Origin of the sequence: Amycolatopsis orientalis (assembly GCF_000943515.2) — a bacterium.
Lineage (GTDB): Bacteria > Actinomycetota > Actinomycetes > Mycobacteriales > Pseudonocardiaceae > Amycolatopsis > Amycolatopsis orientalis.
This window is the reverse complement of sequence record NZ_CP016174.1, coordinates 1-115343: the sequence shown is the minus strand read 5'-3', so window position 1 is coordinate 115343 and position 115343 is coordinate 1. Positions and strand designations below refer to the sequence as shown.

Sequence of the window (115343 nt, the reverse complement as noted above, 5' to 3'; positions counted from 1 at the left end):
CTGCAGGCCGTTCCGGTCGACGTCGTTCCAGACGAACTCGCCGATCTCGTCGATCGCGGGCGGCGGGGTGACCTTGAGCGTGGTCGTCGCGGTCTTCTGCGGCAGCGTGCCGCCCGGGTACTTCGCGCCGGAGACGGTCACCGTGCCGACGCGGCCGTTGTCGGCCTCGGTGACGTTCGCGTGGTCGCAGGTGATCGTCGTGGACTTGCCGCCGTCGAGACTCGCGATCGGGGCGGGTTTCACGTCGCAGTACGGGTCGTCGACCTTGATGTCGGTCAGGGTGTCGGTGCCGTCGTTGGTCAGCGTGAACCGGAAGTTCGCCGTGGTGCCCGCCTCGACGGTGGCGGTGGCTCCCCACGCGCCGCTCGCCGGATCCCGCACCTCCGCCTTCACCGAGTACGACGCCACCCGCAGGACGACGCAGTCCCACATGACCCAGTTGCGGTCGGTGGCGGCGAAGAACTTCACCGAGGTCGCCGTCGGCGGGGCCGTCGACGGCGGAAAGTCCTGGCGGGCGAGTTTCCCGTCGGCCTCGACGGCGTGCTCGACCTTGCGCTTGTTCTCCAGGACGACCTTGTTCGCCGCGGTGAAGAACCGCAGTCCCGTTTCCTGGACGGCGTCCCCGCGGCGGAGGTTGCCGTCGTTCGTACCGGTCCAGTCGGTGAGCGTGTAGACGCCGCCGGGCACGAACTTCATCGCCGCGTAGGCGGTGCTGACCATCTTGTCCGGCGTCGCGATCAGCGCGTACTTCCCGCCGTCCTGCTGGTAGCCGCCGGTGGTGGACAGCTTGGGCCGTTCGCTGCGCGGCGTGCCGGCGGGCACCGGGGCGGCGGGGTTGAAGGTGTACCCGGCGGGCGGGCTGCCTTCCTCCACACTCGGGTTCGGCGCGACACCGCCGGTGCAGCCCGGCGGGACGGCCGGAGCCTGCGCCCGCGCGGGAAAAGCGCCCGTACCCAGCAGGAGCGCTCCGGCCGTCATCAACACCAGTGCCCTTTTCACAGGGCTGAAGCTAGCGAGCGCGGCGCCGTTCCGTAATCGCTGAACGGTGTCGACCGGCGCCCCGATCAGGCAGAAGGTGTCTTGCCGAGAGTGATCGGGGCGCCGGTCGCCGCTACTTGACGCCGATGCGGCCGACCTGGCCCCAGCGGCCCTTCTTCCAGACCGAAACGATCGACGGCCGCGGCTGCGACGTGCCGCCGTCCGGCCAGTGCGACGTCGGGTTCGCGGAGGAGGGCGCGTCCTCACCGGGGTGCTGCACGGCGACGAGCACCAGGTGATCGGTCACCACCGGGCCACAGGTCTCCGCGCCGACCGGCACCGAGAGGAACTGCTTGACGTGCCCGCGCTCCGGACCGTCGACCGGCACGGAGAACAGGCCGTCGTTGGCGCCGAGCGCGTTGCCGTCGGTGGAGATCCACAGGTTCCCGTACCGGTCGAACGCCACGTTGTCCGGGCAGGAGATCGGGCTGACCTGGTCCTTCGGGAAGCCGCCGAAGTAGGTGTCCGCGGTCTTCGGGTCACCGCAGACGAGCAGCAGGCGCCAGGAGAACTTCGTCGACGCGGCGTCACCGCCGTCCTCGTCCCACTCCAGGATGTGCCCGTTGCGGTTGTTCGGCCGCGGGTTCGCCTCGTCGACGTCCGCCTTGCCGGCGGGACCACGCTGGCTGTTGTTGGTCAGCGCCGCGTAGATCCGGCCGTTGACCGGGTTGGGCTGGATGTCCTCGGGACGGTCCATTTTGGTCGGCTGGACCTTGTCGGCCGCGAGCCGGGTGAAGACGTAGACCTCTTCGGCGGTGAATCCGTCCACAAAGGACTTGTTGCCCGAAACCAGCGGGATCCACTCGCCGACGCCGTCGAATTCGCCGTCCGCGGGCAGTTTGCCGGTGCCGTCGATCTCGGCGGCCGGGCTGTCTCCGGTGAAGCGACCGACGTACAGCGTGCCCTCGTCGAGCAGCGCCGAGTTGTGGCGGCGCGCGTGCGCGCTGTCGCCCGGCTTGTACTTGCCCTTCGAGACGAACTTGTAGATGTATTCGAACCGCTCGTCGTCACCGGAGTAGACCGCGACACGGCCGTCCTTGGTGATCTTGATGTTCGCCGCTTCGTGCTTGAACCGGCCGAGCGCGGTGTGCTTGACCGGCGTCGAGTTCGGGTCGTTGGGGTCGATCTCGACGACCCAGCCGAAGCGGTTGGCCTCGTTGGGCTCCTGCGCGAGGTCCCAGCGCTTGTCGTACCGCTCCCACTTGCGGGTGCTGGCGCCACCGGAGAAGCTGTACCGCTTCAACCGCGCGGCGACGACCGGGTCGGTGACGCTCGCCGCGTTGGCGAAGTACTGGTTGACGTTCTCCTCACCGGAAAGCACGGTGCCCCAAGGGGTCACGCCGCCGGCGCAGTTGTTCTGGGTGCCGAGGACGGTGCGGCCCGCCGGGTCCGCCGAGGTCTTGAGGTACTTCGAACCGGCGGCCGGGCCGCGCACCTCGAAGGGGGTGTTCAGCGTGATGCGGCGGTTGTACCGGCTCGGCGTGACGTGCAGCGCGCCGCCGATCGGGTCACGGAAGGCCTGGACCACCGAGAGACCGTGGGCCGCCCAAGCGATCTTGACCTGCTCCTCGGTCGGGTTCGCCGGGTCGTACTGGTCGGCCGGGAACATGTGGGTCTCGGTGGTGTACTCGTGGTTCACCACCAGCAGGTTGCGGATGCCCAGCGGGTCCTGCGGGATCAGGCCGACGAAGTCGCAGTTGTAGCCGAACTGCTTGGCCTGCGCGGCCGCCGTCTGCTTGAAGAAGTCGAACTTCGGCGCACCCGGTTCGACGGCGTCGCCCCAGCGGATGACCACACGCTGCTCGTACCCCTCGGGGATGGTGACGGCGTCGAGCTTGTTCGGCGGGACCGCCTCGAAGTCGGTGCCGGGCACCGGACGGCCGGGGCGGCCCGGCCTGCCGTGACCCGCGGCCGCGACGTCGGCGGGGTCGGCGGCGGCGGCGGTACCGGACAGCGCGGCGAAGCCACCCGCGGCGGCGGCCATCACGGCACCGGCCTTCAGCGCGCCACGACGGGACAGCATGTCCTTGACGACGTCGCCGAAGTATTCGTTGCCCGAGGTGTTGGGCTCGGGGTGGGCGCACGCGTTGCCGCAGCGGTACTCGCAGGTGACCGCGGAGCGGCCACCCGGGTGGGAGGTGATCAACGGCAGGAGCCGCCGAGGCTCGAAGGACACAAGGCCTCCATGGTTCGCGGTGGGTTCACGTAATCCGGTCAGGGGAACGCCGTGACGGTAAGCGACCAAAACGATCCAGTCCCGACCAGCAGATGAACAGCGTGCGAACGGGCGATGGCGCGCTGCCGGGACCGGCCGCGCGCCATCGACGAAAAGTACAGCTAGAACGTTGCTTACCGACTAAGAACCGATGTCACACAGCCCGTGACGACCGGGTTTCCACACGGCCACCACCGAGGGCCGCGGCTGGGTTTCGCCACCGTCCGGCCAATGCGAGGCCGGTTTGTCGGCGCTGGCGCCGTCCACTTCACCCGGATGCTGAACACAGACCGTGACGATCTTCTGCTCGACGATCGGACCGCAGGTCTCCGCGCCTCGGGGCACGGTGAGGAACAACTTGAGTTCCCCGCGGTTGCGGCCCTCCAGCGGCACCGAGTACAGCCCGTCGTTGATGCCCAGCGCACCGGCCGAGTCGGTGGAGATCCACAGGTTGCCGTGCCGGTCGAAGGCCACGTTGTCCGGGCTGGAGATCGGCGAGACCTGGTCCTTGGGGAACCCGGCGAAATAGGTGTCCGGCGAAGACGGATCACCGCACACCAGGAACAGCCGCCAGCTGAACCGCAACGCGAGCGCGTCCCCGCGGTGCTCCTCGAACTCCAGCACCTGCCCGTGCTTGTTGTTCAGCCGCGGGTTGGGCTCGGTGGCGCCCTCCTTGCCGGGGTTGCCGCGTTCGACGTTGTTGCTCAGCGCGCAGTAGATCCGGCCGGTGCGCGGATGGGCCTGGATGTCCTCCGGGCGGTCCATCTTGGTGGCGCCCACCCGGTCGGCGGCCTCGCGGGTGAACACGTACACCTCTTCGGCGGTCATTCCGTCCACAAAGGACTTCTTGCCGGAGGCCAGCGGGATCCATTCGCCGCTGCCGTCGAACTCGCCGTCGCTCGGCAGTTTGCCGGTACCGTCGATCTCCGCGGCCGGGCTGTCGCCGGTGAACCGGCCGACGTAGAGCGTGCCGTCGTCGAGCAGGGTCATGTTGTGCCGCCGGGCGTGCGCGCTGTCGCCCCGCTTCATGCGGCCCTTCGAGATGAACTTGTAGATGTACTCGAAGCGCTCGTCGTCACCGGAGTAGGCGACGATGCGACCGTCGTCGGCCACGCGGATGTTCGCCGTCTCGTGCTTGAACCGGCCCAGGTGCGTGTGCTTGACCGGCGTGCTGTCCGGATCGTTCGGGTCCAGCTCGATCACCCAGCCGAAGCGGTGGGCCTCGTTCGGCTCCCTGGCGATGTCCCAGCGCGCGTCGAACCGCTCCCATTTCCGGGTGGTCGCGGTGCCCTTGATGCCGTAGCGCGCGTACCGCTTGCGCTTGACGGGATCGGTCACCGTTTCCGCGTTCCCGAAGTACTGGTTGATGTTCTCCTCGCCGGACAGGATCGTGCCCCACGGCGTGACGCCGCCGGCGCAGTTGTTCATCGTGCCGAGGACCACCGTGCCGGTGGGGTCGGCGGCGGTCTTGAGCAGGTCGCTGCCCGCGGCCGGACCGGCGACCTTGAACGGGGTGTGCAGCGTGACGCGCCGGTTGTAGCGCGACATCTTCGGCCGCAGATGGCCGGTGTCGCGTCCGCGCGTCACCTGCACGACCGTCAGCCCGTGCGCCGCCCAGGCGATCTTGACCTGCTCCTCGGTCGGGTTGTTCCGGTCGTAGCCGCGGAACATGAACTCTTCGGAGGTGTACTCGTGGTTCGTGACCAGAAGCGCGGAAAGACCGGAATGGTCCAGCGGGAGCAGCGCGGCGAAGTCGCAGTTGTAGCCGAACTGCTTCGCCTGCGCCTCGGCGGTCTGGTGGTCGAAATCGAACTCCGGCGCGCCCGGAAGCACCGCGTCACCCCAGCGGATCACGATGCCCTGCTGGTAGCCCTCGGGCACGACGACGGCGTCGAGCGTGTTGGGCTGGACCCGCTGGTAGTCGGTGCCGGGTGGCGGCTTGCGCCGTCCCGCCGGTTCCGCCTCCGGCGCGGCGGACGCGGGCCCCGCGAGCGCGAGCGGCGTACCGGCGGCCAGCGCGACGACCGCAGTCGCCTTCAGCGCGCCACGGCGGCTCACCTCACCGAGCACCTCGGCGAAGGTGGGGTTGTCCGAGGTGTTCGGCGCGTCGTGGAAGCACGCGTCGCCACAGCGGTAAGTACAGGTCACTGACGCCCGGCTTGGTGAATGGCCGGCCAGCAACGGAAGGAACTTCACGCGGACCTCCGCATCTTGCAGTTCGGGAGGCCGACGCTAAGGCACCGGACCAAGGAGAGGAAACCCCTCGTTGGTCCGGTGTTCACCTTTTGTTCCGATTTACATCTCTTCGCCGACGAGGACCGCTTCGGCCGGGATGGTGTGCGGGTCCGCGGACTTCTCGCGGATCGTCAGCAGCGCACCGGCGAGTACGCACAGGACCGCGGCGATCACGAACGGCGCCTGCTTGGCCCCGAACCACTCGGCGAGGTGACCGACGATGGTCGCGGCGACCGCGCCGCCGAGCCAGCGGCAGAAGTTGTAGCCCGCGCTCGCGACCGGACGCGGCGCGCCGCTGATGGACATCGCCGTCCCGGTGAAGAGCGTGTTGAGCAGGCCGGAGACCAGCCCCGACAGGATGATGCCGACCACCAGGACCGGCTTGCTCGGGATCGCCATGATCAGCAGCAGTACTGCGTAGCCGAAGACGGCGACCACGGTCGCGTGCCGCTCACCGAGCTTCGCGGCGAGTTTCGGCGCGAGCACCACACCCGCGACGGCGACCGAAAGGCCCCAGCCGCAGAAGATGAGGCCGACCGCGACGGCGCTCCACTCCAGCACGAACGGCGACCAGGCCAGCACCACGAAGAACGCGGCGGTGTACAGCGCGGAACCGATCGACGTGCGCAGCAGCCCGGCGTGCTTCAGCGCGCGGAACGGGTCGAGCAGGCGGATCTTCGGCCGCTTCTCCTTGGCGTCGCCGGTCAGGAAGATCGAGCACAGCACGAGTCCGCACAGCATCAGGAGAGAGGTGCCGAGGAACGGGCCGCGCCAGGAGATGCTGCCCAGCAGGGCACCCAGCAGCGGGCCGACCGCGAGGCCGACGCCGAGGGCGGCTTCGTACAGCAGGATCGCGCCCGCCTGGCCGCCGGTCGCGGCGCCGACGATCACCGAAAGCGCCGTCGCGATGAAGAAGGCGTTGCCGAGTCCCCAGATCGCGCGCAACCCGATGAGCTGCTCGATCGACCCGGACGCGGCACAGAGCGCGGTGGCGACGACGACCAGCGTCAGCCCGGCGACCACGGTCCGCTTGGCCCCGAACCGGGCACTCATCGCGCCGGTCACCAGCATGGCGACCGCCTGGACGCCGAGGTAGCTGGAGAACAGCAGCGTCACCTCGGACGGCGTCGCGTGCAGGCCTTCGGCGATCGACAGCAGGATCGGGTCGACCAGCCCGATCCCCATGAACGCGATGACCGCGGCGAACGCGGTGATCCATACCTGTTTGGGCTGTCCCTTGACGGCGTCCAACAGGCTCGAGTGGTGCTCAGCGCTCATCGCGGATCAGTTCCTCCTTCTTGTCTTCGTGCAGCAACCTGGTGAGGGCGGGGAGCGCGGCTTCGATGGCGGCGCGATCGGCGTCGTCGAGTCCGAGGAGCCGTTCACGGAGGAATTCCTCCCTGGCGACGATCAGCCGCCGATGGAAGCGCTGCCCCACCTCGGTGACCTCGACGAGCACCGCCCGGCCGTCGGCGGGATCGGGACGGCGGCTGACCAGCCCCAGCCGTTCGAGGCGGCGGACGACGTCGGTCATCGTCGGCATCCGGACCCGTTCGAGCTCGGCGAGCGTGCTCATCCGGCGCGGACCGCCGTTCAGCAGCTCCGACAGCACCGAGCCCTGGGTGAGGGTGAGCTGGACCTGCGGGGTCTCCCGGCGGACGAGGTAGTACAGCCGGAAGACCAGCGGGCGGAGCCGATGCGCGAGGCCGGCGACGGTCGTGGTCACTTAGCCATGCTAACTAAAAATACTGAGCATGGCTAAGTAATCTGCCGCACAAGATCTCCCCGGACGTTCTAGGGTTGTGGTGTGGAAGCGGTGATCTTCGATCTCGACGGTGTCCTGGTGGATTCGGAAAAGATGTGGGACGAGGTCCGACGGGCGGTCGCGTACGAGTTCCACGGCACCTGGCGCGACGAATCGACCAGGGCCATGCAGGGGATGAGCACCCCGGAATGGGCCGCCTACCTGGCGCACGACCTGGGCGTCCAGCTCCGTCCGGCGGACGTCGCGCAGGTGGTGATCGAGCGCATGGCGCGCCGGTACGCGGAGAAGCCACCGATCATCCCCGGCGGGCCGGACGTCGTACGCGAGGTCGCGAAGCACTGGCCGGTGGCGATCGCGAGTTCGTCGCCGCCGCTGCTGATCAAGGCGTTCCTGGACATCACGCGGCTACCGGTGCCGACGGCGGTGTCGTCGGAGCAGGTCGGCGCGGGGAAACCGGCGCCCGATGTGTACCTGAAGGCGGCCGAGCTGCTGGGCGCGGAGCCGAAGAACTGCGCGGCCGTGGAGGACACGACGAACGGGCTTCGCGCCGCGCTGGCGGCGGGGATGACGGTGTTCGCGGTGCCGAACCCGCATTTCCCGCCGGATCCCGCGGTGCTGGCGGAGACGACAGTGGTCGAGAAGATCACCGATCTGCCGGCGGCCTTGGCGTCGTTACCCGATGCCTGACCGGCATGATGGCGAACCCACACTAACCGTCGCGGTGGCCCGCACCGCCCGCAAGCAGGGCTACGCGGGGCCGACGCCGAAGCCGAGGACTGAGTCAGCGTGCCGCGCAAGAATCCGCATTCGACACGTCAGGCGATCGCTCGCGGCGTAGCGGCCTCTTTAGCCTTCATGTGCATCTACACGGCCTTGCTTTTCGGGAGTCAACCGGCTTCGGGCGCCGCGTTTCTTCTCGCCACGGGACCACTTCTGCTCATGATGCAGATTCGCGTCATGCTCACGGCCACACCGGGTGTAAGTCGAGCAGATCGAGAAGCGTTGGACGAGAAGCACCTGAAGGCGACCTGTATCGCCTCTTTCGCCTTGATTATGGCCTTGATCATCAGCATTGCGAAGCCAGCCGAATCCTACGGGTTGGTTCTTGCCGGAATTATGGCGATTCCCGTCTGGACGAACACGATCGAATGCCGGACGATCATTGCTCGTTATATCGAGCGGGATCGACGCGCCACTGCGCGGTACAAGTATCTTCACCAGGAGGCTCAGCAACGCGCAACCACGAAGTAGATCACCCTTCGTCCCCCCGCCGCATGATCACCAAGGATCGTCGCCCAAACCTGACAGCAGGGGCCTCGTCTCGAGCGATCGGCGAATACTCCTGCGCGCTAATTGCCCGGCTTGGGCGTACCGTCGCGCCACACACAGGGCGATGAAACCTTGAGATAGACTTCACCGATATTATTGGCCTGCAATCCCATCGTGAAACCGTCTACATTATTCTTCGCGCCTAGAAATTCACCTTTCTGATCATCAGTAATGGTGAAGCCGATCTTTTTCAGGAGAGATCGCATATTCTGAAAGTACGCCGGTACTTGTTCCGGGGTGACACCCTCAAGCTGGTAACTCACGCGAGCGTCCCGCCGGTCCGGGGACGGGCTGCCGTCGGCGTTGGAGCATGGGAAATCGTAGTTCTTGTATGGGTTCACGAACTTGGCCTGCGGGTTCAGCGCCGCCCGAGCTTGCTCGGCGTAGGCGTCCACCTTACGAGCGGCGTCCGCAAGCGTGATCGTCGGTTCCACGCTGCCTCCGTCTTCAGGTTCATCCACCCCACAGGCCGTCGACAACAGCGTCGCGACGACCACCACGAGGATGGCTTTAACTGAAATTCTGTTCATTCGTCTTCCCGGCTTGGGTCACGGTTGCCGCCCCGCGACTATCTTGCCCATACCTCGGAGAGACGGGCTGTCTTGTTTCCAGTACTCCCCGTGCGCTCCCACGCTCGGCAACTCGGCGGGTCCACCGGCCGTGGTTCCGCGATTCGATTCGAAGGTCTTGCCGCCGAATTGCGGATCCATGGGGTCGGGTCCGAGTGGATCGATGAGCATGCCTTCCCCTCCTGGCATACGGGGGAAGTTGGTGACGTTGATGACGTCCTTCTCTGCCGTGGTCGAGTAGACATGATCGGGCGCGATATTCAGCTGGTGCGCGTAATCGACACCGACACCGGGACTCGCCACGAAAACCATGTCGTCGACGGCGAGGCCGCCGTCTCGTGCGGCGTGCCCGACGAGCGTGGTTCCATAGCTGTGGCCAATGGCCGTGCTGTGGGACGGGGCTCCGGTGTGACTCTCCCGCAGGCCATCCTGGAACTTGTCGAACGCCTGCTTACCGTTGTCCGCGTAACTCTCGCTCCCGGCGTTCGACAGGGTGTCGGGCGCGTCGTATCCCAGCCAAGTGATGACCGAAGTGGAGCGCCCGCCCGCCTCGATGGCCGCTTGGTGCATCGCGTCGCCTCTCGCGGCCTCGTCGGTGAAGGTGGCAAGGTCCGCGGTCGTACCGGGAACGTAGGACGCGACATGGGCCGTGGTGTCCGGGTTCCCTTTCGCCAGGATGGCCTTACCGTCATCGTGACCGTCGATGCCCAGTAGGTAGTACTTCTGGTTTTCGGGCGTCGCCGGGTCCTGCTTGAGCATGGCGTCGAGATTGTCGACGCCCTTGATCTTCTTGTCCAACTCGCCGAGTCGGGCGGTCAAGGCGTCGAACTCGCGCCGGTCGTTGAGTTTGATCTCCCCACCGCCGGTTCGCCGGAAGTCGGCGATCTTCTTCCGCAGCTCGTCACGCTCCGCTTGGAGACGCGATCGTTCACGGCCGATCAGCCCACGGTTCGCGATATCGCGTTGCTTCGCGGAGAAACCGTCCCGTGGCCCGACGAGTTCCGGACGATCCATGGCCAGCCGAGTCCGCTGAGCTTCGCTCAAGGTCGCCCAGTAGGCGGCGTTCTGTGCCGCTGTCGCTCCTTCGGGCGGGGGCGCGGGAATACTGAGCGCCCCCATGACGGCGCCGGAGTTGCCGGCCGCCGCCAACGACGTGTTCTCGTTGTCGTTACCGGTCGCGTCGATGGTCTGTCCGGACACGATCCGGTCGAGCACGGAACAGAAGTCGTCATCGATGTCGGTCGCGCTTTTGAGTACCTCGGCGACACGATCGCGCAGTTCCGCCGCGATCGCCGCCCGTTCGCGGGCGACGGCTTCTTTCTCGCCGTCCGCGGTTTCCGGAGGCGGTCCGTTGTCGACGATCTCCCCGTCACCGCCGATGGTGAAGTGGTGTGCCCTGGCGAGCCCCTCGACTTCCTTGACGCCGTTCACGACCCCACTGATCGCGTCCCCGACGTCCCCCGCGCTGCGACGCAGCGAAGCCACTTCGGCGGCGTACTCCTCCATGCCATCGATGACCTGATCGACCTCGCTCGCCGCGGCGGTGGCCGCCTCACCATGCCAGCCGTCCGCCGTGTTGATACCTCGCAGATCATCCGAGCACACGACGACCTTGTTGTACGCGGCGTTGATTTCACCGACCGCGGTTTGCAGGGGTCCGGGATCCCATCGCGTGACCTCAGCCCAGGTGACCATCAGACCGGCTTCCGCCCACCCGTCGCCTGCACCGGCACGGTCAGCTCCGCCGTGGCGGCGTCCTCGCGGCCGCTGTAGAGGTCCACGGCCTTCGCCATGTTCGCCGCGTGCGCGTCGAGACGACGCTCGTACGCCTGCTCGCGATCCCGCAATGCCTGCTTGACCGCGCCGAGCTTGCCCACGCACCGTGCCCCCGGCATACCGGCATCTCCGGACGGCACGGCCGCGGAGCACTTCGCCCCGCGCAGCGCGTCCGCGACCCGCGTCGCCGCCTGTCCAGTCCCTCTGATCTTCTCGATCACCACGTCATAACCGACCATGAGGCCTCCCCGCCCTTGGTAGTCAGACGATCACACTACGGGAACAGAGCAGGTAGCGGCACTGCTCAAGATGGGCTGAAGGGGACTTTCACCGCATGTGATGCAGCGAAGGCTCCCTTCACCGCATCGCATGCGGTGAAGGGAGCCTTCAGCTCACGTCAGGGAAAGGGAGGTCACGCCTCGCCGGCGATGAACTTTTCGACCTCGTCGCGCGCGGTGGAGTCGTCGTACTGCTCCGGCGGCGACTTCATGAAGTAGGACGAAGCCGACAGGATCGGGCCGCCGATGCCGCGGTCCTTCGCGATCTTCGCGGCGCGCACGGCGTCGATGATGATGCCCGCCGAGTTCGGCGAGTCCCACACCTCGAGCTTGTACTCCAGGTTCAGCGGCACGTCGCCGAAGGCGCGGCCTTCGAGCCGGACGTAGGCCCACTTGCGGTCGTCGAGCCACTGCACGTAGTCCGACGGGCCGATGTGGACGTTGCCCTTGCCGAGTTCGCGGTCGACCTGCGAAGTGACCGACTGGGTCTTCGAGATCTTCTTCGACTCGAGCCGCTCCAGCTCCTTCATGTTCAGGAAGTCCATGTTCCCGCCCACGTTGAGCTGCATGGTCCGGTCGAGCTGGACGCCGCGGTCCTCGAACAGCTTCGCCAGCACGCGGTGCGTGATGGTGGCGCCGACCTGGGACTTGATGTCGTCGCCGACGATCGGCACGCCCGCCGCGCGGAACTTCTCGGCCCACTCGGGGTCCGAGGCGATGAACACCGGCAGCGCGTTGACGAACGCCACACCGGCGTCGATGCACGCCTGCGCGTAGAACTTGTCGGCCTCTTCGGAGCCCACGGGCAGGTACGAGACGAGCACGTCGACCTCGGCCTCGCGCAGCGCCGCGACGACGTCGACCGGAGTCTCGTCGGACTCTTCGATGGTCTCGCGGTAGAAGCGGCCGAGCCCGTCGTAGGTGTGGCCGCGCTGCACGGTGACGCCCAGGGGCGGCACGTCGGCGATCTTGATGGTGTTGTTCTCGCTGGCGAAGATCGCCTCGGACAGGTCGCGGCTGACCTTCTTGGCGTCCACGTCGAACGCGGCGACGAACTCGATGTCGCGGACGTGGTACTCGCCGAACACGACGTGCATCAAACCGGGCACGCGAGTGCTGGGATCTGCGTCACGGTAGTACTGAACGCCCTGGACCAGCGAGGCCGCACAGTTGCCGACGCCCACGATGGCCACCCGAACGCGGCGGTTCTCGCCCATGCCGGTTTCTCCTTCATTCGTCCAACAGTTGTAGGTAATACCCAGCGGGCCCGGAGAGCGCCTCAGGTCTCCGGTCCGCGCTGCTCGGCCTGTTCGTGCGCGATCAGCTCGTTGAGCCAGCGCACCTCCCGCTCGCTGGACTCCAGCCCGAGCCGGTGCAGCTCGCGGGTATAACGGTCGATCTTCTCCTCGGCCCGCGCCATTGCCGTCCGAAGTCCTTCTCGGCGTTCCTCGACCCGACGACGACGGCCTTCCAGGATCCGCATCCTGACGTCGGCCGGTGTCCTCGAAAAGAACGCCAGGTGGACGCCGAAGCCTTCGTCGTCCCACGTCTGCGGGCCGGCGTCACCGAGTAGTTCGGCGAAGCGCTCCTTGCCCTCGGCGGTGAGCTTGTACACACGCTTGCCGCGGCGTGCCCATGCCCGGTCTTCCACCTCTTCGAGTTCCTCGACGAGGTAACCGGCACGAAGCAGCCGACGCAGCGTCGGGTACAGCGAGCCGTACGAGAACGTCCGGAACATCCCGAGCGTCTCATGCAAACGTTTGCGCAGCACGTAACCGTGCATGGGGGTCTCGTGCAGCAGCCCCAAGATCGCGAGCTCGAGCACACCGCACCCCCTTCCGGGAACAAACCGCGACCGGGCGCGTTGGCCACCGCGACCGGCTCGGTCAACCTACCGGCCCACTATATCGCGCCGATACATCGAAGTGGTGTAGCTAACCCCGATCGGGCGTCGGTGATCCAGCCGAAATTCACCGGAGAGTTATCGAATCGTCGGCGTGTCCGGGTGCGCACGCACCGTCCGGTCGAGAACGGGGCGTGGACCACACAGCAAGAGCCCGTACTCTGTTGGCGTGCGAAACCAGCGGCAGGTCGTGGACTACGCCTTACAGCGGCGCGCGCTGCTGAAGGGCGTCCACTCCGGACGGGTCGGCACATACGACGTCTGCGACGCGGGTCCGTACCTCCTGCGGGCCGCGAAATTCCACGGACGACCAGGTGAGCAGGACTGCCCGGTCTGTCATCGGGAGGAACTGACCCTGGTGTCGTGGGTCTACGGCGAGGAGCTCAAGCACGTCGCCGGATCGGCCAAGACGCCGGACGAGCTGGTGCGGATGGACGGGCACTTCGCGGAGTTCACCGTCTACGAGGTCGAGGTCTGCCGAAGCTGTCACTGGAACCACCTGGTGCGGTCCTTCGTCCTCGGAACGGGAGATCCGGGAAGCACTCGCCCACGGACCCGGTCACGGAAGACAGCGGGTCAGTGACAGGTATCGAAATCGCAGTTGAGCACAGAGCGGCGTCCCCCGAAGCGCCGGTCTGGGAGGCCCATTCGTGAACGACGAACGCAACCGCTCCTGGCCCGGCCAGGAGCCTGATGCACCTCGCCGTGCCCAATGGCCGGGCGAAGAGGACGGACCCGGCTGGCCGGGCGAGGAACCCCCGCGCCGTCCCCAGCGCCGGACACCTCCGAACGGCACCCCGCGTTCGGCCGCACCACGGTCCCCGCAACCCCGGTCGTCTGACCCACAGTGGCCCGCCGGCGACGGTGGCGGCCCGGAATGGCCGTCCGACGAGGAGCCCCGCCGTCCCGCGGCCGCGCGCCGGCCCAACGGCATGCCCCCGCGCAGGCCGGGACCCCCGCCGCCGGGAGCACGAGGCCCCGCCGGTGCGCAGCGCTCCCAGCAGGGCGCCGTCGGCCACCGCCCGCCGCCGCCTCCGCCCGGCAACCGCCGTCCGCCCGCTCCCGCCGACCAGGCGACCGCGATGGTCCGCCCGGTCGAACCGGAACCGTACGAGCGCGAGCCGGACCTCATCACGCATCACGCCCACAACGGCACCGAAGACCCGTACGGCTACGACCCGTACGACGATCGCTATGACGATCGTCACGAGAGCGTCGCACTCGGCGCCGAGGGGGAAGATCCCCACGACGACGAACCCGCCGAGGAAGAAGACGGCGCCAAGAAGAAGGTCCTGACGCCGAAGCAGCGCAAGAAGCGCCGTTGGCGGATCATCCGCCGGGTGCTCTACGCGATGTTCGGCCTGTTCGTCGTGGTCCCGGCGATCGCGTTCGTCATCACCTACTTCCTGGTGGACGTCCCGTCGCAGGAAAGTGTCGCGAGTCAGCAGAGCCAGCCGATCACGCTGATGTACGCCGACGGCAGCCCGATGGGCAAGATCGCGCCCGCCAGCGGCGGCAGCCGGTATCTGCTCCAGCCCGGGGAGATCCCGGACGCGGTGAAACGCGCCGTGTACGCCGCCGAAGACTCGTCGTTCGAGACGAACTCCGGGTTCGACGTCGGCGGCATCCTGCGCGCGGTCTACAACAACCTCACCGGTGGCCAAGGCGGCGGTTCGACGATCTCCCAGCAGTACATCAAGAAGGCCACAGCCAACGAGGCGCCGACGCTCACCCGTAAATGGACCGAGCTGGCCAAATCCTTCAAGATGAACAACCAGATGTCCAAAGAGGAGATCATCACCGCCTACCTCAACACCATCTACTTCGGCCGCGGCGCGAACGGCATCGAAGCGGCCTCGCAGGCCTACTTCAAGAAGCCGGCCAAGGAACTCGGCGCGTCCGAGGCGGCCCTGCTCGCCGGCCTGATCCAGGGTCCGAGCCGGTCCGAGAACGAGGCTTACGCCACCAGGCGGTGGAACTTCGTGATGGACCAGATGGTGGCGAACGGCTGGCTGTCCGCCCCCGAACGCGCGGCCGCGACCTTCCCGAAGCCGATCCCGAAGGCGCAGGCGAAGGCCGACGACGCCGGGACCCTGAGCCTGCACATCCGCAACCGCGTGATCGACGAACTCGAAGCCCGCGGCTACGACCAGGACAGGCTGCACCAGGGCGGGTTCAAGATCACCACGACGATCGACCCCAAGGCGCAGAAGATGGCCGAGGAGTCCGTCGCCGAGGGGATGAAGGGCCAGACGGACGAGAACATCCTGAACGCGCTGGTCGCGATCGATCCCAAGACCGGCGGCGTTGTCGCCTATTGGGGCGGCCCGGACTGGACGAAGAACGACAAGGGCCAGGACGTCCAGGCCATCGACTGGGCGAACGTGCCGCACAACCCCGGTTCGGCGTTCAAGGCCTTCGACCTGACCGCGTTCCTCAAGATGGGCAAGGGGCTCGGCGAGACATTCGACGGCTCCAACAACCGGAAGTTCGACGGCCGCACGATCCGGAACGCGGGCGAAAGCTCCAACTGCGGCCCGCAATGCACGGTCGCCGAGGCGATGAAGGTCTCCGCGAACACCGTGTTCTACGACATGGTCCGCAATGTCACGAAGATCGACCCGGTGGCGAAGGCCGCGAAGGAAGCCGGCGTGATGGTGGAGGCCGACGGCGGCAAGGCGAAGCTGAGCCCCGACATCAACATCGCCCTCGGCGGTGGTGGCACGGTCACCACCGCGGAGGACATGGCGGCCGGTTTCGCCACCTTCGCCGGTGAAGGCATCCGGCAGAAGCAGCACTTCGTCGCCAAGCTGACCAACTCCCAGGACGAGATCGAGTTCGACGAGACGGCCCCCAAGGGCACGCCCGCGTTCAGCGACGACGCCGACAAGAGCAAGCAGATCGCGGGCAACGTCACGGACGCGCTCGAGAACGTCATCCCGTACTCGAAGCTGAAGTGCCCGTCGAACCACGATTGCGCGGGCAAGACCGGGACGCAGCAGTACGACTTCAAGGACAGCGACCCGGCGAGCTACCGCGACCGCAACGCCCAGACCTGGATGGTGGGGTACACGCCGTCCATCTCGACGTCGGTGTGGGTCGGCGGCGACGGCAACAAGCCGCTGCACGACAAGAGCGGCAAGCCGGTCTACGGCCGGACGATCGCGGGCCCGATCTGGGAAGACTTCATGTCCCGGTACCTGACCGGGAAACCGTCGGAGAAGTTCGGCAAGGTCAAGCCGATCGGCAAGGACGCCCGCGCGGTGCCGACGACCACGGTGCAGAAGGCGCCGGAGACATCGACGCCGCCCGAAACGCCGACGACCACCCCGACCCCGACGACTCCCACCGAGCCGACGGAGACGACGCCGACGAAACCCACCAAGCCGACGAAGCCGAGCTGGACCAGGCCTGGCCCGGGGACTTCGGACCCGTTGTTCCCCAACGGCGAAGATCCGTGATGACCGGACAGAACGGCTGAAGAAGGTGTGCCGGGCCAGGCCCGGCACACCTTCTTTTTCCGTACCCGGTGAACCTGCGCGGATCTGACACGTCTTCTATAGAAGGAGACCTGCGACCGCAGGACCGCGCTCACCCAGGAAAGGTTCGGAGGACGTCCAAGTGAACGACGATCCCCACGGCGGATGGCCAGGTCAGGACCCTGACCCCGCACGTCGTCCGCAACGCCCGGCCGGACCGCCCCGTCGCCCCGCCGGTGGTCCGCCTCCGGGCCACGGACAGCGACCGGGTGCCCACCAGCAGGGTCCCGGGCAAGCGCCGTGGCAACGGCAACCGGGTCCGCCCCAGCAGCAGCCGCCGCCCCGGCGTCCGCAGCGGCCACCGGTCGCGCCGCAGCACGAGCCGGACCTCATCACGCATCACGAGCACAACGGCACCGAGCACCGGTACGACGGTGATCGCGGGTACGAAGAGCCGTACGACGACGAGTACGTCCCGGAGACCGACGAGGACGGGAAGCCCGTCCTCACCCCGGCGCAGCGCAAGAAGCGCAGGTGGAGACGGATCCGGCGGGTACTGCTCGCGTTGTTCTGCCTGTTCTTCGTCATCCCGGCGATCGCGTTCGTGATCACCTACTTCCTCGTCGACGTCCCGTCGCCACAGGCCGTCGCGGCCACGCAGGGCCAGGCGGTGACCTACTACTACGCCGACAACACCGAGATGGGCAAGGACGTGCCCAAGGGCGGTAACCGGCAGATCCTGACGCCGGAGCAGATCCCGGACATCGTCAAGAAGGCCGTCATCGCCACCGAGGACGCCTCCTTCGAGACGAACTCCGGTTTCGACATCGGCGGCATCCTGCGCGCGGTCTACAACCAGGTCACCGCGGGCAAGGGCGGTGGCTCGACCATCTCCCAGCAGTACATCAAGGTCGCCAGCGGTGACGACGAATCGTCGCTCACCCGTAAATGGACCGAACTCGCCAAGTCCTTCAAGATGAACCAGACGTACGAGAAGAAGGACATCATCTCGGCGTACCTGAACATCATCTACTTCGGGCGCGGGGCGTACGGGATCGAATCGGCCGCGCAGTCGTTCTTCGGCAAGCCCGCGGGCGAGCTGAACGCGTCGGAGGCGGCACTGCTCGCGGGCCTCATCCAGCAGCCGGGCCGCTCGGAGAACCCGAAGGTCGCGAACGACCGCTGGAACGTGGCGCTGAACCGTATGGTGCAGAACGGTTTCCTCTCCGCCGCGGACCGCGCGAACCTGCAGTTCCCGACGCCGATCCCGCAGGCCGACAAGCAGCAGGCCGGGGTGGTCAACCCGTTCATCCGCGACAAGGTCAAGGAAGAACTGGCCGCGAACGGCATCACCGACGACGTCTACTACACCGGCGGCTACAAGGTCTACACGACCATCGACCCGAAGGCGCAGGCCGCGGCGGAGCAGGCTGTCGCCGACGGGATGAAGGGCCAGACCGACGAGAACCTGCTCAACGCGCTCGTCGCGGTCGACCCCAAGACCGGCGGGGTGAAGGCGTACTACGGTGGCCCGTCCATCGTGAAGGGGCCGGACGGCAAGGATCAAAAGGGCCGGGACTGGGCGAACACGCCGCAGAACCCCGGATCCTCGATGAAGCCGTTCGACCTCACCGCGTACCTGCAGCTGGGCAAGGGCGGCATCAACTCCACGTTCGACGGGTCCAACAACCGGCAGTTCGGGAAGCAGACGATCCGGAACGCCGGTCCCGGCAGCTCGTGTTCGGCGCAGTGCACGGTGTCCGAAGCGATGCAGCGGTCGGCGAACACGGTGTTCTACGACATGGTCGTGAACGTGACCAAGCCCGGGCCGGTGGCTCAGGCCGCCAAGGACGCCGGGATCAAACCCGCTCCCGAAGGCGCCTCCGAGCTGTACGCCGACAACAACATCGCGCTCGGCGGTGGCAAGACGGCCGTCAGCCCGGAGGACATGGCCGCCGCGTACGCCACCTTCGCGGGCGACGGCCAGCGAAGGACCCGGCATTTCGTCGCCAAGGTGACCAACTCGCAGGACGAGGCCGCGTACTCGGCCCCGGAGGAGGCGAAGCCCGCTTTCTCCGACAACTCCGACAAGAGCAAGCAGATCGCCGGCAACGTCACCGAGTCGCTCAAGGGTGTCATCCCGTTCTCGAAGCTCAAGTGCCCCACCGGACACGAGTGCGCCGGCAAGACGGGAACCCAGCAGCACACCTACCGTCCCGGCGAGCCCGCGTGGGCCAAGGACGCCAACTCGCAGACCTGGATGGTCGGCTACACGCCGTCGATCTCCGTCTCGGTGTGGGTCGGCGGCGACGGTGACAAGGCGCTGAAGGGCAAGAACGGCAAGGCGATCTTCGGTTCGACGATCGCCGGGCCGATCTGGCAGAAGTTCCTTTCCCTGTACCTCAACGGGAAACCGGGGGAGCGCTTCGACAAGGTCAAGATCATCGGTGACGAGAACGCCCCCGTTCCCTCCACCCAGACCCCGCCGGACGAGGACGACGGCAGCTCCGAGACCGGCACGCCGTCGACAGGCCCGTCGACGGGTCCTTCGTCCTCACGGAACGAGGAGAACCCGCCGTCCAGCTCGCGGAATCCTCCGTCGTCCAGTGAGAACAACGGCGAAGAAGGCGGCGGCAACGGTCCCGGCCGTGGCGGCGGCAGAGGCGATACCGAATAGCTAGAGGGTGACGACGCGCTTTTCGGCACCGGAGAGGTGAGCGGCCTCGATGACCCGGAGAGCCTCGACGGCGGAGGTGGGATCGACCGGGAGGTCGCCCTTGCCGAGAAGCGCGTCGCGCACCTGCGCGTAGAAGTCCTCGTAGCGGCCGACCTCGGTGGGCACGGTCTCGACGTCGTCGTTCACGCCGAGCCGCCCGGCGTCCGACGCCGGTTCCACGCCCCAGCCGGGGTCGCCGGGCCGCAGCCCGTCCTTGATCTGCGGCTCTTGGACGTCGAGGCCGTACTTCGTGAACGTCGCCTTGTCGCCGAGCACGCGGAACCGCGGGTTCCGGGTCCCCGCGAGCGCCGACGCCCAAAGATGCGAACGCACGCCGTTGGTGTGCCGGAGGGCGACGAAGACGTCGTCGTCGACGGAAACCCCGGCGCGGCGCCTGTCGACCTCCGCGTAGACCTCGGCGACCGGGCCGAACAACTGCAGCGCCTGATCGACGATATGCGCGCCGAGGTCGTAGAGCAGGCCACCCGCTTCGGCGGGGTCGCCGAATTCACGCCAGTTGTCCCTCGGCTTCGGCACCCATCGGTCGTAGCGCGATTCGAAGCGGAAGACGTCGCCGAGGCGGCCCGCGTCGAGGAGCTTCCGGACGGTGAGGAAGTCCGAGTCGAACCGGCGGTTCTGGAACACCGTCAGTCCGACGCCCCGGGCCTTCGCGGCCTCGACGACCTTCGCCGCTTCGGCTGCAGTCGGCGCGAAGGGCTTGTCGACGACGACCGGCAGGCCCGCCTCGATCGCCCGGAGCGCGAGCGGGACGTGGGTGCGGTTCGGGGTGCTGACCACGATCAAGTCCAGGTCGGCCGTCTTCGCGAACAGCGCGTCCGCGTCCGGCAGCACCTCCGCGTCCGGGAAGTCGGCACCGGCCTGCTCGACCCGTTCCGGGTTCGAGGTGACGATCGCGGCCGGGGTCAGCCCCGGCGTCGCGCCGATCAGCGGGGCGTGGAAGACGCGCCCGCCGATGCCGTATCCGAAGATCCCCACTCGCAAATCAGCCATGACCTCATTAAACAACAGTGTTGCGTAATTGGCCAGCCGTGGCAGGATGCGCGCTATGCCGGAGACCGGGGTCAATCTGCGCGGCCTGCGCCAGCACAACCGCGCGCTGCTGCTCGCGCACATCCTGCGCACGGGCGGGCTCAGCCGCGTCGAACTCGCCGAACGCACCCGGCTCACCCAGCAGGCCGTCTCGAAGATCGTCCCCGAACTGCTGGACGCCGGCCTGCTGGACGAGGAACGGCAGCCCGCGTCCGGGGTCGGCAAGCCGCGCACGCTGCTGCGGGTGCGCGCGGACGCCCGGCACGCGCTCGGCGCCCAGCTCGACCGGGACTCGTTCCGGGTGCTCATGACCGACCTGACCGGGAAGATCATCGCCTCGGAAGGCGGGTCGCTGCCGCCGGGATTCACCCCTGATCAGGCCGTATCCGCCCTCGCCGAGGCGACCGAAAGGCTGCTCGGCGGCGTCGAGCGTGAACGGGTACTCGGCATGGGAGTCGGCGCCGTCGGACCGCTCGACCATCGCGAGGGCATCGTCCGGGACGCCACGAACATGCCCGGCTGGCACCACGTCCCCCTGCGCGACCTGCTGACGGAACGCGTCGGACTGCCCGTGCGGCTCGACAAGAACACCAACGCCGCCGCCTTCGCCCAGCACTGGACCGACGGCGGCCAGGCCGCGACCGCCGTCGTCCTCGTCGGCACCGGGATCGGCGTCGGGCTGCTGATCGACGGCGGGCTGTACCGCGGACCCCGGACCAACGCCGGCGAGTTCGGGCATACGACACTCGCCTTCGACGGGCCGCGCTGCGCGTGCGGGCGCCGCGGCTGCGTCGAGGTGCTGCACAACGCGGCGGCGACCACGGAGGAGGCGGCGGGCCTGCTGGGGACCGGACTCGCCGACCTCGTCCAGATCCTCGACCTCGAACGCGTCGTGCTGACCGGGCGCGCGGTCCGCGCGGCACCGGAGCTCTACCGGGACACGGTCGCCGCGCGGCTGCGGGAACTCCTGCCTTTGCCGCACTGGCAACGGATCCAGGTCGATCTCGACGAGATGGGCGACGACGTCGTCGCGTTCGGGGCGGCCGCCGAGGTGCTGGCCGGGTTCTACGACAGCGGCGACATCACCGGTCTGTCACCCGCATAGGCGCTAACATCCGCCTCGTGTCCGACCAGACGACCCCGCCGGAGCGCGAGGCCCCGCTCTCCCTCACGCCGGGCGAACGGGTCATCCCGAGCTGGAACGAACCGCTCGTGGCCGCGGCCACCCGGCCGATCGGCGGTCCACTCGGCGAACACGCGGCCGTGGGACGGCACTGGTTCTGGTCGCCGCAGCGCGTCGGCCTGCTGCTGGCCTGTCTCGCGCTGCTGCTCTCGTGGTTCGGCAAGGCGTCGTGCATCCAGCAGTACACCGACGACTCCGGGATGAACCAGCTCGACTGGCGGGCGGGTCGCCCGTTCGTCGCGATGTGCTACTCGGACATCGTGCCGCTCTACAGTTCCGAGCGGCTGAACGATCCGGACACCTTCCCGTACGTGACCTCGTGGACCGAGAACGCGGGCACGGTGAAGGAGACGACACGGTACATGGAGTACCCGGTCGCGACCGGGCTGTTCCAGTGGATCAACGCGAAGCTCACCGAAGCCTGGCTCTCGGCCGCGGAAGCGGGCTGGCTGCCCGGCGCGCTCCCGGTCGCCGTCTACTTCAACATCTCCGCGCTCTGGCTCGCGCTCGCCTGGCTGGTGACGGTGTGGGCGACCGGCCGATCGCTGAAACGCCGTCCGTGGGACGCCGTCCTGGTGGCGATCTCCCCGCTGGTGCTGGTGCACACGTTCACCAACTTCGACGCCATCGCGACCGCGTTCACCGCGACCGCGCTGCTCGCCTGGGCCCGGCGACGGCCGGAGGTCGCGGGTTTCCTGCTCGGCCTCGGCGCGGCGGCGAAACTGTATCCGCTGCTCCTGCTCATTCCGCTTTTCTTCCTGTGCCTGCGGGCGGGCAAGGTCAAGCAGTGGGCGCTCACCGCGGGGCTGGCGGTGGCGACGTTCGTGGTGGTCAACGTCCCGTTCGCGCTCGCCGCGCCCACCGGCTGGTGGGAGTTCTTCCGGCTCAACACGGTGCGCCCGATGGATCCGGACTCGCTCTACAACGTGTTCTCCCATCTTTCCGGCTGGGCCGGGTTCGACGGGAAACTCGCCACGGGTCAGACGCCGGTCGTGCTCAACGTCGTCGTCGCGGTGCTGTTCCTCGCCGCATGCGCCGGCATCGGGTACCTCGCGCTGAAGGCTCCGCGCCGTCCGCGGCTCGGCCAGCTCGCCTTCCTCGTGGTGGCCGCGTTCCTGCTGACCAACAAGGTGTGGAGCCCGCAGTACTCGCTGTGGCTGGTGCCGCTGGCGGTGCTCGCGATCCCGCGCTGGCGGCTGCTGCTCGGCTGGATGGTCATCGACGCGCTGGTCTGGGCGCCGCGGATGATGTACTACCTCGGCGTCGACAACAAAGGCCTGCCCGAGGACTGGTTCCTCGGCGCCGTCGTCGTCCGCGACTTCGCCGTCGTCGGTCTGTGCGCGCTGGTGATCCGGGAGATCCACCGGCCGCGCACAGACCTCGTCCGCCGCGCCGGGGACGACGACCCGGTGGGCGGTTTCCTCGACGGCGCGCCGGACGCTAAGCGCGTTTCAGCACCTCAGGTCCAGGACGCTCCAGCCTGAGATGCCTGCCGAAGTCCTCGGCGCCGAAGTCGTCGATCTGGACGACGACCTCGTCGGGCGAGGTTTCGACGAGACGGCAGGCGATCCAGTCGTCGCCGTGCTTGACCGACCAGCGGTCGGCGAGGACGGCCAGTCCTTCGGCCTCCAGCAACGCGACGGAATCGTCGAAGGCGGCCGGTCCGCCGAGCGGATAGCCGAAAACGGTCAGTGCCTGCCACCGCGCGGTGGCGTCGTCCCGGGCGGGGGCGACGTAGCCGACATGCTCGCCGTCCTCCGCCCGGTACACGGTGCGATGCTCGATCATGGGGATCAGGTTCGACCCTCCCGTGGCGTGAGGGTCAAGCCGAATAAGTGGCAGGGCACCTCTTCGTCATGGCGCAGGTCGTCGATGAAGGAATTGGGACGTTGAGTGTCCCAATTCCTTCATGGACGCGGGGCACACCACTTGCCCGTCAAATAGCCTGCGCGGATGGCCTTCCATCTCGCGCCCGGCTCGGTCGTCCACCGCACCACGACGCTGCACGGGTATTCCGCGATCGTCATGGTCGAGCGGTACGTGGGTGGCCGGTGGGAACTCGCCGCGGAGTTACCCCGGGCCGCCGAGGAGATCACCGACGACGTCGCACGGGAGAAGCTGGGCGAGGCCGTCGACGAGCCCAGCCGGTTCGCGGTACCGCCGGAGACGGGCGTGACCGGCGGGCTGAAGGCGCGGCTGGACCAGCTGGACTCGATGATCGACACCACGGTGGCGTGGCTGCGGGCCGGCGCGGCCGGCTCCGACACCGAACTGGCGTGGGCGCGCTATCAGTCGTCGGACTACGACTACGAACTCGACACCCGGGAAGCCCTGCGCGACGCGGCCGGGCTCCTGTCGCAGATGGTGAAGCACCGCGCCACGCTCGCCGCTCGTGCCGAAATGCGGCGCCGGAAGCGCGAGTCCGAGGACGACTGACGCGTTTGGTCCTCTGGATGCGCCCCGCATCCAGAGGACCAAACGCGGAAAGAAAGGGGTCAGGCGGAGGCGACGCGCTCGCGGAGGTAGGCGATGTCGGCGGCCTGGCCTTCGGCCGGGGTCTCGACGATCACGGGCGCCCCGGCCTCGGCCGCGACAGCCGCCAGCACCTCGGGGTCGATCGTGCCGTCGCCGCCGACGACGTTGGCGTGCCGGTCCCGCGTGGAGCCGAACTCGTCGCGCGAGTTGTTGAGGTGCACCAGATCGATCCGGCCGGTGATGGCCTTGACCTTCTTGACCGCCTCGGTCAGGTCCCAGCCCGCCGCGTACGCGTGGCAGGTGTCGAAACAGAAGCCCGCGCCGAATTCGCCGACCTTGTCCCAGAGCCGGGCGATCGTGTCGAGGTCGCGGGTCATCGCGTTGTCGCCGCCCGCGGTGTTCTCGATCAGGATCGGAACGGCGAAGCCGCCCTTCTCCTGTTCGCGCTCGAAGAGCTTGCGCCAGTTGACAAGGCCTTCTTCGACGTCTTCCGCGGAGCCGACGTGGCCGCCGTGCACGACGAGCCCTTTCGCGCCGATCTCGGCCGCGCCGTTCGCGTGCTGCGTGACGTTCTTCCGCGACGGGATTCGGATGCGGTTGTTCATCGACGCCACGTTGATCAAATACGGCGAGTGGATGAACACCTCGACCGGCGATTCCTTGATCGCTTCGCCGTGCGGGTGGGGTTTGGGAGCTTTCCAGCCCTGCGGGTCGGAAAGGAAGAACTGGAGGACCTCGGCCTCGCGTTCGGCGACCGCGGCCAGCGGGTCGTCGTCGCGGACATGGGCACCGATTTTCATGTTAGGGGAATCTACGCGGAGCGAAGCTCCTCCGTTGAGGGCGGTGGTGGGGAGGAAGGCGGAGCTACCCTCGCGGGATTTTCCCCGGCGCGGGCCGGATGGTCACGCTCGTGGGGTAGCGTGAGCGCGTTCCGTTAAAACCGCGTTGGGTCTTGAGGGGCGGAGGACGAACTCGATGGGGAAGACTGCCGGGCGGATCACGGCTTGGGGATTCGCGCTTTCGGTCACGGCCGGACTCGCGTTCCCGATGACCGCGATGGCCGCCGGAGAACCGAATCCGACCCTTTCCGGTGACTGCGGTTCGACGCTGCAGAACGGGAAGACCGGCAACGGCCTCGTTCTCGACGCGGGTGCTCCGCTCAACTCGCCCGAGGCGCTGACCGTCGGACTCGACTCGCGGGCCAAGACCGCCGATGGCCGGAAGCCGCTGCTTTCACTGCCGGTCGGCGATCTGGTCAAGGCGACCGGCCTCACCGACAACGCGGTCGGCGACCTCGCCGCGCAGGGCGTCTGCCCGCCGGTGCAGGGCACCGTCAACGCGGTGGGCGACCTGACCCAGGGCGTCACCAAGGGCGTCCCGCCGGTCGTGACTCCGCCGGAGACCAACCCGCCGAACCCGGAGCCTCCGAAGCCCCAGCCTCCCAAGCCGCAGCCCCCGAAGCCGGGGCCGGGTCAGCCCGGCGGTCCGGGCAGTGAACTCCCGGTCGAAACCGGTCCGGGTTCCTCCACCGGCATCGGCGGCGACTCGATCGCCGGGGTCATCAGCAACGCCGCGCTGCTCCCCGGCAACTTCGTCCAGGCGCCGGTGATCACCGAGATCATCCCCGGTGAGGTCCCGCCGCCCACCGTGGACGAGAAGGACACCGGCAACGCGCAGGCCGTCCAGGCGCCGGTCGCCCCGGCCAAGCTGCCGCTGCTGCTCGCGGTGCTGGCGCTGGCCGTCGTCGCCGCGGCGCTCGTCCGTGCCTGGCTGCGGGGCAAACCCGCCTGATCTCACTTTCGGTGACGCCCGCTTCCACTCGAATGCCCGACCTCTTCGAGTGAGCGGGCGTTACTCGTCTCCATTAGCGTCGTTGTGCAGGTAGGTGAACCCGACGACGGAGGAGTCGAAGGCATGCGCGAACGGACACGGAGGGCGACGGCCCTGGGTGCTTCGGCCTTCATTCTCGCGGGCTCGGCCGCCCTCGCCATGCCGGGCACGGCCGCCGCCGCCGAGACCAAGACCGCCGTCTGCGGCGGATCGGTCACCGCGAAGCCCGGTGACACGATCCTCGGCACGACACCGTTGCTCGGCATCCCGCTCAACCTCGGCCAGGCGGGCTCGGTCTCCGGCGTGCTCACCGGCACCATCAACGCGCTGCTCGGCACGGTCTGCCGGGTGACGGTGACCGTGGTGAACACCGTGGTCGCGCCGGTCCCGGTCGTCGGCGAACCGGCCGCGGAAGCCCTGAACGGCGCCGTCTCGGGCACCACCCAGGCGTTGACCGGCGGCGGCCAGAAGGCCCCCGCAACCCAGCCCGCGCCCCAGAAACCGGCTCCCGGCACCGGCGGACCGCAGCAGGGCGGCGCTCCCGCACAGGGCGGCACCCCGGCGGGTGGCACCGGCGGCTTCCCGGCCGCGAACAGCCCGTTGCTGCCCGGCACCTTCACCCCGAACTTCGGCGGCCTGCCATGGGGCGTCAGCACCGGCTACGCCCCGATGCGCGACTACAGCTCCATCCCGATGGCGATGGCCGGTCTCTTCAGCCCTTCGCCCGGTCTGCGCTATGGCAGCCAGATCCCGGGTTACGCGCCGCAGTTCGGCATCTCGGCCGAGGGCGAGAACGGCACCGGGAACCCGGACGTCCACAACGCGGGACAGGCGGAGGCACTACCGAACGTGAGTGACGGGTTCACTCAGGACGGGAAACTTCCCCTGCTGATCGCCGTTTTGGCACTCTCCGGAGTCAGCGCGGGCCTGGTTCGCACCTGGGTACTCCGCCGAATGGCCGCTTCAAGTTAGGCCTACCGCCTAGTATCTTTCTGCTCACTCCCTCGTTATCCCCGTCGCAGTGATTTCTCATGCACTGCCACACGCCCCCACCGACCCGGAGGATCGCGCCCGTGCGGAAGACCACCATCTGGCAGACCACCCGCAAGGCGCTCACCGTCTCCGCTCTGGCGGCCATGGTCACCGGCGGCGCGTTCCTGACCGGCGGCACCGCCTCCGCGGCGACCACGCTGGCGAACGCGTGCAGCGGCACGGTCAACGGCGGGATCGGCGACACCGTCGCGATCACCGGCACCTCGGTCAAGGAACTGGTGCGCGCGGGCGCGCGGGAAGCGGGCACGCTCGCCCTCTACGACGTCGCCGCGAACGACATCGCCAAGGTCAACACCATCTCCGTCGGCACGGTCCCGAACGCCGCGGGCGGCTCGGTCGCGGGCAAGGCCATCGGCGCTGCCGTGCGGCAGGCGGTCAAGGACACGAAGTCCTGGGGTCTCGGCCTCAACCCCGAGAAGACCCTCGACAGCATCGAGCACAAGGTCGCCGGCAGCTGCGGCCTGACCACGGTCGCCACGAACTACGTCGCCCCCGCGCTGCCCACCCCGGGCACCACCGCCCCGCAGCAGGGCGGCACCGGCGGCGGCACCAACGGCGCCCCCGCCGCGCCGAACCTGCTCCCCGGCGGCAACGGCAACGGCACCGGTTACGCCCCGCCGCGCGACTACGGCAACCTGCCGGTCGCGCAGCCGGGCGTCGCGGTGGCGCCGGGCGTGCGCTACCCGGCCAACAGCCCGCTTCCCGGTGAGGGCGGCCCGCAGTACGGCCTCCCCGGCGCCGACGGCCAGGCCGGGCAGGGCGCTGACGTCCGCAACGCGGGCAACGCCGAAGCGCTCGCGACCGACGGCCTGCCCGGCGGCGACGTCCAGCTGCCGATGCTGCTCGCGGTGCTCGTGCTCGCGGGCGTGACCGCCGCGCTGGTCCGCACCTGGGTGCTCCGCCGCGTCTCCTGACGCCCGTCGGGACCGGCGAGAAAGCAGCCAGGTACGCTTACCTGGACAAACCCTCCTGCCACGGACAGTCCGTGGCCGCGAGCCCATAGGAGGTGAGTGGTTGTGTCACGCCATTACGAGGTAATGGTCATCCTGGACCCCACGCTCGATGAGCGTACGGTCGCACCGACCCTGGACAACTTCCTCAACGTGATCCGCACTTCGGGCGGAAGCGTGGAGAAGGTCGACGTCTGGGGCCGCCGCCGTCTGTCGTACGAGATCAAGAAGCACGCCGAGGGCATCTACGCGCTCCTCGACCTGAACTCGACGTCGGAAGCGGTCAAGGAGCTGGACCGTCAGCTCTCGCTTCAGGAGACCGTGCTCCGCACCAAGGTCATGCGCCGCGAGATCAAGCCGGCCAAGCCCGTCGCCGCCAAGGCCTGAGCCGAAGGAATTTTCCGATGGCTGGAGACACCGTCATCACGGTGATCGGCAACCTCACGTCCGACCCGGAGCTTCGCTTCACCCCTTCCGGCGCGGCGGTCGCGAACTTCACGGTCGCGTCCACCCCGCGCACGCTGGACCGTCAGTCCGGTGAGTGGAAGGACGGCGAGGCCCTGTTCCTGCGCTGCAACATCTGGCGTCAGGCGGCCGAGAACGTCGCCGAGTCGCTGACCCGTGGCGCGCGAGTCGTCGTGCAGGGACGCCTGAAGCAGCGGTCTTTCGAGACCAAGGAAGGCGAGAAGCGCACGGTCGTCGAGCTCGAGGTCGATGAGATCGGCCCCTCGCTGCGCTACGCCACCGCCAAGGTGAACAAGGTCAGCCGTGGCACCGGTGGCGGTGGAGGCGGCGGCTTCGGTGGAGGCGGCGGTGGAGGCCAGAGCGGCCCGCCCGCCGACGACCCGTGGGGTTCCGCTCCGCCCGCCGGTGGCGGCGGTGGCGGTGGCTTCTCCGACGAGCCGCCCTTCTGATCCGAAGTCGCATCAGGCGGTCCACCGCGGGCGAAAGCTCCGCGAGACGCCTCGAGACAACCACTACGTAGAAATCCAGGAGAAATACCGTGGCCAAGCCACCCATCCGCAAGCCCAAGAAGAAGGTCTGCGTGTTCTGCAAGGCCGAGAAGAAGGGCCGCCCGGAGAACATCGACTACAAGGACACCAACCTGCTGCGGAAGTACATCTCCGACCGCGGCAAGATCCGTGCCCGCCGGGTGACCGGCAACTGCAGCCAGCACCAGCGTGACATCGCCATCGCGGTCAAGAACTCCCGCGAAATGGCGCTGCTGCCCTACACCTCGACCGCACGCTAAGGAGGCACGTCAATGGCGAAGATCATTCTCACCACCGACGTCGCCAACCTCGGTGGACCCGGCGACATCGTCGAGGTCAAGGACGGTTACGCGCGTAACTACCTCCTCCCCCGCGGCTACGCGATCGTGGCCACCAAGGGCGCGGAGAAGAACGTGCGCACGATCAAGCGGGCGCAGGAGAGCCGTCGCATCCGCGACCTCGACCACGCCAAGGAGATCAAGGCGACCCTGGAGGGCCTCGGCGCCATCCAGCTGAGCGGCAAGGCGGCCGAGGGCTCGAAGAAGCTCTTCGGTTCGATCACCACCGCCGAGATCGTGGACGCGATCAAGGCCGCGGGTGGCCCGCTGCTCGACAAGCGCGTCATCGAGCTGAAGGACCACATCAAGACCGTGGGCAAGCACTCGGTCGGCGCCCGTCTGCACCCCGACGTCCGCGTCGACGTGCGGCTCGAGGTCAAGGCCAAGTAACACCGCTTCGGCCAAAGGGCGGGACTTCTCCTTCACGGAGGTGTCCCGCCCTTTGCTTTCCGCGGAACCCGACCCGGTCGGGCCGCGTCTGAAGCCTTGACGGGGGTTCAAGGCATTATGAGACTCGACGTCGAGGCACGGGGACTCAAAAGGGGATCTGGAAGCAATGGCTTACGACAGCAACGCCGAACAGAACCGGCAGCAGCAGGTCACGGTGTCCGCTCCGGCCAACCCGGACAAGCCGGCGTCCACGTCCGGCGGGGGTGGCGGCGGCTTCGCCTTCGACAAGGACAAGATCGACGGCATCATCAAGAAGTGGACCGACCTGCAGGCCGAGCTCAAGAAGGACTACACCGACGCGACGCTGATGGCGAACGTCAAGGCGCCCGGCAAGGAGTTCGCGAGCGGCGACTGGGAGAAGCTGGCCAACCCGTCGGGCAAGGCGTTCCTGGAGCAGAACCAGAAGATGCAGGACTACGTCAAGAACTACATCGACCAGCTGACCGCCGCCAAGCAGAAGATCGCCACGAACGAAGCCGAAACGCAGGCTTCGCTCAACAAGCACAGGGCTGTGTGATGCGACGTTCCCTCGTTCTCCTCCTCGCCGCCGGCGCGCTGGTCGCCGGCTGTTCCGGTTCCAAGTCCGGGACCGCGTCTCCGGAGCCGTCCTATACGACCGGGTCCCCCAGCGCGTCGAGCGGTTCGTCCGGCTCCGCGCCCAAGGTGCCCAGCCCGCTGAAGACCAGCTCGATCGAGAGTGACGCGTGCTCCGCGCTTTCCGCGGCGAAGCGGTCCGAACTCGGTCTCGGCGAAGGCGAGCGGCGGACCACGAGCGTCGGACCCGGCTGTTCGATCTTCGCCGCGGACGACCGGCTGAACCAGATCGAGATCAGCCCGGTCCTCGCGAACAAGAACGGCCTCAGCGACGTCTACGACACGAAGGCCAACGACGAATACTTCGAGCCGACCGAGGTCGCGGGCTACCCGGCGGTGTACGCCGCGGCGCTCGACGGCCGCAAGAGCGGCAAATGCGGCCTGTTCGTCGGCGTGACCGACCAGCTGGCCGTGAACATCCTGGTGCAGTACGACAACGGGCCCGGCGCGAGCGATCCGTGCCCCGTCGCGCTCAAAGTGGGGGAAGCGATGATCGAGACGTTGAAGGAGGGCTGAGGGATGTTCCTGCTGCCGATCATCGCCGGGTACTCGGCCTACAACCTGGCGACCACGAAATCCGGCGACTTCGAAGCGTCGGGCGGCGATCGCAAGATCGACTGCTACAACATCTGGGAGAAGATCGTCACCGGTCCCGGGACCGGGTCGATCCAGGAGGGCCAGGCCGCGGCGACCCGGCTGAAGGCCGGTTACCAGGACAGGCTGACCACCATCGACAACCTGTCGAAGGAGATGGACGCCGCCTGGACGGGTAAGAGCGCCGAAGCCGCGCAGGAGTCCGGCGCGCATCCGCTGCGGGCCTGGATGGAGGACTCCGGCAAGAAGCTGGCGGACTCCGACAAGTACCTCGGCGAGCAGAACACCGCGTTCACCACGGTGAAGGCGAAGGTGCAGCCGGTCCCGAAGGACCCGCCGAAGAACAACCTGCTCAACTCCATCACCCCGTGGACCACCGACACCGACCGCGCGATCCGGGACTACAACCAAAAGGGTCAAGCGAACGTCGACGCGTTCAACGAGTACTTCAAGGCCAGTTCCGAGAACGGCAAGAAGATGCCCACCTACTCCAAGATGGAGGGGCAGAACACGAACGTCGACGTCAACGGCGGCGGCAAGGACAAGGACGGCGACGGGCAGGGCGACCGGAATGGGAACAACGGCATGCCGCCCGGCGGCATCTCCACCCCGCCCGGTTCGATGCCGCCCGGCGGGATGCCGAACATCCCGGGCGTGAACACGCCCGGCGTCAACATGCCGGGGTCCAACATCCCCGGATCCAATCTGCCGGGGTCGAACCTTCCCGGCTCCAACCTGCCGGGCTCGAACATCCCCGGCGGCCACTTCAACCCGAACATCCCGGGCAGCGACTACAAGCCGCCGTCCTGGAACGACGGGACGCACGCGTCCGGCTTCACCCCGCCCAAGATCCCCGGTGCCGGTGGCTTCGGGCCGAGTGGCGGCGGAGGCGGTGGCGGCGGCGGCTTCGGCGGCACCGACATCCCCGGTGCGGGCGGTTTCGGCCCGGACGGTGGCTTCGGTCCCGGCGGGGCGGGCTTCGGCCCCGGTGGACCGGGCAGCGCGAGCGGTGCGGCCATCCCCGGCGGCGCGGCGGGCGCGGGCCGCGGTGGCATGGGCCCCGGCGGCGCCGGTGGTGCGGGTGCCGGCCGCGGCGCGGGCGGGATGATGGGCGGCATGGGCGGTATGGGTGCCGGTGGCGCCAAGGGCAAGGGCGCCGAGGACGAGGAGCGCAGCTCCAAGTACCTCGTCGGCGACGACCCCAACGACATCTTCGGCACCGACGAACTCACCGCACCGCCGGTGATCGGGGAGTAATACGTACGAGCGGGCCGGGCGCGTGCCAAAATTGGCGCCGCGCCCGGCTTGTCTTGTCCCGGGCTGGACGAACATGAACGACTAGGGGGCAGTTCCGGTGCTGGACAAGCAGGTCACCATCACGACCGGCACCCTCATCACGCTGATCCGCCGCCGAGGCGGCGAACCGCACACGATCCTGTCGGAGACCCCGACCTGGTACAGCGACGAAGCGCAGCGGACCGAGGACGAACGGACCAACGAGGAACTGGCGAGCCAGGGCCTCTTCGGCGCGCGGGGCCTGCACCCCGGGTTCAAGGCGACGCTCGAAGCGATCGCCAGGCCGTCCTTGGAGTACTACGGCTGGGTCGACGGCGGATTCGAGGGCAAGGCGCTGAGCTACACCCTGCTCGCGGGCAGCGCCGGCGGGGAGGGCTTCGTACTGGCCCGGCACAGCGAGCACGACGGCGTCGCGCTCGCTTCGGTGCGGCCCGAAGAACTGCTGACCGAGTTCCTCGACCAGATCCCGAAGCTCGCGCCCGGACGAGGGCGGCCGATCGCCGTCCCGAAGAGCCAGATCGAAGCGCCGCGTTCGTCGTCGACGGCGCAGGACGAGGGTTTCGAGGTCCTTCGCAGCGGAAGGCAGAGCGCCGGCAGCCAGGAGGCCGACGAGCTTCGCCGCATCCTCGCGCTGCGCCGGATGGGCAGCGGCAGCCTGTACGTCGCCGCCCGTGGCCGGAGTGGCGCGCGGCAGCGGATCGAACGCCCGGTGAACTACATCGATACGTCCGAGGGCCGGTGGCTGACCGAGGAGATACCGGGAAGTGGCGAGCCGCGGATCGCCTTCACACCCGCCGACCAGCACGTTCTCGGAGAACGACTACGGAGCGCACAGGGCAGGTTGTTCGCGTCCTGAATTCCACGCCGTTCAGCCCACCGGGTCATGCCTCTACGCTCCGTAGCATTCATCCACAGGGCACCCCTGTGCGCCGCCGTGCGACACGCCGAACGACGTGTTTTGCCCGACACGCCGCACGGATTTGAATAAAGTTCTCCACAGTATGTACACAGGCCCTGACCAGCGGTTTTGTCAGACCATCCCACCGTTGCCCACAAGTTGTACACAGGCTTTCGGTCACCTGTGAAGGGATGCCCGCAGTCATCCCCAGGTTATCCACAGGGTGGTCCCCAGGCGAAATTGCGCTGGTCCTTTCGGGGGGCCTACCGTGCCCGCCGGGTGGGTACGCACGGTGGCGTTCGACCGGCCCGTGAGGCGGGCGCAGGGGAGTGCCGAGGGCCGCGGGAGGGCGGACGGCGGGCGCGGACGTACCGACCGGGGAAGTTCTGGCATAATCGAACGCGTGTTCGATCCATGAGGAGGTGGCAGCAGCGGTGGCGCTGACCGACGACCGCAATCCGATGTACGCGGAGTCCGATCCGGGTCCCAGCGACCCCGGGCCGCGTGGCGGCGAGTACGACCGCCAGCCTCCGCAGGACATCGCGGCCGAGCAGTCCGTGCTCGGCGGCATGCTGCTGTCGAAGGACGCCGTCGCCGACGTCATCGAGGCCCTCGGCCCCGACGATTTCTACCGGCCCGCGCACCAGGCGATCTACGACGTCATCCTCGACCTCTACGGACGCGGCGAACCCGCCGACCCGATCACCGTCTCGGCCGAGCTGGAACGCCGCGGCGAACTCGGCCGCGTCGGCGGCGCCCCGTACCTGCACACCCTGATCGCGACGGTGCCGACGGCGGCGAACGCCGGGTACTACGCGGAGATCGTCTCCGAGAAGGCGGTGCTGCGGCGCCTGGTCGAAGCGGGCACGCGGATCGTGCAGTACGGCTACGGCGCGGCGGCGGCCGACGGCGCGAACATCGACGAGGTCGTCGACCGCGCGCAGGCCGCGATCTACGACGTCACCGAACGGCGTACCAGCGAGGACTACGTCGCGCTGGAAGAACTGCTCCAGCCGACCATGGACGAGATCGACGCGATCGCGTCCCGCGGTGGGCAGTCGCAGGGCATCCCGACCGGGTTCGCCGACTTCGACGATCTGACCAACGGCCTGCACCCCGGGCAGATGATCATCGTCGCGGCGCGCCCCGGGGTCGGCAAATCGACCCTGGGACTGGACTTCGCCCGTTCGGCGTCCATCAAACACGGTCTGACCAGCGTCATCTTCTCGCTGGAAATGAGCAGGACCGAGATCGTCATGCGCATGCTCTCGGCCGAAGCGCGGATCCGGCTGGCGGATATGCGCGGTGGCAAGATGTCCGACGACGACTGGACGCGGCTCGCGCGCCGGATGAGCGAGGTCTCCGAAGCTCCGCTGTTCGTCGACGACTCGCCGAACATGACGATGATGGAGATCCGCGCGAAGGCCCGGCGGCTCAAGCAGCGCAACGATCTCAAGCTCGTCGTCCTCGACTATCTCCAGCTGATGACCTCGGGCAAGCGCGTCGAGTCCCGGCAGCAGGAGGTCTCGGAGTTCTCGCGGCAGATGAAGCTGCTGGCCAAGGAGATCGAGGTCCCGGTGATCGCGATCAGCCAGCTGAACCGTGGTCCCGAACAGCGGACCGACAAACGCCCGATGCTGTCCGACCTCCGTGAGTCCGGCTCGCTGGAGCAGGACGCCGACCTCGTCATCCTGGTCAACCGCCCCGACGCCTGGGAGCGGGACGACCCGCGCGCGGGCGAGGCGGACCTGATCATCGCCAAGCACCGTGCCGGGCCGACGGCGACGATCACCGTCGCGCACCAGCTGCATTACAGCCGGTTCGTCGACCTGTCACACGACTAGCGGCGTGTCCACCAGCGCGGGCTGAAGGGCTCTTCAGTCCGGCTGGAAGAACGCGAGCATCTTCCGCGCGGCGTCCGGCGCCATCAGGAGATCGTGGACCCGCTCGGACATCCGGGCGGCGGCACCGGCGCGTTCGAACATCTCGTGTTCGTACGCCTTGACGGCGGCGGGGAAGTCGTCCGGCCGCGCGGCCAGCGCGAGACCGAGCAGTGCGCCGTCGAGCAGGGCCATGTTGGCGCCTTCGCCGACCGCCGGCATCAGGTGCGCGGCGTCGCCGATCAAGGTGACGTCGGGGGCCGAGGGCCAGGTCAGACCGACCGGCAGGGCGGTGATCGACCGCGGCACGACCACGTCGTCGCAGGCCTCGATCAGCGCGGTGAACCGGGCGTCCCAGCCGCTGAGCCGCTCGATCAGCCACGCCCGGGCGGCCGCCGGCTCGTCGAGCGGGATCCCGCTGGTGGCGAACCATTCCTCGTCGGTGCCGTAGAAGCTGAGGCTCACGCGCACGGTGCCGTCGCCGTTGCGCTGCGCCGCGAGGGACTTCCCGTCGCCGAGCGCCCAGTAGGTGCCGCGCCCGACCATCGCCGCGAGGTCGGGATGGGTGCGGTCGATGTCGGGAATGCGAAGTTCGACGAGGTTGTGCCCGAGATGCGCCGGACGGGCGTCGGTGAGCAGCGCGCGGACCCGGGAGTTCGCCCCGTCGGCGCCGACCAGCAGGTCGTACTTCGCGCTGCCGCCGTCGCCGAAGCGCAGCACGCCGTCTCCGGCTGATTCGTAAGCGTGCCCCCAGCGCACCGTGTGCTCGGGGAGGGAGTCCAGCAGCAGGTCGCGCAGGTCACTCCGGTCGATCTCGGGCCGCGCGAACGGCGCGTCGTCGGGCGTGTCCTCCTGCAGCAGCAGCGTGCCGTCCGGCTCCAGCAGCCGCATGTCCTGGCCTTCGCTACGGGCGATCGCGGAGAACCGGTCGAAGAGACCCGCTTCGCGCAGCGCCCGCTGCCCGGTGTCGGCGTGGATGTCGAGCATGCCGCCCTGACCTCGGGCGTCGCGCGACGCTTCCCGCTCGTACACGACGGCGTCGATGCCGTTGACGTGCAGAACCCGCGCGAGAGCCAGGCCTCCGGGCCCTGCTCCGACGATGGCGATGGTCATGTCGCACTCCCTCGATACACTGTATTGGTCAATACACTGTATCGAACGATGCGTTGTATTGTCACCGCATGGTGGTGTGGGAGCGGCCGGAGCCGCCGAGTCGACCCGCTCTGGCCCCGCTGAGCCGGGAGCGGATCGTGCGGGCGGCGATCGAGCTGGCCGACGCGGACGGCCTGGACGCGGTGTCCCTGCGCAAGATCGCCACCGCGCTGGACGTGGGCCCGATGCGGCTGTACGGCTACATCGAGAGCAAGGAAGAGCTGCTCGACCTGATGGTCGACGCCGCCCACGCCGAGATCCGGCCAGCCGGGGACGACTGGCGAGAGGTGCTGGCCTCGCTCGCCCACGCCATGCGGCACGCCGTTCACCGGCACGAATGGCTCGCCGATCTTCTGGGCGGCCGCCCCCAGCTCGGGCCCAACGCGCTGGCCACCGCCGAGTCCGTGATGGCGGCGCTGGGCGACATCGGCGTGGACTCCGCGATGCCGGTGGTCTCGGCGGTCAACGCGTACACCATCGGCGCGGTACGCCGGGAGATCGCCGAGCGGCGCGCGGAGCGGGCCACCGGGCTGGACGAGAAGCGCTGGCAGGCCACCCTCGGGCCCTACCTGCAGCGGTCCTTCGCCACCGGGAAGCTCCCCGCCCTGGCCACGGTGGTGCACGACGCCGTCCACCTGACCGCCGACGAGACCTTCCGGATGGGCCTCGATTTCCTGCTCGACGGCATCGGAGCCCGCGTGTCAGCGCCGTGACCGTCCCGTGTCAGCGCGGCCCGCGAACGTGGTCGCCATGACCAAGACACCGAAGACCTTCCGCCGGATCGGCCTCGTCGCGCTGGCCGCCGCGCTGCTGACAGGTGTGACCGTGCCCTCGGCCTCCGCCGGGCAGGATCGCCCGGAACTGCGGCAAGTCCTTCAGGAGTTCGTCGACGCCGGGTTCGGCGCGATGCAGCTCCGCGTCCGTGACGAACGGGGCGAATGGACCGGCAGCGCCGGGGTCCGCGAGCTGGGCGGGACCGCGAAACCGCCGACGAACGGCCACTTCCGCGTCGGCAGCACTTCGAAGAACTTCACCGCGACCCTCGTGCTGCAGCTGGTGGCCGAGGGCAGGATCGGCCTGGACACCCCGGTGACGGGGTTCCTTCCCGAGTTCGGGCTGGACTCGCGGATCACCGTGCGGATGCTGCTGCAGCACACCAGCGGACTGTTCAACCACACCGGCCAGTACAACCCGGACGGGACGGTGACGCCCGGAATCCCTTGGGCGGGCAAGGAATGGGTGGACAAGCGCTTCCACACCTACCGGCCGGAGGAACTGGTCCGGCTGGCCGTCTCCAAGCCACTGGTCTTCGAGCCGGGCGCGCGCTGGGACTACTCCAACACCAACTACGTGGTGGCCAGGCTGCTGGTCGAGAAGCTCACCGGCCGTCCCTTCGCCGAGGAGCTGGACCGGCGGATCCTGCGGCCGCTCAAGCTGCGTGACACCTTGTCGCCGGGCGCGTGGCCGGGGATGCCCCAGCCGTATGCCCACGCCTACTACCAGTACGACGACGCGGGTCAACGGAAGACGATCGACGTCACGCACCAGAACCCGTCCTGGATCTCCAGCGCCGGTGACATGATCTCGACGACCAAGGATCTGCAGACCTACTTTTCCGCGCTGCAGAGCGGAAAGCTCCTCCCGGCCTGGCTGATGACCGAGATGCGCAAGACGCACCCCGGCAGCGAAAGCCTTTACGGCTTCTACGGTCTGGGGCAGTTCTCGCAGGACCTGGGCGCCGGCTGCGTCGGCACCGTGCTCAACCACAACGGCAGCAACAACGGCTACGCGGCGCTGATGTACAGCACGCCCGACGGCGGCAAGACGCTGACGGCGTCGATCACCGCGGGCGATCCCGAGAAGGACCCGCTCCCGTCGTATCCGGCGGCGCTGACCAAGCTCGTCCGGACGGTGTTCTGCGGTAAGTGAACCGGGTTACTCGTCGTCCAGCCGCGCGGTGAGGTCGTCGACGAAGCGGCCGAGGAGGCTACCGAAGATCTTTCGGTCCTCCTCGGTCCTTTCCCCTCGGGCGCCGCTCGCCCGCTAGCGCCCGAGCGCGCCGTAGTTCCGGACGAACGAGGTCAGCAGCCGGGCGAACTCACGGCGGTCTTCGTCCGGCCAATCGGCCATCGCCTCGGCGAACACCGAGCGACGGAACTCGTGCATCCGCGTCACCTCGGCGCGGCCGCTTTCGGTAAGGACCAAGACGGCGCGGCGACCGTCACGCTGATCCGCCTCACGCCGGAGGAAACCGCCGTCGACGGCCCGCGCGACCAGGCGGCTCGCGCGCGGCTGGTCGATGGTCAAGGCCGCCGCGAGGCTGGTGACGGTGCCGGGTTCGCCACTCTCTTCGGCCGCTTCGACGGCGTCGAGCAGCCCTTGCACCGCCTGGTCCGGCATCGATTCGGCGCGGTCGCGGGCGAGCTTCGACAGTGAGCGCCTCGCCTGGCTCCGCCGGATGGCGATCATCGCGCGTTCCACGTCGGCCACGGCGTCCGTCATCATCCCGTCCTCAATTGAATGTACTTTTACATGTAGTTGCCGTCTACATGGAGGAGTATCCATGAAACCCATCGGATTCTGGTTCGCCCACCTTCACCAGGCTCTCGAATCCTCCTTTGATCGGGTCCTCGCCACCGAGGGGCTGACACGCCGCCACTGGCAGATCCTGAACACGATCGACAGCGGAGCCTCGCCCGACGAGGCACTGTCCCCCTTCGGGGAAGTGCGGGAGGGCGGCACCGACCTGCGCGCTCGCGGCTGGATCGACGATGACGGCGCCCTGACCGCCCCCGGCCGGGAGACATATCTCCGGCTGAAGACCAAGGTCGGCGAGTTCCGCTCGCGCGCGACCGAAGGCATCAGCGACGACGAGTACCGGACGACGGTCGGCGTGCTGGAACGGATGGCGGCGAACCTGGCGCGGGAATAAGGCGGGACGCGGCGGCGTCGTCTATCGTATTAGTTGAAAGTTCAAACACCTGGAGCTGACATGACCCCGGTGCTCTACCTCAGCCACGGCGCGCCGCCGCTCGCCGACGACGCCACCTGGACCCGCCAGCTCGCCGGCTGGTCGGCGGACCTCGAAAAGCCGAAGGCGATCCTCGTCGTTTCCGCGCACTGGGAAGAGGCGCCGCTGACCCTCGGCGCCACCACCACGGTGCCACTGGTCTACGACTTCTGGGGCTTCCCGGATCGCTACTACCAGGTGGAATACGCCGCACCCGGCGCTCCCGAACTCGCGGACAAGGTGCGGAAACTCCTGCGTTCGACGCAGACGCCGGTCCACGACGCGCCCGACCGCGGCCTCGATCACGGCGCGTACGTCCCGCTCGTGGAGATGTACCCGGACGCCGACATCCCCGTGCTCCAGGTGTCCATGCCGTCGCTGGACCCGCGCGAACTGTTCGACCTCGGCCGCAAGCTCGCGCCACTGCGTGACGAGGGCGTGCTGATCATCGGCAGCGGCTTCTTCACCCACAACCTGAGCGCGCTGCGCCAGACCGACGGCACCGACGGCGCGCCGCCGTCGTGGTCGAGCGAGTTCGACCACTGGGGTGCGGAAACCCTGCGTGCTGGCGACCTCGACGCGTTGCTGGACTTCCAGCACAAGGCGCCCGCCGCGGCGATCGCGCACCCCAGGATCGAGCACTTCGCGCCGCTGTTCGTTTCGCTCGGCGCCAGCTCTTCGGAGGGGAAAGGCGAGACCGTCATCGACGGCTACTGGTACGGCCTCGCCAAGCGCTCCCTCCAGTTCGGCTAGCGGGAGCGGAGCACCCCTGCGCCCGCCACGAGGCCGATCGCCAGCAGCGTGACCAGCCCGAAGGACACCGTCAGCGACGTCAGGTCGGCGATCCCGCCGATCAGCGACGGCGCGACGAGCCCGGAGGAGTAGGTGATGGTCGCGACGCCCGCGATCGACTGGCTCGGCGTCGGCCCGCTGCGTCCGGCCGCCGCGAAGGCGAGCGGCACGACGACGGAGACGCCGAGCCCGATCAACGCGAAACCGGCCATCGCCATCACCGGATGCGCGGCCAGGACCACCAGCAGGCCGCCGGCCGTCGCGAAGGCGCCGCCCGCGCGAACCGTTTTGACCGAGCCGAAGCGCCTCACCAGCGCGTCGCCGCAAAGCCGGGCCACCGCCATCGTGCAGGTGAACGCGGTGGTCGACGCGGCGGCGATACCGGGCGAGGTACCGAGGACGTCACGCAGGTAGACGGCCGACCAGTCGAGGCTCGCCCCTTCGGCGAAGACCGCGCAGAACGCCACGGCACCGATGATCACGGCGGACTTCGGCGGCAGCGCGAACCGCGGTGGCGGGTGCTCGTCGGGTGCGCTGCGGACGTCGAGGACACCCTGGCAGAGCAACGCTCCGGCGACGGTGAGCACGGCGGACGCGATCGCCAGATGCACCCTGGCGTCCAGCGCGGCGTGCGCGGCGAGCGCTCCGGCGGCGGATCCGACGAGCGCGCCCGTGGTCCACAGGCCGTGCAGGCCCGACATCACCGACTTGCCCATCTTCTCCTCGACGTCGACACCGAGCGCGTTCATCAGGACGTCCGAGGTGCCCGCCGCGGTACCGAAGAAGAACAGCGCCACGCACAGGGTGAAGAGGTTTCCCGCCAGTGACGGCAGGATCAGGGCGAGCGTCCAGTACGCGAGCAGCAGCCGCATGCCCTGCCTGCCGCCGAGCCGATGCCCGATCCGCGCGGCGAGCGGCATGGTGAGCGAGGCGCCGATGGCGGGGAAGGCGAGCGCGAGGCCGAGCTGGCCCGCGCTGATCCCCGCATGCTCCTGGATCCACGGGATCCGGGTGGCGAAACTGCCGGTCACGGCGCCGTGCACGGCGAAGATGGCGGCGATGGCAACCCGGGCTTGCCGCACCCGGCGAGTCGGCCCGCCGACGGTTTCCACTGCATTACTCACTGGGCCCCCAAGGTCCACGAGACAACCGATGAGGACCAGCGTAAACTATCAGGAAGGGAACCTGATAATTAATTCTGGGAGGATCTGCCGGTGAGTGTCATTCGGACGCCGTCCGCCTCCCCGAGCACCGCGCGGGCCATCAACGACCGGCTGGCCCTGGACCTGCTCCAGCGCGAGGGTCCACTGACGGCCGCACAGCTCAAGACCTCGACCGGGCTTTCCCGGCCGACCGTCGCCGACCTCGTCGAACGCCTGCAGGACGCCGGACTGATCGCGATCGTCGGTGAAGCGGGCGCCGAACGCCGCGGGCCGAACGCGAAGCTGTACGGCATCGTCGCCGAACGCGCGTACCTCGCCGGCCTCGACGTCCGCACGCACGGCATGGCCGTTTCGGTCGCGGACCTGCTGGGACGCACGCGCGCGGAGGCCTCCCTGCCGTTCGACCTGGACGTCGACACCGAACTGGCCGTCGAGCGCGCGATCACCCTGCTCGAAACCACCACCGCCGAAGCGGGCGCGAACGAGCTGCACACGATCGCCGTCGGCGCCCCCGGCCTGGTCGACCCGGCGACCGGCGGACTCCGGCCCGCCGGGGGATTGCCCGCGTGGCACGGGAAACTCGTCGTCGAACTCCGGCGGCGGCTGGGTATCCCGGTCCTGCTGGAGAACGAGGTCAACCTCGCCGCCGCGGCCGAACAACGGCTGGGCGCCGCCCGCGACCGGGACACGTTCGTCCTGCTGTGGCTCGGTTACGGCGTCGGCGCGGCCGTCGTTCTCGACGGCTCGCTGCGCCGGGGCGCTTCGGGCGGCGCGGGTGAGATCGGGTTCCTGCCGATGCTCGGACCCGGCAGGCTCCCGACGGCGACGGACTGCGACGGCGGCTTCCACACCCTCGCGGGCAGTGCCGCGCTCTGCGAATTGGCCCGCGCGCACGGCATCCCGGCTTCGCCCGCCGACGACGCCGAAGCGGCCGCGGCGGCTGTCGGGTACGCGATCGACGCTGGTGCCGAGGAGTTCCTGGACATCGTCGCGGAGCGGATCGCGATCGGTTCGGCCGCGGTCACGGCGGTGCTGGACCCGGGCTGTGTCGTGCTCGGCGGCGAAGTCGGCCGGGCTGGCGGCGACGTGCTCGCGGACCGGGTGAGCAGGCGGCTCGCGGAGATCTCGCCGCTGCGGACCGAGGTCCGGGCGGGGACCGTCGGCGGAAGCGCCGTACTGGAAGGCGCGGTGCTGACCGCGATGGGCGCGGCTCAGGACGCGCTGTTCACCCCCGGGAGCTGAAGGCACCCTCGAACGAAAGGAAGCGGGCCCGGGAGAGTCTCCCGGGCCCGCTTCGTGTCAAACAGTGGCGTCAGCCGACTGGCAGGTTCACATGGTGTGGAACTTCTTGCCGGTCAGGGTGCCCACGAAACGCTGGAACATGCTCAGCGGCGACGAGTCGACGTTCGCCAGAGCCGGAACCTGCGCGGTCGGCAGCGCCGGGGTGCCGCTCACCGCGGGCAGGGTGCCCGAGGTGGGAAGCTGCACCGGCAGCTTGCCGGCGGACGGCAGCTGGCCGATCGGGAGGTTGCCCGCGGCGGGCAGGTCCATCGGCAGCTTGCCCAGTGCGGGCAGCTGACCGACCGGCAGGGCACCGGCGGTGGGCAGCGCCGGAAGCTGCGCGAGCTTCGGAGCGTCCGCACGAGCGGTGTCACCGGGCAGCGACGGAGCCTTCGGCAGCGCCGGGATACCGGGCAGAGCCGGGGTTCCGGGCAGCTCGGGCAGGTCGGACTTCGGCAGCTGAGCCGGGATGGTCCCCAGCTGCTTCAGCGCGGTCAGTCCGGCCAGCTGCACCGGCAGGGTGCCGACCTGGGGGCCGTCGGCGCGAGCGCCACCGAGCGCCGGGGTGGTCGGCAGGGCGCCGGCACCGTTCAGCGACGGCACCGCGGGAGCCGCGGGCAGGGCGGCCGCACCGAAGGGCAGCGCGGGCAGCGCGTTGATCGGCATTTCCGAACCGACCGAGTCGGTGAAGGCCCGGGTGAACTCCTCGCCGTTGATCACGGTGGAGTCTTCCGAGTTCTCCTCCGCGATGGCCAGCACCGGGATTTCGAGCTCGTTCAGCGGGATCACGAACACGAGCGGGTGGTGGAAGTTGAAGCCGGAAAGGGCTTCTCCGCTGCCGTCCGTGATGCTGTCGCCACCGGCCTGGCCGGTGACCATGCTGTCCGCGTTCGTCTTGGAGACGCCGCCGGCCACCGCGATGGCGTCGCCGAACACCTCCGGGACAACCGCGACCGGCACGTCGAGGATGTCGCCCGACAGCGATCCGTCGAGGCCCGAGGTCTCGACGTCCCCGCCCGAAGCGGCGTCGACGGTGTCGGAGCCTTCGGCGGTCGCGATGCCCGCGGCCGAGACGGCGTCGTGCGTGATCGGCACCACCGGCAGCGCCTGCACGCCGATGATGTTGCCCGCGACAGCACCGTTGTCACCGTTGGTGGTGGCGTCGCCGCCGGCCGCCGACATGACGTCGTTGATGCTGTTGCCCTTGGCGATACCCGCACCCGCGACACCGAGGCCGGTCACCGGCACGGCGCCACCGATCGGCGTCTGGACGATGTTCCCGGCGAGCGCGCCTTCCTCACCGTTGGCGGTGGCGTCGCCACCGGCCGACGAGTCGGTCAGGTTCGAGCCCTCGCCCGACGCGATTCCGCCCAGCACCGCGGCGAAGTTGTGCGCCTGCACCGGCAGGGAGACCGGGCCGTAGACCAGGTTGCCCGCGCCCGCGCCACCGTCACCGGTCGCGTGGACGTCGCCGCCCGCGTTGGACGTGGTGTCACCGTCGGCGGCACCGTGGCCCTGACCGATGAACGCGCCACCGATCCCGAACGCCTGCACCGGCAGCGAAACCGGCACGGTGCCCAGGTTGGAGCTCAGGAAACCGTTGTCGTCGTTGGTGTTCCCACCGCCGCCACCGGAGATGACCTTGGTCTCGTCGGCCGAGCCGGAGCCCTGGCCGATGAAGGAGCCACCGACACCGAAGATCTCGACCGGGCCCGCGACCGGGACCTGGACGACGTTGCCCGAACCGGACGAGTCGTCGCCCGTGGTGCCGTCGTACCCGCCGGCGGTCACGGTCTTCGTCTCGGTCGCCTCGGCGACGGCCTGGCCGATGTGCGAGCCACCGACGCCGTAGACCTCGGGGGCCAGCGCGGCCTGGGTGTTGACGATGTTCCCGGCGAGGGTGGAGTCCTCACCGGTGGTGTGGCTGCCGTTGCCCGCGTTGGCGTCGACGGTGTTCTCGCACGACGTGGCGGAGACGTTGCCGATGTAGGTGCCCGCGATGCAGGTCACCTCGACCGGGGCGGCCACGGCCGGGTCGACGATGTTGCCGCCACCCGCGGAGCCGTCGCCCTCGGAGCTGACGAAGCCACCGGCGTCGACGACGCTGGACTGGCTGGTGCCGCCGTCCTTGCCGGTGTTCGCGAGGCCGATCCAGCTGGCGGCCACGCCGCCGACGTTCACGACGTCCGCGGTCTGCGGCACGATCGCGTTACCCGCGACGGCCGAGTCCTCGCCGGAGGTCTGGACGTAGCTGGGGACGTTGCTCCAGCCGGGCGTGGTGTCGCCGGCCTGAGCGTCCGCGGACGAGCTGCTGTTGGAGTTCGCGAGCGAACCCCACGCGGCGGCCGCGTTGTCGTTGAACTTCACCGGGAGGGCGATCGGCACCGCGCCGACGTTGCCGCCGAGGGCGCTGTCGTCACCGTCGGTCTCGACCCAGCCGCCGGAGGTGGCGTCGGTCTCGGCCTCGTAGCCGGAGCTGTTGCCGTTGCCGATGATCCAGGACGCGGCGTTGCCGGTGACCTGGACCGGGGTGGCGAACTGACCGGCCAGCACGTTGCCGGAAAGGGCGGAGCCCTCGCCGTCGGTGGTGATGTTGCCGGTCTCGGTGGTGCTCTGGCTGGCGGAGCCGCCGACCACGCGGCCGGTGCCACCGGCGAGCCCGCCGCCGTTGCCGGCGATCTGGATGGGCAGCGCCCAGTCGAGGGACACGACGTTCCCGGCGAGGCTGGAGTCCTCACCGGTGGTCTCGATGTCCTGGTTGTGCGACCAGGTCTGGTCGTGCGTCCCACCAACGACCTCGGCGTCGCCGAGCACGCCGATGGCGTTGTCGACGATCTGGATGGGGACGACGACGTCGCCCACGACCTTGTTGCCCTTGAGGATGTCGTCCGTGGTGGTGAACCCACCACCGGTCAGCCCACCGCTGACCTGACGGGCCGAGTCCTTGGCGGCCAGCGGCGCGGGAACGGCGCCCTTGCTGGAGAGCTGGGGCAGCCCCCCACCGATGCCGTCGGTGCTGCCGCCGGGCGAGGTGACGCCGTCGAGCGCTTCGGAAACCGGCTTGGTGACGGCCTTGGTGCTGACCTCACCCTTGTAGCCGGGGACGTCGAGCTGGCCGAGGGGCGTGCCAATGGCGTTGTTGTCGATCTCGATGGGAACGGTGACGTTCGCGTCGAGCGGTGAGGCAGGGGTGTCGGGGTTGACCTGTTCGTCAGCCGACGCGATGCCGGTGCCCAGCATCAACAACCCACCCGTGACCAACGCGGTCTGGAGTCCGCGCTTTGCCCAGGATTGCATGGGGTTTTTCTCCTTCATTTCGGGTTCCCTTTCGGGTTCAAGGAGGTGCTCGCGACAGATCGCCGGGAAGCACCAGAGGGGGGTGGAGCGACTGCGGGCGCACAAAAGCGCACCGCCGTTTCGCGGGGATCAGGAGCGGACGCGAAGCCAAGCCCGGAATCGGGAGGCGTAGGGCGCGTCGGCTACCCCGCGGAGGGAGGTGTTCAGTCGGGAGTGACGCCGGGCTGCGAGCCCGGGGTGAGCGGCATGTACCGCGTACCGGCCAGCGTGGTGCCGGCCAGGGAACGCTCGACGGCGGAGGCGACCCAGGCGGGGACGCCATAGGTCAGGCCGTCGAGGTGACCACCGGGGGCGTTGCCGCCGCCGGGGACAGTCGGGATGGACGGCGCGACGGGAAGCGGCGCCGGGGTGAGCGGACGCGGGAAGTCACCGTGGTGACCGTCGCGCGCCGGAGCGTCCTCGACCTGAACGAAGGCACCGTGCTGCTGCACGAAGGCCGGCATCGGGAGGACGGTCCCGGAGGAAGCGGGGAACTGGCTCATGGCCAGCTGGGCGAAATCGGTGACCTCTTCGCCGGCGCCGCCGGTCTCCAGCGGGGACCGCTGGTCGAGCGGAACGCCGCCGACCGGGATCTCCGGGATGAGGTCGCCGTGTCCGGCCGGGTCGAGGAGTTCCCAGACCTTGCGGCCGAAGTCGGGCGACGGGGCGAAGGTCTCGTCCAGCACCTGGCGGGTGTCCTGCGGCTTGCGCACGATGTGCTCGACAGCCCCGAGGGTCCGCTCGGTGGGGGTGATCACCACGTCGTCGGCGAAATCGGTGACGGCGTCGCTGACGCGGGTGGAGACCTCGTGCTCGTCGGCACGGAGGTCGCCGCAGTGGTGCTTCGCGGGAGCGGGCTTGCCGTCGCCCGGCATCGACCACGTGGTGGCTTCCTGGTGGCGGTCGCCGCACATCGCGCCTGCCACCTCGCCGGCGAACTTCGAGGTACCGCGGGACACGTCGGTCAGACCGGCCGTGGTTGCGTCGGTGACCGGGGTGACGCTCGTTCCGGGAGTGGAGACCACCGGAGCGGAGGGGACGACGTCGGCGGAAGCGGAGGCGCCGGAAACGAACCAGGCCGCGGCGGAACCGGCGACGGCGCCGCCGAAGACGAACAGCGCACGCGAAGCGAGACGGCCGAAGCGCGCCGCGCCCCGCCCCTCGTTCTTCGCCGCGTTCGTCACTCGGTCTCCTTCTCGCTTCGGTCGTTGCGGCACCGACATAAGCAAAGTGGGGGCGGCCCCCGCATCCTGGGAGCACCTTGATGGCACGATCGTGTGAAGAACACAGAGTGTGGCCCGCGATGACGATCAGTGATCGACGCTGGCGGGGCCCGGTTACTTCCGAGTCGACCGATCGGCGGTGTGTCAAGCGTCGCTTCGGGGGAATCCGACCCTGGCGCGTCGCCCGGAATGCTCAAGAACGTCACCCGGGACCGATACGGTGAGCCGGTGAGCGAGCCCCAGCGCAAGCGGCCGGAATTCGATCCGGCGAACCCGTTCCTCTCCGAGTCCACCGAAGACGTCACCAGCCTGGTCCCTCGCGGCCTGCGGATCGGCGCGGCGTTGTCGTGGCGTTTCATCGTGGTGATCGCCGCGCTCTACGTCATCGTGTTCCTGATCGGCTACCTGTCGGTGGTCGTCATCCCGTTGTCGATCGCACTGCTGCTCGCCGCGCTGCTCGCGCCGGCGGTCTCCAAGCTGACGGCGCTGAAGTTCCCACGCGGGCTGGCGGCCGGGATCGTGCTGATCGCCGGGCTGGCGGTACTCGGCGGGCTGCTGACGTTCGTCGTCGCGCAGTTCTCCTCCGGGCTGCCGGAACTGCAGAAGCAGCTGACGGAGAGCCTCAACCAGATCAAGGTGTGGCTCATCGACGGCCCGCTGCACCTGCGCCAGGAGCAGATCCAGGAGTTCATCAACCAGGCGATCGGCTTCCTGCAGAACAACCAGGCGTCGATCACCACCACGGCGCTCACCACGGCGGGCACCGTCGGCGAGATCGTCACCGGCTTCATCCTGACCCTGTTCATCCTCATCTTCTTCCTCTCCGGCGGGGAACAGATCTGGAAGTTCCTCGTCCTCGGTGTGCCCGGCCGCGTTCGGAACCGGGTCGACGTCGCCGGGCGCCGCGGGTTCGCCTCGCTGGTCAGCTACGTGCGCGCGACGGCGGCGGTGGCCGTGGTCGACGCGGTCGGCATCGGCGTCGGGCTGGCGATCGTCGGCGTGCCGCTGGTGATCCCGCTGGCGACGCTGGTCTTCCTCGGCGCGTTCATCCCGATCATCGGCGCCGTGATCGCCGGCGCGGTCGCCGTGCTGATCGCGCTGGTGACGAAGGGCGTCGTCGGCGCGCTGATCGTGCTGGCCATCGTCATCGGCGTCATGCAGCTGGAAAGCCATGTGCTGCAGCCGATCCTGCTCGGCCGCGCGGTCAAGCTGCACCCGCTCGCGGTGGTGCTCGCGATCACCGCCGGTCTCGTGGCCGCCGGGATCGCCGGCGCGCTGCTGTCGGTGCCGCTGCTCGCGGTGCTGAACGCCGGTATCCGGTCGCTGCTGCACGAACGCGATCCCGATCCCGCCGAGGTCGACGTCCTGCGGGATCAGGCGGCGCAGCCGAACGATCAGGGTTCACCGGACGAAGAGGTCGAAGCCAAGCCGTGACCGATACCCCGCTCTGGCGTGCCGTGTCGGCACTGGGCACGCGGGACCCGGCCACTCCGCTGTGGCGCGGGGTGATCGTGCTTCGCGTGACGACGCTGCTCTTCGCGCTGGGCTCGTTCATCGTCCACTACGACGGCTACGCGAAGCAGTGGCTCGCGTGGACCGCGTTCGGCGTGATGACGGTGTGGACAGTACTCAGCAGCGTGTTCTACGCGCGGCCGTCGAGCCGCTGGCCGTGGCTGGTCGGCGTCGACCTCGCGCTGACGGTCGTCCTCATGTTCACCTCGGCGTGGATCCTGACCACGGCGCAGTTCGACGCCAACACCCCGCTCATCACGACGGTGTGGGCGGCGGTCCCGCCCGCGGCCGCCGGGACACGGTTCGGCGCGCTCGGCGGGGTGCTCGCGGGGCTGGTGGTCTCGGTGGTGACCGGGCTGGTGCGCTGGCGGTTCGACGTCGACGTCGCGCGGGACGGCTTCCTGCTGACCGCGAGCGGGTTCGTGATCGGGCTGGCCGCGACCATGGCCCGCCGCTCGGCCGACGCGCTGACCAGGGCGTTGCGCATGGAAGCCGCGACGGCGGAACGGGAACGGCTCGCCCGCTCGATCCACGACAGCGTCCTGCAGGTGCTCGCGCGGGTGCGCAAACGCGGCGCCGAATTCGGCGGGGAGGCGGCCGAGCTGGCGAAACTGGCCGGTGAGCAGGAGATCGCGCTGCGGGCGCTGGTCACCACCGAGCCGACGCGGCCCAGCGAGAACGGCACCACCGACCTCCGGGCGGCGCTGCAGTTGCTCGCGACGCCGTCGGTGCAGGTCTCGACGCCCGCCGGTGAGGTCCAGCTGCCCGAGCACGTGACCGCGGAACTGGTCGCGGTGGCCCGCGAAGCACTGTTGAACGTGGAGAAGCACGCCGGTCCCGAAGCACATGCCTGGGTGCTGCTGGAGGACCTCGGCACCGAGGTCGTGGTGAGCGTTCGCGACGACGGTCCCGGAATCGCGCCCGGTGTGGTGGAACGCGCGACGGCCGAGGGACATCTAGGTATCGCGGAGTCCATCAAGGGACGCGTGCGGGATCTGGGCGGCAGCGTCGCCCTCGACACCGCACCGGGCCAGGGCACGGAATGGGAAGTCAAGGTGCCAGTCGCGGCGAGGGGGAAGCGATGACCGGTGATCCTCAGGTGTCGGTGATGGTCGTCGACGACCATCCGATGTGGCGGGACGGGGTCGCCCGCGACCTGACCGAGCACGGCTTCGACGTGCGGGCCACCGCGCCGGACGCGCCGGCCGCGGTACGGATCGCGCGCACGGTCCGGCCGGACGTCGTGCTGATGGACCTGAACCTCGGGGAGACGTCGGGCGTCGACGCGACCCGCGAGATCACCGCGGAGCTGCCGTCGACCAAGGTGCTGGTGCTGTCGGCGAGCGGCGAGCACAGCGACGTCCTCGAAGCGGTCAAGGCCGGGGCGTCCGGTTACCTGGTCAAATCGGCCTCGGCGAGCGAACTGGTGGACGCGGTCAAGCGGACGGCCGCCGGGGATCCGGTGTTCACCGCCGGTCTCGCCGGGCTCGTGCTCGGCGAATACCGCCGCATGGCCGACGCGCCGGACGACGGGCCCGCCCCGCCGCGGCTGACCGAACGCGAGACCGACGTGCTGCGCCTGGTCGCGAAGGGGATGACGGCGCGGCAGATCGCCGAGAAACTCGTGCTCTCGCACCGGACGGTGGAGAACCACGTCCAGTCGACGCTGCGGAAACTCCAGCTGCACAACCGCGTCGAACTCGCCCGCTACGCCATCGAGCACGGGCTCGACGAGGAATAGCTAGCCCTGCGGGATGGTCACCACCTGACTGCTCCGTTCAGCGGGCAAGGGCGTCTTCACGACGGTCCACTGTGGACGATCGAGGCGCCAGCTCGCGACGACGTCGGTGGTGAGCACCAGGGCGTCGTCCTCGGTCCATTCGATCGCGACCTGCTTGAGCGGGGTCGCGATCGGCATCGCGGGCGCGTGCGTCCAGGTCAGCGTGTCGAGGGCGAGCACCCAGACGTCGGCGGCCTGCGTCGCCGTCCCCGCCCAGGCGGGATCGCCGAACAGCACGGCGACCTTGTAGCCGTCGCGGCTCGGCACCACCGGGCCCGGCGTGCCGTTGGCCACCGGCCGTTCGACCGGCGTGCGCTGATCGTTGCGCAGGTCGAGCACGGAGAACTTGGTCAGCTCGGCGAGCAGCAGCCGGTCCTTGGTGATCGCCAGAACCCGGGGGAACTGGTGCACGGCGCGGCCGGTGGCGGGATCGATCAGCACGTCCTCGGCACTGGCCGTCCCACTGTTCACCGTGATCAGCAGGCCCTTCGGTACCTCTTTCCGGACGGCTGTCGTGCAGCTCGCCGGACGGCCGCGGTCGCGTTCGGCGCCGAGCAGGGACACGTACTGGAGGCGGCACAGGTCGTTGCCGTCGTCGCGGATCAGCCAGACGCCGGTTTCGTCGACGGACGGGGCGACACTGCGCGCTTTACCCAGCCGCCACGGCTGATTCTTCGGATCCCCGTAGACGAACACTTCGGACGGATCCAGGCACGAGGGCCCGCAGCGGGCGGCCGACAGCACGACCGGGAACTTGCCGACGCGGAGGACTTCGTTGACCCTGTCCCCGCCGGGAGCGCCCGGGAGCGGAGTGGTGGCGCCGGTCGCGGGATCGAGCACCGAAGCCGGAGAAGTCGACATGACGAGCCGGAAACCCGCGAAGTCCACCGGTTCGCCTTGGATCCGCGACGGCGGCGGGGTCGTCGGCTGAGGAGGGGGCTGCGGAGGCTGGGCGTCGACGGTACAACCGGCCAGCAGAAGGACCGCCGCCACCAGGGCGGCACCGGGGTGAAATGCGGGTCTGTTCAGGGTATTTCCCCGATCTCGCGGGTGAGATCCGGTTCTACCATTCCAGGCATGGGCGAGGAAGAGCAGTCGACGACCGAGACCAAGCCGTTGAGCGGACGGGACATCCGGGTCTCGGACGCGGAACGCGAGCACGTCGTCGAGGTGCTGCAGAAGGCGATCGGCCTCGGGATGCTGAATCTCGACGAGTTCACCGAGCGGACCGACCGCGCCCTCGCGTCCAAGACCCGCGGTGAGCTGAACGCGGTGCTCACGGATCTGCCCGGTCTGACGCATCCCGAAGCGGCGATGATTCCGCGTCAGCAGCAGAATCCGTGGGCCCCGCCGCGGCAGCCGTTTGGCTACGGGGCGTCCGGGCAGGTCATGGAACTCAACGGCAAGTACTCGGCGTTGCAGCGCAACGGGAACTGGCTGGTCCCGGAGTCGATGGTGGTCCGGAACAAGTACGGCGCCACGAAACTGGACTTCTCCCAGGCCGAGATCCAGCATCCGGTGGTGTACATCGAACTGCAGGTCAAATGGGGTTCGGTGGAGATCACCATCCCCGAGAGCGGCGCCGTCGACACGAACTCGATCACCGACATCAAATTCGGCAGCTTCGACGACCGGACCCGCTCGAACGGCCGCCCCGGCACGCCCCGGTTCGTCATCACCGGGCGCGTGCACGGGGGCGCGCTGATCATCAAGTACCCGCGGCGCGGGTTCTTCGGTTAGGCCCCGACCGGGCGCACGTGCCGCAGGTGCCTGAGCACGAAGTACGCGATCCCGGCCAGCACCAGCGCGGCCAGCCCGGACACCGCGTGCATCCCGCTGGCGAAAGCGTCGTGCGCGGGGACCGCGTCGGCGAGCTGGGCCTGGGTGACGGCGTTGCCCAGCGTCCCGACGGTCGCGATGCCCAGCGCGTAGCCGAACTCGTTGCCGGTCTGCGACAACGAGGCCGCCGAACCGGCCTTCTCCGGCGGCACGGAACCGACGACCAGATCCGTGCCCAGGGTGATCAGCGGGCCGCCGCACAGGCAGGTGATGGCGAAGGCGATCGACGGGATCACCGGACCGGCACCCGCCTCGACCTGCGTCAGCAGCAGGAATCCGGCGATCGCGCCTGCCAGCCCGCCCGCGATCAGGGTCGCGGGACGGAAGCGGCGGGCGAGGATCGGTGCGGTCAGGAAGCTGACGGTCGACGCGAGCATGCCCGGCAGCAAGGCCAGCGCGGCGCCGACCGGTGAAAGCTCCAGGACGATCTGGAAGAACTGCGCGACGAACAGCATCGTCGTGCCACCGAGCATGGTGAACGCGCACATCCCGCCGAGCGCCGTCGTGAACGCGCGGCTGCGGAAGAGCTTCAGGTCGATCAGCGGGTCGGCGAGCGTCCGCTGACGGCGCACGAAGACCACGCCGAAGCCGAGGCCGATCAAGAGCGAGGCCACCGGGACCACGTGCACGCCTTCACGGGCGAGTTCCTTGATGCCGTAGACCGCGGGAAGGATCGTGACCAGCGAAAGCACGACACTCGTCAGATCGATGCGGCCCGCGTTCTCGTTGCGGTACTCGGGCAGGAGCTTGGGTCCGACGACGAGCAGCAGGACCATCGCGGGGACGCCGAGCAGGAACACCGAACCCCACCAGAAGTGCTCCAGCAGCACGCCGCCGACCATGGGGCCGACGATCGCGCCGACGGTGAAGCAGCCCGCCCAGATCCCGATCGCGAGCGAACGCTGGCGGCTGTCGAGGAAGAGGTTGCTGATCAGGGCGAGGGTCGAGGGCGCGAGTGTCGCGCCGGCGATCCCGAGGACCGCGCGGGCGGCGATGAGCATCAGCGCGCTGGTCGAGAACGCCGCCAGCACGGACGCCAGGCCGAACGCCGTAGCGCCGACGAGCAGCAGCCTCCGGCGGCCGATGCGGTCGCCGAGGGTGCCCATGGTGACCATGAACCCGGCGATCATGAAGCCGTAGACGTCCATGATCCACAGCTGCTGGGTGCTGTCGGCGCCGAGGCTCTGGCTGAGCTTCGGCAGCGCGAGGATCAGCACGAAGACGTCGAGGGAGACCAGGAAGGTGGGCAGGGCCAGCACGGCCAGCCCGACCCACTCCCGGCGTCCCGCCCGCGTCGGGGTCATGGTGGTCGTCATGGTCCGGTCCTTTCTTCGCAGTGGCTGCCTTCACCACTGCGTCGAACCCGTGGACCGGATTTCGACATGCCCCCCGGGATCTTTTTCAGACCCCGGTGAGGATCAGCACGCCGATGCCGACGAGGACGACCGGCAGGAGCAGGTGACCCCAGCGCGCCAGGGCCCGGGCGATCACGGGACGACCGGCGAAATACCGGCCCGCCGCGCACCAGACCGCCACGAGTGCGAGGAACACGGCGGCGTACACGATCAGCTCGCCGGTGCCGGTGTTGGCGAACACGGGAACGTAGACGCCGATGTTGTCGCCGCCGTTGGCGAAGGTCACCCCCGCCACGGCGAGGACGCCGGGACCGACCTCGCGCTCTTCGTCGTCCGTGCCGCGTTCACGCCAGACGCGCCACGCAGCGCGGAGACCGAGCAGCAGCGGCACCACCCCGAGCCAGGGGAGGACGGCGTCCGGCAGCAGACCGGCACCGAACGCCCCGGCGAGCGAAACGGCGAGGATCCCGGCGAACCCGAGGTACTGCCCGGCCACCACCCTCGCCGCGCCTCCGCGTCCGGCGGCGCGGCCGAAGAAGAGCGCGAGCAGCACGAGGTCGTCGACGTTGGTGACCGCGAACATGCCCGCGGCCTGGCCGACCGAGTTCAGCACGGCGGGAGCAAGGGACCTTTGCTATCGCTTCCCGGCCGCGGCCGCCCTGGCCTCGACCGGATCCGCCGTGGCCAGGACCGCCTCGGCGAGCGCTTCGCATTCGGCCAGCGTCGTGGCCGCCAGGCTCGCGCCGACCGCGCGGACGGCGGGCGCGTTCATCGACAGGCTGGTCAGGCCGAGCCCGGCCAGTACCAGCGCGAGCCGCGGATCGGCGGCGGCCTCACCGCAGACACCCGCGGGTTTGCCGGTGTCCTTGGCGGCCTGGCCGATGACCTTGAGCAGGCGCAGCAGGCCGGGCTGCCAGGGATCGTTGAGCTTGGCGACGGCGCCGAGCTGACGATCGGCGGCGAAAATGTACTGCGCGAGGTCGTTGGTGCCGACGGAGACGAAGTCGACCGCGTCGAGGATCTCGCGGGCGGTCAACGCGGCGGCCGGGATCTCGATCATCACGCCCGCGCGGGCGATTCCGGCGGCCCGGACGCGCTCGGCGAACCAGGCGGCCTCGGCGACGGTGGCGACCATCGGCGCCATCACCGAAACCTCGGCGCCGGAGTCCTGTGCGGCCCCCGCGATGGCTTCGAGCTGGCGGTCGAGGATCTCGGGCCGGTCGAACGCGACGCGAAGCCCGCGTACGCCGAGAGCCGGGTTGGGCTCGACCTCGGGCTCCAGGAAGGCGAGGGGCTTGTCGGCACCGGCGTCGAGGGTCCGAACGATGACCGGCTTGCCGCGGAACGGCGAGAGCACGGCGGTGTAGGCCTTGCGCTGCTCTTCGACGGTCGGTTCGGCGGAGGCGTCGAGGTAGCAGAACTCGGTGCGGAAGAGGCCGACGCCTTCGGCCCCCGCTTCGGCCGCGGCCTGGGCGTCGGTGGCGGAACCGACGTTGCCGAGCACCTTCACGCGGTGGCCGTCGGCGGTGGCGCCGGTGCCGTCCCAGTCGATCGCGCCGGTCTTGGCGGCCGTGACGACGGCGGCGTTCGGATCCGCGAGTGTGACCACGCCGGTGTCACCGTCCACCGCAAGCGCTTGCGCGTCGAGAGCGAGGATCCCGCGCACGGCGACCACGGCGGGAATGCCGAGCGCGCGAGCGAGGATCGCGGTGTGGCTGGTGGGGCCGCCCTCTTCGGTGACGAGCGCGAGCACCTTGTCGGGGTCGAGGCCGGCGGTGTCGGCGGGAGCGAGGTCCCGCGCCACGAGGACGCTCGGCGACTCCAGGTCGGGGACACCCGGAGGCGCGATCCCGAGCAGTTCGGCGACCAGCCTGTCCCGCACATCGCGCACGTCACGGGCCCGCTCGGCCATGTAGCCACCGGCGGCCGCGAGCGCGTCGGCGAATTTCTCCGCCGCCTGGTGCACCGCACGCGGCGCGGGCAGGTTCTCGGTCTTGACCAGCGCCTCCGCCGAGGAGACGAGAGCCGGGTCGGCCGCCATGGCCGCGGTGGTGATGAGAATCGTCGCGGCCTCGCCGGTCGCGGTCTCGGCCAGCTTCTCGAGCCGGGCCGCCACGATCTGGGCCGCCGGGTCGATCCGGGCGGCCTCGGCGGCGGGATCGGCCGGTGCCGGCGTGCTCGCGGGTTCGCCGAGGGGTTCGGCGACTCGGACGACGGGACCGCTCGCGCGGCCGGGACTGACGGCGACCCCGGTCAGTGACTCAGACGGCATGGTCTAGACCATATCTCATGGAGGGCGTGACCTGGCTCATACCACCAGCACAACACAGAAGAAGACATCATTCCAGTTCGGACGCCGTCGGGTAGGAAGGCTGCGCGCCCTGGCGGGTCACGGTGATCGCCGCGACCTTCACCGCCCGGCGCGCCGCGTCGGCCAGCTCCTCGCCCTTCGCGAGCGACGTGGCGAGCGCACCGGCGAAGGCGTCCCCGGCCCCCGTCGTGTCGACGGCCTCGACCTTCGGCGAGGACACCTCGAGCACGCCATCCGCGGTCACCACCGCCGCCCCCTTCGCCCCGAGCGTCACGACAGCGGCCTTCGGCCCGAGGTCGAGCAACTTCGGGAAATCGGCCTCACCGCCGAGAAGGAAGGCGGCCTCGTGCTCGTTGACCAGCAGGACGTCGAGATTCTGGAGCGTCTTCGCGGAAAGCTCGGCCGCCGGCGACAGGTTCAGCAGCGTCCGGACCCCGGCCTCGGCCGCCTTCGCCACCGCGTGCTCGACGGTTTCGAGGGGAATCTCCAACGACAGCACGACGATCTCGGCACCGTCGAGATCGACGTCCTCGGGCCGCAAAGCGGAGTTGGCGCCGGGCGAGACGAGGATCGAGTTCTCGCCGTCGGGCGTGACCGTGATGTACGCGATCCCGGTTGGACGCTCGCTGGTGCGCAACGGCGTCGTGTCGACACCGGACTCGGCCAGCGACCGCTTGAGCAGCTCGCCGTACGGGTCGTCGCCGACCGCGCCGAGCAACGCGACATCGGCCCCGAGCCGGGCCGCGGCGACCGCCGTATTGGCGCCTTTGCCACCCGGCGACAAGATCGTGTCGCCACCGAGTACGGTTTCGCCACCCCCCGGTCGCCGGTCGACCGGGACGACAAGATCGGCGTTGGCGGAACCGATGACCAGTACCTGAGAAGTCATGGAGGAAACCATCCCATGACCAGCTGTTGTCCGGTCATGTCCCGTCCGTTGACGTAGATGTGAAGAACTTTGTAACTTTCCCGGCGCCTGGTGCGACAATCAGGCGAGCAGCGGAACGCCGTCACTCTTTCGGGGGATAACCCTCCCTCGGACGTCACTTCGGCGACAACCCCCGCTCTTCAGATGCGTTGCCGCGTTCACGCGGTGACGTTGCCCCGATCCCGGCGATGGCCGAGATCAGGGCATCGGGTCGCCGGCGTCGATCACGTAGCCCCCCGAGTGATCGGCGCCGGCGGCGCCCCGGCTTTGTTCTGGCGGGAGCCGCACTCAGGACGCAACCGCGTTCTGCGGGATTCCCCGGTACTCGCTCAGCCGGTCCGGCCGGATCATCGTCATCGCGGCCCGGATCTCGGCGAACGCGGCGTCACTGAACGCCTCAGGAATCCGGTAGCCGTTCACTACCGGCGGCAGCGGACGCCCGTCGAGGTTCGCCCCGATTTCCCAGAGCCCTTTCAGTGTTCGATGACGCTTCGCGAAATCCTCGTCGAAGGGGAAGAAGTCGATCATCCGCAAGGTGCGTCTGCCATCGGTGACGGTGGTCAAGCGAAGCTCGCGGAGGTCTTCCCAGCCGACCTCGAAGGTCGCCTTGTCGCGACGGAACCAGCGGATTCCTTCGACCGACACAGTGAACGTGGTGCACCAGTTCGCCTTTTTCCATCGCGCTGGCGTGCAGAACCACAGCCAGGCGGGAGAGAGGACTCCGATCGCCGCGATCGTGAGAGTCGCTTCGCGGAGTTCCGTTCCGCGTCCCGCGGTGAAGCCCACGATCCCGGAAATGACGGCGACAACGAAGAGCAACCCGCAAATGCGCCAGAACTTGGCGGACGACCAATCGTTGGGCGTGACCGTCCTCGAGGCCGTCACAGGAAGGCCCTCAGGAGCCGCCACGCCACCCAGCGGACGAACTGACGAGAGCGAAAGTGGGGTCGCCGCAGGCTGCTCATCGACAGGTTTCCGGAAACGCTTGTTCCGTCGCCAGTGGGCGAACAGGCCCAACCCCACGACCCCGACGACCGGAGGTACGACGCTCCACCACGGAAGGTCGCTCTTGAAATCCCGGGCGTAGTACCTTCCGAGTTCTTTGACGCGGACCGACTTACCGATATCGGCCGGTGTCAGCTCGTCAGGGAACGACCGTGCCGCCACCACTTTCTCACTGGACCGGGATGAATACGGGCGAACCTCGATGTCGCAAACCCAGTAGTAGCCGATCCCGGCGATGCTCAGCGGCCCTATCTCCTCGCAAGTCTTCACCGTCGCCATATCGGCCGACCCGCCCGTTTCCTCTTCACCGTGGGACACCATCCCGCGGCCGATCAGGGTCCAGCAGATCAGCGCGTAGACGAGCACACCTACGGCGACGCCGGCCACCTTCCACGGGGATCTGCGCGTCACAGTGGGAACTGCTTCGTACCCGGTTATCAGAAGGCCGTTACTCACTGGATCGACCCGGATATCCGTTGCGTGCCAGGTTGCTCGAAAATCGGCTCCGGCTCGGCAGTGCGCCTGGAGCCGACTGCTCCGTTCGCCTTCTCTGGCGGCTTCGGTTCACCAGTGGCGTCGATGGTGGTCTCTCGCCGGTCGCGCGCCTTGTCCTCCGACGCGCTCTTGACCACCTCTTTGACGGCCGTCTTCCCCGCTTCTTTCGCCACCTCCCAGAAAGCGCCCATGCCCGCGCCTTCGAACACGTCGCCCTTCTTGAGGAGGTCGCCGACGTTCTTGTAGAAGTCCATCAACATGGACTTCGCGCGCATGAGGACGCGCATCAGCTTCTCGGCCCATGTCATGGCTTCGGTGCTTTTTTCGATCGCGAAGGGAACGCCCTCCGCCGCCAAAGCGGCAGGGTAGGCAGGCGGCGGATACCTGGCGATGATCATGACGATCTTCGCCAGGGTGTCGGTGATCAGGTCGCGAATAATTGTTCGCACCACTGAGAGCACTGTCTTGCAGATGTTGATGATGTTCCCGGCGCGCTCGGCAAGCCGTACGATTTCCCGGTACCCGTTGAGCTGCTTTTGCACATAGGCGCGGTACGCGTCGGCTCCGGCGCCCGACCAATCCATGCAGTTCTTTTGCACCTCATCGGTCAACTCTTCGGCCGTCGTCTTGACGTACTTGCCGACCTCCAGCCATTTCTGCACCTCGAGATCAAGTGCGTCCTGGTCGCCGGAAACCCAGTTCAAAGGTTCCTTCAAGAAGTCGACGTGCTCGATGATCCAACCGAAACCCCAGCTCATCAGGGTTTCCAGCGGGTTCTTGATCACATCGACGATATCCGGGACCGCTCCCGCCAGGCTGAGGAGTCCCTCCGTCCAATCACCGTTCGCGAGCTTTTCGACACCGCCCGCCAGATCCTGGATCGCGCCCGCGCCTTCCAGCGCGTTGTCCACCTTGTACTTCTCGGCGTCCGTTTCGTTCTTGGCGCTCTCGAGGACGTCGTTCTCAGCCACGTTCCACCTGCTCTGCCCGCTTCAGAAGATCCACCGCGTCCTGGTCGGTCACCCGGCGTACCTCGGCCCACTTCCGCACCGCGGCGACGTGGTGCTCGCCTGCCGAGATCGCGGACTGCAGAGCCTCGCGCACGTTCTCCGAAAGGTTGTTGCAGATCAACGGCATCCCGCACATGTTGCCGATCAGTCCGAAGGCCAACATGTCCACACGATCTCTGTCCGCGTCGAGCGCGGTCCGCAAATGCTCGTGCGTCTGCTCCACTTGTTTGGCGTGTTCGTCGATCTGGTCCGGGTTGACGTCGAAACCCTGACCTGCCTGCGGCTGCCCCATGCTTTCCCTCCCTCAAGAACCCGCTCAGCGCAGGAAGTCGCCGCCGGTGAAGTAGTCGTCCTCGTGGTCCGTCTGCTGCCGACGCGCGGCACGCGGCGGCGCGGGAGGAGCCGGGGGTGCGGGCGGCTTGGGGGCAGGCGGAGGAGGCGTGTCGAGTTCGTCTTCGGCGACGAAGCGGTCGTCCTCGTCCGGCTCCCGGTGGCCGCCTTCGACGAAACCGGTCGGCTCGGGTTCCGGGTATTCGTTGTGCAGCTGGTTGACCAGCTCGTTCATCGTCTCGGTGCCCGCGATGGACGGGACGCCGGTCTGCATCGCGGCGGCCAGTTTGCTCTGGGCGCTTTGGACGACGCGGAGGATCTCCTGCGCGAGCGCGGGGTTGTCGCGCACCGAAGGACCGATCTCCAGGCCCACGAGGTTCCCCGCGTGGTTGACCTTGACCGAGATCTGGCCGTCCTTGCTGCGTTCGGACACCGAGACGCTTTCGATCTCGGTGCGCATCTGATTCGCCTTCCGCTGCGCGTCGGCCAGCTTGGCCTCGAAATCAGCGAAGAGCTGCTCAGGGTTCGACACGCGAACCTCCCCTGTTCACGTCGTAGCCGTTCGGCGACCGAGTGTGGCATACGCGTCTGACATCGGGGAACGTTTCGCGCGCATCCGCATCCCGGTCGTGTGGATCACCACAGCGGACCCCGGTTTTCCCTACCGGACTCGGCGGGCAGCCCGGTATTCACGCAGGTCAGCGGGCCATAGCGTGCTGAGCATGACGATTCAGGACTGGAAACGCGCGATCTACGCGCTTCTCGCGCTTCCGGGTTACCTCGGGGGCGCGAAAGTGCAGCGCGGACTCGCGCGGCGCTGGATCGGGCATGACGGCGGGACGCGGCCGCGGTTCGTGGCGGCCTTCGGTCCGAGTGTGGTCACGTTCCTTCTCGCTTTGCTGCTTTTCTATCTCGTCGGGCGCATCGCGACCTACGGTCTCTTCTGGTCGGGGAGCGACCCGGAGGGCACGTGGGGCGGGCCGACGCTGGCGGGGGCCTGGATCGTGCACTTCTTCGTCGCGCTGGGAATGGCCGTTCCGATCTTCCTGGCGCTCCGGCCGCTCACCAGACTTCAGGCTCGCCTGCTGGGTTGATCCCCGGTAATGCCGCATTGACCACCTAGAATGCCCGGATGAGCAACCCCAGCCGCAGGGGCCGCGAGCGGGCTGCGACCGATCAGGACATCCGCCGGACAGCGCGGGCGCTTCTGGTCGAGCAGGGCCCGGAGGCCGTGACCCTGCGGGCGATCGCACGCGAGCTCGGCATCACCGCACCGGCGTTGTACCGCTATTACGGCTCACGTGACGATCTGGTCGAGCATCTCCGCGCGGACGTCGTCGCGGATCTCGCGGCCGAACTCGCCGAGGACATCGCGCAGCTGCCCACCGAGGGCGCGCTTCAGCTTTTCGCCATCTGCAAGGGTTTCCGGCGTTGGGCGCTCACGCACACCAAGGAGTTCACGCTGGTCTTCGCCTCACCGTCGGGTGAGGACACGTCGAGCAGGCTGGACGAGCCGTTCGGGCGGATCTTCCTCGCGGCGGCGGGCCGAGTGCTCGCGATGCACGACCTGGTGACGCCGTCGAGTGACGTGGTCCCCGTCGAGCTGCGCGACGATCTCACGGCGTTCCAGGCGGAATTGCTGGCCGTGCTGGAGGAGTCCGGCGCGACGTTCCCGCTGGAGAAGCTCGACCTCGGCGTGACGTACCTGATGATCCAGTTCTGGGCCCGGCTCTACGGGCACGTCACGCTCGAGGTCTTCGGCAATTATCCGATCCCGTTCTCGAAACCGGACGTCCTCTTCGACGCGATGCTGGCCGATCTGGCGCGCGAGATCGGCCTGTCGATCGACTAGGCCGCGTGCCCGCCGTCGACCGAAACGGTCGTCGCGGTCACGTACTTGCTTTCCGGCCGGGCCAGGAACGACACGGTGGCCGCGACCTCCGACGGCGAGCCGTAGCGGTCGAACACCGTCAGGCTCCGCTGGTCGGCGGCGTACGGGCCGTCGGCCGGGTTCATGTCGGTGTCGGTCGGGCCGGGGTGGACCATGTTCACGGTGATCCCGCGCGGGCCGAGTTCCCTGGCGAGGCCCTTGGTCAGGCCCAGCAGCGCGGTCTTGCTCACCGCGTACAGCGACATCCCGGGCCCCGGCACGCGGTCCGAAACGCAGCTGCCGATGGTGATCACGCGCCCGCCGTCACCGAGGTGCCGGGCCGCGGCCTGCGTGGCCACGTAGACACCGCGGACGTTGACCGCCAGCACGCGGTCGATGTCCTCCAGGCTCGTCTGGTCGAGCGGGCCGACGAAACCGACGCCCGCGTTGTTGACCAGCACGTCGAGCCTGCCGAATTCGGCGACCGTCGTCTCGACCGCGGCCGCCACGGCCGCGGCGTCGGCGGCGTCGGCCTGGATCGCCAGCGCTCGGCGGCCGAGCGCCTTGATCTCGTCCACGACGCCCGCCGCGAGTTCGGCGTTGTTCTGATAGGTGAGCGCGACGTCGGCGCCGTCCTCGGCGAGCCGGAGCGCCGTGGCGGCACCGATCCCGCGGCTGCCGCCGGTCACCAGGGCCACCTTGCCGTCGAGGGTCATGCGGTGTTCTCCTTCGATTTCGTTGTCCTTGAACAACTCCATCGAATCGCCTCATGACCCTCGACGCTGGCGTCTTTCAGCCACGGCGCTACAGGACGATGTTGACCAGCCGTCCCGGAACGACGATCACCTTGCGCGGCGTGCCGTCACCGACCAGGGCGGCGACCTTTTCGTCGGCCAGCGCGGCCGCCTGCACGGCGTCCTTGCCGGCGTCGGCGGCCACGGTGACGCGCGAACGCACCTTGCCGTTGACCTGGATCGGGTACTCCACGGTGTCCTCGACCAGGTACTTCTCGTCGACGACCGGGAACGGCCCATGTACCAGGGAATCCGCGTGGCCCAGGCGCTTCCACAGCTCCTCGGTCAGATGCGGGGCCAGCGGCGCCAGCATCAGCACCAGCGGCTCCACCAGTTCACGCGGCGTCGCCTCGGCCGAACCGTACGTCTTGGTGACGTAGTTGTTCAGCTCGATCAGCTTCGCGCCGGCGGTGTTGAACCGCAGTTCCGCGTAATCCTCGCGGACCCCGGCGATCGCCTTGTGCAGCTGCTTGCGATCGGCGTCCGTGGCGTCCACAGTGGACACCCGCAGCTCGCCGGTCTCCTCGTTGACGACCAGTCGCCACAGCCGCTGCAGGAAGCGCTGCGCGCCGACGACGTCCTTGGTCGCCCACGGCCGCGAGACGTCCAGCGGGCCCATCGACATCTCGTAGAAGCGGAAGGTGTCGGCACCGTAGTCGGCGGCCATCTGGTCAGGCGTGACGACATTCTTCAGGCTCTTGCCCATCTTGCCGTATTCCTGCTTGACCTCTTCGTCCCCGAAGAAGAACTTGCCGTCGCGTTCCTCGACCTGGTCGGCCTGGACGTAGACGCCGCGGGAGTCGGTGTAGGCGTAAGCCTGGACGTAGCCCTGGTTGAACAGCTTCCGGTACGGCTCCTTGGACGACACGTGGCCCAGGTCGAACAGCACCTTGTGCCAGAACCGCGAGTACAGCAGGTGCAGAACTGCATGCTCGACACCGCCGACGTACAGGTCCGTGCCGCCCGGGTCGTCGACTCCGTGCTCGGCGGGACGCGGGCCGACCCAGTACTCCTCGTTCTCCGGCGCGACGAACGCGTCCGGATTGGTCGGGTCCAGGTACCGCAGCTGGTACCAGCAGGAGCCCGCCCAGTTCGGCATCGTGTTGATGTCGCGGCGGTAGGTCTTCTTGCCGTCGCCCAGGTCCAGTTCGACCTCGACCCAGTCGGTGGCGCGGGCCAGCGGCGAGGACGGCGTGCTGTCCTTGTCCTCCGGATCGAAGGTCACCGGCGAATAGTCGGCGACCTCGGGCAGTTCGACCGGCAGCATGCTGTCGGGCAGCGCGTGGACCTGGCCGTCCTCGTCGTAGACCACCGGGAACGGTTCGCCCCAGTAGCGCTGGCGCGAGAACAGCCAGTCGCGCAGCTTGTACTGGACGGTGCCCCGGCCGTGGCCGTGCTCCTCCAGCCAGCCGATCATCGTCTTCTTGGCCTCGTCGACGCCCATGCCGTCCAGGAAGCCCGAATTGATCGCGGGCCCGTCGCCGGTGAACGCCTTGCCGTCGAAACCTTCCGTCGGCTGGACGGTGCGGATGATCTCCAGGCCGAATTTCTCGGCGAATTCCCAGTCGCGGGTGTCCTGACCGGGCACCGCCATGATCGCGCCGGTGCCGTAGCCCATCAGGACGTAGTCGGCGACGAAGATCGGGATTTCCTTGCCGTCGGCCGGATTCACCGCGTAGGAGCCGGTGAAGACGCCGGTCTTCTCCTTGTTCTCCTGACGGTCCAATTCGGACTTCCGCGACGCGGCGGTCCGGTAGGCGGCGATGGCCTCGGCCGGGGTGGCGGCCTCGCCGGTCCAGCGGGCGTCGACGCCTTCCGGCCACGTGGCGGCGGTCAGCTCGTCGACCAGCGGATGCTCGGGCGCGACCACCAGATACGTGGCGCCGAACAGGGTGTCCGGGCGGGTGGTGAAGACCTCGATCTTCCGCTCACCGGAAGCGAACGACACGCGCGCGCCGTGCGAGCGGCCGATCCAGTTGCGCTGCATGGACTTGACCTTCTCCGGCCAGTCCAGCAGGTCCAGGTCGTCGACCAGCCGGTCGGCGTAGGCGGTGATGCGCATCATCCACTGCCGCAGACTGCGCCGGAACACCGGGAAATTGCCGCGTTCGCTGCGGCCGTCGGCGGTGACCTCTTCGTTGGACAGCACCGTGCCCAGCCCCGGGCACCAGTTCACCGGCGCCTCGGAGATGTAGACCAGGCGATGCGAGTCGATGATCTCCAGCTGTTCGGCGCGAGTCAGCTCGCACCAGTTGCGGCCGTCCGGCGTACGGCGTTTGTCCTGCGCGTACTCGGTCTCCAGGTCGACGATCGGACGGGCCTTACCGGCCTTCTCGTCGTACCAGGAGTTGAAGATCTGCAGGAAGATCCACTGCGTCCACTTGTAGTAGTCCGGGTCGATCGTCGAGATCCGGCGACGCTCGTCATGCCCCAGGCCCAGCCGCCGGATCTGGCGCAGGTAGGTCTGCATGTTCTCTTCGGTCGTCTTGCGCGGGTGCTGCCCTGTCTGGACCGCGTACTGCTCGGCAGGCAGGCCGAACGCGTCGAAGCCCATCGTGTGCAGCACGTTGCGGCCGATCATGCGGTGGTACCGCGCGAAGACGTCCGTCGCGATGAAGCCCAGCGGGTGCCCGACGTGCAGTCCGGCGCCCGAGGGGTACGGGAACATGTCCTGGACGAACAGCTTGTCCGACGGGACCTCTCCGCTCCCGTCCGCGAGCGGGCCGACCGGGTTCGGGGCGTGGTAGGTGCCGTGGTCGGACCAGTAGTCCTGCCAACGCTGCTCGATCTGGCCCGCCAGCTCCGCGGTATAGCGGTGCTGAGGGGCCGAGTCGGCGCCTTCGCTCGCCTGGTTCATCGCCGAAATCCTCCGTGCTCATCCACGTCAAGCCACTCCAGAAACAACTCGACCCCTCAGCCCGGAGGGCATGAGGGGTCGCCGCGCTGGTCCCGGCCGTTCGGCCAAGATCAGCGCGGCAGGCTAAGGAGCAGCCGAGCCGTGTTCATGTAGTCCAGTTTAACGCGCTGGTCAAAGCCGTTCCGAGGGGACCGCCAGAGCGATGAACTGGGTCACTTGCGTCGCCGAGAAGTTGTTGTCGCTGACGAGCACCAGGCTGCGCTCGCCGCCGGGCAGGCGCGGGCCCCAGGTCATCCCCTCGACGTTGTCCACAGTGGACAACTTGAAGTCGGAGAGGTCGGCGAGGAGGCGCTTCTTGACCGGTTTGACCTTCTTGGCATCGGTCAGCGACGGCGTTTCCGCGATGTTCGTGGCGCCCTTGGTGTCGATCTCGTAGATCCGGATCTTGTTGCCGACACCGGTGACGAAGGCGCGCTCCATGACGAGGTAGCGCGTCGGGTCGGCCTGGTCGACGGCCAGCAGCGACGAGACGCCGGTGGTCGCGAACGCGCCAGGCGGGTTCGGCGACGCGAAGACCTTGTCCTGCGGGTACGCGTACTGCGCGAGCACCGGGCCGAAACGCGACTGCAGAGTGATGCGCGAAAGGGCACCTGACGTGGTGGTCGGCTCGGGGCCGTCCTGCCGGAGCGGCCCCTCGACCGAGCTGGCGACGAGGGAGCCGAAACCGGCGAAAGTGAGGCCTTCGAGGACGAGGTTCTGCCGCGGCCCGGCGGTCGCGGTCATCTTCTCGTTGTCGGGAATCGGCAGGTCGCGGACGTAGGAGCCGTCGCGCTTCGCCTCGCGGATCGACGGGTCGATCAGGGCGGCGGCGGAGCGCTCGCCCTCCTGCGACCACAGATAGTGGCCGGTCCAGGGATCGACGCGGAGTTCTTCGGGGTCGATCGTCTGCATGTTCGGCGGCTGCGCCGGGTCGTTCTTCGCGAGCGGCGGGTACGTCGTGCCGTCCGGCCGGAGGAGCGGCTTGGTGCCGGTGAAGGTGACCGGCCCGAGTCCCTTCGCGTCCAGCGAGAACTTCGCGGTGTAGAACCGGGCCGGGTTGATCGCCGACCGGTCGTCGCAGATCAGCGCGTACTCGCCGGTGCGGGGGTCGTAGTCGATGCTGGACAGGCCGCCGACGACGGTGCCCTGGTAGAGCAGCGCGTTCGGGACGGTCTGTTCACCGAGCAACCGCAACGGACGGTGGTCGGCCTGAGCGGCGGGGGCCGTCATCAGAGTGAAGGGAATGGCCCCGATCAGGGCGGCTGCTAGAACTCGGCGTGACATGGCCTGTAGCACAGTCGATCAGGGTATCCGGCAGGTTGCCGGGACGTCACGCTTATCCTCGTGGAGTGTTCGTCATAGCGCTGGTCCCGATCGTGCTGGGTGTCCTCGTCGGCTGGGGTGGCTTCCTCGGTCTGCGCGAGAAGCTGCCGCGTGACCGCGGCGCCGGCGTGCGCACCGCCGCCACGATGCGCGGTGAAGACGCCTTCCGTCTCGGCAACAAGGTCGCCGGGCTCCCGACGCTGGCCGGCGGCGTGGTCGCCGTGCTCGCGGGCGCCGCCGCGCTGGTCATGCCGACGACGTCCGGGCTCGTGCTGGCCTCGGTCCTCGGGGTGGTCGGGATGATCGCGCTGGTCGCCGCCGGGGGAGTGCTCGGCAACCGCGCGGCCGCGGCCGTTCCGGCGCCCGAGCCCGCCGCACCGGAAGCGCCCGCCGGATGCAGTGGCTGCGCCTGCGGGACCTGCGGCGTCTTCAAGAAGGCCGACACAGCCACCGCCTAGAACACCGCCTAGTTGCGCTGCAGATCTCCCGGATGGGTGGCCAGCAGCGCCAGCGGAATGCCCTGACGGCGCAGCACCTGGCCCCACAGATCGTGGTGCGGCGAGGCGAGGACGTCGCTGGGCAGCGCCGGGACGATCACCCAGTCGTCGCGTTCGATCTCGTTCGCCAGCTGGCCCGAGTCCCAGCCCGCGTACCCGGCGAAGACCCGCACGCCGCGGACCTTCGGGACCAGGATCTCGGGATCGGTGTCGAGGTCGACCAGGGCGACCGGGCCGCGGACGGCGATCACGCCGGGCACGCTGGAGGCCGTCTCGCCGGTCCGCAGCGCGGCGAGGCACAGGGCGGTCTTCTTCTCCACCGGCCCGCCGACGAACACCGACTGCGGTTCGGCGACATGCCCGCCCCAGTTGGGGAGCACGTCGTACACCGGAACGTCACTCGGCCGGTTGAGCACGACGCCGAGCGTTCCCTCGTCCCGGTGATCGATGACGAACACGACGGTCCGCCGGAAATTGGGATCGAACATCGTGGGGGCGGCGACCAGGAGCGTTCCCGGTTCGACCTCGGCGTCCGCTGGCACGTCCGCCATGATCCCACTTCGAGTGGGGACAAATCGTCCGGCCAGGGAACAACAGCATCACGAGCATCGTTGGACACACCGGGTCGGTGCGCTTTCCGTGTCCCCCGGGCTCACTGAAGAACCGCCTTTGTGGAATACCGTCCGGCTGGAGCCACACTGCGCATAGCCGCCGAGAGGCGACCTTTGAGCGCACCGACCTCCTTCTTTAGGCTTCCGCCGTGACAACAAGGGCGTTCGTCCGCGAGCGCGACTTCCGCCGTCTGCTGTTCACGCGGTTCTCGGCGCACTGGGGCAACGGGATGTACCAGGCCGGGTTGACCGGTGCCGTGCTCTTCAACCCCGAACGCGCCGCCGACGCGCTCGCCATGGCTGGCGGGTTCGCGGCGCTGCTGCTGCCGTATTCGATCGTCGGACCGTTCGCGGGTGCCCTGCTCGACCGCTGGGACCGCCGGAAGGTGCTGCTCTTCGCGAACCTGCTCCGGTCGTTCACGATCCTCGCCACCGCCGTCGCCGTGGGCACCGGAGCGGCCGGTTTCGGGCTGTTCTCCCTGGCACTGGTGTCCGAAGGGATCTCCCGGTTCATCGGCTCGGGCCTGTCCGCGTCGCTGCCGCATGTCGTCGAGGAGAAGTCCGTACTCGCCGCGAACGCCTTCGCGGCGACGTGGGGTTCGGTGCTGGCGGTCGTCGGCGCCGGCTGCGCGATCGGGCTCCGGGCACTGACCGGCGCCGACGACGCGGGATCCGCGTGGGTCACCGCCGTCGCGGCACTGGGCGGGCTCGGCGCCGCGATCATCGCCTCGGGATTCGCGCGCGGGCTGCTCGGACCGTCGACGGTCGACGAGCCGTCGAACCCGGTCCTCGCGGTCGCCCGGGGCCTGTCCGACGGCGCGAAGGCCGCTTGGCGCACTCCCAGCGTCACGGCGGGGTTCATCGCGCTGTTCGCGCATCGCGCGTCGTTCGGGATCTCGCTGCTGGTGACCGTGCTGCTGATGCGCGGCCACTTCGCCGGCGGCGGGATGACGGGACTCGGGCAGATGGCGGGGTTCGGCGGGGCGGGGATCCTGGTCGCCGGGCTGCTGACGGCCCGGCTGATCCGCCGGTTCGGCCGGGTCCGGGTCGTGGTGGGGGCGCTGGTGCTGGCGGCTGCCGCGCAAGCCGGGCTGGGGCTGCCGATGCTGGTCCCGACGGCGTTGCTCGCGGCGTTCCTGGTGACCGGCGCCGGACAGGTGCTGAAACTCTGTGTCGATTCGTCGGTCCAGCTCGACGTCGCCGACGAGGCGCGAGGGCGGGTCTTCTCGCTCTACGACACCCTTTTCAACATCACTCAGGTCACCGCGGTCTCCCTGGCCGCGACGGTGGTCCCCGACGACGGCCGCTCACCTGGCCTGCTGCTCACGGCGACCGCGTTCTACCTGGTCGGCGCCGTCGGCTACCTTCTCGCGGTACGAAAACGGAGAAGAAGCGATACGGCTACTCCGTTGGCATTAGGGTGACGCTTACCGGCACCGGGTGGCGTATGCCCGGGCTCAAGTACTTCCGGGGGCTGAAGTGACGACGGCAGGCGACGACAGCGCGCGCCTCGAAGCGCGCAATGCCGCCATGAAGGATCAGGTCGACACGTTGCTCGAAAATTTCGAGCGCCAGACGGCCCAGCTCCGGGAAGCGCAGGAAGCCGCTTCGCAGATGTCCGCGACGGTGGTCTCGCAGGACGGTCTCGTCCGCGCCACCATCGACGCGACCGGCACCCTCGCCAAACTGGAGATCCAGCCGAACGCCTTCGAGCGCACCAGTCCCGCGCAGCTGGCCAACACCGTGCTGACCCTGGTGCGCCAGGGATCGCTGCAGGTCAAGCAGCAGGTCGCCGATCTGATGGCGCCGATCACCGAAGGGCTGCCGGACCTCTCGGACCTCATCGAAGGCGCGCCGTCGCTGCAGGGGCTGATGCCGGCGATCCCGGACTTCCTCGCCGAAGAGGAGCAGCCGCCCGCGCCGACGAAGTCCGACGACGACTTCGAGGACCCGCTGCTGCGCAAGGACGACGCCCCGCCGCCTCCGGCCGCCCCGCCCGCGCCGCCGACGCCGAAACCGATTCCGAAGCGCGTGCGTCCAACGCGGGACGATGACGAGGAAGAGCCGCCTTCGAGCTGGCTGACCAGGGGAGTCTGATGCCGAACGGTGGGGGCGGAGCCGGATTCACCGCGGATCCGGACGCGGTCAAGACGGCCGCGGCCAAACTGGGGCTCGCCGCGGATCAGCTGGACGACGCCGGCAAGGAACTGATGGCCGCGATCACCTCGCTCGGCCAGTGCTGGGGCAACGACGACGCCGGCAAGGAGTTCGCGAAGGACTACGAGCCGGGCGCGCAGGGCTCGTCCGAAGGATTCGCGAATATCGTCGAAGCCCTGCGGGGGATGCAGCACAACGTCGAACGGTCGATGACCGCGTTCACGAACGCCGAGGAAGAGATCAAGACGACGTTGGACAAGAAGGTCTAGCGCCGTGGGTATGGAGATGCCCGACGCGGTCAAGTGGCTCTTGCCGATCGTGGTCGGGGAAAGCTGGCCCGAAGGCGACGAGGACAAACTCCGCGAACTGCGCGACGCCTGGCACAACGCCTCGAAGGCCATCCAGCCGATCGCCGACACCGCGACCAAGGGCGCCACCGAGGTCCTCGGCGGCTGGACCGGTGAGGGTGCGGAGAAGTTCGCCGAGGCGTGGAAGAAGTTCGTCGAGGGCGACGACGCGTACTTCAAGTCGCTGGCCGATTCCTCGAAGGCGCTCGGCGACTCGTGCAACGCGACCGCGCTGGACGTCGAGTACACGAAGTACATGATCATCATCTCGCTGGTGATCCTGGCCGCGCAGATCGTCGCGATGATCGCGGCCGCCGCGGTGACGTTCGGTGGTTCGACGGCCGGGATCGCGCCGGCGCAGATCGCCACCCGCATGACCGTCCAGATGATCTTCCGGCAGCTGATGCAGAAGCTCGCGCAGGAAGGCTTCAAGAAGGTCGCGAAGGAACTCCTGGAGAAACTTCTCAAGGAGGGCCTGAAGAAGATCGGCAAGGAGGTCCTGCAGAACACGGCGATGAACCTCGCCATGGACGCGGGCATCCAGGGCCTGCAGATGGCCAAGGGCGACCGCGACAGCTGGGATTTCAGCAAGACCAAGGATTCCGCGATCAGCGGCGCCGTCGACGGTGTCGTCGGCGCGGGCAGCAGCAGTATCGGCAAGGGCGCCACCAAGGGACTTTCCGACAGCGTGGGCGGCCAGATCGTCGACAGCGCCGCGCGGGGTGCCGTGCGGGGCGCGGCGGAAGGTGTCGCCAGCACCGTCGGACAGGCCGCCGTCACGGGTGACCTGGACAAGCTTTCGGCCAAGGACGTCCTGATGGGCGCGTCCGGCGGGGCCGTCGGCGGCGGTGTCGACGGGGCGAAGAGCCAGATCGGCGACATCCGCGCCGCGAACACCCCCGGTGGCGCGGGCAACGGTCCTTCGACACCGGACATCGATACGGGGGATGGGGATTCCGGGACGCCTTCGCGTACTCCGGATAGTTCGTCGAATCGCGATTCGTCCTCTAATGGCGATTCTTCGTCTCGGTCCACTTCGGACAGCGACTCGTCTGCCAGCCGCGATTCGTCCTCTGGTGGCGGTTCTTCGCCGGAGCCGCAGGCACGTTCGGACGGCGGGAGCCAGTCTTCGCAGCGCGCGCCGGGTTCCGAAAGCGGTCCTCAGCGCACGGCGGACAGTTCCCCGGACGCGGACCGGGTCAGCCAGTCTTCGACGCAGGCCCCGGAACGACCGGCGGACGCCCCGGCGAACACCGGCGAGCGCGCGGCTCCGCCCGCGCAGACCCAGCACGCTCCGGCGGCGGCCGACAACAACACCGGTTCCGGGCAGCAGCAGGCCGCCGTGGCCAACCAGCAGCAGGCACCCGCGGCGGCCCAGACTCCCGCCCAGACCCCGGCACAGTCTCCTGCCGCGAGTTCCGCTCAGGGACCGGCTTCGAGTCCGGCCGCGAGTGCCGCGCAGTCGGGTGGAGCGCCTTCGAGCGCTTCGTCCGGCACACCCACTTCGACCGGTTCACCGGCGTCGACCGGCTCACCGGCGTCGAGCGGGGCTCCCGCTTCGACCGGTGCGCCTTCTTCCAGCGCCGGACCGGCGTCGTCGGGTTCGCCGACCGGCTCAGGTGGTTCGTCCTCCGGCGGTTACGGCATGGCGTCCGGCTCGGGTTCGAGTACGCCCGGCTCGTCGGGCGGTTACGGCATGGCGCCCGGAGGTAACCCTCCAGGCAACGGACCCGCGCCCGGCGGTTTCCCGCCCGGTGGCCACGATCCGGCCCGCGCGAACCGGCCGCACGACGGCGTCCAGGCCGCCGGATTCGCCGGTGGCGGCGGGCCGCAGCAGCCGCGGTTCGACCAGCCGCCCGGACAGGCGCCCTTCCAGGGCCAGCCCATGCAGCCGCCTCCCGGCGGTTTCGCCCCTCCGCCTCCGCCGCCGCCTCCCGGTGGTGGCAATGGCCCCATGCCCCCTCGCGGACAGCAGGGGCCGATGGGTCCGCGTCCCACCGGACCGCAGCCGCCGCCCCCGCCGCCGGGCGGACATCCGCAGGATCGCCGTCCGGACCGCGGGCCGCAGGAACGGCCGCAGCAACGTCCTCAGCAACCGCCGCCGCCCCCGGGTCCGCAGGGGCTTCACGGCCAGCAGCCGCCTCGGCCGCAGCAGCCGCCGCACGGGTATCAGGGCAGGCCGGGACCGGCTCCCGGTCCGCACGGCGGTGTCCCGCCGCGTCCGCAGACACCTCCGCCGGGGCAGCATCCCGGCAACCGCGGTCCCGCCGGCTACCCGCCGCCTCCGCCGCGACCCCCGCAGCCGGGCAACGGCCCGTTCCCCGGCAACCGTGGTCCCGTGCCGCCGCCCCCGCCCGGTCACCAGCCCGGTCACCAGCCGGGGCAGCGTCCCGGGCAGCACCCGGGACAGCACCCCGGGCAACGTCCGATGCCGCCGGGCGGCGAGCCGCCGCGGTTCGGTGGCCAGCAGCCGCAACGTCCGCCGCAGGTCCCGGCACCGCGCCCGGGTCAGGACGGAAACGCGGGCCCGCAGGACCGCACGCAGCAACAGCAACGCCCGCAGCAACGGCCCGAACCCGTCCGGCCGGTGGAGCGCGCCCCCGAACAGGCCCCACCGCAGGAGCGCGCGCCCCACCACGAGGAAGCACCCGCCTACCGCGGCAACCTCGACGACGGTGCCGACCTGCCCAAGGACAAGGACGCCGACACCGGCGCCCCGCACGACACCGAGTCGCCCACGGACGGCACGCCCGAGGACAAGACGGCCGGCGACAGCACTTCCTCGATCGACGAGCCGTACCTGACCGACCCGGACTTCCACACGGACGATCCCGCGGCCTACCGCGCGCTCGCCGAAACGCAGATCGACAAACGCGGCTTCGACGAGAACACCGGGGAAGCGCGGAGCGAACAGGTCCGCCGCGAAGGTCTCGCCAAACGCGACGCCCACGAAGACCCGCGCGTCAAGGCGATGTCGGATCAGGGCGCGTACGCGGTGCACAGCTACACGCGTACCGACATGGCCGAGAGGATCACCCACGCCCAGCGTCACGGTGGGCCCGAGCTGGAGGCGCTCCGCCCGCATATCGAGGCGATCACCTCCGGCCTCAACGAGATGCCCGTCTACGAGGGTGTCGTCTCGCGGCGGGTGAACTTCCACGGCAACGAAAGCGCCATCCAGGGCTTCCTGGCCGCGCACGCCGAGGGCAAGGTCATCGTCGACCCGCAGATGCTGAGCACGTCGCGGGTCACCCCGGACCATCCGCACAGCACCTTCCCCGGCGAAGTCGAGATGCGCATCCAGTCGAAGACCGGACGCCACATCGAGGATCTCGCTTCCAAGAAGGAAGAGCGCGAAGTCCTGATGAAGTCGGCGACGCAGCTGCGCGTCACCGAAATCAAGATGGGCCCGGGGCATCCCGAGCACCCCGACTACAAGGCGCGGCTGGACGACGGCTCGGTCAACGACCTGCCGAAGTGGATCGTCGAATGCGAAGAGGTCGTCCCCGGTGACGACGGCCACCTGACGCCGGAGCAGGTCCAGGAGAAGGTCGCGGAGCGTCGCGAGTACAACAACGCCGAGCAGGAGCGGCTGGCCAAGGAAGAGGCCGACCGCGACGCCCAGCTGCGCCGCGATCACCCCGAACTGTTCAACAACCAGGGTTTCGCCGGCCTCGAGACCAAGATCGCCGACGGCAAGGGCGGCTGGATCGACGCCTCCGACGCCCCGGTCCACGACGTCCCGAAGCCGAGGGAACACGTTCCCGACGGCGGCTGGTCCGAGCTGGCGAAGCCGCTCGACGAGGGCGGGACGCCGGTCATCCACGCCGGTTCCACCGACACCCCGCACCAGCAGGTCCGGCTGCTCATGGACGAGCTTCCGGCGGTCGGCGAGGTCAACACCCGCAACTACTACGCGCCCGAATCGTGGAAGGACGGCTTCCAGACCAACTCGGCCGAATCGCTGGTCGCGTTCGAAAACCGGATGACCGGGGGCGACGCCGTCGCCGGGCCGTCGACCGGCGGTTCGCCGCTGCAGCACGTCAGCGACCAGCTCGGCGGGCAGTGGTCTGATCGGAACGGTTTCGCCGACGTCGCCCGCGACCTGGGCGAACGCCCGGTCGGCGCGCGGACGGCGGTGGCGTTCGAGCATCACGCCGCCGGTGACCCGAACGCGCCGGAAGGCTCGCCGCGGTCCAAGGACCGGATCGAGACCCGGATCGTCGCCGCGGTGAACACGCCGCACGGCGTGGTCTTCGCCGACCCGATGACCGGGCGGCTCGCGACGCTGCCGGACAACCCGACGTCGATCAAGGCGATGCCGCTGGGCGGCGGCGACGCTCCGCACGCTCACCCGCCCGAAGCGCCGGAAGCACCTCAGCGGGCGCACACCGAGTCCCACACCGAGGCACAGCCGGAGACCCCCGCCGAGACACCGCCTCGGTCGACGGCCGACCGGCTGCGCGGCGACGACGAGCCGCCGCCGGTGGACCGGCCGGACGACCAGCAGGCGCCCAAGACCGAACTCGACATCTCCGAGCGGCTCAAGGGCACCGAAGAGGCACCTGCGCGGCTGGACGAGAGCTACGCGAGCGACCCCGATTTCCGGGGCTCGCCCGAGGATCACAAGAGCCTCCGGGACCGCTACGACAACGCCGAACTCGCCGAGCAGGCCCGGGAAAAGGCACTCAGGCGGCTCGAAGCCAGCCCGCTGAAGGACCGCGTCTCGCCCGAGGCCGCGGAAGCGATCTACTCGTACTCGCGCGAGCACGCCTACGCGATCAACGAAGCGAATCGCCTGGGCGAGGCGCATCCCGATTTCGAAAACGCCCAGCGCAGCACCCGGGCGATCGTCGGCGCGCTGAACGAGCTGCCGGACTTCCGCGGCGAGGCCATCCGCGGCGTCGACACCAAGGGCGACATGCGGGCCGCCGGGATGATCGCCGCGCATTACGAGGTCGGCCAGACCGTCCCCGAGCCGACGATGACCAGCTCCACCATCAAGACGTCGTCGGACACGAAGTCGAAGTTCGGCGAAGACGTCGAGATCCACATCATCTCGAAGACGGGCAAGGACGTTTCGTCACTCGCCGAGAACCCGGGCGAGAACGAAGCGATCAACAAGCCGAAGACCCAGCTCTACATCCACAGCAAGGAGTTCAAGACTCCGCCGGAGGTCGACCGGCCGAAGTGGGTCATCCACGCCGAAGAGGTCGTCCACCCCGACCCTCGCGCCCTCGACGCCGAGACCGCTGAGCAGCGGCTGGCGGAGCGGCGGGCCCGGCACGCCGCGGAGGCGCCCGAACTGGCGCGCCTCGCGCAAGAACGGTCGATGGCGCGCCTCGGCGGCTTCGACGAGCCGCAGACCCCGCCCATCACCACCGAGAACCCGGCCCAGCACGGGGTCGCGGACGCCGACAAGGGCCCGGAGTACGGCGAACAGCCCGCTCAGGACCACTCCGCCACCGACGACACGATGGAACTGCCGGTCCCCGAGCGGGACTACTCGTCGATGGCGGTGGCGACGAACCCGCCGAGCGAGCCGGCGATCCACGCCGGTTCGGCGAGCCCCGCGCAGCAGGCCGCCTACCTCGCCGACCGGCATCCGAGGCTCGGCGAGGTCAACCCGCACTTCGACGACCCCGACGCGCTGGCGAACGGCTTCCGGTCCAACTGCACCCGCACGCCGGGCGCGTACTGGGACCAGCTGCACGGCATCGATTCGACCGCCGATCCGCTGCTCGTGCACGAGATGGACAGCCGCGGCACGCTGGAGCACGTCGAGGAACGCTTCGGCGGCCAGTTCTCCGACAGGGCCGACTACGACACCGTCATCCGCGAGATGCGGGGCATGCCGACCGATCACCACGCGGTCGTCGCGGTGAAGTACCTCGACGAGAACGGCGTCGAGCGCGGCCACGTCGCCATGGTGGCGAACACCCGGGACGGCGTCGCGTTCATCGACCCGCAGTCGGGTGCGCTGATGAACCTGCCGCATCCGGCGCTCAGCGTGAAGCTGATGCACGTCGGCGTCCCGGAAACCCCGGGCGCGCACCACGCCGATGGGCACACCACGCAGACGGAAGCCGCTTCGACCAGGCCGGTCGACCCGCGGATCGCGTTCGCGCGGCCGGATCAGCCGGTGGACCCGCGGATCGCGTTCGCCAGGGAGGACACCCCCGACGTGCAGCCGTCGCGGATCGGCCCGGACGGCCGTCCGATCGTGACGCCGCCGCGCGACGCGGGCTACGGCATGGCGCACGACGAGCCCGCTCACGGCGACCGGGCCGAAGGCGAACGGTTCCTGAACGATCCCGAGGTCGCGGCCGCGGTGGACGGCTTGGACCCGGACAAGAAGCGGGCCGTCCACGAGGACGAGAACGGCGTCAAGCACGACGTCGGGCCGATGCGGGACTTCATCCGCGAGCACCTGCCCGCGCATCCGGAACTCGTCCGGCTGATGGAGCATCCGGACAACGCGTACCTGCGGGCTTCGCTGCTGAACAACCCGATGACCATCGGCAGCCTGCTGTTGCACCCGGAAGCCATCCCGATCCTCGAAGACGCCTTGCGCGACGTCGCGGAACGCGGCTACGAGATGATCGACGAGGTCCGCCAGGAGGGGCCGGGCGAAACTCCGCTGACGCAGGATCAGCGCGACCTCGCGAACGCGGCGGCGGACATCGCCGCCGACGTGGACCCCGGCGATCAGTACCACGCCGGCTTCGATCGCGCGGACAAGGGCGATCCCGCGAAGATCCAGGAATTCCTGGACGCCGAACGGGAAGCGTGGCCGCGGAACCAGGGCGACCTCAACGCGATCGCCGACCGGATCGCGGCGGAGAACAACGGCGAGTCGTCGGGCCGTCCCGGTCCGAAGGACGACGACCGCGCGAAGGCGAAGATCGAGGGCTACGACGGAGACGCGTCGAAACTGACCGACCTGGTGGGCGTGAAGATCCAGTTCGACACGCTGGCCGACGTCTACAACGCGCTGAACGCGGTGATGAACGACCCGGATCTCCGCATCGTCAGCTTCGACGACCGGTTCGCGAATCCGCAGGACAGCGGGTACCGCGATCTGCAGATGAACGTCCGGCTGCCGAACGGGCACGTGGCCGAACTCCGGCTGCACCTGAGGCATATCGACACCGTCTCGGCCTACGAACACGCCCTGTACGAGGTCCGCCGCGACTTCCCGACCTACAACCGGACACTGGACGAGAACAACAAGAAGAGGCTGTCCCCGGAACAGGCACTGCTCGAAGCGGCGCTGATGGACCGGGTCCGGGAGAAGTTCATGGCCGGTCTCCGCAAGGGACTGCCGCCTGAGGAGAACACGTGAGCCAGACGCCGTCCTTCTACACGTACTTCGGAAAGACCTACCGCGTCGAGCCGACCCCCGACGGGGGCCTGACCGGTTTCCTCCTCAACCTGAGCACCGGCGAGTTCGACGAAAAGCCGGAGCACGTGCGTGAGGTCATGTGGGCGATGGCGAGTTCGGACATCAGCAAGGTGTCCGAAGAGAAGTTCGTCCAGGAGACCGAGCGCGCCCGCGCGTACGAGCTCAAGGGCGGCGGACCGATCTTCGCGCTTTACGAGACCATCGACGGCCTGTACGCGCAGGCCAAGCGCGAAAACCGCCGCGTCGAACCGCAGGAGTCGGCGCTGATCCAGTCGCTGCGCAAGCGCACCTTCAAGATGTGGGAGGACGAGCTGGCCCGCCGCGCCGCCGGGGAGCCGCCGTCGTTCCGGGCGGAACCACGTTTCCCGAACCGGGCGCGATGATTCACGTGGAACAACTCACTCCGGAACAACAGCGTGGGCTACTGGTCCAGATCGGCAGGCTCATCCTGGCGGGGATCACCGACCCCGCCCACGCCGCGGTCGCCGATTTCCGGCAAGCCGGGGAGCACACCGAACTCGAGGGCCACAACTGCGTGCCCGCACCCGAGCTGAACGACCTCTTCGGCAAGCTGCGCACGGGGATGTACGGGACCGGGCGGGGGACCTGGCTCCAGTCGCGGTTCACGCTCAAACCCGACGGCACCTTCGACTTCGACTTCACCCTCGACGACGAACCGGCGTGGACCAAGGCACCGGCGGCCTCGGCGTACCCGGACGAACTGGCCGCGTTCCCGCGCGAGGACGAGCACATCCCGGACTGGTGGCGGCTGCGCGCGCAACTGCCGTTGCGCGTCGAGTTCCGGCATGCCCGGATCGTCGACGCCTACACCGAGGGCAAGCCGCCGGTGGTGGACAGACCGGAGCTGGACGAGGCCGAAGCGCCGCTGATCGCGCAATATCTCGAACGGGAACCGGCGATCCTCTCCGGCAGCGGTCTCGGCAAGGACATCTTCGAGCCGGACGCCGACGGCGACGTCCCGGAGAGCTACCACACCGACGGCACCTGGATCTGGCACGCGTCCGTGCCGCACTACCTGCGGAAGTACGGGATCCCGCCGGAGCCGGACCTGGTCGCGCACATCCGCGGCCAGCGGTTCCAGCCGCCGTACGTCGAGCACCTCGTGCGGCGGACCGCGGAGGCGGACCTGCTGGGCAAGCCGCGGCCGAAACCGGGCCGCTCCGACGTCAAGAAGACCGAAGGCGACATCGCCGCGGAGCTGGAGACGTCACCGAATCCGACGCTGACCGACGAGGAGCTGCTCGTCGTCCTGGTCAGCAGGCTCGGCGAACACGCCGTGTGGCCGGAGGCGTACCGCATCGGCGACCGCGCGGACGGCGCCTGGTGCCTCAACTTCACCGAAAAGGGCTGGGAGGTCGCCGCCTATTCGGGCGGCACCCCGGTGTCGCCGAAGTACTTCGACCGGCTCGAAGACGCGGCTCACCAGCTCCTCGGCGCCGTCCTGCTCCATCCGGCGCGGATGACCGCCGGACATGAGACCCCGTTGGAGACCGCGAAGGAACTCGCCGACTGGCCGGTCCAGGCGGCACCGGGTGAGCCGCCCCTCACACTGCTCCGCAACAAGCGCGTCAGCCGGATGGTCGCCGGTACGGTCGTACTGCGGTTCGGCGAGGAAACCGGCAATCTGGTTCACCACGGAGGGGTACGGTTCGCCACGACGTCCCTGCCGCTGGAACGGGAACGCGTCGGTGGGACCTACCGGCTGCGCCGCCCGCTCCACGTGATCACCGGTGTCACCGTCCCCTGGGCGAACATGCCCGGTGGGGCGGTGGCCTACGTGCTCCCGAGGACCATCGCCGAGCACGTGTCCGACGGCAGCCTGGAGAGGATCGAGTAGGTGGAATCGGCGGAAGCGGTAGCCAAGGTCGAAGAGTGGCTGCGCGCGGTCCACGGTCCGGACGTGTCCGCACCGGGCGGCGCCGGCCTGCGCGTGAACCACGAAAAGGTCCTGCGCATCCCCGAGGGCTGGTCGGTCCCCTACAACACGATCGCCTTCCTCGACGAAGGTCATGCCGAGAAGGAGATCTTCCCGCCGCCGTCGGTGATCGTCCGCGAACCGGACGGCGAGCTGCGCCAGGCGCATCCGCAGCCGGGCGGGCTCAGCGTCCCGGTCGCATTCCCCGGCCAGGAGGCGTGGCGCGAGGTCGTCGACCCCGAATACGCCAAGGCCGGGCTCGGTGACCTCGGCGTCCCGCCGGCGGTCGTCGCGGGCTGGGTCAAGGTCAGCCCGGACGGCGTCCAGACCGGTGAGGAACGGGAGAACCCCGAGTACAAGGCCGGTCCGGTCCGCCGCGGCTATCCGAAGCCGGAGAACAGACTCGAAACGCTGCTGTCGTTCGCCAGCGTCGGCTGGCTGACCAGGGAACAGCTGCTCATCGGGCTGCTCCGCTGCGAGGTCTACGTCCCGCTCGACCTGGCGTCGGGCAAGACGGAGCGGTTCTACTTCAACGAAGAACGCGCCGAACTGCGGGTGTTCAGCTCGACCAGGAACCTCCCGTCCCGCGAGCACGGGTACTGGAAGGTCGACATCGCCACGCTGGCCGGTTACGAAAGCCCGCCGAACCTGGTGATCAACGGCGGACCAGCGACGTTCGAGGACGTCAGCGGCGCCGAACTCGCCGAGACCGCCCTGCGATTCCCGCGCCGGGACGCCCACGTCGACGTCAACGAGCGCTGCCCGGAGGCGGATCCGGAACTGGAGAAGCTGGCGGCCGAAACCGCCGCGAAGATGGGTCTTCCAGAGCCGGTGAAGCCACCGCTGGCCGCGGCCGAACGGGCCCGCCGCCGCGGTTTCGAGCTGACCGCGGAGGAATGCCAGAAGACCGTCCTCGGGCAGTCGTGGCTGGCGCGGCTCAAGCAGCCGGAGCCGCCACGCAGCCGTCCGAACGACCTCCGGGCGAACGGACTGGCGCCGGGCTACGACAACGAGGGGCAGATCCAGCCGCGCCTGGACACCTTCGGCAAGTACTTCGACCGCGACCGCTCCAGCTCCCGCTACGGCTGGCAGCGCGTCACGGGCGCGTACGTGGGCTTCGCGCTCGGTGAGGCACTCGGGGCGGCCGTCGACCGGATGCGGCTCGACGAGATCCACAGCACCTACGGCCCGGACGGCGTCACCGATCTGCCGGTCGCGTTCGACCTGCCCGGCCGGATCGGGCCGCTCACCCAGCGGCTGCTGTTCTACACCGAGGCCGTGATCCGCAGCCCGCACCGCGAGCAGCCGGAGAACCGCGACGCCGAACGGGCGCTCGGGACGGTGGCCCGCAACTCGCTGATGCGCTGGCTGCACACCCAGGGCGCGCCGCTGGACAATGCCGACGGCTGGCTGGTGAAGGTGCCGGAACTCCGCGTCCGCCGCACCCCCGACGACGCCGAGCTGAACGCCTACCACGCGCTGGCGACCATCTCGCCGACGGCGAGGCCGCTGAGCGGGCCGGACGCGCTGGTCGCGGCGCTGCCGGCGGCGATGACCGCGGCGGGACCGGGCAGCGCGATGAGCGGCGGCGTCCGGCAGGCGGTACGCGACCTCGTTTCGGTCACGCATCCCGGCGAGATCGACGTCGAGGCGGCGACCTACCTGACCTGGCTGTTCGAACCCGCGCTGACCTCGGAGGCGTTCAGCTACCCGGTCTGGAACATCTCCCGCGAGATCTTCAGCGACCAGAACCCGCACCAGCGAGGTCCGGTCTGGGCGGATCTCAAGGCGATGGTCGCGGAATCGGTGCCGTTCTTCGGCAAGCACGGGCTGCCCGATCTCCGCGTCCCGGAACTGATCGGCGACGGCAAGGGCACGCTTTCGGTACTGGGCCGCGCGTTCGCGGCGCTGTCCGGTTTCGAGAACTACCCGGAGCAGGCGCTGCTGCGGGCGGTCAACCACTCCGGCCGCAGCGCGATCACCGGCGCGATCGCCGGTGCGCTGCTCGGCGCCCGCACCGGCATTCCCGGCCTGCCGCAGAAGTGGGTCGAACAGCTGGAACTGCGCTACCTGGTGGAGAACATCGCCACCGACGCGTTCTGGCACTTCGACCGCCACTCGGCGCTGCACGAGGTCGACGGCTGGGCCCAGCGGTATCCGCGCTGGTGAATGAAATGGGGACGATGAACGAAGAGGAAGCCGTAAGCCGCGTCGAGGAGTGGCTGGCAGGTCGCGGGGAGGGGACCGGCGCGCTGCGGGTCCGCCGCGAGTACGTCGTGCGCGCGACCGACGGCTGGAACGTCACGTACAACACCGTCGGCTGGCTCGACGGGACCGACCCGGCCGCCGGCCTGTTCCCGAGTCCGGTCGCCTTCGTCCCGGACGACGGCGGCGAGATCCGGCTCGACCTGGAGCTGATGGCGGTTTCGGCGGCGGGCGGCGACGGGGAGGACGACGACGCGTTCACCCGCTGGACCGAGGTCGTCGACCCGGAGTTCGACCCGGCCGTGGTTCCCGGCCTGCCCGTCCCGAAGACGGCGATCGTGCGCTGGGAGCAGCAGACGCTGTACGGCGAGCCGACCGGCGCGGTCCGCGCGAACCCGGAGCACCGGCCGGGACCCCGGTTCTCCGGACGGCCGAAGCCGGAAAGCGCCGTCGAGACGCTCCTTGGCTACCTCCGCGTCGAGTGGATCACTCCGGAGGAGTTCGTCCACTGGATGCTCGATCTCGACGTGCTCGCCCCGGCGAAGGACGGTCACCTGCAGGTCCGCGACTTCGGTGACGCGGGCGCGCGGTTTGTCGTGTACACGTCCGAAGCGCAGATCCCGGCCGAGTACACGGTCTGGCAGCGAGTCCAGCCCCGCGTCCTCCTGCGCCGGGCCAAGGACACCCCCGGCGTCGGCCTGCTGGTCAACCCCGGCCGCCCGGAGCCGTTCAACGTCTATCCCGAAACGCTGCGGCAGGTCGCCGACCTCGGACTCCCGGCCAAGGCCGAGCGTCCCGAGTCCGTCGGGCGCCCCGCTTACCTCAGCGAGGAGTACGCGAAGGCGTACGAAGCCCTTCGCGAGGAGTACGGCCAGGATCTCGGCGAGGCCACCTCGAACCTGCGGAATCTCACCGACCAGGCCCGGGACAACGGCCTTCCGCTCAGCACGGACGAGCTCGTCCGCTACGCCCGCGCGGCGACGCTCTCCTACCGGCGGTCACGGGCGAAGTACGACGGCCGTCCGCTGCCGGAACTGCCCGGCGACCTGTTCGCCAACGGGCTGGTGACGCATTTCTACGACGACGGCGAACCGCGTCCGAGCGCCTGGAACTTCGGGAAGTTCTACAACCCGACGATCCCCGTCGGCAGCTTCGCGTACCCGCGGCTTGTCGGCGCGTACGTGGGCTTCGCACTCGGGGACGCGCTCGGTTCGGGTGCGGATCCGGCCGAAGGCCTGCCGCTCGGCGGGCTGACCCGGCAGCTGCTGTTCCACACCGAGTCCGTGATCCGCGGTCTGGACGCGACCCCGGAGAACACCGAGATCCCGGCGTCGCTGCCCGCGGGCGGACGTCCCGACGGCTGGGTCGCCAAGGCCACCGCGGCCGCCGGACCGGCCCCCGCGGAGTTCTCGGCCATGCTGGCGACCGCGCTCGCCGCGACGGTGACCGGTGGGGTGCCCGGACCCGCCGACGACGCCTTCTACGCGATGAAGGTGGTCCGTGAGCTGGTCGGCTCCGCGGCCGGGCACGAGGTCGTCCACGGCGCCGAGCTGCTGGTGAACCTGTTCCGCGCCCAGCTCGCGGCCCGGAACGGCGAACCGGCCGTGGCGAACTTCCTCGCGGGCTTCGACGAGTACAGCGGCGAGGTCGGCGAGCTGGTCAAGACCGTGCTCGACCTCCGGAACGACGTCGGCGGTGATGACGTCGAGCAGTTCGACAGCATCGGCGACGGCCGGACGCCGCTATCGGTGCTGGGCAGGGCATTGTTCGCCGCCGCGAAACGGGGACACGACCCCGAAGCCGCACTGACGCTGGCCGCGCGCGGCGGCGCGGTGACCGGCGCGCTGACCGGGGCGATGGTGGGCGCCAGGCTCACCGTGCCCGGGCTGCCGCAGTCCTGGCTCGCCGCGTATGCCGACCTGGGCGTCGTCGACAATATGGCGGGCGACGCCTACTACTACTTCAACCGGTTCGGCCTGCCCCGCGAGCCCGAAGAGCGGCGCCGCTGGGACGCGAAACGGTACCCGCGAGGAGATCAGTAAAGAGATGCGCGAGTGGCTTCAGGATCCGGCGACCAGGTCGCGGCTGCGCGGCAGCCTGTTCGCCGGGGCGATCGGCGACGCGCTCGGCGCGAAGACCGAATTCGATTCGATCGACCGCATCCGCGAGATCGCCGGGCCCGCCGGGATCACCGACCTCATCCCCGCGTACGGCGGGATCGGGCGGATCACCGACGACACCCAGATGACGCTCTTCACCCTGGAAGGCCTGATCAGGGCCCATGCGGGCGCCCGGCGGGAGCAAGGGACCTTTGCTATCGCCCAGGGGGAGCGGGGGACCTTTGCTAACGCCGCTGTCGCCGTCGAGCAGTCCCTCCAGCTGGCCTACCAGCGCTGGCTGCACACCCAGGGCGTCCCGTGGGAGCGGGCCCGCGGACCGGAGGCGACGAGCGCCGAACCGGACGGCTGGCTGATCACGAACCGCGAGCTGTTCAGCCGTCGCGCGCCCGGCCTCACCTGCTTCAGCGAGCTGGAGGCGTACGGCAAGACGGGCGTGCGCGCGGGCATGGACAAGCCGGTGAACAACTCGAAGGGCTGCGGCGGGGTCATGCGCGCGGCCCCGGTCGCGCTGTGGTCGGACGACCTCGCCGAGGTGTTCCGGCTCGGCGCCGAGAGCGCGGCGCTGACCCATGGTCACCCGAGCGGGTATCTCTCGTCGGGTGCCTTCGCGGTGATCGTGCACGAACTGCTGCTCGGGAAGCCGCTGCTCGACGCCGTCGCGACGGCCCGTGTCGAGCTGGAGAAGTACCAGGGCCACGAGGAGCAGAGCGTCGCGCTGGACCAGGCGCTCGCCCTGGCCGAAGAGGGGGCGCCGACGCCGGAAAAGCTCGAGACGCTCGGGCAGGGGAACATCGGCGAAACCGCGCTTTCGATGTCGGTCTACGTCGCCCTGACCACGACGGACCCGAACTCGGCGCTGCTGGCGTCGGTGAACCACAGCGGCGACAGCGACTCGACGGGCTCGGTCTGCGGGAATCTCGTCGGCGCGATGTACGGCGAGCAGGCCTTGCGGCAGGACTGGCTGGAGAAACTGGAGCTGGCCGAGGTGATCGGACAGCTGGCGGACGACGCGCTCGCGGAGTTCGGCGGAAACGCGCCGGGTGACGACCGGTGGTACGCCCGCTACCCGGCCTACTAGATTTACCTCCGGTTTGGGGAACTTGGGGAGGGGACGACACGTGCGTTACCGGGTTCAAGCGGCGGAGCGGCCAGACGGCCTGTACGCCGTATGGGGGGACACCGTCTTCGGGGCCCAGCGGTCGACCGAAGACGGCACGCTGCTGCTCGTCGCGCCGCCGGGGGAAGCGGCGCCCGAGGGGTTCGACCGCGAGTGGGAGGGCCGTGCCGCCCGGGTGGTGCTGAACGGCGAGGTCGGCGCGACCTTCAGCCTGCAGACCTACGGCCGGTTCGACGACGAGTACTTCCAGATCGCGCCCCAGACCGGCGGTGGCGAGCTGACCTTGCGCTGGGCGGGCGAGGACGCGGCCCGCGCGGCCGAACTGGGGCTGACGGACTTCTCGACCACGGCCGCGCCGTCGCGGCTGACGGCGTTGTGGCAGACCAGGCACGATTTCGTCGAGGCGCCGGGCGCCCGGCCGGAGAACGGCACGGGTGACCAGCCCGCGCTGCTGCGCGCCATCGGCCGGACGCTGCTGGGCGTACTGCCGCCGGGCTGGCACCGGGTCGGCGCCCAGTTCCGGCAGGTCGGCGACTACGCCGAACTCGAGGTCCGTTCGGTCGGCGACGAGGGCAACGGCCCGGTGTCGGTGTCGATCCCGGCCCCGCCGCGGCTCGGCTCGCTGTTCGCCCGGCTGCGCGCGGCGATGCACAACCCCGAGACCGGCACCTGGTTCCAGGGCACCTTCACGCTCGACTCGGAATCGCATTTCGACTTCGACTTCGACTCCGAACAGGAACCGACCTGGCGGATCCCGCCGAACGAGGGCGGGAAGCCGTCGCCGCGCGCGTACGCGGCCGAGCTGGCGGTCTTCCCGCGCGACAAGAAGCACGTCCCGGCCTGGCTCTCGGCCAAGGCGGGGCTGCCACTGGACGTCGTGTTCCGGCACGCGAAGGTCGTCGACGCGCACAACGAGGGCGAGCGACCGGTCGTCACCCGGCCGCCCGTGCCGCCGGACCAGGTCCGCGGCGTGCTGGACTACCTCTTCCGCTCACCGGTGGCGCTGACCCGGCCGGGTCCGCAGCCCGACATCTTCACCCCCAACGGCCCGCCGGACGTGCCGAACGCCTTCCACACCGACGGCGTCTGGATCTGGCCCGCGGCCGTCCCGCACTACCTGCGGAAATACGGGGTGCCGCCGGAGCCGGAGCTGATCGAGCACATCCGGGCCGCCGGCTTCCGGCCGCCGCTGGTCGGCGAGCTGGTGCGGGCGACCGCCGAAGCCGACATCGTCGGCAAACCGCGACCACCGCAGACCGACGCGGATCTGCCGGACGAGAGCGTCCGCACCCGCGTCGAACGCGACGGCGAGCCGGGCCGCGACGTCCGGGCCGGTGAAGTACTGGAGGTGCTGTACCAGCGGCTGGCCGAACACGGGGTCGCGCCGACGGCCTACCGGATCGGCGCGAACGCGGTACCCGAGCCGGGGGTGTGGACGCTGCGCCGCGCCGAGAACGGCTGGGAGGTCTCGCGTCCGCCGACGGACGAGCCGGTGGCGTTCGCCAAGCTCGAAGAAGCGGCACGGTTCTTCCTGGGCACCCTGCTGCTGTACCCGGCACGGGCCGCGGTGGGCGCGAACGAGGAGGCCGACAACCCGGCCGACTGGCCGATCCTGCCGCTGCGGGGCGAGCCGCCGCTGAACTTCTTCCGCCGCAAGCGGATCATCGTGCTGCCCGCGGGCAGCACCGTGCAGCGGTTCGGGAACGAGACCGGGAACCTCGTGCACGCCGAGCCGGCACGGTTCGTGGAGACGTCGCTGGCCGCCGACCGCGAACGGGATCGCCGCCTCTACCGCGTCCAGCGTCCGCTGCGTGTGGTCACCGGGATCACGGCGCCGTGGAACGGGACGCCGGGCGGGGCCGTGGCCTACGTGCTGCCCCGGCCGATCGCCCAGCACCTCGAAACCGGCGCCCTTTCCCGCATCCAGTAGAACGCGTTCAGTCCTCTGGATGCGGGGGCAGCGCGCGCACGGATCGCGTTTAGCCCGCTAAAGGCGATCAGATCGACTTGGCGACCAGTTCGTAGGACCTCGCCCGCAGATCGGCGTCGTACACCGGTGTCGTGAGCATCAGCTCGTCGGCACCGGTGGCCGCGGCGAGGTTCTCCAGCGACCGCACCACCTTCTCCGGACCGCCGTGGGCCTGCGCGGCGGTGAACTCCGCGATCATCCCGGCCGTGTCCGGCGCGATCTCGTGGGCCGCCGCCTGCTCCATGGTCGGGAAGGCGAGGTCGCCGCCCTCGCCCTTGAGCAGGTACGACTTGATCACCGCGCACGGCCCGGCGATGTACGCCGCTTCGGCGTCGGTATCCGCGCAGATGGTCTCGACCGCGAGGATCACGTACGGCTTCTCGCGCCACTGTGACGGCTTGAAGTTCTCGCGGTAGGTCTTCAGCACGTCGGCCGTGCTCTGCGGGCGGATGTGGTGCGCGACCGCGATCGGCAGGCCGAGTCCGGCCGCGAGCGAGGCACCGGCCGCACTGGAACACAGCAGCCACGGCTCCGGTGCCGGCACCTCGCCGGGCAGCACGCGGATGCCGGTCTCCCCGGCCAGATGACGCAGCAGCTCGGTGACGTCGGCGCGGTAATCGTCGTCCGTCGCCGGATCCGCGCCACGCCGCAGCGCGCGGATGATCTTTTCGTCGAACGTGCCGGGACCCCGGCCGACGCCGAGGTCGATCCGGCCCGGATGCAGTGCCGAAAGCGTCGCGAACTGCTCGGCGATCGCGAGCGGGGCGTGATTCGGCGCCAGCACCCCGCCGGAGCCGACGCGGATCGTCGAAGTCACCGCGGCCAGATGCGCCGCCAGCACCGGCGGCGACGCCGTCGCGATGGCGGGCGAGCCGTGATGCTCGGCGATCCAGAGCCGGTGATACCCCAGTTCCTCCAGTTTCCCGGCGACGGAGGCCGTCGACGAGAGCACTTCGGTGGCCGCGCGACCGTCCTCGACGACGGCGAGTTCCAGCGCGGAAAGCAGAATCCCCATGTCCCCCAAGGTAGCCAACCTCAGGACGCGGTGAGGAGGACGGCGGGAGACCACCAGTAGTCGGCCAGCGGTTCGATCCGGACGCCGGTGAAGCCCGCTTCCTTGAGCTGCGAGGCCCAATCGGTGGCGGGCTGCTCCCAGTTCGTCCGGCCCTTCGCGGGGTCGATCAGGCCCAGCAGGATCGGCAGCAGGAACCCCTGCGCCACCAGCGACGCGTCCTTGCCGTACTCCGAGATCCCCCGTTCGTAGCGGGTGACCAGCGAAAGCAGGTACTCGGCGGAGTCTTCGTCGTACTCGGGAACGTCGAATTCGGCGAGCACCAGGCACGAGGTGCGGGGCCGGAGCGACCGCAGTACCTCGGTGCGTTCCTCGGTCGGGATCGACTGGAGCGCGAAGGTCGACTGCGTCAGCTGCCATGTCCGGTCGTCTTCGCGGGCGAGGAACTCCTGCGCGGTGGCGTCCCAGGTATGCAGGCCGTGGGTGCCGTCGAGGTGCTTGCGCGTCTCGGCGAGCAGCGCGCTCGACGGCTCGACGAGGTCGATCCGGCCCGGCTGCCGATCCGCCTGTTCGAGCGCGGGGACGACGGCGAGCCCGTCGCCGCAGCCGAGGTCGAGCAGCGAACCGACGGTGCCGTAGCGCCGGGCGAGCATCGCGCTGAGCTTGCGGTAGAGCTGGACGTTGCCGCCACCGCGGATGAACGCGGTGAACGCGGCCGGCTGGTCGTAGACCGGGCCGCCACCGCCGTCGTTCAGGTACCGGTGCAGTTCGGTGCCGAGCGTGGATCCGGCACGCCCGGCGAGGTCCGCCGCCTTGGCCTCGTCACCGTCGCGATACGCGGTGAGCGCCTCGGCCAGGACATCCGTTTTCTTCATGTTCTCCTGTTTACCGTCAGAACGGCACCCAAAGGGTGACTCTGGTGCCATTGCCCGGAGCCGACTCCACCCTGGCGGTCCCGCCGACCTCGTTCAGCCGGGCGGTGATGGACTCGCTGATCCCGAAACCGGCGGGCCGCGCGTCGAGGCTGAACCCGGCGCCGTGATCGCGGGTGATCACCGCGACGCCGCCTTCCTGTTCCTCGACCCGCACGACGACCTTGTCCGTCCCGGCGTGCTTGAGCGTGTTGCGCAGGGACTCGCGGACGGCGTCGCGGATGGCGATCTGACGGACCTCGGAGAGGGTGTCGTCGTCGAGTTCGGCGATCACGAGCTGGGCGCGCAGACCGTCGCGCGCCATCTCCGCCGCCAGCGACGCGAGCTTCTCGCCCAACGGCCGCGACCCGGCCTCCGACCGCTCCGAGGTCTCGTTCTCGATCGTCCGCCGCAGTTCCATCGACTGCGCCCGTGCCAGCCGCTGGACCTCGGCGAGCCGCTCGGCGGGATCGCCCTTGTCGGCCAGCGCGATCACTTCGAGGGTCTGCAGCACGGAGTCGTGCAGCACCCGGTGCTGCCGGGCACGCTCGGCGAGTCTGCCGTTGCGGATGCCGTACGCGAGGGCGAGCCTGGTGCCGAGCCCGATCAGGACGAGGGCGCCGCTCGCGGTGAACAGGACGCCGAGGATCGCCGGGAAGGTGGCCATGGCGTCGCCGGGCGCGGCGTGACCGGTGCCGAACAGGGACGCGAGCATCCGCACCGGGAAGCTGACGACGGCGAGCGCCGCGGCGGCGGGCATGCCCAGCGCCAGCGCCAGCAGCGCGACCTCGCCGAGCAGATGTTTGCCGGGCACCGCCATCGCCTCGGTGAACACCGAAGACGGCACCAGCGCCCCGACGGCCAGGGGCGCGAGCAGCGTGAACACGAGGTCGAGCGCCAGCAGCCGGGCGGCGTGCTGCGGGCGGAACGGCGCAGAGCGCAGCATCCACCGGATCCCGTACAGCGAGAGCCCGACAGAGCCGAGCGCCACCAGCCCGACCGGGCCGATCCCGATCATGCCGTGCGTGGAGACGTAGACACCGAACGCGCCGGGCACCGCGAAGAGCCGGTAGACCAGCGGGACGAGCGCCACGTAGCGGGCGGCCCTGAGCAGCAGGTTGTCGCGATGGGCCGTGTCGATGGGCCCGGACATCCGCTGGATCCGCCGGAGCGCGCGCATCGGTGTCGGGTCGCCGACCTCGTCGGACAGCTCACTCGTCGCCGTCGCGAGCGCGGGCGCGCCACGACGCAGCAACGTCACCAGGAAACTGGGCGGCCGCTTCGCCATGGACTTTCCCCCTGCCCGTAGCACCGGCAGGAGTATCTCCGGTTACGCCACATGGATCCAGAGACCAACGGGGTTTATCTCAGCTGACGACGTGGAAATCCGTCACGAACCGGGCGACTTCCCCTTTTTCCGTGTAGCCGATCCAGGTCGGATAGCCCCCGTCACCCCAACCGGAGGTGAACGCCGCGACGGAAGCGCCGCCGTCTTCGAGCAGGTACGCGCCGCCGACCGGGTCGCCGTCGAACAGCTTCATCAGCGGCCCCTCACCGCTCTCCCCGACAAGGCGCGGCAGTGCGGGGACCGCGGTCGCGTCGAGGAACGAGCCTGTCCCGGAGTCGACCCCGTAGCCGAGAACCTCGCCCGGCTTCGGCGCGTCGCCCTCGGCCAAGGCGAGTTCCCAGCGGACGACCGGTTCGGACCGCAGCTGGATCTTCGCGGCGGCCACCCGGCGGAACACCTCGCCCGACTCCGTCGTCATCCTCACCTTCGCCACCGAGACCGGGTACGCGCCGGGAGGGACGGTCACCAAGAACGGCCTGAGCAGGGAAGGGCTGCTGCCGTACGTCGGGTCGCCCGCAGTCAGACGTCCGCTCGGCAGGCCGAGGTCGCCGAGTCCGACGACTTCGACCACGGCTTCCGTCCGGGTTCCGGCCGTGACCCTGACCTGGCGGCCGTCCCGGAAGAGCTCGTCGAACCCGTCGCGCCGGACAGGGTTCTCCGGCGCGTCGACCTGCGCGACGGCACCGTCCCGATGCCACAGTCCGATCCCGGCGCAGACCGCCACGACCGCGGCGACCACCAGCCCGATGGCGATCTTCGCCGTTGCCCCCATGGGCCAGAACGTTAGCCGCCGATGCCGTTGTCGGCGGCCCACTTCTTCAACTCGGCCACGGCGTCGTCGTGCTCCAGCGGACCGCGGTCGAGCCGCAGCTCCTTCAGGTGCTTCCACGCCTTGCCGACGTCCGGCCCCGGCTTGAGGCCGAGGATCCGCATGATCTCCTCGCCGTTGAGATCCGGCCGGACCCGGTCGAGGTCCTCCTGCGCCTGGATCGCCTCGATCCGCCGCTCGAGATCGTCGTAGGTCGCCTGCAGCGCCGCGGCCTTCTTCCGGTTGCGCGTGGTGCAGTCGGCGCGCACCAGTTTGTGCAGCCGGGGCAGCAGGTCACCGGCGTCGGTGACGTAACGCCGCACCGCCGAATCCGTCCACTCGCCCTTGCCGTACCCGTGGAACCGCAGGTGCAGGAACACGAGCTGGCTGACGTCCTGGACGATCTCCTTGGAGAACTTCAGGGCACGCAAACGCTTGCGGGCCATCTTCGCGCCGACGACCTCGTGGTGGTGGAAGCTCACGCCGCCGCCGGGCTGGAACTCGCGCGTCGCGGGCTTGCCGATGTCGTGCAGGAGCGCCGCGAGCCGCAGGATCAGATCCGGCTCCGACGTCGGTTCGTGCGAGGTCTCCAGGTCGATCGCCTGCTCGAGCACGGTGAGCGAGTGCTGGTAGACGTCCTTGTGCTGGTGGTGCTCGTCGATCGCGAGCCGCATCCCGGACACCTCGGGCAGCACGCGGTCGGCGAGGCCGGTCTCGACCAGCAGCTCGATCCCGGGGCGCGGGTCGCCGGCGAGCAGCAGCTTCGACAACTCGGCCTGGACGCGCTCGGCGGTGATCCGGTCGATCTCGTCGGCCATCGAGGTCATCGCGTCGACCACGCGGGGCGCCGCGGTGAACCCGAGCTGCGCGGAGAACCGCGCGGCCCGGAGCATGCGCAGCGGGTCGTCGGCGAAGGACTCCTGCGGGGTCGCGGGCGTGTCGAGCACCCGGTCCTGGAGCGCCTGGAGCCCGTCGTGCGGGTCGACGAAGGTCTGGTTCGCCAGGTCGATCGCCATCGCGTTGACCGTGAAGTCGCGGCGGAGGAGATCTCCCTCGATGCTGTCGCCGAAGGTGACCTCGGGATTGCGGCCGACGCGGTCGTAGCTGTCGGCGCGGAACGTGGTGATCTCCAGGGTCATGCCCTGTTTGGTCACGCCGACCGTGCCGAACGCGATACCGACGTCCCAGACCGCGTCCCCCCAGGCGCTGACGATCTTGAGCACCTGGTCCGGGCGCGCGTCGGTGGTGAAGTCGAGGTCGCTCGACAGCCTGCCGAGCATCATGTCGCGGACACTCCCGCCGACCAGGTACAGGCCGTAACCCGCCTTGGCGAAGAGCTTCGCGAGTTCGTCCGCCAGCGGGGAGATGCGCATCAGCTCTGTCACGGCGTTCTGCATCGCAGTGCTCTTCCCCGCAATCGCCTGCCCGGCGACCACCTTGTTCACGACAATCCCACCACGATTTGGATGTACTTACTACGAGCCGGCCCAACACGGGCACGGTGAGCCAGCGTACCCGTACCGCCGTTTGCTCTAGCATCGCAGCATGTCTGGATCAGCCGGCCGCTCCGGCGCTTCGAAGCCGGGCCGCCGGCGGAGGCGCAGGCGGGGCAGGCGGCTGACCACGGTCGACGAAACCTCCGCCGGCGGCCTCGTCGTCGACGCCGAACGGGCCAACGCCGCGCTGATCGGGCGGCTCGACAGGCACGGCAGACTGCTGTGGTCGCTGCCGAAGGGCCACATCGAGGACGGTGAGACGGTGGAGGAGACGGCGGTCCGCGAGGTCAAAGAGGAGACCGGCATCTCCGCGCAGGTCCTCGAACCCCTCGGCACCATCGACTACTGGTTCGTGGCCGAGCGACGCCGCGTGCACAAGACAGTGCACCATTTCATCCTGGAATCCACCGGCGGCGAACTTTCGGACGAGGATGTCGAGGTGACCGAGGTCGCCTGGGTGCCGCTCGCCGACCTGGAGACCACCCTCGCCTACTCCGACGAGCGCAAGCTGGTCCGGAAGGCCAAAGAACTCTTCGCGCAGCAACGCCCAGACCGCCGAGGGAGCACCTGAGTGAAGCGGCTTGCCGCCACTGTCCTGTCGATCCTGTTCCTCGCCCTGCCCGCGTTGTTCGGCGCGGTCGCGCAAGGGCAGGAACAGCCCCGGCTGCGCGTGGACCTCGACCAGCTGAACCCCCGCGTGGTCACCTCGACCTCGACGTCGCTCGCCGTCACCGGCCGCGTCACCAACATCGGCGACCGCCGGATCAGCAAGCTGGGGGTCCGGCTCCAGCTGGGCACCCGGCTGCAGACCGAGCAGCAGATCGGCGACGTACTCGCCGGCGGCAAGTTCAAGGACCTCTCGGCCACGGATTTCGTCGACCTCGAGCCGGACACCCTGGAGCCGGGCCAGAGCGCCGGGCTGAACCTGACCGTCCCGCTCGGCCAGACCGCCAAGCTGCAGTTCCCGCGCGCCGGGGTGTATCCGCTGCTGGTCAACGTCAACGGCACGCCCGACTTCGGCGGCCCGGAACGGCTCGCGGCGGTCAGCCTGCTGATGCCGGTGCTCGGCGTCCCCGGCAAGGCACCCGCGACGCGTCCGCCGTCCCCGCCGTCGACGAGCCTGCTCTGGCCGATCGCGAACAGCACGGTGCACGTCGTCTCGTCCCCGCTCGGCGGCCCGCTGACGCTGGCGGACGAACGGCTGGCCGGGGAACTGAGCCCCGGCGGGAGGCTGGACTCGCTGGTCGCGGCGGCGCGGGCGGCCGAGGCCGACACGAAGGTCTCGTCGTCGCTGTGCCTGGCGATCGACCCCGATCTGGTCGCGACCGTGGACGGGATGACCCGCGGCTACCAGGTCGCCACCGGCGGCGGGCCCGTCCCCGGCAAGGGCGTCGACGCCGCGAAGAACTGGCTCGGCCAGCTGAAGGCGCTGGTCGCGGGCCGGTGCGTGGTCACCCTCCCGTTCGCCGACGCCGACCTCACCGCGCTGACGAAGGTCCGCGCCGGTGACGCCACCGACACCGCGCTTCTCGCCAGCGCGCTCGGCGGCGCGGCGACGATCAAGAACCTGCTCGGCATCCAGCCGCAGGACGGCGTGCTCTGGCCCGGCGGCGCCCTCGACTCGCAGACCGTCGAAGCGATCGGCAAGGCGGGCGTCAAGACCTTGCTGACCGATTCGGGCAAGCTCCAGTCCGATGCCCCGCTTTCGGGTGGGGTCTCGATCGAGGGAACGAACCTGCGCGCGCAGCCGATCGACGCGCTGACCGCGTCCGCGCTGAACGGGTCGGGCACCACCCAGAACGGGCTCGGCGCGATCGCGTTCCGGGCCGGGCTCGGCGGGCAGGCCGCGGGCCAGGAGCGCTCGCGGTTGCTGATCGCGCCGCCGCGGCACTGGGACCTGACCGGCGCCGAACTCACCACGTTCCTGGAGCGGATGGGCGACTTCTACGCCGCCGGCCTGGTCAAGGCGACGCCCCTGCCCGATCTGCTCGGCGAAAGTCCGTCCGGGACCGCCTCGGTCAACTACGAACCGAAGGATCTGACGGCCGCGACCAGTGGTGACGTCACCGCCAGGATGTCCCAGCTCGACAACGAGACGCTGGGCCTGTCGTCGGCGATGACGATGGATACGACCAAACGAGTGAATCCGGCCGACGTGATCGCCCCGGTCCGGCTCGCCCTCATCCGGGCCGCCTCGACGTCGTGGAACGGCGCGGACGCCGGGGTGGTCACCGGCAACGCCCGCGGCGACCTGGAGGCGATCCGCAGCCAGGTGACCGTGGAACGGCCGAAGCAGACGATCGCGCTGGCCTCCGGCGCGTCGCCACTGCCGGTGTTCATCACCAACAGCCTGCCGGTGACCGTCAAGGCCCGTATCGCGCTGAAGAACAACGTGGGACTGCGGCCGACGGGCGACGTCCAGGAGCTGACGATCGTCGCCAACGGCGCCGCCAACCAGCTCATGCCGGTCGAGGCGCTGCGCGCGGGCCGGTTCAGCGTCGACGTGGCCCTGACCACCCCCGACGGCACCAGGCTCGGCTCCGACGCGCGGTTCGAGCTGACCTCGACGGAGTACGGCGCGATCACCATCATCATCACGCTGACCGCGGCCGGTGCGTTGCTGCTGCTCTCGTCCCGCCGGATCTACCGGAGGATCAAGGATTCGCGCGCCCATCGGGCGGAGGAAACCACCCCACGTGTGACCGAGGACGCACAGGTTTAAGTGTTTCCGGCCGTTCCCGATTACCCTGGGTCGAACGATGCCGCCGGGCATCACGAGTCGAGCACCGAGGATTGGGCGCACGTTGGAACGAGAGCCGGGTGTACCGCCCGAGCGTGCAGGCCGTCCCCGGCGCGAAGGTACTCCGCACCCTCCTGAGGCCCCGCCTCGCCGCACCGAAGGCCCAGTACGCCGTCCGGAGCGTTCGGGACGCCCTGAGCGCCCTGAACGTGGAGAGCGCCGTCAACCGCCTCCGCAGCAGCTCCCGCCCGAGCGCGCCGAGCGGCCGCGACGGGCGGTACCGCCGCCCTCCGTGCCCCCTCCTCCGCCGCAACCGGTGGACGGGCGCCGCCCCCGCGTCGTCGGCCGTCCCGACGACGAGACACGGCGGCTGAGGCCACCGCAGAAGCCGCCCCAGAATCCCGCACCGCCGCGGAAGGTGCCGCCGCCCGGCACGCCGCCTGCCCAGTCGACGCCGCCTCCGCCGACCCGCCGTCAGCAGGTTCCGCCGTCGCAGGGGGCACCGCTGCCGCAGCCGTCCCCTCCGGTTCCGCCGCCCGGCACGCCCCCGCGCCGTCCGCCGACGGCGCCGCAGGCGCTCAACCAGACGCCGCCACCGCCTCATCGCGGCCGCCGTCAGCCGCCACCGGTCCGCCCGTGGCAGGTGGACCGGCGCGACGAACCCGACGCGACGCGGTTCATCCCGCGCACCCCCGGTGTCCCGATGGGGTCGCGCTGGCCGGTCGCCGACCCCGACGTCCTCCGCCCGTACGACCAGCTCGCCACGCAGGTCATGCCGGCGATCAAGGACGCGCCGCTGGTCAAACCGCGGCCGGGGGAGACCGGCGAGCAGGACGTCGCCGCGCCGCCGAAGGCGCCGTCGCTGGCGAAGTCCAGCGGCCGGATGGCGATCGCCTCGCTGATCAGCCGCATCACCGGCTTCGCGTGGAAGCTGCTGCTGGTCGCGGCCATCGGCGCCCAGGTCGAGAACGACTCGTTCAACGTCGCCAACACGATGCCGAACATCATCTTCGAGCTGCTGATGGGTGGCGTGCTGTCCAGCCTCGTGGTCCCGCTGCTCGTGCGGTCGCAGGACGACAAGGACGGCGGCGAGGCCTACACCCAGCGGCTGGTCACGGTGGCGGGCACGCTGCTCGTCGTCGGGACGACGATCGCGGTGTTCGCGGCGCCACTGATCACCAGGCTCTACGTCGACGACAACGGTGAGGCCAATCCCGCGCTGGTCACCGCGTTCGCCTACCTGCTGCTGCCGCAGATCTTCTTCTACGGCGTGTTCGCGCTGCTCTCGGCGGTGCTGAACGCGAAACACGTCTTCGGCCCGACGGCGTGGGCGCCGGTGATCAACAACCTGGTCGTCATCTTCACGATCCTCGTGGTGTGGATCATGCCGGGGAACATCTCCACCGATCCGGTGTCGATCACCGACCCGAAACTGCTGACGCTGGGCCTCGGCGTGACCGCGGGCATCGTGGCGCAGTCGGTGCTGCTGATCCCGCCGCTGCTGCGGTCCGGGTTCAAGTTCAAGTGGCGCTGGGGCATCGACAAGCGGATGAAGGAGTTCGGCGGGCTCGCGCTGTGGACCGTCGGCTACGTCGCCGTCAGCCAGATCGGCTACACGATCACGACCCGCGTCCTGACCAGCGGTTCGCAAGGCGGGGTGACCGCGTACAGCAACGCGTGGCTGCTCTTCCAGCTGCCGTACGGCGTCATCGGGGTCTCGCTGCTGACCGCGATCATGCCGAGGATGAGCCGCGCGGCGGCCGACGGCGACCACAAGAAGCTGATCGGCGACCTCTCCTACGCGTCACGCATCTCGACGGTGACGCTCCTGCCGATCTCCGCGGTGATGACCATCGTCGGCGGCTCGGTCGGCATCGCGCTGTTCACCTTGGGCAAGGGCAGGGTCGAGGACGCGTCCCGGATGGGCGAGGCGCTGGCCATCTCCGCGTTCGCGCTGCTGCCGTACGCGCTGGTCATGCTGCAGATGCGGGTGTTCTACGCGATGAAGGACGCGCGGACGCCGGTGCTGATCATGATCGTGATGACCGTGGTCAAGGTGCCGCTGCTCTACCTGTGCCCCGTGCTGCTGTCGAAGGACAACATCGTGCTCGGCGTGATGATGGTCAACGGCCTCACCTTCGTCGTCGGCGCGATCCTCGGCCAGGTTTGGCTGTGGGTGACCCTCGGAAACCTCCGGAGCAAGCGGGTTCTCGGGGTGATCCTCTTCACGGTCGTCGCGAGCGTGCTCGGAGTCGGCGCGGCCTGGCTCGCCGGGCAGGTCGTGCCTGACTCGTTCGGGCCTACTTTCCATGCCTGGGTGAAACTTGTCCTGCAGACGGTGGTCGGGATCGCGGTCTCGTTCGGCGTGCTCATGGCCCTCAAGGTCGAGGAATTGAAGCCCGCCACGGACAGGATCACCCGGTTGATCAAGCGCGGATAACGATTCACGCACGGATGGCGCGCGTTCACGCGTCGTATTCTGGGTACTCTCGAACAGGGAGCTACGCGGGAGAGTGCGGTGGATACGAGACGGAGCGAACAGGCAGGGGAGGCGAGCCAGGTGGGCATCCGGGCCCAAGGCGGGTCGCTGGCCCCTGGCCGGGTCGTCGGTGACGGCCGGTATCGCCTGCTCGCACAGTTCGGGGTGGACGAACGAGCCGCCGCGCATCTTTGGCGTGCCCGCGATGGGCAGCTGAAGCGGGATGTCGCGCTGACGCTGCTGGTCGGCGACCCGGCGGACGCGGAAGCCGCGAGGCTCGCGCGCCGGACGCTGGAGCGCGCCGCGCACGCCTCGAAGTTCGGCCACGGCGGGGTCGCGCGCGTCCTCGACGTACTCAGTCTCGGCAGCGGCGTCACCTCGAGCGAAGGCCTGCTCGGTGTCGTCGTGGCGGAATGGACCAAGGGCAGCGACCTGGTCGATCTGGTGGCGCAGCGTCCGGTGGCGCCCGCCGCGGCGGCCCGGATGGTGCAGGCGCTGGCGGAAGCCGTCGACCACGCCCACCAGAACGGTCTCGTCCTCGGCCTCGATCATCCGCAGCGGCTGCGGCTCACCCCGGACGGCGCGCTGAAGCTCGCCTTCCCCGGCCCGCTGCCCGAAGCGACCCTTCGTGACGACGTCAAGGCGCTCGGCGCCGTCCTGTACCTGCTGCTGACCGGCCGCTGGGCCTTGCCCGGCGGTCCCGCCGCGATCCCGGCGGCGCCGCAAGCGCCGACCGGCCGGATCATCCCGCCGCGGTCGCTCGTGCCGACCGTGCCCGTCGAGCTGTCCTCGCTCGCCGTCCGCACCATCGAGGACGGCGGACACGGCGGCATCCGGACCAGCGCGGCCATCCTGCGCGTGCTGGACCAGGTCGCCGAGGCCGAGGAACGCACCCAGCTGATCAAGGCCGTCGGCGAGGAGGAAGCGGTCGCCGAGGCGGACGGCACGGTCTGGACGACGAAGAAGCCGGTCAAGGACGTCGCGCGGCGCAAGAAGCTCGCCTTCGGCGTGACCGTGCTGGTCGTCGCGACCGTGGTCATCCTGGCCTGGGGCGGGATGATGCTGATCAACCTGTTCCAGGGCGAATCGAAGTCCAGCGGCCCGAAGATCAACGTCGCCGCGTCTTCCTCACAGGTCGCCCCTCCGTCTGGCGAGCAGCCTCCGCCCGCTCAGCAACCGCCGCCTGCGGCTCCCGGCGTGGGTGCCGCGGTGAAGCCTTCCGCGGTCGCCGTGTTCAACCCGGGCAGCAAGGGCGACAGCCCCGGTCGCGCCAAGAACACGACCGACGGTGACCCGGGCACGGCGTGGAAGACCGACGAGTACGACAAGCAGTTCCCGGTGCTCAAGGACGGCGTCGGGCTGATCGTGACCTTCAAGGACCCGGTCAACCTCAGCCAGGTCAAGATCAACGCGGGCAGCCCCGGCTCGAAGGTCGAGATCCGCTCCGCCGACAAGAAGAACCCGAAGCTCGACGAGACCACCGTCGTCGCGACGGGGGAACTGGCGGCGGGTGAATCGACCATCGCGCTGCAGCAGCCGAAGCAGGGGCAGTACTTCATCATCTGGATCACTCAGCTGGGTGAAAATGAGGACGGCAAGTTCATCACCGAGGTCAAAGACCTGACCTTCCTGCCTGCGGGGTGACCTCGGACACCGGGTCAGTAGGCTCTCCCGGGTGACAGCTGCAGCTCCCACGGACGCGGATCTCATAGCGGCGCATGCCGCCGGTGATCCGCATGCGTTCAGTGAACTGGTCCAGCGACATCGAGACCGCATGTGGGCGGTGGCCCTGCGCACCGTGCGGGATCCGGAAGAAGCCGCGGACGCCCTGCAGGACGCGTTCATCTCCGCGTTCCGCGCAGCGGGCAATTTCCGAGCCGAATCGCAGGTCACGACGTGGTTGCACCGCATCGTCGTGAACGCCTGCCTCGACCGTATCCGGCGGGGAAAGGCCAGGCCGACCGTTCCGCTGCCCGAGACGGGGCAGTTCAACGAGCCCGCGTCGCCGCGTGACTCGATGTCTGAGCGCGAGACCAGCCTCGTGGTCAAGGAAGCCCTCGACCAGCTTCCCGAAGAGCAACGTGCCCCGATCGTGTTGGTCGACGTCGAGGGATACTCCGTCGCTGAGACGGCGAAGATGCTCGGGATCGCCGAGGGCACGGTCAAGAGCAGATGCGCCCGAGGCCGCGGAAAGCTCGCGAAGGTTCTCGGACATCTGCGGAACCCCGATGCGATTGCGAACGTCCCAACTCACGAAAGCAAACGAGAGCGCGCTACCCCGCAACGGGGTGCCAGGCGTCCTCAGGGCACGCCGGGTGACGGGGAGGGACGATGACAGACGAGAGCAGGGGGATCGGTGGGACCGTCGGTCCGCCGTGGTCTGTCGATGTGCTCGCCGACCTGCACGCAGGTGTGCTGGACGAGCGAGAGGCGGCCGAGCTGTGGCCGTTGGTGAACGCCGACCCCGAAGCACTGGCGATCATCGAAGCACTTGAAGCGACCACGGCCGACCTCGCGAATCTCGCGAACGAGCCGGTCGCACCCATGCCCGCGGAGTACGCGGCCCGGCTCGACGCGGCGCTGGCCGCCGAGATGCGGTCGTCGCCTGCGTTTCAAGGCCCACCTCAAGGGCAGCAGGCGCAGGTCGCCCCGGTGGTGGACCTCGCGGCCGCACGGCGGCGGCGGAACAAGCGGATCGGCTGGGGCGCCGGGATAGCGACCGTGGCCGCGGCGGCCATCGCCGCCGTCGCGATCGTCGTCCCCACCTCGCAGCAGACGACGCCGGGCGGCGTCGCGCAGCCACCGCCCGCCCCCACCGGCCCTTCGGTCGGCGGAGACGGCGGCGGCGCCGAAGCCCTCGTCGGCAAGGCGATCGGCGTCCGTGACTTCGGCTCGCTGAAGACAGAGGAACGGCTCGACGCCTGTGTCGCGGCCGCCGGACTGGACCCCGACGTGCGCCCGGAAGGCATCCGGCCGGTGAACGTCGCGGGCAAGGACGGCGTGATGGTGATCTACACCACAGGCAAACTCGCCCAGTTCCGCATCGTCGCGTTCGGCGCCGACTGCGGCCCGGGCAACCCGGCGATCCTCTTCGACAAGATCATCGGACAGAAGTAGCGGTTCAAGCGATAGCAAAGGTCCCCTGCTCCCTCCGGACGTCCGCCGGGGAGCGGGGACCTTTGCTAACGCCGTCGCAAGGCAGGAGAAGTAGCGCCGGTCACCCCGGGAACACCGGCCCCTACGATCGTGTTGAGCCTGGTGAACAGGTCACTACGAGCGGAGGTCACGGGTGGCTGCCGAGGAGATCAGGAACCTGATCGTCATTGGGTCGGGTCCTGCGGGATACACCGCCGCTGTCTACGCGGCACGAGCGCAGCTCGAACCGTTGGTGTTCGAGGGCACTCAGTTCGGCGGTGCGTTGATGACGACGACGGAGGTCGAGAACTTTCCCGGCTTCCGCGAAGGCATCCAGGGTCCCGACCTCATGGAAGAAATGCGCGAGCAGGCGAAGCGTTTCGGCGCGGACCTGCGCCAGGAGGACGTCGAGTCCGTCGAGCTGACCGGAGACGTCAAGTACGTCTTCGCGAACGGCAAGCGCTACGCGGCCCGCGCGGTCGTGCTCTCGATGGGCGCCGCGGCCCGCTACCTGAACGTGCCGGGTGAGCAGGAACTGCTCGGCCGCGGTGTGTCGGCCTGTGCCACCTGCGACGGCTTCTTCTTCCGCGACCACGACATCGTGGTCGCCGGCGGCGGCGACTCCGCGATGGAGGAGGCGACCTTCCTGACGAAGTTCGCCAAGTCCGTCACGATCGTCCACCGCCGCGAAGAGTTCCGCGCCTCCAAGATCATGCTGGAGCGTGCCCGCGAGAACGAGAAGATCAAGTGGGCGCTCAACAAGCAGATCACCGCGGTCGAGGGTGAGGGCAAGGTCGAAGGCCTGAAGCTCAAGGACACGGTGACCGGCGAGGAGTCGAAGCTGGACGTGACCGGATTCTTCGTCGCGATCGGCCACGACCCGCGCAGCGAACTGGTGCGCGGCCAGGTGGACCTCGACGAGGACGGCTACGTGCTCACCAAGGGCCGGACCTCGTACACGAACCTGCCCGGTGTCTTCGCGGCGGGCGACCTGGTCGACCGCACCTACCGGCAGGCGATCACCGCCGCGGGTTCGGGCTGCGCCGCCGCGATCGACGCGGAACGATGGCTGGCGGAACACGCCGGTGTCGAGGCCGCGCAGGAGACCCCCGAGCTGGTCGGCGGCGGCTACGGCGCCACCGCCAACTGACTTTCCCAGCACCCGTTCACCACCCAGGAGGAGACACCATGACCAACACCGTGACGGTGACCGACAAAACGTTCGTCGACGACGTCCTGACGAGCGAGAAGCCCGTCCTGGTCGACTTCTGGGCGACCTGGTGCGGTCCGTGCAAGATGGTCGCCCCGGTGCTCGAGGAGATCGCGGCGGAGAACGGCGAAAAGCTGACCATCGCGAAGCTCGACATCGACGCCAACCCGAACACTGCGCGTGACTACCAGGTGATGTCGATCCCGACGCTGATCCTGTTCCAGGGCGGCAAGCCGGTGAAGCAGATCGTCGGCGCCAAGCCGAAGGCCGCGCTGCTGTCGGACCTCGCCGACGTCCTCTGATCTCGCGTTTCACCTGGCGAAACCCGGGGCCTGCCCAGGCTCCGGGTTTCGTCGTTCTCCGGGGCGGGTACTTCAGGTCGTCACGGGAACGTGATCATGCCGCCCGGACGGGTTTCACGAACGGGGACTTGACGCACCGACCGGGCCTCCGCGCTCACCGAGAGTTCACAGGGCACAATAGAGCACCGGGGTTCGCCCCGCAGAGTTTTCACGTCGCGCATCGAGCTCGATTCGGTGCCCCAAGGGAAGAGCGAGGAGTGCATGCGGGTACTCCGCCGCGGTGACGCCGGGCCGGACGTCGCCGAGATCAGGTCCACGCTTGCGGCGATGGAGCTGCTCCCGCCGGTGACCGAATCCGGGGAGTACGAGCTCTTCGACACGGCCATGGAACACGCCGTCCGGGCGTTCCAGCAGCGTCGTGGGCTGATCACCGACGGCCTGGTGGGCCCGGCGACCTATCAAGCGCTCCGTGGCGCCAGCTTCCACCTCGGCAGCAGGCCGCTGGCCTACATGTTCGCGGCCCCGGTGCACGGCGACGACGTCTTCGCCCTCCAGGAGCGGCTGACCGAACTCGGCTTCGACGCCGGCCGTCCGGACGGGCACTTCGGCGCGCAGACCGAACGCGCGCTCAAGACCTTCCAGCGCGACATGCGCCTGGTCGCCGACGGCATCTGCGGTCCGGCCACCATCCGTGAACTGCACCGGCTCTCGTCGCCGCGCGCCCGCGGCGGCCGCCCGGTCTTCCTGCGCGAGCAGGAGCAGGTGCGTCAGGCCGGCCCCCGGCTGCGCGGCAAGCGCATCGTGATCGACCCGGGCCACGGCGGGGAAGACCTCGGCGTCGTCGCCGGCGGCCTGCGTGAAGCGGATATCGCCTGGGACCTGGCGCGACGGCTCGAAGGCCGGATGAAGGCCACGGGTATGGAGGCGCTGATCTCGCGCGGCCCGAACCAGAGCCCCAGCGAGGGTGAGCGCGCGAAGTTCGCCAACGAGGCGGGCGCCGACCTGTTCCTTTCGCTGCACAACGACAGGAACCCCTCGCCCAAGGCGCAGGGGGTCGCGAGCTTCCACTTCGGCACCGGCAACGGCACCACGTCGACCGTCGGTGAGCTGCTGGCGGGCTTCATCCAGCGTGAGCTGGCCGCCCGGACCGGCATGCTCGACTGCCGCACGCACTACAAGACCTGGGAGATCTTCACCCGCACCCGCTGCCCCGCGGTGCGGATCGAGATCGGCTACCTGACCAACCCGGAAGACAGCGCCAAACTCGCCGACCCGGCTTTCCGCGACGTCGTCGCCGAAGGCATCCTGGTCGCCGTGAAGCGCCTGTACCTCCTCGGCGAAGGGGACCAGCCGACCGGCACGTTCACCTTCGCGGACGTCCTGGCCCACGAACTCGCCAAAGCGGAGTAGCCAGTCCTCCACACCCGCACGCGGGCGCACACGCCTCTGCCGACCCCCTCGGCACAACCGGTTGTGTGCCGCCTCCCGCCCTCACGCCACCCCTAGATCCACCGGCGCGCAGCCCCCGCCCTTCCCGGGGGGCGTCCCCAGGTCCAGCCTACCCATCCACAGATTTTCCACCGCTCCTATCAGCGATCTGTGGATAACTCGGCGGGTTACCCACAGCTGTCCCCAGGGCGGGGGATGGCCGCTGCGCGTACCTGCGGAGTCTGGTAGGGCGACCTCCGGCAGGCCGCAATGAAAGGACCTTTCCTTGCGAAATTTGCAAGGAAAGGTCCTTTCATTGCGCCCGTTTCATCCTGGGGTTCCGAAGGAGTGGACGCCCGGGTCGTGCGTGGCTGAACCCCAGCCCGCAGTCCGTCTGAAAGTTCAGGCGCGACCGAGACTCGGTTCGGCGGTCGTGATGGAGACCTGGCCGAGCAGCCGTTCGAGGGCCGCCTCCACGTCTTCCTTCCACGAGATCGCCGACCGCAGTTCCAGCCGCAGCCGCGGCCAGCGCGGATGAGGCCGCACGGTCTTGAAGCCGACGCTCTGCAGGAACGCGGCGGGCAGCACGCAGCTGTGCCCACCGTCCGGATCGGTCTCTTCGGGCTTGGCGTCACCGAAGGCTTCGATCGCGCGGACACCGCGTTTGGTCAGATCCTTCGCGACGGCCTGCACCAGCATCCGGCCGAGCCCGCCGCCCTGGAATTCGGGGAGGATCTGGAAGGCGGTCAGCAGCACCGCGTCCGGTCCGGGCGGTGAGGTCGGGAAGGCCAGCGAGCGCGGCACGGCGTTCGGCGGCGCGTAGAGCACGAAGCCGACGGGCAGGGTGTCGCTGTAGACGATCCGGCCGCAGGAGCCCCATTCCAGCAGCACGCTGGAGACCCAGGCTTCCTTTTCGACCTCTGTCGCGCCGTATTCCTCGGCCTGCGCCTTCAAATGCGGCGCCAGCTCCCAGTACACGCAGCGGCGGCAGCTCTTGGGCAGATGTTCGAGGTTGTCCAGGGTTACGCCCACGACGCGACGCGACACCGGCAAACCTCCCTGAAACGACAACACCCGACTCAGCCCTGTCCCGAGCAGGGCTCGCCGAAGGGGTCCTGACCGAGGATAGGCCGATGTGATGAACACCGGAAGGCCAGGGCCCCACAAGGGAGGGTGGTTACACTCGATGGAACTACCAGTCGGTAGCGACTATGTCCACTTCGAAGCACGGGTGAAGCGCCTGATGACCGAGAATCGCCCTGTCCGGCCGGAGCCCGGCCGCCACAACCTCGACCCTCATCTCGACCGCTACGCCGCGCGTACGGCCGGGATGACTGCTTCCGAGATCAGGGCTTTGTTCGCGGTGGCCAGTCGCCCCGAAGTGGTATCGCTCGCCGGCGGGATGCCGAACCTCGCCGCGCTCCCGTTGGACACGCTGTCCGCGCAGGTCGGCGAGCTCATCACCGAAGAAGGCCTGGTCGCGCTTCAGTACGGCTCCGCGCACGGCGTCCCCGCGCTGCGCGAGCAGATCTGCGAAATCATGGCCCTCGAAGGCATCAAGGCCCACCCGGACGACGTCGTGGTGACGGTCGGCTCCCAGATGGGGCTCGACATGGTCACCCGGCTGTTCTGCGATCCGGGAGACGTCATCATCGCCGAGGGACCGTCCTACGTCGGCGCGCTCGGCTCTTTCGCCGCGTACCAGGCGGACGTCGTCCACGTCGCGATGGACGACCACGGCCTGGTCCCCGAGGGGCTGCGCGCCGCGCTCGCGGAGACCAAGAAGGCCGGCCGCCGCGTCAAATTCCTCTACACGATCCCCAACTTCCACAACCCCGGCGGCGTCACGCTGGCCGTCGAGCGGCGCGCGGAGATCGTGGAGATCTGCCGCGAGAACGACATCCTCATCGTCGAGGACAACCCGTACGGTCTGCTCGGCTTCAGCGGTCAGACGTATCCGGCGCTCCGCTCGATCGACCCCGACAATGTCGTCTACCTCGGTTCTTTTTCCAAGACCTTCGCCTCCGGTCTGCGGGTCGGCTGGGTGCTCGCACCGCACGCCGTCCGGGAGAAACTCGTGCTCGCGGCCGAGTCCGCGACACTTTGTCCGCCGACGCTTAACCAGTTGATCGTGTCGCGATACCTCTCGACTCATGACTGGATGGGTCAGATCAAGACCTTCCGCGAGAACTACCGGGAACGGCGGGACGCGATCCTGTCCGCGCTCGAACAGCACATGCCCACCGGGTGCAGCTGGACCAAACCCGACGGCGGTTTCTACGTCTGGATGACCGTCCCCGAAGGCGTCGACACGAAGGCGATGCTCCCGCGAGCCGTCACGGCCCGGGTCGCCTACGCGTCCGGAACCGGGTTCTACGCCGACGGGTTCGGCAGCAGACAGCTTCGTCTTTCCTACTGCTACCCGACGCCCGAGCGGATCCGCGAAGGCGTCCGGCGGCTCGCCGCGGTGCTCGAGTCCGAAATGGACCTGGCGCGTACCTTCGGTAACGCGAGCCCACGCTCGATCTCGGGGCCGCAAAACCCCTCTCCGGACACGGTCTGATCGACCGGACGTCCCCAAGCACGAAGGAGTCTCGGTGGTCGACCGCACCGTTGCCGTACTCGCAGGCGGACTTTCCCACGAACGCGACGTCTCTCTCCGCTCCGGACGCCGGCTCTCGGTCGCGTTGCGGGCGGAAGGTCTCGTCGTCGAGGAGTGGGACACCGACGCGGGTCTGCTCGAACGTCTTCGCACCCAGCGGCCCGACGCGGCCATCGTCGCCCTTCACGGTGGTGAAGGGGAGAACGGCGCGGTGCAGACGGTGCTGGAGATGCTCGACGTGCCTTACGTCGGCACCAGTTCGCGGGGTTGCCGTCGCGCGTGGGACAAGCCGACGGCCAAGGCGCTCGTCGCCGACGCCGGTTTCACCACGCCGGACTGGGTGGTGCTGCCGCACAGCACCTTCCGCGAACTCGGCGCGCAGGCCGTGCTGGACTCGATGGTCGACACGCTGGGCCTGCCCATGATCCTGAAGCCCGACCAAGGGGGATCGGCGCTGGGCGCCCAGGTCGTGAAGGACCCCGCGGAAATGCCCGGCGCGATGGTCGGCTGCTTCGCCTACGGTGACACCGTCCTCGCCGAGAAGTTCGTTTCCGGCGTCGAGGTGGCCGTGACGGTCATCGAAGGCGAAGAGGGACCCGAGGCCCTGCCCGCGGTCGAGATCGTGCCGGAGAGCGGCGTGTACGACTACACCGCCCGCTACACCGCCGGCCTGACCGATTTCTTCACTCCCGCGCGCATCCCCGACGACGCCGCCAAGGCGGTCGGCGAACTCGCCGTCGCCGTGCACCGGCAACTCGGTCTTCGCGACATCTCACGCACCGACGCCGTGATCACCGCGGACGGCACGGTCCACTTCCTCGCGGTGAACCCGTCGCCGGGTCTCACCGAGACGTCGATCGTCCCAGTGGCGATCGAGGCGGCCGGTGCCACCCTCGGCTCGGTCTTCGCCGGGCTTGTCGGACGGGCGATCGCCCGCAAGAGCTGACCCGGACTCGACGAAGGGGACTTGCCCGGCGCGGGCGAGTCCCTTTTTCATTGCCCGGCCACGACGACGACCTGATGCTCGTCCTCGTAGACGATCACTCCCGGATCGGCCGACCAGACTGTCTCGCACGGAACCCCATGCGCCTTCAGGACCGCGAGGTAGCCGTCGACCCGCTCGATGAAGACACGGGCCGTCGCCTTGAACCACGCCGCGGCGCCGGGGTTCACCGTCACGTCGTAAACGCTCGGATTACTGTGTGCCGGGTTGATGAAGTTCGCGTCGTACCAATCGTTGTTTCTCCGCCGGAAGGCTTCCTGTTCGACGGTGAGGCGACCGGCTCGGGCGAGCCCGTTGACGAGACCGAAGACACCGGTGAAGTTTCCTCGCTTGTCGCGGGTTGGGCTCTGAAAGCGAACGAAGGGAAGCTCGCTCGCCACCTGCTCATCGATCCGTTTCACGGGAAACATTCCCAAACACTCAGCGTGACTGTTTGATCAGCGATCCGCAATCGTCACCGTGACAAAACGACCCGGGGTGATCCCTAATCGGTTTTCGGTGTCTGATTTGCCTGATTTTGATCCATGAGCGCGACGATGCGTTCAAGATCGTCCACCGACCCGAACTCGAGGGTGATCCGGCCCTTCCGGCGGCCGAGGTCGACCTTCACGCGGGTGTCGAACCGGTCCGAAAGCCGGTTCGCCAGTTCCTGGAGACCGGGTGCCTGGATCGGCTTGCGTGGAGCGGGCTTCGGCTTGGCCGGCTTCTCGCTCTTTTTGAGCGTGACGGCTTCCTCGGTCGCCCGGACCGACATGCCCTCCGCGACGATCCGCGCGGCCAGCTCTTCCTGACTTTCCGCGTCCTCAAGAGAGAGCAGCGCCCGCGCGTGCCCCGCCGAAAGCACCCCGGCGGCGACGCGCCGCTGGACCGCGAGGGGGAGTTTGAGCAAGCGGATCGTGTTCGTGATGACCGGGCGACTGCGCCCGATCCGGCCGGCCAGCTCCTCATGGGTGACCGCGAATTCGTCGAGCAGCTGCTGATACGCGGCCGCCTCTTCGAGCGGGTTGAGCTGAACGCGATGGATGTTCTCGAGTAGCGCGTCGCGCAGCATCGCCTCGTCGGCGGTCTGGCGGACGATCGCCGGGATCGCCTCCAGCTCCGCCAGCTGAGACGCGCGCAGCCGCCGCTCGCCCATGACGAGTTCGTACTCGTCAGGCCCGAGCTCCCGGACCACGATGGGCTGCATGAGCCCGAACTCGCGGATCGAGTGCTCCAGCTCGTTGAGCGCGTCCTCGTCGAAGACCTGCCGCGGCTGCTTCGGGTTCGGCTTGATCTGGCTGACCGGCACCTCGCGGTAGACCGCTCCGGCCACCGCGCCGCCGTGCGAACCGGCCGCGCCGTTGGCCGCGAACCAGCCCTTGTCATCCGGTCCCGACGGGCCGGACGGAGGAGCGGGGACCGCCGCCGAGCCGTTCTCGGCCGGGGCCGCGGCACCCGGTGGCGGGCCGGTGGGGATCAGGGCGGCGAGCCCGCGCCCGAGCCCCCCTCTGCGCTCGCTCATGCCGTACCGCTCCTTTCCTTCATCTCCGCCCCACGTTGGGCGATCTCCTTCGCGGCGTCCACGTAGCTCATCGCGCCCCGCGAACCCGGGTCGTAAGCGAGGACCGTCTGCCCGTATCCGGGCGCCTCGGAGACCTTCACACTGCGCGGGATCACCGTCTTGAGGACAGTGTCCCCGAAGTGGTTCCGGACCTCGTTGGTCACCTGATCGGCCAGCTTCGTCCGGCCGTCGTACATGGTGAGCAGAATCGTCGAGACGCTGAGTTCGCGGTTCAGGTGCTTCTGGACGAGCTCGATGTTGCTCAGCAGCTGCCCCAGACCTTCGAGTGCGTAGTACTCGCACTGGATCGGGATCAAGACCTCCTGCGCGGCGACCATCGCGTTGACGGTCAGCAGGCCGAGCGACGGCGGGCAGTCGATGAAGACGTAGTCGACGCCGATCTCGTCGAGGATCTCGGACGAGAGCGCCTCCTTGAGCCGCATCTCGCGGGACGCCATGGAGACGAGTTCGATCTCGGCACCGGCGAGATCGATGGTCGCGGGCACGCAGTAGAGGTTCGACGACTGCTCGCTCTGCGCCGCCGCTTCGGCGAGCGACACCTCACCGATCAGCACCTCGTAGATCGACGGCGTGCCGGAACGGTGGTCGATGTCGAGTGCGGTACTCGCGTTGCCCTGCGGGTCGAGGTCGATCACGAGCGTCTTGAGCCCGTGGACGGCCAGGGCGGCGGCGAGGTTCACCGTGCTCGTCGTCTTGCCGACGCCGCCCTTCTGGTTGGCGACCGTCAGCACGCGCCGACGGCTCGGGCGCGGGAGGGCGCCTTCCTTGGGGTGCAGCACGCTGGCGGCTCGGACGGCTTCCTCGGCGATGGGCGTCCAGCCGAGTTCATGGCCGGCGGTCGCAGGGTCGGACGGTGGGGGAGTCACCGGTCTCGGACCTCCTCTGTAGTGGACGTGGGAGTCGTTCTGCGTTGTTTCACGTGGAACCGGACTAGCTGCGCCTGCCGCGCGGCCGAGACGGTTTCGGAGGCAGACGGTGGATCACGACGACCGTGCTGGGGACCTCAAGTACCTTCGCGCCGCACTCGAAGACCTCTGGCTCGCCACCGCCGGCCTTCCGGACGGCGACGCGATCACGTTCGATTTCCTCTCCAGCGCTCGCTCCTTTGAGGGCGACCAGAGCACCTTGGGCACGCACGAGCGGAAGGCACCAGCCGGCGAGCCGGGCCAAGGGGGCGACCGCCCGGGCGGTGACGACATCCGCGCCACCGAGTTCCTCGCGCACCTGCCGCTCCTCCGCGCGCCCGCGGACAACGGTGATGGGGAGTTCCAGCTTCTCGGCAACCTCGGCCAGCCAGTCGACCCGGCGGGCCATCGGTTCGAGCAGAACGATATCGAGGTCCGGTCGGCTGATCGCGAGCGGTACACCCGGAAGCCCCGCGCCCGATCCAACGTCGACCACGCGGGCGCCGTCGGGGATCCGCTCGCCGATCACGGCGGAGTTCAGGACGTGCCGTTCCCAGAGCCGGTCGACCTCACGGGGGCCGATGAGTCCACGCTCGACGCCGTGGCGCTCCAGAAGTTCGACGTAGCCGACGGCTTGCTCGACGCGGTCTCCGAACACCTCCGACGCCGCGGTCCGTACCGATGCGGCGACCCCGTCCAAGCCCACTCTCGCTCCTCCACCTCGACGCCGTTTCACGTGAAACGCGCTCCAACCGATTGTCCATGACGCCGACCGCAAAACGGGGAGCCAGACCGAAGTTGTGGACAACTCCACTCGACTCACGCGTTTCACGTGAAACGCCACGCGTGTAATTCGCTCCAGCGACACTCGCGGAGCGACCCCTATACATAAGGAAGCGGCCCGCCGGATGACCGGCGGGCCGCTTCGGGCAAAGAATCCGTCAGGCGGGGAAGATGACGACCCGGCGCTTCGGGTCCTCTCCTTCACTCTCGCTCTTGACCCCGTCGACTGCGGCGACCGCGTCGTGCACGACCTTCCGCTCGAACGGGCTCATCGGCTGCAGCCGGACACGCTCACCGGACGAGACCACGGTCTCGGCGGTCGAGCGACCGAGTTCGCGAAGCTCCTCGCGACGGTCCGCGCGCCAGCCCGCGATGTCCAGCATCAGCCGGCTCCGCGAACCGGTCTCCTGCTGCACCGCCAGCCGCGTCAGCTCCTGCAGCGCTTCGAGCACCGTGCCGCGCGGGCCGACGAGCTTCTCCAGATCCTCGCCACCGTCGATGCTGACGATCGCCCGACCCGCCTCGACATCGAGGTCGATGTCGCCGTCGTAGTCCAGAAGGTCGAGCAGCCGCTCGAGGTAGTCGCCGGCGATGTCGCCCTCCTTCACGAGGACGTCGTCGTCGACACCTCCCTTGCGCCCGGTCTCTTCGGCGGCGTCCTCAACGTCGGCCGCGCTGTTCTCCTCGGCGTCGATCGTGTCGATCGTGTCCGCCATTCTTAGTCTCCTCTCCAGCCCGGATCGGCGTCAGCGACGCTTCCGGCCCGATTTCTTAGTCGAGTCCGAGATGAGACCGGGCACGTCGGTGCCGTTCTCCTTCGAGCCGTTCGCCGACGGCTCGGCTGTCGTGTCCTTGTCCTTCTTCTCCGCGGGGGGAGCGGTCTGGGCGAAGCCATGGGGCGAGCCGGCCTTCTTGACCTGACCGCCACCCGCGACGGGCTTGTTCCGCTTCTGCTGGACCGGCTTCTGACCGGGACGCGGCGCTGTCGGCTTCTGGCCGGGCTTCGGGCCGAGGTTCGCGCGCTTCTCCTTCTCGGCCGCCTTGCGGGCCTCTTCTTCCTTGTCGATCTTCGTGTAGACGAGACGCTGCTGCATCAGGGTCCAGCCGTTGTTGGCCAACCAGTAGAAGAGCAGGCCGAGCGGGAACAGCGCACCGAAGACGAGGACACCGAGCGGGAAGATGTACATCGTCAGCTTGTTCATCATCGCGGTCTGCGGCGTCGCCGACTCGGGGTTCTGACGCTGGACCGAGTGCCGCGCGGTGAGGTGGGTGGCGATGCTCGCGACGATCATCAGCGGGATCGCGACCGGGGCGACGTGCCAGTGGAAACCAGCAGGAGTGTTGCCGCCACTGACCACGCCGACACCGGTGTAGATGGCTTCACCCAGGTTGGTGCCGAACAGCTTCGCGTTGACGTAGGACTCGACGCCGGCCTGGTCGAAGAAGTAGTTCTCGGTCTTGGGGCCACCGTACGGATTGATGGTGAACATCCGCAGCACGTGGTTCAGACCGATGAAGACCGGGATCTGCAGCAGCATCGGCAGGCAGCTGCCGAGCGGGTTGACGCCGTGCTCCTTCTGGAGCTTCTGCATCTCCAACGCCTGGCGCTGCCGGTCGTTGGCGTACTTCTTCTGGACCTTCTTCATCTCCGGCGCGAAGTCCTGCATCTTCTTCATCGACCGGACCTGGTTCACGAACGGCTTGAACATGATGCCGCGGACGGTGAACGTCAAGAAGATGATCGCGAGGATCCAGGACAGCGCGTTCGCCTCACCGAACACGAGCCCGAAGACCTTGTGCCAACACCACAAGATGAAGGACACGGGGTAGTAGATGAAGTCGAGCACTGAGCTACTCCTCGATCGGTGTTTCAGGTCGGCGGCGGCGCCACGAGAACGTCTCGGGTACCGGGTCGCGGCCGGGCGGAGTCCACGGGCCGCAGCGCAGCAGTCGCCGGACCGCGAGATAGGTGCCGCGGCCGGCGCCGTGCCGGGTCAGTGCCTCGACGGCGTACGCGCTACAGCTCGGGTAGAACCGGCACGCCGGAGGAAGGAAAGGAGAGATCGCCTTGCGGTACAGCTTGATGGGCAGGAGGAGCACCCATGCCACCGGGCCGGGCCGGGCGTCTTCGGTGGTCTCGTTCTCGGTGGCTCGCATGCCGTTACACCGCTGATCCGTTGTCGGGTGGTCGCGTCTGACGGGACTTCCCGAGGACGGCGGAAGGCCCGGACAGCCCGAGGCGCCGCAACGACGCGTCGAGGTCCGAACCGAGTTCCGCGCTGGACGCGTCCGCGGCCGGAGGTAGTGCCCGTATCACCAACGAGCTTCCCGGCGGCAGTGTTCCGATCCTGGCGGAAACGAGATGCCTCAACCGGCGGGTGACCCGGTGGCGGACCACCGAGTTGCCCACGGCCTTGCTCACCACAAAACCCGCCCGCGCCGCTTCGGCGGCATCGGGCGGGTCCGTGGTCAACGCATGGACGACGAGGCGGCGCCTGCCTGCCTTGGCCCCACGCCGCATCACGGCACGGAAATCCTCACTGCGCCGCAAACGCGCGGCGGCCGGCAGCACGACGTCCCTCGACGGCGGCCGGATCAGGCGGACAGTGCGCCGCGGCCCTTGCGACGGCGAGCCGCCAGGATCGCCCGGCCGGCGCGGGTCCGCATCCGCAGCCGGAACCCGTGGACCCGGGCGCGTCGGCGGTTGTTCGGCTGGAAGGTGCGCTTACCCTTGCTCACGACTAACTTCTCCTGTTTCTCGGCCGCCGGGAACGGTTCGACCCGTTCCTGGCGTGTCGTGCTGACGCACGGCAGTCTCTGGTGTCTCCTACCAACGTGTGGCCTCGTCACGTCGAGCGACGACAACGTGGGCACGCGAAACGCCCCCGCTGTATACGGGAGACCTTACGAGGGTACGCACCCACCGCCCGGGCCCGGCAAGCACCCCCTCGACCACGGACCGCGACCGGACGTGGAGAGTGATCGCCGACGACGTGAAGGCACCGAATGGCAACACGCCGTACACCGTGAAATGCTTGCGCGCGAGGATGCCTTGTGGCAACGAGCGGGGCTTGTTAGCGTGCCCCTCCCGGGTTTTCGCCGAGGTGGAACGGTGCAGGCGCCCGAGTGTCCTTGGGATGTGGAGGCGTCCCGCCGACATACGTCGATCCCCGCAGGTGACGTCGCCGCGGGCCGCCGTACATTAGTGCACAGCTGTGGACAACTATGTGGATATTTGCTGTGCGCATGAGCTGATCGGGCCACGATGACGCTCGATGGAGTGTTTCCGGGCGTTCGCTGAGTGATCTCGCCGCACGCACCGATGAGGGGAGGGGAGTCAGGCAGGTGTCCGATCACCAGCACAATCTTGGCGTCATCTGGGAACAGGTCGTGCGCGAACTGTCCGATGGCACCCTCTCCCCGCAGCAGCGCGCCTGGATGCGGGTGACCCGGCCGATCGGCCTCCTCGACGGCACCGCCTTGCTCGCCGCCCCCAGTGATTTCGCCAAGGAAGCGATCGAACGCGCCCTCCGCGGCGCGATCACCGAAGCCCTTTCGCGACGGCTCGGCCGCGTGGTCTCCCTCGCGGTGAAGGTCGACAGCACCGAGACGCCCCCTCCGGCGGCCGGTCCCCGTTATGACCCGTCACCCGGCCGGGTGGAAAACGGCAACGGGCCGGTACCGGGTCCCCCTCCGCTGCCCGCCGGTGACGGCATGCTGTCCCCGAACCGCCCGCGGCCCGAGCCTCCGAAGCCGAGGCCGCCGAGGCAGCAGCCGGTCGACAACAGCCTCAACGATGGCGATGACAGCGATGAAGAAGTCGACGAAGAGGGCGAGGCCCTCGCCGCCGTGACCGAGATCTGGCCGACGTTCTCCGGTCAGCCGATCGCGGGGCAGCCCTACACCGCGCCGGCGCAGCCGCAGACGTCGAAGACGAAGCTGAACGAGAAGTACACCTTCGACACCTTTGTCATCGGTGCGTCGAACCGCTTCGCGCACGCCGCCGCCGTCGCGGTCGCCGAAGCACCGGCGCGCGCGTACAACCCGCTGTTCATCTGGGGAGAGTCCGGACTCGGGAAGACCCACCTGCTGCACGCCGTCGGGCACTACGCCCAGCGGCTGTTCCCCGGCATGCGCGTGCGGTACGTGTCGACCGAAGAGTTCACGAACGACTTCATCAACTCGCTGCGCGACGACCGCAAGGTCGCCTTCCAGCGCCGCTACCGCGACATCGACATCCTGCTCGTCGACGACATCCAGTTCCTGGAAGGCAAAGAAGGTACGCAGGAAGAGTTCTTCCACACCTTCAACACCCTCCACAACGCGAACAAGCAGATCGTCGTCTCCTCCGACCGCCCGCCGAAGCGCCTCGAAACGCTGGAAGACCGGCTGCGCACGCGGTTCGAGTGGGGTCTCATCACCGACATCCAGCCGCCCGAGCTCGAAACGCGTATCGCGATCCTTCGCAAGAAGGCGGCACAGGACAGGCTCGCGGTACCCGGCGAGGTCCTGGAGTTCATCGCTTCGCGGGTCGAGGCGAACATCCGGGAACTCGAAGGCGCGCTCATCCGCGTCACCGCCTTCGCCTCGCTGAACCAGCAACCGGTCGACGTCGCCCTCGCCGAGATCGTGCTCCGGGACCTCATCCCGGACTCGCACGCGCCGGAGATCACCGCGCCGACCATCATGGGCGTCACTTCCGAGTTCTTCGACGTGACGCTCGACGACCTCTGCGGCCCCGGCAAGACGAAGGCGCTCGCGACGGCGCGGCAGATCGCGATGTACCTCTGCCGCGAACTGACCGACATGTCGCTGCCGAAGATCGGGCAGACCTTCGGCGGCCGCGACCATACGACGGTCATGCACGCGGACAAGAAGATCCGCAAGGAAATGGCCGAACGACGGCGTATCTACGACCAGGTCCAGGAGCTGACCTCCCGGATCAAGCAGCGCGCCCGGCAGTAA

Annotated in this window: 100 protein-coding genes (1 of these 100 running past the window's edge); 54 read left to right on the top strand and 46 right to left on the bottom strand. The window is 69.1% G+C overall.

Going from position 1 to position 115343, the window contains the following annotated elements; genetic code table 11:
• From SD37_RS00500 to SD37_RS00480, 5 genes are all read right to left on the bottom strand, one after another.
• A protein-coding gene (locus tag SD37_RS00500; RefSeq protein WP_044849453.1) for a DUF7850 domain-containing protein crosses the window boundary here: on the bottom strand, window positions 1-978 show its 5' portion. The gene continues 657 nt to the left of window position 1, outside the view; only the first 978 of its 1635 coding nucleotides appear in the window; it begins with the start codon at window positions 976-978; the stop codon falls past the left edge of the window.
• Window positions 979-1111: 133 nt separating this feature from the next.
• A complete protein-coding gene (locus SD37_RS00495) occupies window positions 1112-3214 on the bottom strand; it encodes a PhoX family protein (RefSeq protein WP_065912731.1) in 2103 nt (700 codons plus the stop codon).
• A gap of 180 nt (window positions 3215-3394) precedes the next feature.
• Complete coding sequence (locus tag SD37_RS00490) at window positions 3395-5449, bottom strand: PhoX family protein (protein WP_044849455.1); 2055 nt, start codon at window positions 5447-5449, stop codon at window positions 3395-3397.
• A 99-nt stretch (window positions 5450-5548) separates the two neighbouring features.
• A complete protein-coding gene (locus tag SD37_RS00485) occupies window positions 5549-6766 on the bottom strand; it encodes an MFS transporter (protein WP_044849456.1) in 1218 nt (405 codons plus the stop codon).
• Entirely contained in the window at window positions 6756-7214 is a 459-nt protein-coding gene (locus SD37_RS00480; RefSeq protein ID WP_044849457.1) for a MarR family winged helix-turn-helix transcriptional regulator, read from the bottom strand. Before SD37_RS00480 ends, SD37_RS00485 begins: the two co-directional genes overlap by 11 nt.
• A gap of 81 nt (window positions 7215-7295) precedes the next feature.
• Between SD37_RS00480 and SD37_RS00475 the strand changes: the two genes are divergently transcribed.
• On the top strand, window positions 7296-7940 hold the full coding sequence (locus SD37_RS00475; protein WP_044849458.1) for an HAD family hydrolase: 645 nt from the start codon (window positions 7296-7298) through the stop codon (window positions 7938-7940).
• Window positions 7941-8039: 99 nt separating this feature from the next.
• The gene (locus SD37_RS00470) at window positions 8040-8504 is read left to right on the top strand and encodes a hypothetical protein (protein ID WP_145926496.1); all 465 of its coding nucleotides are present in this window, start codon (window positions 8040-8042) and stop codon (window positions 8502-8504) included.
• Window positions 8505-8602: 98 nt separating this feature from the next.
• Here the strand turns inward: SD37_RS00470 and SD37_RS42430 are convergent, their stop codons facing one another.
• From SD37_RS42430 to SD37_RS00450, 5 genes are all read right to left on the bottom strand, one after another.
• Window positions 8603-9112 carry a hypothetical protein gene (locus SD37_RS42430; RefSeq protein ID WP_145926495.1) on the bottom strand — a complete coding sequence of 170 codons (510 nt, stop codon included), beginning with the start codon at window positions 9110-9112 and terminating at the stop codon, window positions 8603-8605.
• Between the two features lie 18 nt (window positions 9113-9130).
• A complete protein-coding gene (locus SD37_RS00465) occupies window positions 9131-10846 on the bottom strand; it encodes an alpha/beta hydrolase (RefSeq protein WP_044849460.1) in 1716 nt (571 codons plus the stop codon).
• On the bottom strand, window positions 10846-11166 hold the full coding sequence (locus SD37_RS00460) for a hypothetical protein (RefSeq protein WP_044849461.1): 321 nt from the start codon (window positions 11164-11166) through the stop codon (window positions 10846-10848). Before SD37_RS00460 ends, SD37_RS00465 begins: the two co-directional genes overlap by 1 nt.
• A 173-nt stretch (window positions 11167-11339) precedes the next feature.
• Window positions 11340-12422, bottom strand: coding sequence for an inositol-3-phosphate synthase (locus SD37_RS00455; RefSeq protein ID WP_044849462.1), 1083 nt, complete (start codon window positions 12420-12422; stop codon window positions 11340-11342).
• A gap of 62 nt (window positions 12423-12484) precedes the next feature.
• Window positions 12485-13030: a PadR family transcriptional regulator gene (locus tag SD37_RS00450; RefSeq protein WP_005168208.1), complete on the bottom strand. Its 546-nt coding sequence runs from the start codon at window positions 13028-13030 to the stop codon at window positions 12485-12487.
• 247 nt (window positions 13031-13277) lie between these two features.
• On the opposite strand from SD37_RS00450, the gene SD37_RS00445 reads away from it, so the two are divergent.
• From SD37_RS00445 to SD37_RS00435, 3 genes are all read left to right on the top strand, one after another.
• A complete protein-coding gene (locus SD37_RS00445) occupies window positions 13278-13691 on the top strand; it encodes a DUF5318 domain-containing protein (protein ID WP_037307500.1) in 414 nt (137 codons plus the stop codon).
• Window positions 13692-14190: 499 nt separating this feature from the next.
• Window positions 14191-16569, top strand: a complete 2379-nt coding sequence (locus SD37_RS00440) for a transglycosylase domain-containing protein (RefSeq protein ID WP_083254846.1) — start codon at window positions 14191-14193, stop codon at window positions 16567-16569.
• 160 nt (window positions 16570-16729) lie between these two features.
• Window positions 16730-19264: a transglycosylase domain-containing protein gene (locus tag SD37_RS00435; protein WP_044849464.1), complete on the top strand. Its 2535-nt coding sequence runs from the start codon at window positions 16730-16732 to the stop codon at window positions 19262-19264.
• Here SD37_RS00435 and SD37_RS00430 read toward each other — a convergent pair whose 3' ends face one another.
• On the bottom strand, window positions 19265-20314 hold the full coding sequence (locus SD37_RS00430) for a Gfo/Idh/MocA family oxidoreductase (RefSeq protein WP_145926494.1): 1050 nt from the start codon (window positions 20312-20314) through the stop codon (window positions 19265-19267).
• A 55-nt stretch (window positions 20315-20369) separates the two neighbouring features.
• On the opposite strand from SD37_RS00430, the gene SD37_RS00425 reads away from it, so the two are divergent.
• The gene (locus SD37_RS00425) at window positions 20370-21458 is read left to right on the top strand and encodes an ROK family transcriptional regulator (RefSeq protein WP_044849466.1); all 1089 of its coding nucleotides are present in this window, start codon (window positions 20370-20372) and stop codon (window positions 21456-21458) included.
• 17 nt (window positions 21459-21475) lie between these two features.
• Window positions 21476-23020, top strand: a complete 1545-nt coding sequence (locus tag SD37_RS00420) for a glycosyltransferase family 87 protein (protein WP_044849467.1) — start codon at window positions 21476-21478, stop codon at window positions 23018-23020.
• Here the strand turns inward: SD37_RS00420 and SD37_RS00415 are convergent.
• Window positions 22977-23324, bottom strand: coding sequence for a hypothetical protein (locus SD37_RS00415; protein WP_236725249.1), 348 nt, complete (start codon window positions 23322-23324; stop codon window positions 22977-22979). The two genes, SD37_RS00420 and SD37_RS00415, sit on opposite strands and share 44 nt — an antisense overlap.
• 165 nt (window positions 23325-23489) lie before the next feature.
• Here SD37_RS00415 and SD37_RS00410 point away from each other — a divergent pair, with 165 nt between their 5' ends.
• On the top strand, window positions 23490-23972 hold the full coding sequence (locus tag SD37_RS00410) for a hypothetical protein (RefSeq protein ID WP_044849468.1): 483 nt from the start codon (window positions 23490-23492) through the stop codon (window positions 23970-23972).
• Between the two features lie 59 nt (window positions 23973-24031).
• Here the strand turns inward: SD37_RS00410 and SD37_RS00405 are convergent, their stop codons facing one another.
• Window positions 24032-24811: a deoxyribonuclease IV gene (locus SD37_RS00405; RefSeq protein ID WP_044849469.1), complete on the bottom strand. Its 780-nt coding sequence runs from the start codon at window positions 24809-24811 to the stop codon at window positions 24032-24034.
• 175 nt (window positions 24812-24986) lie between these two features.
• Here SD37_RS00405 and SD37_RS00400 point away from each other — a divergent pair, with 175 nt between their 5' ends.
• The 12 genes from SD37_RS00400 to dnaB all read left to right on the top strand — a co-directional run bounded on the left by SD37_RS00400 (window position 24987) and on the right by dnaB (window position 34850).
• Window positions 24987-25802: a hypothetical protein gene (locus tag SD37_RS00400; RefSeq protein ID WP_044849470.1), complete on the top strand. Its 816-nt coding sequence runs from the start codon at window positions 24987-24989 to the stop codon at window positions 25800-25802.
• A 123-nt stretch (window positions 25803-25925) separates the two neighbouring features.
• Window positions 25926-26813 carry a hypothetical protein gene (locus SD37_RS00395; RefSeq protein ID WP_044849471.1) on the top strand — a complete coding sequence of 296 codons (888 nt, stop codon included), beginning with the start codon at window positions 25926-25928 and terminating at the stop codon, window positions 26811-26813.
• Between the two features lie 101 nt (window positions 26814-26914).
• Complete coding sequence (locus tag SD37_RS00390; RefSeq protein WP_044849472.1) at window positions 26915-27808, top strand: hypothetical protein; 894 nt, start codon at window positions 26915-26917, stop codon at window positions 27806-27808.
• 102 nt (window positions 27809-27910) lie between these two features.
• Complete coding sequence (rpsF, locus tag SD37_RS00385; protein ID WP_173426372.1) at window positions 27911-28231, top strand: 30S ribosomal protein S6; 321 nt, start codon at window positions 27911-27913, stop codon at window positions 28229-28231.
• A gap of 17 nt (window positions 28232-28248) precedes the next feature.
• The gene (locus SD37_RS00380) at window positions 28249-28758 is read left to right on the top strand and encodes a single-stranded DNA-binding protein (protein WP_020632569.1); all 510 of its coding nucleotides are present in this window, start codon (window positions 28249-28251) and stop codon (window positions 28756-28758) included.
• 89 nt (window positions 28759-28847) lie between these two features.
• The gene (gene rpsR / locus SD37_RS00375; protein ID WP_005168122.1) at window positions 28848-29096 is read left to right on the top strand and encodes a 30S ribosomal protein S18; all 249 of its coding nucleotides are present in this window, start codon (window positions 28848-28850) and stop codon (window positions 29094-29096) included.
• A gap of 12 nt (window positions 29097-29108) precedes the next feature.
• Complete coding sequence (rplI, locus tag SD37_RS00370) at window positions 29109-29564, top strand: 50S ribosomal protein L9 (protein ID WP_005168124.1); 456 nt, start codon at window positions 29109-29111, stop codon at window positions 29562-29564.
• 166 nt (window positions 29565-29730) lie between these two features.
• Window positions 29731-30141: a hypothetical protein gene (locus SD37_RS00365; RefSeq protein ID WP_044849473.1), complete on the top strand. Its 411-nt coding sequence runs from the start codon at window positions 29731-29733 to the stop codon at window positions 30139-30141.
• Window positions 30141-30734 carry a DUF3558 domain-containing protein gene (locus SD37_RS00360; RefSeq protein WP_044849474.1) on the top strand — a complete coding sequence of 198 codons (594 nt, stop codon included), beginning with the start codon at window positions 30141-30143 and terminating at the stop codon, window positions 30732-30734. Before SD37_RS00365 ends, SD37_RS00360 begins: the two co-directional genes overlap by 1 nt.
• A gap of 3 nt (window positions 30735-30737) precedes the next feature.
• The gene (locus SD37_RS00355; protein WP_044849475.1) at window positions 30738-32069 is read left to right on the top strand and encodes a PPE domain-containing protein; all 1332 of its coding nucleotides are present in this window, start codon (window positions 30738-30740) and stop codon (window positions 32067-32069) included.
• A 97-nt stretch (window positions 32070-32166) separates the two neighbouring features.
• Window positions 32167-32964, top strand: coding sequence for an ESX secretion-associated protein EspG (locus SD37_RS00350; protein ID WP_044849476.1), 798 nt, complete (start codon window positions 32167-32169; stop codon window positions 32962-32964).
• 476 nt (window positions 32965-33440) lie between these two features.
• Complete coding sequence (gene dnaB, locus SD37_RS00345; RefSeq protein WP_016338295.1) at window positions 33441-34850, top strand: replicative DNA helicase; 1410 nt, start codon at window positions 33441-33443, stop codon at window positions 34848-34850.
• A 33-nt stretch (window positions 34851-34883) separates the two neighbouring features.
• Here the strand turns inward: dnaB and SD37_RS00340 are convergent, their stop codons facing one another.
• On the bottom strand, window positions 34884-35999 hold the full coding sequence (locus SD37_RS00340; RefSeq protein ID WP_044849477.1) for an FAD-dependent oxidoreductase: 1116 nt from the start codon (window positions 35997-35999) through the stop codon (window positions 34884-34886).
• Between the two features lie 68 nt (window positions 36000-36067).
• Here SD37_RS00340 and SD37_RS00335 point away from each other — a divergent pair, with 68 nt between their 5' ends.
• Both SD37_RS00335 and SD37_RS00330 read left to right on the top strand, forming a co-directional pair.
• Window positions 36068-36751 (top strand): TetR/AcrR family transcriptional regulator, encoded by a 684-nt coding sequence (locus SD37_RS00335; RefSeq protein ID WP_044849478.1) that lies wholly within the window; start codon window positions 36068-36070, stop codon window positions 36749-36751.
• A 37-nt stretch (window positions 36752-36788) separates the two neighbouring features.
• The gene (locus SD37_RS00330) at window positions 36789-37967 is read left to right on the top strand and encodes a serine hydrolase domain-containing protein (protein ID WP_044849479.1); all 1179 of its coding nucleotides are present in this window, start codon (window positions 36789-36791) and stop codon (window positions 37965-37967) included.
• Window positions 37968-38081: 114 nt separating this feature from the next.
• Here the strand turns inward: SD37_RS00330 and SD37_RS00325 are convergent, their stop codons facing one another.
• Window positions 38082-38540 (bottom strand): MarR family winged helix-turn-helix transcriptional regulator, encoded by a 459-nt coding sequence (locus SD37_RS00325; protein WP_044849744.1) that lies wholly within the window; start codon window positions 38538-38540, stop codon window positions 38082-38084.
• Window positions 38541-38601: 61 nt separating this feature from the next.
• Here SD37_RS00325 and SD37_RS00320 point away from each other — a divergent pair, with 61 nt between their 5' ends.
• A complete protein-coding gene (locus SD37_RS00320; RefSeq protein WP_044849480.1) occupies window positions 38602-38970 on the top strand; it encodes a hypothetical protein in 369 nt (122 codons plus the stop codon).
• A 60-nt stretch (window positions 38971-39030) separates the two neighbouring features.
• Window positions 39031-39801 carry a dioxygenase family protein gene (locus SD37_RS00315; protein WP_044849481.1) on the top strand — a complete coding sequence of 257 codons (771 nt, stop codon included), beginning with the start codon at window positions 39031-39033 and terminating at the stop codon, window positions 39799-39801.
• Here the strand turns inward: SD37_RS00315 and SD37_RS00310 are convergent.
• The gene (locus SD37_RS00310) at window positions 39798-40964 is read right to left on the bottom strand and encodes an MFS transporter (protein ID WP_044849482.1); all 1167 of its coding nucleotides are present in this window, start codon (window positions 40962-40964) and stop codon (window positions 39798-39800) included. The genes SD37_RS00315 and SD37_RS00310 overlap by 4 nt on opposite strands.
• Window positions 40965-41054: 90 nt before the next feature.
• Here SD37_RS00310 and SD37_RS00305 point away from each other — a divergent pair, with 90 nt between their 5' ends.
• Window positions 41055-42245 (top strand): ROK family transcriptional regulator, encoded by a 1191-nt coding sequence (locus tag SD37_RS00305; RefSeq protein WP_044849483.1) that lies wholly within the window; start codon window positions 41055-41057, stop codon window positions 42243-42245.
• 87 nt (window positions 42246-42332) lie between these two features.
• Here SD37_RS00305 and SD37_RS00300 read toward each other — a convergent pair whose 3' ends face one another.
• Window positions 42333-45581, bottom strand: a complete 3249-nt coding sequence (locus SD37_RS00300; protein WP_052674785.1) for a beta strand repeat-containing protein — start codon at window positions 45579-45581, stop codon at window positions 42333-42335.
• 203 nt (window positions 45582-45784) lie between these two features.
• On the bottom strand, window positions 45785-46804 hold the full coding sequence (locus SD37_RS00295; RefSeq protein ID WP_044849484.1) for a hypothetical protein: 1020 nt from the start codon (window positions 46802-46804) through the stop codon (window positions 45785-45787).
• A 267-nt stretch (window positions 46805-47071) separates the two neighbouring features.
• Between SD37_RS00295 and SD37_RS00290 the strand changes: the two genes are divergently transcribed.
• Genes SD37_RS00290 through SD37_RS00280 form a run of 3 tightly spaced genes read left to right on the top strand, consistent with a single transcriptional unit; the run spans window position 47072 to window position 50096 of the window.
• Window positions 47072-48277 (top strand): AI-2E family transporter, encoded by a 1206-nt coding sequence (locus SD37_RS00290; RefSeq protein ID WP_044849746.1) that lies wholly within the window; start codon window positions 47072-47074, stop codon window positions 48275-48277.
• Window positions 48274-49440: a MacS family sensor histidine kinase gene (gene macS / locus SD37_RS00285; RefSeq protein WP_083254845.1), complete on the top strand. Its 1167-nt coding sequence runs from the start codon at window positions 48274-48276 to the stop codon at window positions 49438-49440. Before SD37_RS00290 ends, macS begins: the two co-directional genes overlap by 4 nt.
• Window positions 49437-50096: a response regulator gene (locus SD37_RS00280; protein WP_037308547.1), complete on the top strand. Its 660-nt coding sequence runs from the start codon at window positions 49437-49439 to the stop codon at window positions 50094-50096. The genes macS and SD37_RS00280 overlap by 4 nt, the downstream gene beginning before the upstream one ends.
• Here the strand turns inward: SD37_RS00280 and SD37_RS00275 are convergent, their stop codons facing one another.
• Window positions 50097-51128 carry a hypothetical protein gene (locus SD37_RS00275; RefSeq protein WP_044849485.1) on the bottom strand — a complete coding sequence of 344 codons (1032 nt, stop codon included), beginning with the start codon at window positions 51126-51128 and terminating at the stop codon, window positions 50097-50099.
• An 84-nt stretch (window positions 51129-51212) separates the two neighbouring features.
• On the opposite strand from SD37_RS00275, the gene SD37_RS00270 reads away from it, so the two are divergent.
• Window positions 51213-51875 carry a DUF1707 SHOCT-like domain-containing protein gene (locus SD37_RS00270; protein ID WP_044849486.1) on the top strand — a complete coding sequence of 221 codons (663 nt, stop codon included), beginning with the start codon at window positions 51213-51215 and terminating at the stop codon, window positions 51873-51875.
• Here the strand turns inward: SD37_RS00270 and SD37_RS00265 are convergent.
• The 8 genes from SD37_RS00265 to SD37_RS00230 all read right to left on the bottom strand — a co-directional run bounded on the left by SD37_RS00265 (window position 51872) and on the right by SD37_RS00230 (window position 59940).
• Entirely contained in the window at window positions 51872-53290 is a 1419-nt protein-coding gene (locus SD37_RS00265) for an MFS transporter (protein ID WP_044849487.1), read from the bottom strand. The genes SD37_RS00270 and SD37_RS00265 overlap by 4 nt on opposite strands.
• Before the next feature lie 85 nt (window positions 53291-53375).
• Complete coding sequence (locus SD37_RS00260) at window positions 53376-53912, bottom strand: cadmium resistance transporter (RefSeq protein ID WP_044849748.1); 537 nt, start codon at window positions 53910-53912, stop codon at window positions 53376-53378.
• 51 nt (window positions 53913-53963) lie between these two features.
• Window positions 53964-55601 carry a phosphoenolpyruvate--protein phosphotransferase gene (ptsP, locus tag SD37_RS00255; RefSeq protein WP_044849488.1) on the bottom strand — a complete coding sequence of 546 codons (1638 nt, stop codon included), beginning with the start codon at window positions 55599-55601 and terminating at the stop codon, window positions 53964-53966.
• 67 nt (window positions 55602-55668) lie between these two features.
• A complete protein-coding gene (locus SD37_RS00250; protein WP_044849489.1) occupies window positions 55669-56529 on the bottom strand; it encodes a ribokinase in 861 nt (286 codons plus the stop codon).
• A gap of 327 nt (window positions 56530-56856) precedes the next feature.
• Window positions 56857-57984 (bottom strand): DUF6346 domain-containing protein, encoded by a 1128-nt coding sequence (locus tag SD37_RS00245; protein WP_145926493.1) that lies wholly within the window; start codon window positions 57982-57984, stop codon window positions 56857-56859.
• Window positions 57985-58025: 41 nt separating this feature from the next.
• Complete coding sequence (locus SD37_RS00240) at window positions 58026-59039, bottom strand: hypothetical protein (RefSeq protein ID WP_044849491.1); 1014 nt, start codon at window positions 59037-59039, stop codon at window positions 58026-58028.
• Window positions 59032-59370, bottom strand: coding sequence for a hypothetical protein (locus tag SD37_RS00235; protein WP_037308575.1), 339 nt, complete (start codon window positions 59368-59370; stop codon window positions 59032-59034). The genes SD37_RS00240 and SD37_RS00235 overlap by 8 nt, the downstream gene beginning before the upstream one ends.
• 24 nt (window positions 59371-59394) lie before the next feature.
• Window positions 59395-59940: a YbaB/EbfC family nucleoid-associated protein gene (locus tag SD37_RS00230; protein WP_044849492.1), complete on the bottom strand. Its 546-nt coding sequence runs from the start codon at window positions 59938-59940 to the stop codon at window positions 59395-59397.
• 190 nt (window positions 59941-60130) lie between these two features.
• On the opposite strand from SD37_RS00230, the gene SD37_RS00225 reads away from it, so the two are divergent.
• Together SD37_RS00225 and SD37_RS00220 are read left to right on the top strand one after the other, a co-directional pair.
• Complete coding sequence (locus SD37_RS00225; RefSeq protein WP_083254844.1) at window positions 60131-60502, top strand: hypothetical protein; 372 nt, start codon at window positions 60131-60133, stop codon at window positions 60500-60502.
• 38 nt (window positions 60503-60540) lie between these two features.
• Window positions 60541-61260 (top strand): TetR/AcrR family transcriptional regulator, encoded by a 720-nt coding sequence (locus SD37_RS00220; protein WP_044849494.1) that lies wholly within the window; start codon window positions 60541-60543, stop codon window positions 61258-61260.
• On the opposite strand, the gene SD37_RS00215 is transcribed toward SD37_RS00220, so the two are convergent.
• From SD37_RS00215 to SD37_RS00205, 3 genes are all read right to left on the bottom strand, one after another.
• Window positions 61257-61994: an SDR family oxidoreductase gene (locus SD37_RS00215; protein WP_044849749.1), complete on the bottom strand. Its 738-nt coding sequence runs from the start codon at window positions 61992-61994 to the stop codon at window positions 61257-61259. The two genes, SD37_RS00220 and SD37_RS00215, sit on opposite strands and share 4 nt — an antisense overlap.
• Before the next feature lie 88 nt (window positions 61995-62082).
• Complete coding sequence (gene leuS, locus SD37_RS00210; RefSeq protein WP_044849495.1) at window positions 62083-64929, bottom strand: leucine--tRNA ligase; 2847 nt, start codon at window positions 64927-64929, stop codon at window positions 62083-62085.
• Window positions 64930-65100: 171 nt separating this feature from the next.
• Entirely contained in the window at window positions 65101-66252 is a 1152-nt protein-coding gene (locus SD37_RS00205; protein ID WP_044849496.1) for an esterase-like activity of phytase family protein, read from the bottom strand.
• Window positions 66253-66317: 65 nt separating this feature from the next.
• Between SD37_RS00205 and SD37_RS00200 the strand changes: the two genes are divergently transcribed.
• The gene (locus SD37_RS00200; protein WP_037308592.1) at window positions 66318-66749 is read left to right on the top strand and encodes an SdpI family protein; all 432 of its coding nucleotides are present in this window, start codon (window positions 66318-66320) and stop codon (window positions 66747-66749) included.
• Window positions 66750-66757: 8 nt separating this feature from the next.
• On the opposite strand, the gene SD37_RS00195 is transcribed toward SD37_RS00200, so the two are convergent.
• Complete coding sequence (locus SD37_RS00195; RefSeq protein WP_007032276.1) at window positions 66758-67339, bottom strand: YqgE/AlgH family protein; 582 nt, start codon at window positions 67337-67339, stop codon at window positions 66758-66760.
• Window positions 67340-67548: 209 nt separating this feature from the next.
• On the opposite strand from SD37_RS00195, the gene SD37_RS00190 reads away from it, so the two are divergent.
• Genes SD37_RS00190 through SD37_RS00145 form a run of 10 tightly spaced genes read left to right on the top strand, consistent with a single transcriptional unit; the run spans window position 67549 to window position 86616 of the window.
• A complete protein-coding gene (locus SD37_RS00190) occupies window positions 67549-68823 on the top strand; it encodes an MFS transporter (protein ID WP_044849497.1) in 1275 nt (424 codons plus the stop codon).
• A 55-nt stretch (window positions 68824-68878) separates the two neighbouring features.
• Entirely contained in the window at window positions 68879-69496 is a 618-nt protein-coding gene (locus tag SD37_RS00185; RefSeq protein WP_044849498.1) for a YbaB/EbfC family nucleoid-associated protein, read from the top strand.
• Complete coding sequence (locus SD37_RS00180) at window positions 69496-69825, top strand: WXG100 family type VII secretion target (protein ID WP_037308602.1); 330 nt, start codon at window positions 69496-69498, stop codon at window positions 69823-69825. Before SD37_RS00185 ends, SD37_RS00180 begins: the two co-directional genes overlap by 1 nt.
• 10 nt (window positions 69826-69835) lie before the next feature.
• A complete protein-coding gene (locus SD37_RS00175) occupies window positions 69836-77248 on the top strand; it encodes a WXG100-like domain-containing protein (RefSeq protein WP_052674786.1) in 7413 nt (2470 codons plus the stop codon).
• Window positions 77245-77691 (top strand): hypothetical protein, encoded by a 447-nt coding sequence (locus SD37_RS00170; protein ID WP_044849499.1) that lies wholly within the window; start codon window positions 77245-77247, stop codon window positions 77689-77691. The genes SD37_RS00175 and SD37_RS00170 overlap by 4 nt, the downstream gene beginning before the upstream one ends.
• Window positions 77692-77696: 5 nt before the next feature.
• The gene (locus SD37_RS00165) at window positions 77697-79166 is read left to right on the top strand and encodes a TNT domain-containing protein (RefSeq protein ID WP_174567810.1); all 1470 of its coding nucleotides are present in this window, start codon (window positions 77697-77699) and stop codon (window positions 79164-79166) included.
• Entirely contained in the window at window positions 79167-81413 is a 2247-nt protein-coding gene (locus tag SD37_RS00160; protein ID WP_044849501.1) for an ADP-ribosylglycohydrolase family protein, read from the top strand.
• A gap of 14 nt (window positions 81414-81427) precedes the next feature.
• A complete protein-coding gene (locus SD37_RS00155; protein ID WP_044849751.1) occupies window positions 81428-83491 on the top strand; it encodes a YrhB domain-containing protein in 2064 nt (687 codons plus the stop codon).
• 4 nt (window positions 83492-83495) lie between these two features.
• Window positions 83496-84647: an ADP-ribosylglycohydrolase family protein gene (locus SD37_RS00150; protein WP_044849502.1), complete on the top strand. Its 1152-nt coding sequence runs from the start codon at window positions 83496-83498 to the stop codon at window positions 84645-84647.
• Window positions 84648-84687: 40 nt separating this feature from the next.
• Window positions 84688-86616, top strand: coding sequence for a TNT domain-containing protein (locus SD37_RS00145; RefSeq protein ID WP_044849503.1), 1929 nt, complete (start codon window positions 84688-84690; stop codon window positions 86614-86616).
• Window positions 86617-86683: 67 nt separating this feature from the next.
• Here SD37_RS00145 and SD37_RS00140 read toward each other — a convergent pair whose 3' ends face one another.
• The 5 genes from SD37_RS00140 to SD37_RS00120 all read right to left on the bottom strand — a co-directional run bounded on the left by SD37_RS00140 (window position 86684) and on the right by SD37_RS00120 (window position 92131).
• Window positions 86684-87670, bottom strand: a complete 987-nt coding sequence (locus SD37_RS00140; RefSeq protein WP_044849504.1) for an LLM class flavin-dependent oxidoreductase — start codon at window positions 87668-87670, stop codon at window positions 86684-86686.
• A gap of 20 nt (window positions 87671-87690) precedes the next feature.
• Window positions 87691-88542 (bottom strand): class I SAM-dependent methyltransferase, encoded by an 852-nt coding sequence (locus SD37_RS00135; RefSeq protein ID WP_044849505.1) that lies wholly within the window; start codon window positions 88540-88542, stop codon window positions 87691-87693.
• A gap of 16 nt (window positions 88543-88558) precedes the next feature.
• Complete coding sequence (locus tag SD37_RS00130) at window positions 88559-89866, bottom strand: sensor histidine kinase (protein WP_037308626.1); 1308 nt, start codon at window positions 89864-89866, stop codon at window positions 88559-88561.
• Between the two features lie 79 nt (window positions 89867-89945).
• A complete protein-coding gene (locus SD37_RS00125; RefSeq protein WP_052674787.1) occupies window positions 89946-90698 on the bottom strand; it encodes a DUF4241 domain-containing protein in 753 nt (250 codons plus the stop codon).
• A gap of 11 nt (window positions 90699-90709) precedes the next feature.
• The gene (locus tag SD37_RS00120; protein WP_044849506.1) at window positions 90710-92131 is read right to left on the bottom strand and encodes a CCA tRNA nucleotidyltransferase; all 1422 of its coding nucleotides are present in this window, start codon (window positions 92129-92131) and stop codon (window positions 90710-90712) included.
• Between the two features lie 148 nt (window positions 92132-92279).
• On the opposite strand from SD37_RS00120, the gene SD37_RS00115 reads away from it, so the two are divergent.
• From SD37_RS00115 to SD37_RS00070, 9 genes are all read left to right on the top strand, one after another.
• Window positions 92280-92801: an NUDIX hydrolase gene (locus SD37_RS00115; RefSeq protein WP_037308632.1), complete on the top strand. Its 522-nt coding sequence runs from the start codon at window positions 92280-92282 to the stop codon at window positions 92799-92801.
• The gene (locus SD37_RS00110) at window positions 92802-94952 is read left to right on the top strand and encodes a DUF6049 family protein (RefSeq protein WP_044849507.1); all 2151 of its coding nucleotides are present in this window, start codon (window positions 92802-92804) and stop codon (window positions 94950-94952) included.
• Between the two features lie 334 nt (window positions 94953-95286).
• Entirely contained in the window at window positions 95287-97410 is a 2124-nt protein-coding gene (gene murJ / locus SD37_RS00100; RefSeq protein ID WP_044849509.1) for a murein biosynthesis integral membrane protein MurJ, read from the top strand.
• A 120-nt stretch (window positions 97411-97530) separates the two neighbouring features.
• Window positions 97531-99093 carry a protein kinase family protein gene (locus SD37_RS00095; RefSeq protein ID WP_083254843.1) on the top strand — a complete coding sequence of 521 codons (1563 nt, stop codon included), beginning with the start codon at window positions 97531-97533 and terminating at the stop codon, window positions 99091-99093.
• A 31-nt stretch (window positions 99094-99124) separates the two neighbouring features.
• Window positions 99125-99784 (top strand): RNA polymerase sigma factor SigM, encoded by a 660-nt coding sequence (gene sigM, locus SD37_RS00090; RefSeq protein ID WP_037308644.1) that lies wholly within the window; start codon window positions 99125-99127, stop codon window positions 99782-99784.
• The gene (locus tag SD37_RS00085) at window positions 99781-100566 is read left to right on the top strand and encodes a hypothetical protein (protein ID WP_044849511.1); all 786 of its coding nucleotides are present in this window, start codon (window positions 99781-99783) and stop codon (window positions 100564-100566) included. The genes sigM and SD37_RS00085 overlap by 4 nt, the downstream gene beginning before the upstream one ends.
• Window positions 100567-100738: 172 nt before the next feature.
• Complete coding sequence (gene trxB / locus SD37_RS00080; RefSeq protein WP_044849512.1) at window positions 100739-101734, top strand: thioredoxin-disulfide reductase; 996 nt, start codon at window positions 100739-100741, stop codon at window positions 101732-101734.
• Between the two features lie 38 nt (window positions 101735-101772).
• On the top strand, window positions 101773-102096 hold the full coding sequence (gene trxA, locus SD37_RS00075; RefSeq protein ID WP_037308654.1) for a thioredoxin: 324 nt from the start codon (window positions 101773-101775) through the stop codon (window positions 102094-102096).
• Between the two features lie 261 nt (window positions 102097-102357).
• Window positions 102358-103506, top strand: coding sequence for an N-acetylmuramoyl-L-alanine amidase (locus SD37_RS00070; protein WP_037308657.1), 1149 nt, complete (start codon window positions 102358-102360; stop codon window positions 103504-103506).
• Between the two features lie 420 nt (window positions 103507-103926).
• On the opposite strand, the gene SD37_RS00065 is transcribed toward SD37_RS00070, so the two are convergent.
• Window positions 103927-104571, bottom strand: a complete 645-nt coding sequence (locus tag SD37_RS00065; protein ID WP_145926492.1) for a GNAT family N-acetyltransferase — start codon at window positions 104569-104571, stop codon at window positions 103927-103929.
• Between the two features lie 196 nt (window positions 104572-104767).
• Between SD37_RS00065 and SD37_RS00060 the strand changes: the two genes are divergently transcribed.
• A complete protein-coding gene (locus SD37_RS00060; protein WP_044849514.1) occupies window positions 104768-106087 on the top strand; it encodes an aminotransferase-like domain-containing protein in 1320 nt (439 codons plus the stop codon).
• A 34-nt stretch (window positions 106088-106121) separates the two neighbouring features.
• Window positions 106122-107072 carry a D-alanine--D-alanine ligase family protein gene (locus SD37_RS00055; protein WP_044849515.1) on the top strand — a complete coding sequence of 317 codons (951 nt, stop codon included), beginning with the start codon at window positions 106122-106124 and terminating at the stop codon, window positions 107070-107072.
• A 47-nt stretch (window positions 107073-107119) separates the two neighbouring features.
• Here SD37_RS00055 and SD37_RS00050 read toward each other — a convergent pair whose 3' ends face one another.
• From SD37_RS00050 to rpmH, 9 genes are all read right to left on the bottom strand, one after another.
• Window positions 107120-107530 carry a hypothetical protein gene (locus SD37_RS00050; protein ID WP_236725248.1) on the bottom strand — a complete coding sequence of 137 codons (411 nt, stop codon included), beginning with the start codon at window positions 107528-107530 and terminating at the stop codon, window positions 107120-107122.
• Window positions 107531-107613: 83 nt separating this feature from the next.
• On the bottom strand, window positions 107614-108630 hold the full coding sequence (locus SD37_RS00045; protein WP_044849517.1) for a ParB/RepB/Spo0J family partition protein: 1017 nt from the start codon (window positions 108628-108630) through the stop codon (window positions 107614-107616).
• Window positions 108627-109556 carry a ParA family protein gene (locus SD37_RS00040; RefSeq protein WP_037308673.1) on the bottom strand — a complete coding sequence of 310 codons (930 nt, stop codon included), beginning with the start codon at window positions 109554-109556 and terminating at the stop codon, window positions 108627-108629. Before SD37_RS00040 ends, SD37_RS00045 begins: the two co-directional genes overlap by 4 nt.
• 64 nt (window positions 109557-109620) lie before the next feature.
• Window positions 109621-110301 carry a 16S rRNA (guanine(527)-N(7))-methyltransferase RsmG gene (gene rsmG, locus SD37_RS00035; protein WP_044849518.1) on the bottom strand — a complete coding sequence of 227 codons (681 nt, stop codon included), beginning with the start codon at window positions 110299-110301 and terminating at the stop codon, window positions 109621-109623.
• Window positions 110302-110536: 235 nt separating this feature from the next.
• Window positions 110537-111094 carry a Jag family protein gene (locus SD37_RS00030; RefSeq protein WP_037308680.1) on the bottom strand — a complete coding sequence of 186 codons (558 nt, stop codon included), beginning with the start codon at window positions 111092-111094 and terminating at the stop codon, window positions 110537-110539.
• Window positions 111095-111124: 30 nt separating this feature from the next.
• A complete protein-coding gene (yidC, locus tag SD37_RS00025) occupies window positions 111125-112225 on the bottom strand; it encodes a membrane protein insertase YidC (protein ID WP_044849519.1) in 1101 nt (366 codons plus the stop codon).
• A 4-nt stretch (window positions 112226-112229) separates the two neighbouring features.
• Window positions 112230-112535 carry a membrane protein insertion efficiency factor YidD gene (gene yidD, locus SD37_RS00020; protein WP_044849520.1) on the bottom strand — a complete coding sequence of 102 codons (306 nt, stop codon included), beginning with the start codon at window positions 112533-112535 and terminating at the stop codon, window positions 112230-112232.
• Between the two features lie 4 nt (window positions 112536-112539).
• Window positions 112540-112950: a ribonuclease P protein component gene (gene rnpA, locus SD37_RS00015; protein WP_044849521.1), complete on the bottom strand. Its 411-nt coding sequence runs from the start codon at window positions 112948-112950 to the stop codon at window positions 112540-112542.
• 23 nt (window positions 112951-112973) lie between these two features.
• On the bottom strand, window positions 112974-113117 hold the full coding sequence (rpmH, locus tag SD37_RS00010; protein WP_005154511.1) for a 50S ribosomal protein L34: 144 nt from the start codon (window positions 113115-113117) through the stop codon (window positions 112974-112976).
• A 606-nt stretch (window positions 113118-113723) separates the two neighbouring features.
• On the opposite strand from rpmH, the gene dnaA reads away from it, so the two are divergent.
• Window positions 113724-115343: a chromosomal replication initiator protein DnaA gene (gene dnaA, locus SD37_RS00005; protein ID WP_044849522.1), complete on the top strand. Its 1620-nt coding sequence runs from the start codon at window positions 113724-113726 to the stop codon at window positions 115341-115343.

Excerpts from the sequence above, each read along its gene's own strand:
- SD37_RS00485 (WP_044849456.1), bottom strand. The coding sequence starts at position 6,766 with ATGAGCGCTGAGCACCACTCGAGCCTGTTGGACGCCGTCAAGGGACAG.
- SD37_RS42430 (WP_145926495.1), bottom strand. The coding sequence starts at position 9,112 with ATGAACAGAATTTCAGTTAAAGCCATCCTCGTGGTGGTCGTCGCGACG.
- SD37_RS00465 (WP_044849460.1), bottom strand. The coding sequence starts at position 10,846 with ATGGTCACCTGGGCTGAGGTCACGCGATGGGATCCCGGACCCCTGCAA.
- SD37_RS00460 (WP_044849461.1), bottom strand. The coding sequence starts at position 11,166 with ATGGTCGGTTATGACGTGGTGATCGAGAAGATCAGAGGGACTGGACAG.
- SD37_RS00455 (WP_044849462.1), bottom strand. The coding sequence starts at position 12,422 with ATGGGCGAGAACCGCCGCGTTCGGGTGGCCATCGTGGGCGTCGGCAAC.
- SD37_RS00440 (WP_083254846.1), top strand. The coding sequence starts at position 14,191 with ATGGTCCGCCCGGTCGAACCGGAACCGTACGAGCGCGAGCCGGACCTC.
- SD37_RS00430 (WP_145926494.1), bottom strand. The coding sequence starts at position 20,314 with ATGGCTGATTTGCGAGTGGGGATCTTCGGATACGGCATCGGCGGGCGC.
- SD37_RS00425 (WP_044849466.1), top strand. The coding sequence starts at position 20,370 with ATGCCGGAGACCGGGGTCAATCTGCGCGGCCTGCGCCAGCACAACCGC.
- SD37_RS00415 (WP_236725249.1), bottom strand. The coding sequence starts at position 23,324 with ATGATCGAGCATCGCACCGTGTACCGGGCGGAGGACGGCGAGCATGTC.
- SD37_RS00410 (WP_044849468.1), top strand. The coding sequence starts at position 23,490 with ATGGCCTTCCATCTCGCGCCCGGCTCGGTCGTCCACCGCACCACGACG.
- SD37_RS00405 (WP_044849469.1), bottom strand. The coding sequence starts at position 24,811 with ATGAAAATCGGTGCCCATGTCCGCGACGACGACCCGCTGGCCGCGGTC.
- SD37_RS00400 (WP_044849470.1), top strand. The coding sequence starts at position 24,987 with ATGGGGAAGACTGCCGGGCGGATCACGGCTTGGGGATTCGCGCTTTCG.
- SD37_RS00395 (WP_044849471.1), top strand. The coding sequence starts at position 25,926 with ATGCGCGAACGGACACGGAGGGCGACGGCCCTGGGTGCTTCGGCCTTC.
- SD37_RS00380 (WP_020632569.1), top strand. The coding sequence starts at position 28,249 with ATGGCTGGAGACACCGTCATCACGGTGATCGGCAACCTCACGTCCGAC.
- rplI (WP_005168124.1), top strand. The coding sequence starts at position 29,109 with ATGGCGAAGATCATTCTCACCACCGACGTCGCCAACCTCGGTGGACCC.
- SD37_RS00365 (WP_044849473.1), top strand. The coding sequence starts at position 29,731 with ATGGCTTACGACAGCAACGCCGAACAGAACCGGCAGCAGCAGGTCACG.
- SD37_RS00360 (WP_044849474.1), top strand. The coding sequence starts at position 30,141 with ATGCGACGTTCCCTCGTTCTCCTCCTCGCCGCCGGCGCGCTGGTCGCC.
- SD37_RS00355 (WP_044849475.1), top strand. The coding sequence starts at position 30,738 with ATGTTCCTGCTGCCGATCATCGCCGGGTACTCGGCCTACAACCTGGCG.
- SD37_RS00340 (WP_044849477.1), bottom strand. The coding sequence starts at position 35,999 with ATGACCATCGCCATCGTCGGAGCAGGGCCCGGAGGCCTGGCTCTCGCG.
- SD37_RS00335 (WP_044849478.1), top strand. The coding sequence starts at position 36,068 with ATGGTGGTGTGGGAGCGGCCGGAGCCGCCGAGTCGACCCGCTCTGGCC.
- SD37_RS00330 (WP_044849479.1), top strand. The coding sequence starts at position 36,789 with ATGACCAAGACACCGAAGACCTTCCGCCGGATCGGCCTCGTCGCGCTG.
- SD37_RS00325 (WP_044849744.1), bottom strand. The coding sequence starts at position 38,540 with ATGACGGACGCCGTGGCCGACGTGGAACGCGCGATGATCGCCATCCGG.
- SD37_RS00320 (WP_044849480.1), top strand. The coding sequence starts at position 38,602 with ATGAAACCCATCGGATTCTGGTTCGCCCACCTTCACCAGGCTCTCGAA.
- SD37_RS00315 (WP_044849481.1), top strand. The coding sequence starts at position 39,031 with ATGACCCCGGTGCTCTACCTCAGCCACGGCGCGCCGCCGCTCGCCGAC.
- SD37_RS00300 (WP_052674785.1), bottom strand. The coding sequence starts at position 45,581 with ATGCAATCCTGGGCAAAGCGCGGACTCCAGACCGCGTTGGTCACGGGT.
- SD37_RS00280 (WP_037308547.1), top strand. The coding sequence starts at position 49,437 with ATGACCGGTGATCCTCAGGTGTCGGTGATGGTCGTCGACGACCATCCG.
- SD37_RS00270 (WP_044849486.1), top strand. The coding sequence starts at position 51,213 with ATGGGCGAGGAAGAGCAGTCGACGACCGAGACCAAGCCGTTGAGCGGA.
- SD37_RS00265 (WP_044849487.1), bottom strand. The coding sequence starts at position 53,290 with ATGACGACCACCATGACCCCGACGCGGGCGGGACGCCGGGAGTGGGTC.
- SD37_RS00260 (WP_044849748.1), bottom strand. The coding sequence starts at position 53,912 with ATGTTCGCGGTCACCAACGTCGACGACCTCGTGCTGCTCGCGCTCTTC.
- ptsP (WP_044849488.1), bottom strand. The coding sequence starts at position 55,601 with ATGCCGTCTGAGTCACTGACCGGGGTCGCCGTCAGTCCCGGCCGCGCG.
- SD37_RS00250 (WP_044849489.1), bottom strand. The coding sequence starts at position 56,529 with ATGACTTCTCAGGTACTGGTCATCGGTTCCGCCAACGCCGATCTTGTC.
- SD37_RS00235 (WP_037308575.1), bottom strand. The coding sequence starts at position 59,370 with ATGGGGCAGCCGCAGGCAGGTCAGGGTTTCGACGTCAACCCGGACCAG.
- SD37_RS00225 (WP_083254844.1), top strand. The coding sequence starts at position 60,131 with ATGACGATTCAGGACTGGAAACGCGCGATCTACGCGCTTCTCGCGCTT.
- SD37_RS00220 (WP_044849494.1), top strand. The coding sequence starts at position 60,541 with ATGAGCAACCCCAGCCGCAGGGGCCGCGAGCGGGCTGCGACCGATCAG.
- SD37_RS00215 (WP_044849749.1), bottom strand. The coding sequence starts at position 61,994 with ATGACCCTCGACGGCAAGGTGGCCCTGGTGACCGGCGGCAGCCGCGGG.
- leuS (WP_044849495.1), bottom strand. The coding sequence starts at position 64,929 with ATGAACCAGGCGAGCGAAGGCGCCGACTCGGCCCCTCAGCACCGCTAT.
- SD37_RS00205 (WP_044849496.1), bottom strand. The coding sequence starts at position 66,252 with ATGTCACGCCGAGTTCTAGCAGCCGCCCTGATCGGGGCCATTCCCTTC.
- SD37_RS00195 (WP_007032276.1), bottom strand. The coding sequence starts at position 67,339 with ATGGCGGACGTGCCAGCGGACGCCGAGGTCGAACCGGGAACGCTCCTG.
- SD37_RS00180 (WP_037308602.1), top strand. The coding sequence starts at position 69,496 with ATGCCGAACGGTGGGGGCGGAGCCGGATTCACCGCGGATCCGGACGCG.
- SD37_RS00175 (WP_052674786.1), top strand. The coding sequence starts at position 69,836 with ATGGAGATGCCCGACGCGGTCAAGTGGCTCTTGCCGATCGTGGTCGGG.
- SD37_RS00155 (WP_044849751.1), top strand. The coding sequence starts at position 81,428 with ATGAACGAAGAGGAAGCCGTAAGCCGCGTCGAGGAGTGGCTGGCAGGT.
- SD37_RS00150 (WP_044849502.1), top strand. The coding sequence starts at position 83,496 with ATGCGCGAGTGGCTTCAGGATCCGGCGACCAGGTCGCGGCTGCGCGGC.
- SD37_RS00140 (WP_044849504.1), bottom strand. The coding sequence starts at position 87,670 with ATGGGGATTCTGCTTTCCGCGCTGGAACTCGCCGTCGTCGAGGACGGT.
- SD37_RS00135 (WP_044849505.1), bottom strand. The coding sequence starts at position 88,542 with ATGAAGAAAACGGATGTCCTGGCCGAGGCGCTCACCGCGTATCGCGAC.
- SD37_RS00130 (WP_037308626.1), bottom strand. The coding sequence starts at position 89,866 with ATGGCGAAGCGGCCGCCCAGTTTCCTGGTGACGTTGCTGCGTCGTGGC.
- SD37_RS00125 (WP_052674787.1), bottom strand. The coding sequence starts at position 90,698 with ATGGGGGCAACGGCGAAGATCGCCATCGGGCTGGTGGTCGCCGCGGTC.
- SD37_RS00120 (WP_044849506.1), bottom strand. The coding sequence starts at position 92,131 with ATGCAGAACGCCGTGACAGAGCTGATGCGCATCTCCCCGCTGGCGGAC.
- SD37_RS00115 (WP_037308632.1), top strand. The coding sequence starts at position 92,280 with ATGTCTGGATCAGCCGGCCGCTCCGGCGCTTCGAAGCCGGGCCGCCGG.
- SD37_RS00085 (WP_044849511.1), top strand. The coding sequence starts at position 99,781 with ATGACAGACGAGAGCAGGGGGATCGGTGGGACCGTCGGTCCGCCGTGG.
- trxA (WP_037308654.1), top strand. The coding sequence starts at position 101,773 with ATGACCAACACCGTGACGGTGACCGACAAAACGTTCGTCGACGACGTC.
- SD37_RS00070 (WP_037308657.1), top strand. The coding sequence starts at position 102,358 with ATGCGGGTACTCCGCCGCGGTGACGCCGGGCCGGACGTCGCCGAGATC.
- SD37_RS00060 (WP_044849514.1), top strand. The coding sequence starts at position 104,768 with ATGACCGAGAATCGCCCTGTCCGGCCGGAGCCCGGCCGCCACAACCTC.
- SD37_RS00045 (WP_044849517.1), bottom strand. The coding sequence starts at position 108,630 with ATGAGCGAGCGCAGAGGGGGGCTCGGGCGCGGGCTCGCCGCCCTGATC.
- SD37_RS00030 (WP_037308680.1), bottom strand. The coding sequence starts at position 111,094 with ATGGCGGACACGATCGACACGATCGACGCCGAGGAGAACAGCGCGGCC.
- yidD (WP_044849520.1), bottom strand. The coding sequence starts at position 112,535 with ATGCGAGCCACCGAGAACGAGACCACCGAAGACGCCCGGCCCGGCCCG.